The 114147-nt window shown below is 67.4% G+C and carries 97 protein-coding genes and 4 pseudogenes (2 of these 101 running past the window's edge); 63 read left to right on the top strand and 38 right to left on the bottom strand.

Translation table 11 applies throughout. The features are described from left to right. The 3 genes from acs to ltaE form a co-directional block, all read left to right on the top strand. Positions 1-533, top strand: the end of a protein-coding gene (gene acs, locus LK409_RS14500; protein WP_010928984.1) for an acetate--CoA ligase. Its footprint begins 1447 nt before the window's first position; only the last 533 of its 1980 coding nucleotides appear in the window; its start codon lies beyond the left edge, outside the window; it ends in the stop codon at positions 531-533. Positions 534-678: 145 nt separating this feature from the next. Then, positions 679-1575 carry a DMT family transporter gene (locus tag LK409_RS14495; protein WP_010928983.1) on the top strand — a complete coding sequence of 299 codons (897 nt, stop codon included), beginning with the start codon at positions 679-681 and terminating at the stop codon, positions 1573-1575. A gap of 21 nt (positions 1576-1596) precedes the next feature. Beyond that, complete coding sequence (gene ltaE / locus LK409_RS14490; RefSeq protein ID WP_003813743.1) at positions 1597-2616, top strand: low-specificity L-threonine aldolase; 1020 nt, start codon at positions 1597-1599, stop codon at positions 2614-2616. 13 nt (positions 2617-2629) lie between these two features. On the opposite strand, the gene LK409_RS14485 is transcribed toward ltaE, so the two are convergent. The 4 genes from LK409_RS14485 to LK409_RS14470 form a co-directional block, all read right to left on the bottom strand. Then, positions 2630-2992, bottom strand: coding sequence for an antibiotic biosynthesis monooxygenase family protein (locus LK409_RS14485; RefSeq protein ID WP_003813739.1), 363 nt, complete (start codon positions 2990-2992; stop codon positions 2630-2632). Next, positions 2989-4146, bottom strand: coding sequence for a cytochrome P450 family protein (locus LK409_RS14480; RefSeq protein WP_010926940.1), 1158 nt, complete (start codon positions 4144-4146; stop codon positions 2989-2991). Before LK409_RS14480 ends, LK409_RS14485 begins: the two co-directional genes overlap by 4 nt. Beyond that, positions 4143-5027: an NAD-dependent epimerase/dehydratase family protein gene (locus LK409_RS14475; protein WP_010928982.1), complete on the bottom strand. Its 885-nt coding sequence runs from the start codon at positions 5025-5027 to the stop codon at positions 4143-4145. The genes LK409_RS14480 and LK409_RS14475 overlap by 4 nt, the downstream gene beginning before the upstream one ends. A 96-nt stretch (positions 5028-5123) precedes the next feature. Continuing rightward, positions 5124-6770, bottom strand: a complete 1647-nt coding sequence (locus LK409_RS14470) for an electron transfer flavoprotein-ubiquinone oxidoreductase (RefSeq protein ID WP_010928981.1) — start codon at positions 6768-6770, stop codon at positions 5124-5126. A gap of 109 nt (positions 6771-6879) precedes the next feature. On the opposite strand from LK409_RS14470, the gene LK409_RS14465 reads away from it, so the two are divergent. The 17 genes from LK409_RS14465 to ftsB all read left to right on the top strand — a co-directional run bounded on the left by LK409_RS14465 (position 6880) and on the right by ftsB (position 24915). After that, on the top strand, positions 6880-7329 hold the full coding sequence (locus LK409_RS14465) for an acyl-CoA thioesterase (RefSeq protein WP_041937264.1): 450 nt from the start codon (positions 6880-6882) through the stop codon (positions 7327-7329). Between the two features lie 103 nt (positions 7330-7432). Continuing rightward, positions 7433-8131: a CoA transferase subunit A gene (locus LK409_RS14460; protein WP_003813728.1), complete on the top strand. Its 699-nt coding sequence runs from the start codon at positions 7433-7435 to the stop codon at positions 8129-8131. Positions 8132-8143: 12 nt separating this feature from the next. Next, positions 8144-8797: a CoA transferase subunit B gene (locus LK409_RS14455; RefSeq protein ID WP_003813726.1), complete on the top strand. Its 654-nt coding sequence runs from the start codon at positions 8144-8146 to the stop codon at positions 8795-8797. Positions 8798-9020: 223 nt separating this feature from the next. Continuing rightward, on the top strand, positions 9021-9905 hold the full coding sequence (locus LK409_RS14450) for a MurR/RpiR family transcriptional regulator (RefSeq protein ID WP_003813724.1): 885 nt from the start codon (positions 9021-9023) through the stop codon (positions 9903-9905). Continuing rightward, positions 9902-10882: an isoaspartyl peptidase/L-asparaginase family protein gene (locus tag LK409_RS14445; protein WP_010928977.1), complete on the top strand. Its 981-nt coding sequence runs from the start codon at positions 9902-9904 to the stop codon at positions 10880-10882. Before LK409_RS14450 ends, LK409_RS14445 begins: the two co-directional genes overlap by 4 nt. Before the next feature lie 44 nt (positions 10883-10926). Continuing rightward, the gene (locus tag LK409_RS14440; protein ID WP_010928976.1) at positions 10927-12837 is read left to right on the top strand and encodes a dipeptide ABC transporter ATP-binding protein; all 1911 of its coding nucleotides are present in this window, start codon (positions 10927-10929) and stop codon (positions 12835-12837) included. 70 nt (positions 12838-12907) lie between these two features. Then, entirely contained in the window at positions 12908-14461 is a 1554-nt protein-coding gene (gene gsiB, locus LK409_RS14435; RefSeq protein ID WP_041937263.1) for a glutathione ABC transporter substrate-binding protein GsiB, read from the top strand. 61 nt (positions 14462-14522) lie between these two features. Further along, positions 14523-15443 carry a glutathione ABC transporter permease GsiC gene (gsiC, locus tag LK409_RS14430; RefSeq protein ID WP_003813715.1) on the top strand — a complete coding sequence of 307 codons (921 nt, stop codon included), beginning with the start codon at positions 14523-14525 and terminating at the stop codon, positions 15441-15443. Positions 15444-15450: 7 nt separating this feature from the next. Then, a complete protein-coding gene (gsiD, locus tag LK409_RS14425; protein ID WP_003813711.1) occupies positions 15451-16350 on the top strand; it encodes a glutathione ABC transporter permease GsiD in 900 nt (299 codons plus the stop codon). Positions 16351-16367: 17 nt separating this feature from the next. Then, complete coding sequence (locus tag LK409_RS14420; RefSeq protein WP_010928974.1) at positions 16368-17516, top strand: DmpA family aminopeptidase; 1149 nt, start codon at positions 16368-16370, stop codon at positions 17514-17516. A 26-nt stretch (positions 17517-17542) separates the two neighbouring features. Beyond that, positions 17543-18361 (top strand): M55 family metallopeptidase, encoded by an 819-nt coding sequence (locus LK409_RS14415; RefSeq protein WP_010928973.1) that lies wholly within the window; start codon positions 17543-17545, stop codon positions 18359-18361. A gap of 8 nt (positions 18362-18369) precedes the next feature. Then, the gene (locus LK409_RS14410; RefSeq protein WP_010926935.1) at positions 18370-20169 is read left to right on the top strand and encodes an aminopeptidase P family protein; all 1800 of its coding nucleotides are present in this window, start codon (positions 18370-18372) and stop codon (positions 20167-20169) included. 215 nt (positions 20170-20384) lie between these two features. Then, positions 20385-22037: a CTP synthase gene (locus tag LK409_RS14405; protein ID WP_003813705.1), complete on the top strand. Its 1653-nt coding sequence runs from the start codon at positions 20385-20387 to the stop codon at positions 22035-22037. Continuing rightward, entirely contained in the window at positions 22034-22891 is an 858-nt protein-coding gene (kdsA, locus tag LK409_RS14400; protein ID WP_003813703.1) for a 3-deoxy-8-phosphooctulonate synthase, read from the top strand. Before LK409_RS14405 ends, kdsA begins: the two co-directional genes overlap by 4 nt. 9 nt (positions 22892-22900) lie before the next feature. After that, positions 22901-23185, top strand: a complete 285-nt coding sequence (locus LK409_RS14395; protein WP_003813702.1) for a DUF1330 domain-containing protein — start codon at positions 22901-22903, stop codon at positions 23183-23185. A 5-nt stretch (positions 23186-23190) separates the two neighbouring features. Further along, on the top strand, positions 23191-24477 hold the full coding sequence (eno, locus tag LK409_RS14390) for a phosphopyruvate hydratase (RefSeq protein WP_003813700.1): 1287 nt from the start codon (positions 23191-23193) through the stop codon (positions 24475-24477). A gap of 81 nt (positions 24478-24558) precedes the next feature. Continuing rightward, complete coding sequence (gene ftsB, locus LK409_RS14385) at positions 24559-24915, top strand: cell division protein FtsB (protein WP_010928972.1); 357 nt, start codon at positions 24559-24561, stop codon at positions 24913-24915. A 91-nt stretch (positions 24916-25006) separates the two neighbouring features. Here ftsB and LK409_RS14380 read toward each other — a convergent pair whose 3' ends face one another. After that, entirely contained in the window at positions 25007-26572 is a 1566-nt protein-coding gene (locus LK409_RS14380; RefSeq protein WP_010928971.1) for a winged helix-turn-helix domain-containing tetratricopeptide repeat protein, read from the bottom strand. 198 nt (positions 26573-26770) lie between these two features. On the opposite strand from LK409_RS14380, the gene LK409_RS14375 reads away from it, so the two are divergent. Genes LK409_RS14375 through LK409_RS14365 form a run of 3 tightly spaced genes read left to right on the top strand, consistent with a single transcriptional unit; the run spans position 26771 to position 28475 of the window. Further along, a complete protein-coding gene (locus LK409_RS14375) occupies positions 26771-27526 on the top strand; it encodes an SDR family oxidoreductase (protein ID WP_003813694.1) in 756 nt (251 codons plus the stop codon). Between the two features lie 49 nt (positions 27527-27575). Next, positions 27576-28055, top strand: a complete 480-nt coding sequence (locus tag LK409_RS14370) for a carboxymuconolactone decarboxylase family protein (RefSeq protein WP_010926932.1) — start codon at positions 27576-27578, stop codon at positions 28053-28055. Between the two features lie 24 nt (positions 28056-28079). Continuing rightward, positions 28080-28475 (top strand): cupin domain-containing protein, encoded by a 396-nt coding sequence (locus LK409_RS14365; RefSeq protein ID WP_010928969.1) that lies wholly within the window; start codon positions 28080-28082, stop codon positions 28473-28475. Here LK409_RS14365 and LK409_RS14360 read toward each other — a convergent pair. The 15 genes and pseudogenes from LK409_RS14360 to LK409_RS14290 form a co-directional block, all read right to left on the bottom strand. Beyond that, positions 28453-29199: a TadE/TadG family type IV pilus assembly protein gene (locus LK409_RS14360; RefSeq protein ID WP_010928968.1), complete on the bottom strand. Its 747-nt coding sequence runs from the start codon at positions 29197-29199 to the stop codon at positions 28453-28455. The genes LK409_RS14365 and LK409_RS14360 overlap by 23 nt on opposite strands. Before the next feature lie 76 nt (positions 29200-29275). After that, the gene (gene hslO, locus LK409_RS14355) at positions 29276-30190 is read right to left on the bottom strand and encodes an Hsp33 family molecular chaperone HslO (protein WP_010928967.1); all 915 of its coding nucleotides are present in this window, start codon (positions 30188-30190) and stop codon (positions 29276-29278) included. A 49-nt stretch (positions 30191-30239) separates the two neighbouring features. Beyond that, the gene (locus tag LK409_RS14350) at positions 30240-30761 is read right to left on the bottom strand and encodes a gamma carbonic anhydrase family protein (RefSeq protein WP_010928966.1); all 522 of its coding nucleotides are present in this window, start codon (positions 30759-30761) and stop codon (positions 30240-30242) included. An 11-nt stretch (positions 30762-30772) separates the two neighbouring features. Further along, positions 30773-32437 (bottom strand): acyl-CoA synthetase, encoded by a 1665-nt coding sequence (locus tag LK409_RS14345; protein WP_010928965.1) that lies wholly within the window; start codon positions 32435-32437, stop codon positions 30773-30775. 137 nt (positions 32438-32574) lie between these two features. After that, positions 32575-33447 (bottom strand): UDP-2,3-diacylglucosamine diphosphatase, encoded by an 873-nt coding sequence (locus tag LK409_RS14340; protein ID WP_003813679.1) that lies wholly within the window; start codon positions 33445-33447, stop codon positions 32575-32577. Positions 33448-33512: 65 nt separating this feature from the next. Beyond that, positions 33513-34043 (bottom strand): RDD family protein, encoded by a 531-nt coding sequence (locus LK409_RS14335; protein ID WP_003813677.1) that lies wholly within the window; start codon positions 34041-34043, stop codon positions 33513-33515. A 133-nt stretch (positions 34044-34176) separates the two neighbouring features. After that, complete coding sequence (locus LK409_RS14330; RefSeq protein WP_003813674.1) at positions 34177-34359, bottom strand: hypothetical protein; 183 nt, start codon at positions 34357-34359, stop codon at positions 34177-34179. 215 nt (positions 34360-34574) lie between these two features. Further along, positions 34575-36049, bottom strand: a pseudogene (locus tag LK409_RS14325) (THUMP domain-containing class I SAM-dependent RNA methyltransferase). Positions 36050-36078: 29 nt separating this feature from the next. After that, the gene (locus LK409_RS14320) at positions 36079-36501 is read right to left on the bottom strand and encodes a CopD family protein (RefSeq protein WP_010930898.1); all 423 of its coding nucleotides are present in this window, start codon (positions 36499-36501) and stop codon (positions 36079-36081) included. Positions 36502-36570: 69 nt separating this feature from the next. Continuing rightward, complete coding sequence (locus LK409_RS14315) at positions 36571-38028, bottom strand: bifunctional 2-methylcitrate dehydratase/aconitate hydratase (RefSeq protein WP_003813668.1); 1458 nt, start codon at positions 38026-38028, stop codon at positions 36571-36573. Positions 38029-38045: 17 nt separating this feature from the next. Further along, positions 38046-39236, bottom strand: coding sequence for a 2-methylaconitate cis-trans isomerase PrpF (gene prpF / locus LK409_RS14310; RefSeq protein ID WP_003813665.1), 1191 nt, complete (start codon positions 39234-39236; stop codon positions 38046-38048). Between the two features lie 56 nt (positions 39237-39292). Further along, entirely contained in the window at positions 39293-41887 is a 2595-nt protein-coding gene (gene acnD, locus LK409_RS14305) for a Fe/S-dependent 2-methylisocitrate dehydratase AcnD (protein WP_010928964.1), read from the bottom strand. 118 nt (positions 41888-42005) lie between these two features. After that, positions 42006-43208, bottom strand: coding sequence for a bifunctional 2-methylcitrate synthase/citrate synthase (gene prpC, locus LK409_RS14300; RefSeq protein WP_010928963.1), 1203 nt, complete (start codon positions 43206-43208; stop codon positions 42006-42008). A 73-nt stretch (positions 43209-43281) separates the two neighbouring features. Beyond that, positions 43282-44175 carry a methylisocitrate lyase gene (prpB, locus tag LK409_RS14295; RefSeq protein ID WP_003813658.1) on the bottom strand — a complete coding sequence of 298 codons (894 nt, stop codon included), beginning with the start codon at positions 44173-44175 and terminating at the stop codon, positions 43282-43284. A gap of 261 nt (positions 44176-44436) precedes the next feature. Then, positions 44437-45426: a malate dehydrogenase gene (locus LK409_RS14290; RefSeq protein ID WP_003813657.1), complete on the bottom strand. Its 990-nt coding sequence runs from the start codon at positions 45424-45426 to the stop codon at positions 44437-44439. Positions 45427-45714: 288 nt separating this feature from the next. Between LK409_RS14290 and LK409_RS14285 the strand changes: the two genes are divergently transcribed. The 8 genes from LK409_RS14285 (at position 45715) to LK409_RS14250 (ending at position 52745) form a co-directional block, all read left to right on the top strand. After that, the gene (locus LK409_RS14285) at positions 45715-46494 is read left to right on the top strand and encodes a GntR family transcriptional regulator (RefSeq protein ID WP_003813656.1); all 780 of its coding nucleotides are present in this window, start codon (positions 45715-45717) and stop codon (positions 46492-46494) included. Positions 46495-46619: 125 nt separating this feature from the next. Beyond that, entirely contained in the window at positions 46620-47033 is a 414-nt protein-coding gene (sdhC, locus tag LK409_RS14280; RefSeq protein WP_003813654.1) for a succinate dehydrogenase, cytochrome b556 subunit, read from the top strand. Next, positions 47033-47416: a succinate dehydrogenase, hydrophobic membrane anchor protein gene (sdhD, locus tag LK409_RS14275; RefSeq protein ID WP_003813653.1), complete on the top strand. Its 384-nt coding sequence runs from the start codon at positions 47033-47035 to the stop codon at positions 47414-47416. The genes sdhC and sdhD overlap by 1 nt, the downstream gene beginning before the upstream one ends. A 3-nt stretch (positions 47417-47419) precedes the next feature. Next, the gene (sdhA, locus tag LK409_RS14270) at positions 47420-49198 is read left to right on the top strand and encodes a succinate dehydrogenase flavoprotein subunit (protein ID WP_010928961.1); all 1779 of its coding nucleotides are present in this window, start codon (positions 47420-47422) and stop codon (positions 49196-49198) included. Between the two features lie 12 nt (positions 49199-49210). Continuing rightward, positions 49211-49927, top strand: coding sequence for a succinate dehydrogenase iron-sulfur subunit (locus tag LK409_RS14265; protein WP_003813649.1), 717 nt, complete (start codon positions 49211-49213; stop codon positions 49925-49927). A 25-nt stretch (positions 49928-49952) separates the two neighbouring features. Further along, positions 49953-50213 (top strand): succinate dehydrogenase assembly factor 2, encoded by a 261-nt coding sequence (locus LK409_RS14260; RefSeq protein ID WP_003813647.1) that lies wholly within the window; start codon positions 49953-49955, stop codon positions 50211-50213. 20 nt (positions 50214-50233) lie between these two features. Beyond that, positions 50234-51544, top strand: coding sequence for a citrate synthase (locus LK409_RS14255; protein WP_003813645.1), 1311 nt, complete (start codon positions 50234-50236; stop codon positions 51542-51544). Between the two features lie 91 nt (positions 51545-51635). Further along, complete coding sequence (locus LK409_RS14250; RefSeq protein ID WP_226376435.1) at positions 51636-52745, top strand: hypothetical protein; 1110 nt, start codon at positions 51636-51638, stop codon at positions 52743-52745. A gap of 15 nt (positions 52746-52760) precedes the next feature. Here the strand turns inward: LK409_RS14250 and LK409_RS14245 are convergent, their stop codons facing one another. From LK409_RS14245 to mdeB, 4 genes are all read right to left on the bottom strand, one after another. Continuing rightward, positions 52761-53213, bottom strand: coding sequence for a DUF2214 family protein (locus LK409_RS14245; RefSeq protein WP_003813640.1), 453 nt, complete (start codon positions 53211-53213; stop codon positions 52761-52763). A gap of 110 nt (positions 53214-53323) precedes the next feature. Further along, positions 53324-53959 (bottom strand): fimbrial protein, encoded by a 636-nt coding sequence (locus tag LK409_RS14240; RefSeq protein ID WP_010928959.1) that lies wholly within the window; start codon positions 53957-53959, stop codon positions 53324-53326. A 179-nt stretch (positions 53960-54138) separates the two neighbouring features. Continuing rightward, complete coding sequence (locus LK409_RS14235) at positions 54139-56421, bottom strand: NADP-dependent malic enzyme (protein ID WP_041937261.1); 2283 nt, start codon at positions 56419-56421, stop codon at positions 54139-54141. A gap of 153 nt (positions 56422-56574) precedes the next feature. Beyond that, on the bottom strand, positions 56575-59271 hold the full coding sequence (mdeB, locus tag LK409_RS14230) for an alpha-ketoglutarate dehydrogenase (protein WP_041937260.1): 2697 nt from the start codon (positions 59269-59271) through the stop codon (positions 56575-56577). A gap of 122 nt (positions 59272-59393) precedes the next feature. On the opposite strand from mdeB, the gene LK409_RS14225 reads away from it, so the two are divergent. From LK409_RS14225 to zapE, 6 genes and pseudogenes are all read left to right on the top strand, one after another. Then, positions 59394-59882 (top strand): Lrp/AsnC family transcriptional regulator, encoded by a 489-nt coding sequence (locus LK409_RS14225; protein WP_041937259.1) that lies wholly within the window; start codon positions 59394-59396, stop codon positions 59880-59882. A 35-nt stretch (positions 59883-59917) separates the two neighbouring features. Then, positions 59918-61966: pseudogene (locus LK409_RS14220) on the top strand (OPT family oligopeptide transporter). 324 nt (positions 61967-62290) lie between these two features. After that, positions 62291-65164 carry a 2-oxoglutarate dehydrogenase E1 component gene (locus tag LK409_RS14215; RefSeq protein WP_010928955.1) on the top strand — a complete coding sequence of 958 codons (2874 nt, stop codon included), beginning with the start codon at positions 62291-62293 and terminating at the stop codon, positions 65162-65164. A 45-nt stretch (positions 65165-65209) separates the two neighbouring features. Further along, entirely contained in the window at positions 65210-66427 is a 1218-nt protein-coding gene (gene odhB / locus LK409_RS14210) for a 2-oxoglutarate dehydrogenase complex dihydrolipoyllysine-residue succinyltransferase (protein WP_004566345.1), read from the top strand. Between the two features lie 229 nt (positions 66428-66656). Further along, positions 66657-68084, top strand: a complete 1428-nt coding sequence (gene lpdA, locus LK409_RS14205) for a dihydrolipoyl dehydrogenase (protein WP_010928954.1) — start codon at positions 66657-66659, stop codon at positions 68082-68084. Positions 68085-68181: 97 nt separating this feature from the next. Beyond that, a complete protein-coding gene (zapE, locus tag LK409_RS14200; protein ID WP_041937258.1) occupies positions 68182-69273 on the top strand; it encodes a cell division protein ZapE in 1092 nt (363 codons plus the stop codon). Between the two features lie 12 nt (positions 69274-69285). Here zapE and LK409_RS14195 read toward each other — a convergent pair whose 3' ends face one another. Continuing rightward, complete coding sequence (locus LK409_RS14195) at positions 69286-70044, bottom strand: SDR family oxidoreductase (protein ID WP_010928952.1); 759 nt, start codon at positions 70042-70044, stop codon at positions 69286-69288. An 87-nt stretch (positions 70045-70131) separates the two neighbouring features. Here LK409_RS14195 and LK409_RS14190 point away from each other — a divergent pair, with 87 nt between their 5' ends. Next, positions 70132-71034: a LysR substrate-binding domain-containing protein gene (locus tag LK409_RS14190; RefSeq protein WP_041937257.1), complete on the top strand. Its 903-nt coding sequence runs from the start codon at positions 70132-70134 to the stop codon at positions 71032-71034. A 27-nt stretch (positions 71035-71061) separates the two neighbouring features. Here the strand turns inward: LK409_RS14190 and LK409_RS14185 are convergent, their stop codons facing one another. Genes LK409_RS14185 through LK409_RS14175 form a run of 3 tightly spaced genes read right to left on the bottom strand, consistent with a single transcriptional unit; the run spans position 71062 to position 73667 of the window. Beyond that, positions 71062-72045, bottom strand: a complete 984-nt coding sequence (locus LK409_RS14185) for a Bug family tripartite tricarboxylate transporter substrate binding protein (RefSeq protein ID WP_010928950.1) — start codon at positions 72043-72045, stop codon at positions 71062-71064. 54 nt (positions 72046-72099) lie between these two features. Next, on the bottom strand, positions 72100-72822 hold the full coding sequence (locus LK409_RS14180; RefSeq protein WP_003813618.1) for an SDR family oxidoreductase: 723 nt from the start codon (positions 72820-72822) through the stop codon (positions 72100-72102). Next, positions 72819-73667: a TauD/TfdA dioxygenase family protein gene (locus LK409_RS14175; protein ID WP_003813616.1), complete on the bottom strand. Its 849-nt coding sequence runs from the start codon at positions 73665-73667 to the stop codon at positions 72819-72821. The genes LK409_RS14180 and LK409_RS14175 overlap by 4 nt, the downstream gene beginning before the upstream one ends. Before the next feature lie 259 nt (positions 73668-73926). Between LK409_RS14175 and LK409_RS14170 the strand changes: the two genes are divergently transcribed. The 7 genes and pseudogenes from LK409_RS14170 to LK409_RS14135 all read left to right on the top strand — a co-directional run bounded on the left by LK409_RS14170 (position 73927) and on the right by LK409_RS14135 (position 81729). Next, positions 73927-74460, top strand: coding sequence for a sigma-70 family RNA polymerase sigma factor (locus LK409_RS14170; protein WP_010928949.1), 534 nt, complete (start codon positions 73927-73929; stop codon positions 74458-74460). Beyond that, positions 74453-75382: pseudogene (locus LK409_RS22820) on the top strand (DUF4880 domain-containing protein). Before LK409_RS14170 ends, LK409_RS22820 begins: the two are co-directional and overlap by 8 nt. A 93-nt stretch (positions 75383-75475) precedes the next feature. Beyond that, a complete protein-coding gene (locus LK409_RS14155; RefSeq protein ID WP_010928948.1) occupies positions 75476-77953 on the top strand; it encodes a TonB-dependent siderophore receptor in 2478 nt (825 codons plus the stop codon). Positions 77954-78069: 116 nt separating this feature from the next. Next, positions 78070-78378, top strand: a complete 309-nt coding sequence (locus LK409_RS14150) for a DUF3649 domain-containing protein (protein WP_003813607.1) — start codon at positions 78070-78072, stop codon at positions 78376-78378. Then, positions 78375-80000, top strand: a complete 1626-nt coding sequence (locus LK409_RS14145) for a PepSY-associated TM helix domain-containing protein (RefSeq protein WP_010928947.1) — start codon at positions 78375-78377, stop codon at positions 79998-80000. The genes LK409_RS14150 and LK409_RS14145 overlap by 4 nt, the downstream gene beginning before the upstream one ends. A gap of 4 nt (positions 80001-80004) precedes the next feature. Then, positions 80005-80364 (top strand): DUF3325 domain-containing protein, encoded by a 360-nt coding sequence (locus tag LK409_RS14140; RefSeq protein WP_010928946.1) that lies wholly within the window; start codon positions 80005-80007, stop codon positions 80362-80364. Between the two features lie 9 nt (positions 80365-80373). After that, positions 80374-81729 carry a tryptophan--tRNA ligase gene (locus LK409_RS14135; RefSeq protein ID WP_010926868.1) on the top strand — a complete coding sequence of 452 codons (1356 nt, stop codon included), beginning with the start codon at positions 80374-80376 and terminating at the stop codon, positions 81727-81729. 80 nt (positions 81730-81809) lie between these two features. Here the strand turns inward: LK409_RS14135 and tex are convergent, their stop codons facing one another. Beyond that, entirely contained in the window at positions 81810-84185 is a 2376-nt protein-coding gene (gene tex, locus LK409_RS14130; RefSeq protein ID WP_010928945.1) for an RNA-binding transcriptional accessory protein Tex, read from the bottom strand. A 164-nt stretch (positions 84186-84349) separates the two neighbouring features. Between tex and LK409_RS14125 the strand changes: the two genes are divergently transcribed. Next, positions 84350-86425: an ATP-dependent DNA helicase gene (locus LK409_RS14125; RefSeq protein ID WP_010928944.1), complete on the top strand. Its 2076-nt coding sequence runs from the start codon at positions 84350-84352 to the stop codon at positions 86423-86425. 61 nt (positions 86426-86486) lie between these two features. Here the strand turns inward: LK409_RS14125 and LK409_RS14120 are convergent, their stop codons facing one another. Further along, entirely contained in the window at positions 86487-87287 is an 801-nt protein-coding gene (locus tag LK409_RS14120; RefSeq protein WP_003813594.1) for an outer membrane protein assembly factor BamD, read from the bottom strand. Positions 87288-87388: 101 nt separating this feature from the next. On the opposite strand from LK409_RS14120, the gene LK409_RS14115 reads away from it, so the two are divergent. The 11 genes from LK409_RS14115 (at position 87389) to LK409_RS14065 (ending at position 97997) form a co-directional block, all read left to right on the top strand. Beyond that, complete coding sequence (locus tag LK409_RS14115; RefSeq protein ID WP_010928943.1) at positions 87389-88351, top strand: RluA family pseudouridine synthase; 963 nt, start codon at positions 87389-87391, stop codon at positions 88349-88351. Continuing rightward, positions 88339-89094: a peptidoglycan editing factor PgeF gene (gene pgeF, locus LK409_RS14110; protein ID WP_010928942.1), complete on the top strand. Its 756-nt coding sequence runs from the start codon at positions 88339-88341 to the stop codon at positions 89092-89094. The genes LK409_RS14115 and pgeF overlap by 13 nt, the downstream gene beginning before the upstream one ends. A 107-nt stretch (positions 89095-89201) precedes the next feature. Further along, positions 89202-90839 (top strand): PHA/PHB synthase family protein, encoded by a 1638-nt coding sequence (locus tag LK409_RS14105; protein WP_010928941.1) that lies wholly within the window; start codon positions 89202-89204, stop codon positions 90837-90839. A 67-nt stretch (positions 90840-90906) separates the two neighbouring features. Beyond that, the gene (gene phbB / locus LK409_RS14100) at positions 90907-91644 is read left to right on the top strand and encodes an acetoacetyl-CoA reductase (RefSeq protein ID WP_010928940.1); all 738 of its coding nucleotides are present in this window, start codon (positions 90907-90909) and stop codon (positions 91642-91644) included. Positions 91645-91746: 102 nt separating this feature from the next. Beyond that, positions 91747-92322 carry a polyhydroxyalkanoate synthesis repressor PhaR gene (gene phaR / locus LK409_RS14095; RefSeq protein WP_003813585.1) on the top strand — a complete coding sequence of 192 codons (576 nt, stop codon included), beginning with the start codon at positions 91747-91749 and terminating at the stop codon, positions 92320-92322. A 171-nt stretch (positions 92323-92493) separates the two neighbouring features. Further along, entirely contained in the window at positions 92494-93030 is a 537-nt protein-coding gene (locus tag LK409_RS14090) for an iron transporter (RefSeq protein WP_003813582.1), read from the top strand. A gap of 2 nt (positions 93031-93032) precedes the next feature. Further along, on the top strand, positions 93033-93377 hold the full coding sequence (locus LK409_RS14085; RefSeq protein ID WP_003813580.1) for a cupredoxin domain-containing protein: 345 nt from the start codon (positions 93033-93035) through the stop codon (positions 93375-93377). A 15-nt stretch (positions 93378-93392) separates the two neighbouring features. Further along, positions 93393-94238: an FTR1 family iron permease gene (locus LK409_RS14080; protein ID WP_003813578.1), complete on the top strand. Its 846-nt coding sequence runs from the start codon at positions 93393-93395 to the stop codon at positions 94236-94238. Between the two features lie 38 nt (positions 94239-94276). Beyond that, on the top strand, positions 94277-95656 hold the full coding sequence (locus LK409_RS14075; RefSeq protein ID WP_010928939.1) for a 4Fe-4S binding protein: 1380 nt from the start codon (positions 94277-94279) through the stop codon (positions 95654-95656). A gap of 77 nt (positions 95657-95733) precedes the next feature. Beyond that, positions 95734-96615 (top strand): PhzF family phenazine biosynthesis protein, encoded by an 882-nt coding sequence (locus LK409_RS14070; RefSeq protein WP_003813574.1) that lies wholly within the window; start codon positions 95734-95736, stop codon positions 96613-96615. A 161-nt stretch (positions 96616-96776) separates the two neighbouring features. Continuing rightward, positions 96777-97997: an ISL3-like element IS1001 family transposase gene (locus LK409_RS14065; RefSeq protein WP_010927279.1), complete on the top strand. Its 1221-nt coding sequence runs from the start codon at positions 96777-96779 to the stop codon at positions 97995-97997. Positions 97998-98077: 80 nt separating this feature from the next. Here LK409_RS14065 and LK409_RS14060 read toward each other — a convergent pair whose 3' ends face one another. From LK409_RS14060 to cphA (LK409_RS14040), 5 genes and pseudogenes are all read right to left on the bottom strand, one after another. Then, positions 98078-98416, bottom strand: a complete 339-nt coding sequence (locus LK409_RS14060; protein WP_003813572.1) for a BON domain-containing protein — start codon at positions 98414-98416, stop codon at positions 98078-98080. A 57-nt stretch (positions 98417-98473) separates the two neighbouring features. Then, the gene (locus LK409_RS14055; RefSeq protein ID WP_003813570.1) at positions 98474-98635 is read right to left on the bottom strand and encodes a DUF1328 domain-containing protein; all 162 of its coding nucleotides are present in this window, start codon (positions 98633-98635) and stop codon (positions 98474-98476) included. 31 nt (positions 98636-98666) lie between these two features. Further along, on the bottom strand, positions 98667-98867 hold the full coding sequence (locus LK409_RS14050; protein WP_003813568.1) for a CsbD family protein: 201 nt from the start codon (positions 98865-98867) through the stop codon (positions 98667-98669). 264 nt (positions 98868-99131) lie between these two features. Continuing rightward, on the bottom strand, positions 99132-101705 hold the full coding sequence (cphA, locus tag LK409_RS14045; RefSeq protein WP_010928938.1) for a cyanophycin synthetase: 2574 nt from the start codon (positions 101703-101705) through the stop codon (positions 99132-99134). A 70-nt stretch (positions 101706-101775) separates the two neighbouring features. Continuing rightward, positions 101776-104390, bottom strand: a pseudogene (gene cphA, locus LK409_RS14040) (cyanophycin synthetase). A 264-nt stretch (positions 104391-104654) separates the two neighbouring features. Here cphA (LK409_RS14040) and LK409_RS14035 point away from each other — a divergent pair. Then, positions 104655-106943: a cyanophycin metabolism-associated ABC transporter gene (locus LK409_RS14035; protein ID WP_010928937.1), complete on the top strand. Its 2289-nt coding sequence runs from the start codon at positions 104655-104657 to the stop codon at positions 106941-106943. Then, on the top strand, positions 106940-107428 hold the full coding sequence (locus LK409_RS14030; protein ID WP_010928936.1) for a cyanophycin metabolism-associated DUF1854 family protein: 489 nt from the start codon (positions 106940-106942) through the stop codon (positions 107426-107428). The genes LK409_RS14035 and LK409_RS14030 overlap by 4 nt, the downstream gene beginning before the upstream one ends. 126 nt (positions 107429-107554) lie before the next feature. Here LK409_RS14030 and LK409_RS14025 read toward each other — a convergent pair whose 3' ends face one another. Then, positions 107555-108706 (bottom strand): GNAT family N-acetyltransferase, encoded by a 1152-nt coding sequence (locus LK409_RS14025; protein WP_010928935.1) that lies wholly within the window; start codon positions 108704-108706, stop codon positions 107555-107557. Between the two features lie 53 nt (positions 108707-108759). Between LK409_RS14025 and LK409_RS14020 the strand changes: the two genes are divergently transcribed. The 3 genes from LK409_RS14020 to LK409_RS14010 all read left to right on the top strand — a co-directional run bounded on the left by LK409_RS14020 (position 108760) and on the right by LK409_RS14010 (position 111412). Then, on the top strand, positions 108760-109575 hold the full coding sequence (locus LK409_RS14020; protein WP_010928934.1) for a ferritin-like domain-containing protein: 816 nt from the start codon (positions 108760-108762) through the stop codon (positions 109573-109575). A 38-nt stretch (positions 109576-109613) separates the two neighbouring features. Continuing rightward, on the top strand, positions 109614-110843 hold the full coding sequence (locus LK409_RS14015; protein WP_003813550.1) for a lytic murein transglycosylase: 1230 nt from the start codon (positions 109614-109616) through the stop codon (positions 110841-110843). Positions 110844-110971: 128 nt separating this feature from the next. Then, positions 110972-111412 carry a YidB family protein gene (locus LK409_RS14010; protein ID WP_003813548.1) on the top strand — a complete coding sequence of 147 codons (441 nt, stop codon included), beginning with the start codon at positions 110972-110974 and terminating at the stop codon, positions 111410-111412. An 8-nt stretch (positions 111413-111420) separates the two neighbouring features. On the opposite strand, the gene LK409_RS14005 is transcribed toward LK409_RS14010, so the two are convergent. Continuing rightward, positions 111421-112275: a universal stress protein gene (locus tag LK409_RS14005; protein ID WP_010928933.1), complete on the bottom strand. Its 855-nt coding sequence runs from the start codon at positions 112273-112275 to the stop codon at positions 111421-111423. Positions 112276-112410: 135 nt separating this feature from the next. Between LK409_RS14005 and LK409_RS14000 the strand changes: the two genes are divergently transcribed. Further along, positions 112411-114033, top strand: a complete 1623-nt coding sequence (locus LK409_RS14000; protein WP_010928932.1) for a sensor domain-containing diguanylate cyclase — start codon at positions 112411-112413, stop codon at positions 114031-114033. 111 nt (positions 114034-114144) lie between these two features. On the opposite strand, the gene LK409_RS13995 is transcribed toward LK409_RS14000, so the two are convergent. Next, positions 114145-114147, bottom strand: partial view of an MFS transporter gene (locus LK409_RS13995; protein ID WP_003813541.1) — the final stretch only. It continues 1368 nt past the right edge of the window; the window shows 3 of its 1371 coding nt (coding positions 1369-1371); its start codon lies off the right edge, out of view; the stop codon is at positions 114145-114147.

The following is a 114147-nucleotide window of genomic DNA, read 5'->3' as shown; positions in this document are numbered from 1 at the left end:
CCATGATCCGCAACATCTGGGGCGACCCGGAGCGGTTCAAGAAGAGCTACTTCCCGCCCGAGCTGCGCGGCTACTACCTGGCCGGCGACGGCGCCCAGCGCGACGCCGATGGCTATTTCTGGATCATGGGGCGCATCGACGACGTGCTCAACGTGTCCGGCCACCGCCTCGGCACCATGGAGGTGGAGTCGGCGCTGGTGGCGCACGAAATGGTGGCCGAGGCCGCCGTGGTGGGCCGTCCCGACGACACCACCGGCGAAGCCGTGGTGGCCTTCGTGGTGCTCAAGCGCAGCCGTCCCGAGGGCGACGAAGCCCAGGCCATCGCCAGGCAACTGCGCGACTGGGTGGGCAAGGAAATCGGCCCCATCGCCAAGCCCAAGGACATCCGTTTCGGCGACAACCTGCCCAAGACCCGTTCGGGCAAGATCATGCGCCGCCTGCTGCGCGTGGTCGCCAAGGGCGAGGAAATCACCCAGGACGTGTCCACCCTGGAGAACCCCGCCATCCTCGAGCAACTGGCCAAGCCGTTGTGATCGTGCGGCGTCCGCCCGCCGGACGCCGCACCGGGCGATGCGCCGGCAGGCGCATAATGCCGTCAGCCTGTAGCCAGCCGGGCCGGTCGCATGACCGGCCCGTGCCTTTTCCGGCTTTGCATGGGTTTTCTTGGGAGTACTGGAAGTGAATCGCGCCGCGTTCGATCGGGTGGGCCTGGGCCTGATGCTGCTTACCATCTTCGTGTGGGCGGGCAGCTGGATCGCGATGAAGCTGGTGGTGCCGTACATCGGGCCGTTCGATTTCATCGCGGTGCGCTATCTGTCGGGCGCCGTCGTGCTGTTCAGCATACTGGTGGCGACCGGCCGGCCGCTGGGCATGCCGCCCTGGAAGCTGACCTTGCTTGCCGCCGCGACGCAGATCACCGGATTCCAGGGTTTCGTGCAGACGGCGCTGATCAGCGGCGGCGTGGGCAAGGTGTCGCTGATGGCCTACACCATGCCTTTCTGGGTCGTGCTGTTCGCCTGGGCCTTGCAGGGCGAGCGGCCGACCGCGCGCCATTGGGGCGGCATTGCCCTGGCCGCGGTCGGCCTGGTGTGCTTTCTCGATCCCTGGGCCGGGCTGGGCGATCTGGCGCCGGTCGCGCTGGGCCTGTGCAGCGGCCTGTGCTGGGGCCTGGGCACGGTATTGTCCAAGCGCATGTTCGAGCGCCATGCGCCGGATATCATGACCTTCACCGCCTGGCAGATGCTGCTGGGCGGGGTGGTCATCCTGCCGTTCGCCTGGCTGGTGCCGCAGATTCCCGCCCAATGGGGCGGGTGGCGGCTGTGGCTGGGCATGAGCTATATCGTGCTGGTCGCCACGGCGCTGGGCTGGATCCTGTGGCTGCTGGTGGTGCGCCGGGTGCCGGCCTCGATCGCCGGGCTGTCCAGCCTGGGCGTGCCGGTGGTGGCGGTGCTGCTGGCCTGGGCGATCCTGGGCGAACGGCCCACCCTGACCGAGATGGCCGGCATGGCCCTGATCCTGTTCGGCCTGTGGGTGGTCAGCCGGGCCGTGCGGCCCGCCCCGCGCGCCGTGTCCTGAAACCCCTTACGTGGAGCAACCATGATCGATCTGCGCAGCGATACCGTGACCCGTCCCAGCGCCGCCATGCGGCAGGCCATGGCGGCCGCGCCGGTGGGTGACGATGTGATGGGCGATGACCCCAGCGTACGGCGCCTGCAGGACGAGGTTGCCGCGCGGGCGGGCAAGGAGGCCGGGCTGTTCTTCCCGTCGGGCACGCAGAGCAACCTGGCCGCGCTGATGGCGCATTGCGCCCGCGGCGACGAGTATCTGGTGGGGCAGCAGGCCCATACGTACAAATTCGAGGGAGGCGGCGCTGCGGTGCTGGGCAGCATCCAGCCGCAGCCCGTCGACCATGCCGCCGACGGCAGCCTGCCGCTGGACAGGCTGGCGGCCGCGCTCAAGCCGGGCGGCGATCCGCATTTCGCCCGTACCCGGCTGTTGGCGCTGGAAAACACCTTCCAGGGCCGGGTCATGCCCGCCGGCTATGTCGCGCAGGCCACGGGCTGGGCCCGCGAGCATGGCCTGTCCACCCATCTGGACGGCGCGCGCGTCTTCAATGCGGCCGTGGCCAGCGGCGTGCCGGTGCAACAGCTGTGCGAGCCGTTCGATACGGTTTCGATCTGTTTTTCCAAGGGGCTGGGCGCGCCGGTCGGATCGGTGCTGGTCGGCAGCCGCGCCCTGATCGAGCAGGCGCATCGCTGGCGCAAGATGCTGGGCGGCGGCATGCGGCAGGCCGGCATACTGGCTGCCGCCTGCCTGCACGCGCTGCACCACCACGTCGAGCGCCTGGCGCTAGACCACGACAACGCGGCGCGGCTGGCCGCGGGCCTGGACGGCATCGACGGCGTGCGCGTGCTGGGGCAGCACACCAACATGGTGTTCGCCGAGTTCGATCCGGCCCGGTGCGAATCGCTGACCACGGCGCTGCGCGGGCAGGGAATTCTGATGCGGGCGGTCTATGGCGGGCCGACCCGCCTGGTGACGCACCTGGACGTGGACGCCGACGGCATCGATCGCGTCGTCGACGCGGTACGCGGGCATTGCGCGGCCGCGCGCTGAGCGCGGCGCGTTCTCAGCCGCCCGCCGGGCCGTCGTGCGCCTGGCGGCTGTCGGGCGGCGCCTGGTCGCGCGCCTGCATGCCATAGTCGCGCAATACGTGCGCGACGCGTAGCCGATAGTCCTGGAATACGCCGTTGCGGCCCGCCGATTGGGCTTGCCGGTGCTCGGCCAGCGCGCGCCAGTTGCGCACCGCTTCTTCGTCGCGCCAGAACGACAGCGACAACAGCTTGCCCGGCGTGCTGAGGCTTTCGAAGCGCTCGACCGAAATGAAGCCGTCGATGGCCCGCAGGTGGGGCAGCAGGCCGGCGGCGATATCCAGGTAGGCGGCGCGCCCGCCTTCGGCGGCGGGCTGCACTTCGAAAATGACGGCGATCATGGCGTGTCTCCGGGCGGGAAGTGGAACCGCGGTACGCGGGCATTGGGCAGCGGACGGTAGCGCACGCGCCGCGCCAGCGCCGGCGCGTCCACGCCGTGGCGCAAGGCATGCGCCAGCGCCTGGGCCGCGTGCAGCAGGGCGGGCGTGCGGCCCGGACAGGCATGGCGCTCGGCGCCGAAGGTCCATGGCCAGGCCCCTTCGGCCAGCGCGTGCGCGGCGGCCAGCACCACCAGGATGCCGGCGCCTGCGGGCACGGATTGGCCCAGCAGGGTGGCGGGCGCGGCCAGGAAGCGCCGGGTGTTGTGCAGCGGCGGATCGTGGCGCGCCACGTGGGTGACGATCTCCACGCAGGTATGCAGCAGGTCCGGCGCGGCCGCCGCGGCCGCCGGCGACAGGCGGCCGGCGTGAACCAGCGCATTGCCCAGCAGTCCGGCGCCGGCCTCGCAGGATTGCAGCAGCAGGCCCGCGAGATTGGCCGCCAGCGCATCAGCCTCGACGCCGCCGGCCAGGGCCAGGCGGCGCAGCACGCCCAGCGCCGCGTCGCCGCGGGCGGCGCGCAAATGCGCCAGCATGCGCGCCTGCAGGGCCTGCGCGGCCTGGTCGGCGCGGGCGACGGCCGCCGCGTCGGCGCCGGGCCGACAGGCTGCCATGAACGCCTCGATTTCTCGCGCACAGGATGCCGCGACCTCGTCCGGCAAGCCCATCAGGCAGGCCTGGGCGTGAACCGGCGCCTGGTAGAGATAGCGATCCACCTGGGCCGGATCATTGCCGATCGCCGGCCAGGCGGGCTCGGCCAGGTCCGCCGCGGTGCGTTGGGTCAGATAGGCCGTGAGCATGGGCTTGAGGCGCTCATGGACGGCGCCGTCGTTCATGCGGATGAAGCGGCCGAACATTTGCGCGGCGGGCCCGGCGCCCAGCGCCGCGGGCACGGGTTCCCCGGGCGGGCGCACGCGCGCGGCCGGACAGGTCAGTACCGCACGGATGGCCTGCGGCCCCGCGGCTACCCACAGGCCCAGGCGATCGTCGTGGTAGAACGGCCGTTCGCGCGCCAGGGCGGCATAGTAAGGGTAGGGGTCGGGGTGCGCGACGGCCTCCAGCGGGTCGGCGGGTTGCATGATGTCTCCTCGATGCTGTCTTGCAGTATCGGCGATCACGGGATCGAACGTTTCGTTGTTGTATGAATCGTGGCCTGCAAGGTTGCCTTGCCGTCCAGCAGCGCGGCGTAGCCGGCGCGCGAGTCCGGCCATTGCAGTTGCAGGCCGCTGGCGCGCAGGCGCGCGTTGCACAGCCGCTTGCTGCCGACCTGCGCGGGCGCCGGGCCTTCGCCGGGCGGGGGCGCGCCGGCCAGCGTCGCCAGTGCGGCGTACAGTTCGTGCAGGGGCAGCGGGGTATCGTCGCAGCCCAGGTAGAGCTTCTCGGGGGCGGGCAGGCGCAGCAGGTGCGCGATCGCGGCCGCCGCGTCGTCGATGTGGATGCGGTTGGCCCAATGGGGCGGGTCGACGGGCGCGCGGGCTTGCCCCGCGCGCAGCCGCTCCAGCAGCTGCAGGCGGCCCGGTCCATACAGGCCCGCCAGGCGCAGCACCACGGCCTGGCCGGGCCATGCGTCCAGCGAGCGCTCGGCCTCGAGCAGGCTGCGGCCATTGAAGCCCAGCGGGCCGGGGGGCGTATGTTCGTCCACCCACTGCCCGTCGTGCTCGCCGTAGACGGCCGAGGACGAGACGAACAGCGTGCGGCGCAGGGCCGCCGTGTCCAGCGCGTCGCGCAGGTGGCGCAGACCATCGACGAAAATCTCGCGATAGCGGGCCGGGTCGCGCGCGCCGGGGGCCGGCAGGTAGACGACCTGGGTCAGGCCGTCCGGCAGGCCGGCCAGTGTCGCGGGTTGCGTCAGGTCGGCGGCGATCCAGCGCAGCCCGCCATCCTCGGCCGGCGGCGGCTGGCGCCGCAACGCCCAGACCTGGTCGCCGCGCGCCAGCAGGCGCCGCGCCACGCGCACGCCCAGGTCGCCGCAGCCGGCCAGCAGCACTCGTTCGCTCATGCGAGGCCTCCCCCGTGGTTGACGGGCACACGGTCTGGAAAAAAGGCGCCGCGAGGGCGCCTGGTATCCTGCCGGCGCCCACGTGCGCGCCCGCGCTTACATGCCGCTGTAGACCGGTCCCTCGCCGCCTTGCGGCGCGACCCAGACGATGTTCTGGGTGGGATCCTTGATGTCGCAGGTCTTGCAGTGCACGCAGTTCTGCGCGTTGATCTGCAAGCGGTCGGCGCCGTGGTCGTCCTTGATGAACTCGTACACGCCGGCCGGACAGTAGCGCGACTCGGGGCCGCCATACTTGGCCAGATTGACCGCCACCGGTACGCTGTCGTCCTTCAGCGTCAAGTGCACCGGCTGGTTCTCTTCGTGGTTGGTGTTGGAGATGAACACCGAGCTCAGCTTGTCGAAGGTCAGCTTGCCGTCGGGCTTGGGGTAGTCGATGCGGGCGCACTGCGATGCCGGCTGCAGGCAGGCATGGTCAGGCTTGTTGTGGCGCAGGGTCCAGGGGAACTTGCCCTTGAGCAGCCACTGCTCGATACCGGTCATGAAGGTGCCGACGGTGCGGCCCTTCTTGAACCACTGCTTGAAGTTGCGCGCCTTGTTCAGCTCGGCGTGCAGCCACGAAGACTCGAAGGCGCTGGCGTAGCTGGCCAGCTCGTCGTGGCTGCGATCGCTCGCCACGGCGTCGAAGGCCGCCTCGGCCGCCATCTTGCCGCTCTTGATGGCGGCGTGGCTGCCCTTGATGCGCGATGCATTCAGGAACCCGGCTTCGCAGCCGATCAGCGCGCCGCCCGGGAAGGCCAGCTTGGGCAGCGACAGCAGTCCGCCCGCGGTGATGGCCCGCGCGCCATAGGCGATGCGCTTGCCGCCTTCGAAGGTGCCGCGGATGGCAGGGTGGGTCTTGTAGCGCTGGAATTCCTCGAACGGCGACAGCCACGGATTGGCGTAGTCCAGGCCCACGATCAGGCCGACCACCACCACGTTGTTGTCCAGGTGATAGAGGAACGAGCCGCCGTAGGTGTCGGAGTCCAGCGGCCAGCCGGCGGTATGCACCACCAGGCCCGGACGCGACTGGGCCGGGTCGACCTCCCACATTTCCTTGATGCCGATGCCGTACGATTGCGGGTTGCGGCCCTCGTCCAGCTTGTAGCGGCCGATCAGCTGGCGGCCCAGCTGGCCGCGCGACCCTTCGGCAAATAGCGTGTAGCGCGCCAGCAGTTCCATGCCGGGCTGGTAGTGGTCGGTGTGCGTGCCGTCGCGCGCCACGCCCATGTCGCCGGTGGCTACGCCGCGCACCGCGCTGTTTTCGTCGTACAGCACTTCGGCCGCCGCGAAACCGGGGAAAATGTCCACGCCGAGCGCTTCGGCCTGTTCGCCCAGCCACTTCACCACGTCGCCCAGGCGCACGATGTAGTTGCCTTCGTTGTGGAAACAGGCCGGCAGCAGCCAGTTGGGCGTGGAGCGCGCGCCGGTGGCGCTCAGGAAGAGGAATTTGTCCTGCGTCACGGGCACGTTCAGCGGCGCGCCCTTTTCCTTCCAGTCGGGGATCAGTTCGGTCAGGGCCTGCGGGTCCATGACGGCGCCCGACAGAATATGCGCGCCGAGCTCGGAGCCCTTCTCCAGGACACAGACGCTGACTTCGTGGTTCTTTTCCGCGGCAAGCTGCTTGAGGCGGATGGCCGCGGCCAGCCCAGCCGGCCCGCCACCGACCACAACCACGTCATATTCCATTGACTCACGTTCGGACATTACACAGTTCCCCTCTGTTAACCCTGATATGGCTGGAAGTATTATCGGCGATTGTATTGCAGCCGGCGCCGCGCCGGCTGCGCATGGTCGATTATCAGGAGTACGGTAAGTGAACCGCGACGAGCACGCTGTGCGCACGCTGGAGGTGGGAGACGCCCACCAGGTGGATATTCCGCTGCGCTGGGGCGATTCGGATTGCCTCAATCATGTCAACAACACGATTTATTTCCGGATGATGGAGGAGGCGCGGGTGCGCATCCTGTATGAGGCCGGTTACGAGCTGCCGGGCCAGTTCGGCGTCATCCTGGCCCACGCCTCGTGCGATTTCCTGCGCCCGCTTACCTATCCCGGCGAGGTGCGGGTGACCCATACGGTGGTGCGCATCGGGCGCTCCAGCATGGACCTGGACCTGACCCTGGAGAAGGTGGGCGAGGAGGGCGAGCCCTACGCGCGCAGCCGCAATGTGCTGGTGTGGGTCAACTACCAGACCAATCGCGCCGAACCCTGGCCGGCCGGCCTGCTGGAGCGGATGGCCGCGCAAATGCGGCCGGCGGCCTGAAGCGATCGCTTGCCGGTACAATTTGCGGCAGAGCAAAAAACAGCGCAGGCGCGATCCGCCAGGGCCGGGCCTGTACCAGATCATTTCAATAGGAGCTGGAGCGATGGACAAGGTTTATGCAAGCGCCGCCGAGGCGCTGGCAGGCGTCGTCAAGGACGGCCAGATGATCGCCGTGGGCGGTTTCGGCCTGTGCGGGATTCCCGAGGCGCTGATCGCCGCGCTGCGCGATTCCGGCGTCAAGGGGCTGACCTGCATCAGCAACAACGCCGGGGTCGACGGCTTCGGACTGGGCCAGTTGCTCAACACGCGGCAGATCAGCAAGATGATCGCCTCGTACGTTGGCGAGAACAAGGAATTCGAACGCCAGTTCCTGTCGGGCGAGCTCGAGCTGGAATTCACGCCGCAGGGCACGCTGGCCGAGAAGCTGCGCGCCGGCGGCGCCGGCATTCCGGCCTTCTTCACGCGTACCGGCGTGGGTACGGTGGTGGCCGATGGCAAGGAAATCCGCGAATTCGACGGCCATCAGTATGTGATGGAGCGTGCGCTGGTGCCCGATGTCTCGCTGGTCAAGGCGCATATCGCCGACCGCAGCGGCAACCTGGTTTTCCGCAAGACGGCCCGCAACTTCAATCCGAACGTGGCGATGGCCGGCAAGATGACGGTGGTGGAGGTCGAGGAGATCGTCGAGACCGGCACGCTGGATCCCGATCAGGTCCATCTGCCCGGCATCTATGTGCACCGGATCGTGGTCAACGCCACCCCGGAAAAGCGCATCGAGCAACGCACCACTCGCCCGGCCTAAGGAGAATACGACATGGCATGGTCCCGCGATGAAATGGCGGCGCGCGCGGCGCGCGAACTGCAAGACGGTTTTTATGTGAACCTGGGCATCGGCTTGCCGACCCTGGTCGCCAACCACGTTCCCAAGGGCGTGGAAGTATGGCTGCAATCCGAGAACGGCCTGCTTGGCATCGGCCCGTTTCCCACCGACGACGAGGTCGACGCCGACCTGATCAACGCCGGCAAGCAGACCGTCACCACCTTGCCCGGGTCGTCGATCTTCTCCTCGGCCGATTCGTTCGCCATGATCCGTGGCGGCAAGATCAACCTGGCCATCCTGGGGGCCATGCAGGTCTCCGAGAAGGGCGACCTGGCCAACTGGATGATTCCGGGCAAGATGGTCAAGGGCATGGGCGGCGCCATGGATCTGGTGGCCGGCGTCGGCAAGGTCGTGGTGCTGATGGAGCACGTGGCCAGGAAGAAGGACGGCACCGAAGACATCAAGCTGCTGCCCGAATGCAAGCTGCCGCTGACCGGCGTCGGGGTGGTCGACCTGATCATCACCGACCTGGGCGTCATGAAAGTGACCGAAGACGGCCTGAAGCTGCTGGAGCTGGCGCCGGGTGTGACGGTCGACGAAATCAAGGCAAAGACCCTTGCCAAGCTGGATGTTTCCGCTGTGAAGTAAGGTTGGTTCATTTTTGTATGTAAGGCGCCGGCGTTAGCCGGCGTTTTTTTCGCCCATGGCCATGGCTCGCGCTGGGACGGCGGGCGTGCGGCGTGCCGGAGAAAGGGTATTCCCCGAGTTTGAAAATATTTTTTCTTCCATAAAATAATCACGTAAACAGATTTACATTTTTGCTGGCCCACTCTCCGCAACCCGTTTTGCTTTCTCCGGCGCCGCCGCCTCCATGACCCTCCCCCCTACGTCCATCGCCGACCGCATCGCGCGCGCGCAACCCGCCTTCAGCCGGACCCAGCACCGCATGGCCGAGTACGTGCTGGCGCACCAGTTCCGGGTCGCCACCATGACCATCGACGAGTTCGCGGTCGCGGTCGGGGTGTCGGTGGCCACGGCGAACCGCTTTGCCCGCGTGCTGGAATTGCCCGGCTATCCGCAGTTCCGCGCCGAGCTGGCGCGCGGTTTCGAATCGGCGCTGGAGCCGGTCGAGAAGCTGCGCATCGAGCTGGCGCACTCCGCCAGCGCGGCGCAGGTCTTCGCCGCGACGCTGCAGGAAGACATCCACAACGCGCAGATGACTTTGCAGGCGCTGGATGCCGGCGCGTGCGAGCGGGCGGTCGAGGCGATTCTCAACGCCGAGCGGGTGTTCATCATCGGGTTTGGCGCCAGCGGTTTCCTGGCCGGCCTGCTGCAGCGCGGCCTGTGCATGCACCTGCATGCGGTCGAATCGCTGGCCGGCCCGGGCGGCGTGTCGCATGCGGCGCGCCAGATGTCGCGCATGACTTCGCGCGACCTCGTGATCGCCCTGGCCTTTCCCCGCTATCTGGCCGACACGGTCACGCTGGCCAATGCCGCCAAGCTGGCGGGAGTGCCGGTGCTGGTGCTGACGGACAAGCCGACTTCGCCGCTGGCGCCGTGCGCCACCGTGGCCTTGTATGCCCATATGTCGCGCCAGTTGTCGTCCAACGCGGAAACCGCCGCGCTGGGCCTGATCGAAGCGTTGTCCGCCGCGGTGGCGCATCGCGCCAAGAATTCGATAGCAGCCGCTGCCGGCGTGGCGCAGTCCGTCATGCCCTGGCTGATTCATGGTGAAGCAGGAGCAGGAAAACGATGACGCAGCCCATCATCGCCATTCATGGCGGGGCCGGCGCGATATCGCGCGCGGCCATGCCGGCCGACAAGGAAAAGGAATACCTGGACGCCCTGGCGCGCATCGTCGCCGCCGGCCAGGCGGTGCTGGCCGGCGGCGGCAGCGCCATCGACGCGGTCACCGAGGCCGTGCGCCTGCTGGAAGACTGCCCGCTGTTCAACGCCGGCCACGGCGCGGTGTTCACGAGCGCCGGTACCCATGAGCTGGACGCGGCCATCATGGACGGGGCCACGCTGCGTTCGGGAGCCATTGCCAATGTGGATTGCGTGCGCAACCCCGTGCGGGCCGCGCGCGCGGTCATGGAGCACAGCAAGCATGTGCTCTTCGTCGGCGAGGGGGCGGTCGCCTTCGCGCGCGAGCACGGGCTGGAGCTGGTCGATCCCGGCTATTTCTCCACCGAGGCGCGGCGCGAGCAACTGTTGCGGGTGCAGCGCGAAACGCCCGGGGCGGCTGTGCTGGACCACGACGGCCAGGCCCTGGTGACGCAAGGCCAGCCGGCCCCCGCCGACCCGCTGGATGCCGACAGGAAATTCGGCACGGTGGGCGCGGTGGCGCTGGACGCGCAGGGCAACCTGGCCGCGGCGACCTCCACCGGCGGCATCACCAACAAGCAGGTCGGGCGCGTGGGCGACGCGCCGCTGATCGGCGCGGGCACGTATGCCAGCAACCGGACCTGTGCCGTTTCCACCACGGGAACCGGAGAAATGTTCATTCGCATGGTCGCTGCGTACGACGTGGCGGCCCAGATGGAGTATTGCGGCGCCACGCTGGCGCAGGCGGCCGACCGGGTGGTGCACGACAAGCTGCCCACCATCGAAGGCAAGGGCGGCCTGGTCGCCGTCGACGCCCATGGCAACGTGGCCCTGCCGTTCAATACCGAGGGCATGTACCGCGGCCATGGCCGCGTGGGCGAGCCGCCGGTGGTCGCCATTTACCGATAGGGCGCGCGCAAGCGGCCTGGGTAATACAGTACGGGAATCGAAATATGGTTGATCGCGCAAACAGCCTGGCGATGCCGGAGAACCGCGTGGTTCAGGTCGAGGACCTGACGGTGCGTTTCGTCGGCGCCGAACGCACCGTGGAAGCGGTGCGCAACCTGTCCTTTCACGTCGACCGGGGCGAGACCCTGGCCATCGTGGGCGAATCCGGCTCGGGCAAATCGGTGACCTCGCTGGCGCTGATGCGCCTGGTCGAGCATGGCGGCGGACGCATCGCCCAGGGGCGCATCGCGCTGCGCCGCCGCAACGGCGACATCGTCGACCTGGGCGCGTCGTCGCAGCGGGCCATGCGCAGCGTACGCGGCGCCGACATGGCCATGATTTTCCAGGAGCCGATGACCTCGCTGAACCCGGTGTTCACCGCCGGCGAGCAGATTGCCGAAACCATCCGGCTGCACCAGGGCAAGGACGCCGCGGCCGCGCGCGCCGAGGCGCTGCGCATGCTCGAGCAGGTGCGCATTCCCGAGGCGCGGTCGGTCATGGACCGTCATCCGCACCAGCTTTCCGGCGGCATGCGCCAGCGCGTGATGATCGCCATGGCGCTGGCCTGCAAGCCCGCGCTGCTGATCGCCGACGAGCCGACCACGGCGCTGGATGTCACGATCCAGGCGCAAATCCTGCAGCTGATCCGCCAGCTGCAGGAGGAAATGCGCATGGGCGTCGTGTTCATCACCCACGACATGGGCGTGGTCGCCGAAGTGGCCGACCGCGTGCTGGTGATGTATCGCGGCGACAAGGTGGAGGAGGGGCCTTCCGAACGCATCTTCGCCCAGCCCCGGCACCGCTACACGCAGGCCTTGCTGTCGGCCGTGCCCAAGCTGGGCGCCATGCAGGGCACCGACCACCCGGCGCGTTTTCCGTTGCTGCGCGTCGACGAGTCCGCGGCCGCCGAGCCCGAGCCGCCGGCCACGCCTGCCGGGCCGGCCGCGCCGGCGCCTGCCGAGAGCGGGCCGGCCGGCGAGCGCCAGCCCATCCTCAGCGTGCGCGACCTGATCACCCGTTTCGACCTGCGCGGCGGCATCTTCAGCCGCGTGCAGCGGCGCGTGCACGCGGTCGAGAAAGTCAGCTTCGACCTCTACCCCGGCGAAACCCTGTCGCTGGTGGGCGAGTCGGGCTGCGGCAAGTCCACCACCGGGCGCTCGCTGCTGCGGCTGGTCGACAGCCAGGGCGGCCAGGTCCATTTCGGCGGGCGCGACATCACCAAGCTGAAGACCGCCGAGCTGCAAGCGCTGCGCCGCGATATCCAGTTCGTGTTCCAGGACCCCTTTGCTTCGCTCGATCCGCGCGTCACGGTGGGGTTCTCCATCATGGAGCCCCTGCTGGTGCACGGCGTGGCCAGCGGCAAGCAGGCCGAGCGGCGCGTGGCCGAGCTGCTCGAGCGCGTGGGCATGCCGCCCGAGATGGCGCAGCGCTACCCGCACGAGTTCTCGGGCGGCCAGCGCCAGCGCATCTGCATCGCGCGCGCGCTCGCCCTCGATCCCAAGGTGGTGATCGCCGACGAGTCCGTGTCGGCGCTCGACGTATCGATCCAGGCGCAGATCGTCAATCTGCTGATCGACCTGCAGCGCGACCTGGGCATCGCCTTCCTGTTCATTTCGCACGATATGGCGGTGGTCGAGCGCGTCAGCCACAGGGTGGCCGTGATGTACCTCGGCCAGATCGTCGAGATCGGCCCGCGCCGGGCGATCTTCGAGAATCCTCAGCATCCCTACACCAGGAAGCTGATGGCGGCCGTGCCGATCGCCGATCCCGCGCGGCGGCATATGTCGCGGACGCTGCTGTCGGACGAGATTCCCAGCCCGATCCGCCAGCTCAATGACGAACCCGTCGTGGCGCCGCTGGTGGCGGTCGGCCCGGATCACTTTGTCGCGCGCCACAGTGTCGGCGGCGCGTATTGAACGCGGTGGCTTGGCGCCTGCCGCATTTTCTTCCTCAACTACGCATCTCCCGCAAAACCAGGAGCCTTCCATGATGAAAGTTCTGCATCCGACCAAGCTGGTGGCCGCCGCCACGCTGGCCTTCAGCGTGCTCGCGTCGCCGCTGGCCCATGCCAGCAAGGACGTAACCTTCGCCGTCGCCATTGCGCTGGAAACGCTCGACCCCTACAACACCAACAGCACGCTGAACCAAGCCGCCGGCAAGGCCTACTATGAAGGGCTGTTCGAGTTCGACAAGGACCTGAAAATCCAGAATCTGCTGGCGACCGGCTACGAAGTCAGCCCGGACGGCCTGGTCTACACGATCAAGCTGCGTGACGGCATCAAGTTCCATGACGGCACCGACTTCAATGCCGACGCCGTCAAGGCCAATTTCGACCGTGTCGCCAATCCGGAAAACCGCCTGTCGCGCTATACGCAGTTCAACCGCGTGGCCAAGACCGAAGTGGTCGATCCGCATACCGTGCGCATCACGCTGAAAGAACCGTTCTCGGCCTTCATCAACGCGCTGGCCCACCCGGCCGCCATGATGATCTCGCCGGCCGCGCTGCAGAAGTACGGCAAGGAGATCGGCTTTCATCCGGTGGGTACCGGTCCGTTCAAGTTCGTCGAGTGGAAACCTGCCGAGTACCTGAAGGTCGAGAAATTCGACGGCTACTGGCGCAAGGGCTATCCGAGGGTCGACACCCTGACTTTCCGCACGGTCACCGACAACAATACGCGCGCCGCCGTGGTGCAGACCGGCGAGGCGCAGTTCGCCTTCCCGATTCCCTACGAGCAGGCCGCGGTCCTGACCAAGAACGACAAGCTGGACGTGGTGGACCACAAGAATTCCATCATGGCGCGCTACCTGTCCATGAACACCCGCGTCAAGCCGTTCGACAACGTCAAGGTGCGCCAGGCGATCAACTACGCGATCAACAAGCAGGCGCTGGCCAAGGTGGCGTTCAACGGCTACGCGACCGTGGTCGACGGCGTGGTGCCGCAGGGCGTGGACTTCGCATACAAGATCGGCCAGTGGCCGTACGATCCGGCCAAGGCGCGCGCGTTGCTGAAGGAAGCCGGCTATCCGAACGGTTTCGAGACCTCGCTGTGGTCCGCCTATAACGACGGCACGTCGGTCAAGGTCGTGCAGTTCCTGCAGCAGCAACTGGCCCAGGTCGGCATCAAGGCCTCGGTCGAGGTGCTGGAGTCCGGCCAGCGCGTACAGCGCGTGCAGCAGGTGCAAAAGCCCGAGGACGCCAAGGTGCGCATGTACTACGCGGGCTGGTCGTCGTCGACCGGCGAGGCCGATTGGGGCCTGCGGCCCTTGCTGAGCACCGCCGCGCTCCCGCCGGTGATGAACAACATCTCGTACTACTCGAACCCGAAGGTGGACGACAGCCTGATGAAGGCGCTGGCCACCACCGATCGCAGCGAGAAGGCCGAGCTGTACAAGAACGCGCAGGAAACCATCTGGAACGACGCCCCGTGGGCGTTCCTGGTGACCCAGAACAATGTGTACGTGAAGTCGAAGAATCTGTCCGGCGTCTACGTCGAGCCGGATACCTCGTTCTGGTTCGGCGACATCGACCTGAAGCAGTAACACCTGGCAATGCCACATCCGGCGGGGGCGCGCGACCCCCGCCGGTGTCGCGGGAATTCCAATGCTGACCTATATCGTCAAACGTCTGTTGGGCATGATCCCCACCCTGTTGCTGGTGGCCGTGGTCGTGTTCCTTTTCGTGCACATGCTGCCCGGCGACCCGGCGCGGCTGGCCGCCGGGCAGGAGGCCGACCAGGAAACGGTCGAGCTGGTGCGCCAGGAGCTGGGCCTGGACCTGCCGCTGCCGCAGCAGTTCGTGCGCTACTTCGGCCACATGCTGCAGGGCGATCTCGGGACGTCGCTGCGTACCAAGCGCCCGGTGTCCACCGAAATCGCCGACCGCTTCATGCCCACGTTGTGGCTCACGCTGGCCAGCATGATCTGGTCGGTGGTGTTCGGCATGGCCATCGGCGTGGTCTCGGCGGTCTGGCGCAATCGCTGGCCCGATCGGCTGGGCATGACCCTGGCGGTATCGGGCATTTCGTTCCCGGCGTTTGCGCTAGGCATGATGTTGATGCAGGTGTTCTCGGTGAACCTGGGCTGGCTGCCCACCGTGGGCGCTTCGAGCTGGAAACACTACATTCTGCCGTCGCTGACGCTGGGCGCGGCGGTCGCGGCCGTGATGGCGCGCTTTACGCGCGCCTCGTTCGTCGAGGTGATCCAGGAGGATTTCGTGCGCACGGCGCGCGCCAAGGGCCTGTCCGAGCGCGTGGTGGTGACCAAGCACGCCTTGCGCAATGCGCTCATTCCCGTGGTCACCATGATGGGGCTGCAGTTCGGTTTCCTGCTGGGCGGCTCCATCGTGGTGGAGACCGTGTTCAATTGGCCGGGCCTGGGCAGGCTGCTGGTCGACGCGGTCACGCAGCGCGACTATCCGGTGATCCAGGGCCTGGTGCTGCTGTTCTCGCTGGAATTCATCCTGATCAACCTGATTGTGGACGTGCTGTATGGCGTCATCAATCCCAGCATCCGCTACAAGTGAGGCGGCCATGAGTCACACCAATACCGCCGCCGTGGCCGCGCAGGCCGCCAAGGAGGACGTGCGCACGCCCGCCTCCGAGTTCTGGCGCAAGTTCAAGAAGCAGAAGCTGGCCGTCGGCGCCGGCCTGTTCGTCCTGCTGCTGGCGCTCATCGCCATCCTCGCGCCCTGGATCGTGCCGTTCGATCCGGAGAATTTCTTCGACTACGACGCCCTGAACGCCGGGCCGTCGGCCACTCACTGGCTGGGCGTGGACTCGCTGGGCCGCGACATCTTCAGCCGCATCGTCATGGGCGCGCGAATTTCGCTGGCCGCCGGCTTCCTGTCGGTGGCCATGGGCGCCGTGGTCGGCACGTTCATGGGCCTGATGGCGGGCTACTACCAGGGCTGGTGGGAACGCATCACCATGCGCATTTCCGACGTGCTGCTGGCGTTCCCGGGCATGCTGCTGGCCATCGGCGTGGTGGCGATCCTGGGGTCGAGCATGGTCAACGTCATTGTCGCGGTGGCGGTGTTCAGCGTGCCGGCCTTTGCCCGCCTGGTGCGCGGCAATACGCTGGCGATCAAGCAGATGACCTATGTCGAGGCGGTGCGCAGCGTCGGCGCTTCCGATTGGACTATCATCATGCGGCATATCCTGCCGGGCACGATATCCCCCATCGTCGTGTACGGCACCATGCGCATCGGCACCTCCATCATCACGGCGGCCAGCCTGTCCTTCCTGGGCATGGGGGCGCAGCCGCCCACGCCCGAGTGGGGGGCGATGCTGAGCGAGGCCCGCGCCGACATGGTCATCGCCCCGCATGTGGCGATCTTCCCGGCGCTGGCGATTTTCTTTACCGTGCTGGCGTTCAATCTGCTGGGCGATGGCTTGCGCGACGCGCTGGATCCCCGGATAGACCGCAAGTAGGGCAGGGCGCGCGGCGCATGCAGGCGCCGCGCCGGTCGGGCCGCCCGCGCGGCGGCCCTGTTATCTCCAGGGCCGTGGCGACACGGACGAATGCTATGGAACAATTGGACCTCCCGCGCATCGGCATGCTGCCGGCGGGCGAACTCGATTCGATCGGCGATGTGCCCGGCGTGACCGTCGGGCATTTCACTTTGGCGCAGGGCGCGCGGCAGACCGGCGTCACCGTGGTGCGTCCGCACGAAGGCGATCCGTTTCGCAACAAGGTGCCGGCCGCGGCCACCGTGCTCAATGGTTTCGGCAAGAGCTGTGGCCTGATCCAGGTGGAAGAACTGGGCGTGCTGGAAACGCCTATTGCGCTGACCAATACCTTTGCCGTGGGCGCCGTGGCCAACGCGCAGATCCGCCAGGCCATTGCCGCCAACCCGGAGATCGGGCGCGCCTGGCCGACGGTCAACCCGCTGGTGTTCGAGTGCAACGACGGCTACCTGAATGATATCCAGGCGCAGGCCGTGGCCGAGGTGCACTACGAGCAGGCCTGGCGCGGCGCCGCCAGCGTCTTCGAGCAGGGCTCGGTGGGCGCCGGACGCGGCATGTCCAGTTTCGGGTTCAAGGGCGGCATCGGTTCGGCGTCGCGCCTGGCCGAGGCCTATCCGGGCCAGCGCTATACGGTAGGCGCGCTGGTGCTGTCCAACTTCGGCCAGCGCTCCAGCATGACGATTGCCGGCCGTCCGTTCGGCCGCCGGCTGGCCGCCGCCGCGCGCGACGGCGAACCCGCGGGCCAGCCCGAAAAGGGGTCCATCATCCTGTTGCTGGCGACCGACGCGCCGCTGGATTCGCGCCAATTGCGCCGGCTGTCCCTGCGCGCCGGGGCGGGCCTGGCGCGCACCGGTTCGGTATTCGGCCATGGCAGCGGCGACATCGCCCTGGCGTTTTCCACGGCCTACACGATTCCGCACCTGGCCGAGCGCGGCATGCCGGTGCAGGTGATGCTGCACGAAACCCGTATCGATGCCCTGTTCGAGGCCGCCGCCGAGGCGGTCGAACAGGCCATCGTGGCGGCGCTGTGGCGGGCCGAGACGGTGGCCGGGCGCGACGGCCACGTGCGGCGCGCGATTCGCGAGGCGGCGCCCCAGTGGCGTCAGTGGCTGGCCGAGACGGCCTTCTGACATTCCCCCAATCGAGGCAGTTCTCCATGAAAGTCCTGATTTCGACCGATATCGAAGGCGTGGCCGGCGTGTTCCATGCCGAGCAGGTGCGCCCGGGCAATGGCGAATACGAGCGCGCGCGGGCCTGGATGACCGGCGAGGCCAACGCCGCCATCGCCGGCGCCATCGCGGGCGGAGCCGAGGAAGTGCTGGTCAACGACTCGCACGGCGGCTTTCGCAATCTGCTGCCCGACCAGCTCGACGAGCGGGCCCGCCTGGTGCTGGGCAAGCCGCGCTATCTGGGCATGATGGGCGGGCTCGAGGAGCCCTGCGACGCGGTGTTCATGATCGGCTACCACTCGCGCTCGCAGGGCCGCGGGGTGCTGGCGCACACGATCAACAGCTTCGCGTTCGCGCGCGTCTTCATCAACGGCACGGAGCTGGGCGAGGCCGGCCTGTATGGCGCGCTGGCCGGCGAACTGGGGGTGCCGGTGGCGCTGGCCAGCGGCGACGATGTGTTCATCGCCGAGACCCGCCTACTGTTTCCCGCCGCCCAATGGGTGCAGACCAAGGCCGCGCACGGGCAGGGCAGCGGCGTGACCCTCACGCCGGCCGCCGCGCGGCGGGCCATCGCCCAGGCGGCCGAGACCGCCGTGCGCAATCTGGACGGGCTGGCTCCCCTGCGCATCGCCGCGCCGATAGAATGCCGTTTGCAGACCCAGGGCGCGGCGCTGGCTGACCTGTTCTGCACCTGGCCCACGCTGGAGCGCGTGGACGGCGTCACGCTGCGCTTTACCGTCGACAGCATGCAGGCCGCCATCCGCATGCTCAACAGCCTCGCCGCCATGTCCTTCATGCTGCGTTAAGGAACCTCATGTCTGTCACCGATAACCGTATCGGCGCGCTGCGCCGGGCCATGCGCCAGCACCAGCTGGACGCCTACATCGTGCCGTCGGCCGATCCGCACCTGTCGGAATACCTGCCGGGGCGCTGGCAGGGCCGGCGCTGGCTGTCCGGTTTCACGGGGTCGGTGGGCACATTGGTCGTCACGCGCGATTTCGCCGGGCTGTGGGTCGACAGCCGCTACTGGGTGCAGGCCGAGAACCAGTTGGCCGGCACCGGCGTGACGCTCATGAAGATCGCCCAGGCCAGCACGCCGGGCCACGTGGACTGGCTGGCCGCCCGGTTGCCCGCGGGCAGCAGGGTGGGGGTGGACGGCCAGGTCCTGGGGCTGGCCGCGTTTCGCGCGCTGTCGGCGGCGCTGGCGCCCGCCGGCATCCATCTGGACATCCTGTCCGACCTGCTGCAGGCCATCTGGCCCGACCGGCCGGGCCTGCCGTCGGCGCCCGTCTACGAACTTCCGGCCCCGCACGCCTGCGAGCCGCGCGCCGACAAGCTGGCGCGCGTGCGCGCCGCCATGCGCGCGCAGGGCGCCGATGCGCACTGGCTGTCCACGCTGGACGACATCGCCTGGCTGTTCAACCTGCGCGGCTCGGACGTCGAATACAACCCGGTTTTCCTGGCCCACGCCCTGGTCGGGCCGGATCATGCCACCCTGTTCGTCGCCGATGGCAAGATCGACGCGGCGCTGCGCCAGGCGTTGGCCGCCGATGGGGTCGAGACGGCCGATTATGGGCTGGCCGCCGAAGCGCTGGGTTCGCTGCATACCGACCAGACGCTGCTGATCGATCCGGCGCGCGTCACCTGCGGCGTTTTCCACGCCATGGATCCGGCCGTGCCGCGCATCGAGGCCATCAACCCCTCGACGCTGTACAAGTCGCGCAAGAGCGACGCCGAGCTGGCCAGCGTGCGCGCCGCCATGGAGCAGGACGGCGCGGCGCTGTGCGAGTTCTTCGCCTGGTTCGAGGGCGCGGTGGGCCGCGAGCCGGTCAGCGAATTGACCATCGACGAACGCATCACGGCCGCGCGCAGCCGCCGGCCCGGCTACGTGTGCCCCAGCTTCGCCACCATCGCCGGTTTCAATGCCAACGGCGCCATGCCGCATTACCGGGCCACGCCGCAGGCGCATGCCGCCATCGAGGGCGACGGCCTGCTGTTGATCGATTCCGGCGGCCAGTACCTGGGCGGCACCACCGATATCACGCGGGTGGTCGCCGTCGGCGCGCCCAGCGCCGACCAGAAGGTCGATTTCACGCTGGTGCTCAAGGGCATGATTGCCCTGTCGCGCGCGTCCTTCCCGCGCGGCACGCCTTCGCCCATGCTCGACGCCATCGCCCGGGCTCCCATCTGGGCGGGAGGCGCCGAGTATGGCCACGGCACCGGCCATGGCGTGGGCTATTTCCTCAATGTGCACGAGGGGCCGCAGGTCATCTCGTACCGCGCCGCGCCCGGCCCGCATACCGCCATGGAGCCGGGCATGATCACGTCCAACGAGCCGGGTATCTACCGGCCCGGCCGCTGGGGCGTGCGCATCGAGAACCTGGTGGCCAACCGCACGTGGCTGGAGGGCGAGCTGGGCGAGTTCCTCTGCTTCGAGACCCTGACGCTGTGTCCGATCGACACGCGCTGCATCGACGCCACGCTGCTGCGCGCCGACGAGATCGCCTGGCTGGATGACTACCACCGCACCGTGCGCGAGCGCCTGGCGCCGTGGGTCGAGGGCGCCGCGCTGCAATGGCTGCAGGCGCGCACCCGGCCGCTGGGCGCGGACTGAACGGCCGCCGGACGCAGGTCCGGCGGGCGGGAAATCGGGCACGGGGCTGGCGTGCGGGCGGGCCCCGACCTAACATGGACAGGCGTGCGGACGCCGGCGTGGCGCGCGGCCAACTGTTACCGCCGCCTGCCTAGGGGAAACCCCAACACGTCCGCTTCCCCGGATATAATCCAAATTTCCCGCATGCGTCCGCTCGTCCCGGGCGCTCACTCACGATGACCAAATACGTATTTGTCACCGGCGGTGTGGTGTCTTCCCTGGGCAAAGGGATCGCCGCCGCGTCCCTCGCCGCGATTCTCGAGTCGCGCGGCCTGCAAGTCACCCTGCTCAAGCTGGACCCCTATATCAACGTTGATCCCGGCACCATGAGCCCGTTCCAGCACGGCGAGGTGTTCGTGACCGAGGATGGGGCCGAAACCGACCTGGACCTGGGCCACTACGAGCGCTTCATTTCGGCCCGGATGCGCAAGGTGAACAACTTCACCACCGGCCAGATCTACGAATCCGTCCTGCGCAAGGAACGCCGCGGCGACTACCTCGGCAAGACCGTCCAGGTCATTCCGCACATCACCAACGAAATCCAGGACTTCGTCGCGCGTGGCGCCGAGGCCGCCTGGAATGGCGCCACCGACGTGGCCATCGTCGAGATCGGCGGCACCGTGGGCGACATCGAGTCGCTGCCCTTCCTGGAGGCCGCTCGCCAGATGAGCCTGCGCATGGGGCGCAACAACGCCGCCTTCGTGCACCTGACGCTGGTGCCCTACATCGCGTCGGCCGGCGAGCTCAAGACCAAGCCCACCCAGCATTCGGTACAGAAGCTGCGCGAGATCGGCATCTACCCGAACGTGCTGCTGTGCCGCGCCGATCGCCGCATTCCCGACGACGAGCGCGCCAAGATCTCGATGTTCTCGAACGTACCGCTCGATGCCGTGATTTCGGTCTGGGACGTCGATTCCATCTACAAGATTCCCGCCATGCTGCACAAGCAGGGCGTGGACAACATCGTGTGCGAGGCCCTGGGCCTGACTCCGCCGCCGGCCGACCTGTCCATGTGGGACAACCTGGTCGACGCGCTCGAGCACCCGCAGGATTCCGTCACCATCGGCATGGTCGGCAAGTACGTCGACCTGACCGAGTCGTACAAGTCGCTCAGCGAAGCGTTGGTGCACGCCGGCATCCACACGCGCTCCAAGGTCAATATCGAGTACATCGACTCCGAGGATATCGAGACCCGCGGCACCGACCAGCTCAAGCACCTGGACGCCATCCTGGTGCCCGGCGGCTTCGGCAAGCGCGGCACCGAGGGCAAGATCGCCGCCATCCGCTATGCGCGCGAGAACGGCGTGCCGTACCTGGGCATCTGCCTGGGCATGCAGCTGGCCGTGATCGAGTTCGCGCGCCACGTGGCCGGCCTGGGCGGCGCCAACAGTACCGAGTTCGATCCGGCCGCGCCGCATCCGGTGGTGGCCCTGATCACCGAGTGGATGGACCGCGAAGGCCGCGTCGAGCGCCGCGACAACAGCTCGGATCTCGGCGGCACCATGCGCAAGGGCGCGCAGCGCTGTCCGATCCGCCCGGGCACGCGGGCGCAGTCCATCTACGGCGACGACGTCAACGAGCGCCATCGCCATCGCTACGAAGTCAACAACGTGTATGTCCCCCGGCTCGAAGATGCCGGCATGGTGATCAGCGCGCGCACGCCCACCGAGAACCTGCCCGAGATGATGGAGCTGCCCAGCCATCCGTGGTTCGTGGGCGTGCAGTTCCACCCCGAGTTCACTTCGACGCCGCGCGACGGGCACCCCCTGTTCTCCAGCTATATCCGGGCGGCGCTCGAGCACAAAGCGCAGCGCGCCAAGGAGGCGTGATGAAAGCCTGCGGTTTCGATATCGGCCTGGATCATCCCTTTTTCCTGATCGCCGGCCCGTGCGTCATCGAGTCGCGCGAGCTGGCCTTCGAAACCGCCGGCCGTCTCAAGGAGATCACCGGCAAGCTGGGCGTGCCCTTCATCTACAAGAGCTCGTTCGACAAGGCCAACCGCAGTTCGGGCAAGTCGTTTCGCGGGCCGGGCATGGACGAAGGCCTGAAGATCCTGGCCGACGTGCGCGCCCAGCTGGATGTGCCGGTTCTCACCGACGTCCACGATATCGATCAGGTCGCGCCCGTGGCCGCGGTGGTCGACATGCTGCAGACGCCGGCCTTCCTGTGCCGGCAGACCGACTTCATCCGCGCCTGTGCGGCCACGCTCAAGCCGGTGAACATCAAAAAGGGCCAGTTCCTGGCGCCGCACGACATGCTCCAGGTGGCCCGGAAGGCCCGCGACGCGGCGCTCGAAGCCGGCGGCGACGGCAATAACATCCTGGTTTGCGAGCGTGGCGCTTCTTTCGGATACAACAACTTAGTGTCCGACATGCGTTCGCTCGCTATCATGCGGGAAACCGACTGTCCCGTCGTGTTCGATGCCACGCACTCGGTGCAATTGCCGGGCGGGCAGGGGGCCTCGTCGGGCGGTCAGCGCGAATTCGTGCCGGTGCTGGCGCGTGCCGCCGTTGCGGTCGGCGTGGCCGGGCTGTTCATGGAAACCCATCCCAATCCCGCCTGCGCCATGTCCGACGGCCCCAACGCCGTGCCGCTGGACCGCATGGCGGAGTTGCTTGAATCGCTGGTGGCGCTGGACCGCGTCACCAAACGCAGTGGCTTTCTCGAAAACCAGTTTGTCTGAAGGAATCGCATGAGTGCCTACCTGATCGCCGACGTTTCCGTTACCAAACCCGCGCAGTACGAAGACTATAAGCGCCTGTCCACCCTGGCCATGCGCGCCTACGATGCGAAGGTTCTGGTGCGCGGCGGCGAGTCGCGGCACCTCGAGGGCAGGGAGCCCGGCCGCACGGTCATCATGGAGTTTCCGTCCGTCGACAAGGCGCAGGCCTTCTATGACTCCTATCAGTATCGCCGTGCCCGCAATGCGCGGGAAGGCGCGGCCATCATGAATATGTTTATCGTTCAGGGAATGTAAGAACCATGAGTGCAATCGTCGATATCATCGGCCGCGAAATCCTCGATTCGCGCGGCAACCCTACTGTCGAGTGCGATGTGCTGCTGGAGTCGGGCGCGATGGGTCGCGCCTCCGTGCCTTCGGGCGCCTCCACCGGCTCGCGCGAGGCCATCGAACTGCGCGACGGCGACAAGGGCCGTTATCTGGGCAAGGGCGTGCTGCGGGCGGTGGAGAATCTCAACACCGAGATCTCCGAAGCCCTGATGGGCCTGGATGCGCAGGAGCAGACCTTCGTTGATCGTACCCTGATCGAACTCGACGGCACCGACAGCAAGGAGCGCCTGGGCGCCAATGCCATGCTGGCCGCCAGCATGGCGGTCGCGCGCGCCGCGGCCGACGAGTCGGGCCTGTCGCTGTACCGCTACTTCGGCGGCAGCGGCCCCATGAGCATGCCCGTGCCGATGATGAACGTCATCAACGGCGGCGCGCACGCCAACAATACGCTGGACCTGCAGGAGCTGATGATCCTGCCGGTGGGCGCGGCCAGCTTCCGCGAAGCGCTGCGCTGGGGCGCCGAAGTGTTCCACATGCTCAAGAAGCTGATCCACGACCAGGGCATGTCGACCGCCGTGGGCGACGAGGGCGGTTTCGCGCCCAACGTGGCCAGCCACGAGGCCGCCATCCAGCTGATCCTCAAGGCCATCACCGAAGCCGGCTACGAGCCGGGTACGCAGATCGCCCTGGGCCTGGATTGCGCCAGCTCGGAGTTCTACCGTGACGGCAAGTACACGCTGGCTGGCGAAGGCGGCGTATCGCTGTCCTCGCAGGAGTTTGCCAACCTGCTGGCGACCTGGTGCGACAAGTACCCCATCATCTCGATCGAAGACGGCATGGCCGAAAACGACTGGGACGGCTGGAAGCTGCTGACCGACCAGCTGGGCAAGAAGGTGCAGCTGGTGGGCGACGACCTGTTCGTTACCAATACGCGCATCCTGCGCGAAGGCATCCAGAAGGGCGTGGCCAACTCGATCCTCATCAAGATCAACCAGATCGGCACCCTGACCGAGACCTTCGCCGCCATCGAAATGGCCAAGCGCGCCGGCTACACCGCCGTTGTCTCGCACCGTTCCGGTGAAACCGAAGACTCCACCATTGCCGACATCGCGGTGGCTACCAACGCCATGCAGATCAAGACCGGTTCGCTGTCGCGTTCCGACCGCATGGCGAAGTACAACCAGTTGCTGCGCATCGAGGAAGAACTGGCCGAAGTGGCTTCCTATCCGGGCCTCGAGGCGTTCTACAACCTGCGTTAATGGTCAGTAATCCGGCCAGGCCGCGGCATCGCGGCCCGGCCGGAAACCGCTGTCTACCGCGTTTGCTCAAGGTGCCCGCGTATGCGCCTGCTGTTCCTGGTGCTGCTAGTGCTGCTAGGCTTGATCCAATACCCGCTCTGGCTGGGCAAGGGCGGCTGGTTCAAGGTATGGGATCTGCAGCGGCAGGTGGCCGAACAGCGCGAGACCAACGACGGCTTGCGGGCGCGCAATACGGCGCTGGAAGCGGAAGTGCGCGACCTGGCGACCGGCGTGGGCGCGGTCGAGGAGCGTGCCCGCAGCGAGCTGGGCATGATGCGCGAAGGCGAAGTCTTCGTGCATATCCTGCCGCCCGGCACGCCGCTGCCCTCGGGCAATTCCACGCCACAGGCCTCGGCGCTGTCCAAGCCCAGGCCGCCCGCCACGCCGCCGCGCCGCTGAGCCGCTGAGCCGCTGAGCCGCTGAGCCGCTGAGCCGGACGCGCCAACACTCCCCGCCAGGGGAGTTTTTTTTGCCTTGGGGCGGCCCGGCGCTATTCAGGCAGGCCCGCCAGGCGCAGCCCCTGGGCGAGAATGGCGAGGTTCTCGCCCTTGCGGATCGGCAGCCATTTCGACAGGCCGGCCAGCCGCAAGGCGGGATCGAGCCGGCGCAACTGGTCCATGGCGCGCCGTGCCTGGGCGCCGTGGCCGGCCAGGGCATGGCCGGCCGCGGCAATGGCGACCGCCATCAGGAAGCTGGGCAGCTCGCGCAACGCCTGTTCGGCCCACGCCGTCGCGGCGTCGTGATGCCCCAGGAAGAGATGCGCCACCCCCATGCCGGCCTGCATCCGGTACAGCTCGGGGTCCAGCGGGCTCAGGCGCATGGCGTGGGTGAAGTGCGTGACGGCCTGCGCGGTCTCGCCGTGCCACAGGCGCAGGAACGCGCTCAGGAACCAGGCCGCGGCCAGGTTGGGGTTGAGCACCAGCGCCCGGTCCAGCAAGGCGATGCCGCCTTGCAGATCGCCGGCCAGGTGGCCCAGCGCGTGGCCGCTGCGCGTGAGGGCCACCGCATCGATCCGGTCCAGTTCCACGGCACGGCGGGCCAGGCGGGCGCCCTCGGCCATTTCCCGCGGTTTGTCCTGCATCCAGCCATTGACCTTGCGCCAGCAATGGCACCAGGCGGCCATGGCATAGGCCGGCGCGAATTCGGGATCGCAGGCGATGGCGCGGTGAAATAGCGGCAAGGCCTGCTCGGCGGCCTGCCGGGTGCCCTGGTGCGCGCAGGCCATGCCGCGCAGGTAGTAGTCGTAGGCGTCCAGGCTGTCGGTGGGCTTGCGCCGCGCGCGCTCGATTTCAGCGCGTTCCAGCTGCGGCGCGATCGCGCCGACCACGTTTTCGGTGATCTGGTCCTGCAACGCGAAGATATCGTCCAGCACGCCCTCGTATCGATCCGCCCAGTGGTGCGCGCCGCTCGCGGCGTCGATCAGTTGTCCGGTGATCCGCACACGGTTCCGCTCCTTGCGCCAGCTGCCTTCCAGTACATAGCGCACGCCCAGTTCGCGGCCCACCTGGCGCACGTTCACGGCCCGTCCCTTGTAGGTGAAGCTGGAATTGCGCGCCACCACGAACAGCCAGCGGTATTGCGACAGCGCGGCGATGATGTCCTCCACCACGCCGTCGGCCAGGTAATCCTGCTCGGGGTCCGCGCTCAGGTTCACGAACGGCAGCACGGCGATGGACGGCTTGGCAGGCAGTGCCGGCGCCGTCGCGGGCGGCGCGGGCGTCCTGGCCATCCCGGCCGGGGCCGGCGCGTCGGTTCGTACCTCGGCCACGAAGCGAAAGCCCTTGCGAGGGACGGTGCGGACCACTGCCTGCCGCTGTCCGCTGTCGCCGACCGCCGTGCGCACCGCATTGATATGGCTGGCCAGGGTCGATTCGGAGACGATGCGGCCGTTCCAGACGGCCTGGATCAGTTCGTCGCGGTCGACGGCGCGTTCGCGGTTTGCCAGCAAATAGGCCAGCAGGTCGAAGACTTGCGGCGCAGTCGCGACCGCCCGGGACGCGCGCGTCAGTTCGCGCCGGTCAAGGTCGAGCAGACAGTCGTCAAACGCCAACCGCATTCGCAGCTCCTGGTGCTTGGGGGCGTGCCGTTCGGGTGACCGTGGGGACGGGGCGGCCTGCGCAGGCCGCGCCAAGCGAAAAGCAAGCGAAAAGCAAGGGAAAAACAAGATGCCGGCAAAGTGCTCCGCCAGGGTGCCAAGCATACTGCATGCACAGGTCGCCGCAACGACGACGATCGAACCCCCAAGGAGCAGAGCATGAAGATAGTCGTTATTGGCGGCACCGGCCTGATCGGATCGAACGTGGTCAACCGGCTGCGCCGCGATGGACACGAGACGGTGGCGGCTTCGCCGGGCACCGGCGTCAACACGATCACCGGCGAGGGGCTGGCGCAGGCGCTGGATGGCGCGCAGGTGGTGGTCGACGTGGCCAACTCGCCTTCCTTCGAGGACCAGGCCGTCATGGCATTCTTCGAAACATCGGGCCGCACGCTGCTGGCTGCCGAGGCCGCCGCGGGCGTGACGCATCACCTGGCGCTGTCGGTGGTAGGCACCGACCGACTGGCCGACAGCGGGTACTTCCGCGCCAAGGTGGCCCAGGAGGCGCTCATCAAGGCGTCCAAGGTGCCTTACACCATTCTGCGCGCGACCCAGTTCTTCGAGTTCATCGAGAGCATCGTCAATGCGGGCGCCGATGGCGACACGGTGCGCCTGTCCCCCGCGTTGATCCAGCCCATCGCCGCCGACGATGTCAGCGCCGCGCTGGCCGACCTCGCCGTCGGCATGCCGCTCAACGGCACGGTGGAAGTGGCCGGGCCCGACCGCTTGCCGCTCGACGAGCTGGCTCGCAAGTTCCTCGCCGCGCGCGGCGACCGCCGGCAGGTCGTCGCCGACGTGCACGCACGCTACTTCGGCAGCGAACTGGACGACCGCTCGCTGGTGGCCGGCGATAACCCGCGCGTCGGCTCCACGCGCCTGATGAACTGGCTCAGTCGCTCCCCGGCGCCGCAATGACGCCGCTCTTGCGCCTGATCAGGCCAGACAACCAACCGGAGCATTCCTCATGACCCAACGCCTGGACTACCAACAGCAGTCTCCCGAATTGTTCAAGAAATTCGTTGCCTTCAGCCTGGCCTTGAAACAGTCCAGCATCGAGACGTCGATCCGCGACCTGGTCGACATCCGGGCTTCGCAGATCAACGGCTGCACCTTCTGCCTGGACATGCACGTCAAGGAGGCCACCATGCATGGCGAGCGGCCGCTGCGGCTGCACCACATCGCGGCGTGGCGCGAGTCCACGCTGTTCAGCCCCCGCGAACGCGCCGCCCTGGCTTGGACCGAAGTGTTGACGCGGATACCGGCCGAGGGCATATCGGATGAGATCCATGCGCAAGTGCGCGAGCAGCTGTCGGAGCAGGAACTCTCCGATCTCACGTTCCTGGTGATGTCGATCAATGCCTGGAACCGCGTCAATGTGGCTTTCCGGATCGAGCCCGGCAAATACGACCAGGCCTTCGGCGTGGACAAGTCCGGCCTGTCCTGAGCCCCGGCCCGCAAGGAGCGAATCATGTCCCGTTTTCCAATGCTCTGCCTGACGCTATGCCTGGCCACCGGCACGGCGGCCGCCGGGGAGGGGCCGCCCCAACCCAGCGCGCTGATGACGCAGCCGCTGCAGGACTATCCCGGCGAGGAGGTGGCGGTCATCGTGGTCGACTACCCGCCCGGCGGCGCCGATCCCGTGCATCGCCACAATGCGCACGGATTCGTCTATGTGCTGCAGGGCTCGATCGTGATGGGCGTGCGCGGCGGCCAGCCCGTCACCCTGGGTCCGGGGCAGACCTTCCACGAGGGACCGGACGATGTGCACACCATAGGACGCAATGCCAGCGCCGCCGAGCCGGCCCGGTTCCTGGTTTTTCTATTGAAGAATCGCGGCGAGGCTATCCTGACGCCGCAGCGGTGAGGCCGTCGCAGTCCCGCGCGTCGCCATAGGAGACATCGGGCCGGGCCGGCCAGAGCGCCGGATCGGATTGCATGTCCATTTCCAGTTCGAGCCGTATCGGCAGCAGGCCCTGCCGCCAGGCGGGCCGCGCGCAAGCCTGGGCCAGCGCAGCGGACGCCCTGAGCAGGGCGCCCAGCCAGGGTGAAAGCGGCGCCAGGCGGTAGACCAGCCGCAGCGTGTTGGCCTGGAAAATGTCCAGCCCCGAGCGCGGCCCGGCTCCGCCCGGCCAGCCCTGGGCCAGGCGCTGCGCGTGTTGTTCGGCCTGGTAGTCGTTGCGGATGCGGGGCGGGCGGCGCAGGCCCCGGTTGGCGACGCCATGGTCGGCGAACGCCGTCGGGCCGGGCTGCAGGATAGCGATGCGCCAGGCCGGCAGGCCGGTGCGCGCCTGCTGGCGGTTCCAGGCATGCTGCTGGCGGGTTGCGGCCTGGCCGGGCTGGCCTGCCGCATGGCGCGCTCTCATGGCGCGGGCAAAGGTCCGCGCGATGGTGCCGGGTTCGCCGTGCGAGGTGGCGCCGGCGCGTGCCGCCTCGATCAGCGCCAGATAGGCCAGGTGGCGCATCTGGTGCCAATACATGGTTTCGACGGTGGCGATGGACGCTGCCAGCAAGAGCATGCCGGCCAGCATGAATTCGAGGGCGGCTGTGCCTGCGTGGCGTGGGGGCGGGACGGCGGCGGCGTGTTCCATGGCCGCCCAGTGTGCCGGGCGCCGCCGCGCGCGTCGATTGTGGCTAGTACGCGGGCCGCGGCCGTCACGGGCGCCGTCAGTGCACCGTGGGCGGGTCCTGTTCCGGCATGGGGGAATTGGGCGCGAACAGGCCGGCGCAATCCACCTTGTCGAATTCGTAGGGCTTGCCGCAGAAGTCGCACGACACTTCGACCCGGCCCTGTTCGGCAAGAATCGATTCGACTTCGGCCTGGCCGAGCGAGCGCAGCATGCTCGATACCCGCTCGCTCGTGCAGGGGCAGAACCAGCGCACGGCGTGCGGCTCGAACGCCATCAGGGGCTCTTCCCAGTACAGTCGGTGGATGAGCGTGTCGGTGTCGGTCGCCAGCAGTTCGGCCGGCTGCAGCGTGGCGGCCAGGTGTGTGGCGCGGCTCCAGCTTTCGGCCGCGTCGCCCTGGGTGGTGCCGCCATGGTCGGGCAGGCGCTGGACCAGCAGGCCGGCGGCATGCTGCTCGTCGGCGGCAAGCCACAGCTGCGTGTCCAGTTGCTCGGACGCCTTCATGTAGTGGCCCAGCGCCTCGGCGACGGTTTCGCCTTCCAGCGGCACGATGCCCTGGTAAGCCTGCTGGCCGGGCACCTTGCGTTGCGGATCCAGCACCACCATGAAGCGGCCGTTGCCGTTGGCATTGAGCAGGCTTTGCATCGTCCCGTTATCGGGGATGGATTGCCCTTCGCGGACCTTGACGGTGGCGCGCAGGCTCAGGTCGGAGCGACACTCGACCACCAGCAGGGCCAGCGGGCCATCGCCCTGGATTTGCAGCACCAGCGAGCCGTCGAACTTGATGTTGGCGGCCAGCAGCGTCGAGGCGGCCACCAGCTCGCCCAGCAGGCGGGTGACGGCGGGCGGGTGCTGGTGGTTGACCTGGGCTTGCAGCCAGGTCTCATGCAGCCGAACCGCCTGGATGCGGACGGAGCGGTCTTCGGACAGGTATTTCTTGAGCAGATCGGTCATAGTGGAATCTTAGCCGATTGCCCAGGGGCGCCGGGGCGCCCGCGACCCGTCAGCCGATGCGTTTGAGCGCGGTCTTGTAGTGCTGGCCGCGCTCGACATAGTGGCGATTGTTGGCTTGCATCTCGGCGATTTCCTCGGCGCTGAGTTCGCGCACGATCTTGCCGATACCGATGAGCAGCGAGTTGTCGGGAATGATGCGCCCTTCCGGGATGATGGCGCCGGCGCCGATCAGGCAGTTGCGGCCGATCACGGCGTTGTTCAGGACGATGGCCTGCATGCCCACCAGGGCGCCTTCATGGATGGTACAGCCGTGCAGCATGGCCTGGTGGCCGATGGTGACGTTGGGCCCCACGGTCATCGGGCAGCCGGCGTCCACGTGCAGCACGCTGGCTTCCTGGATGTTGGTGCCGCTGCGCACCAGGATGGGCGCATTGTCGCCGCGGATGGAGACTTGCGACCAGATGCTCACGCCGGCCTCCAGGGTGACGTTGCCGATGATATCGGCGCTGTCGGCCAGATAGGCGCTGGGGTCGATGGCGGGGATCAGGTCGTCGAGCTGGTAAATCGGCATTGCGAAGGTCTTCAGGAGTGAGCGCCGCTGGCGCGTTCGGCCTCGCGGCGGCGCAGTACGGCGCGCTGGATTTTTCCGGTAGTGGTCATGGGCAAGGCATCGACGTATTCGATTTCCTTGGGGTATTCGTAGGGAGCCAGGCGGTCGCGCACGTGCTCCTGCAGCACCTGGGTGATGCTGTCCGGGTCGCGGCCCTGGTACTCGGGCGTCAGCACCACATAGGCCTTGACCAGGGCGCCGCGTTCGGCGTCGGGCTTGGGCACGACCGCCGCATTGGCTACCGCGGGATGGCCCAGCAGGCAGTTCTCGATCTCGCCCGGGCCGATCCGGTAGCCGGCCGACTTGAACACATCGTCGGCCCGTCCGGCATACCAGAGGTAGCCGTCGGCGTCGATGCTGGCCAGGTCGCCGGTGCGGCACCAATCGTCCGTGAACTTCGCGGCGGTCGCAGCCTCGTTGCGCCAGTAGCCCAGGAACAGCACCGGATCGGGGAAGCCGTGGATATCGAACCGGTTGAGCGCCACTTCGCCCGTTTCGCCGGGCTTGACCGGCCGGCCCGCTTCGTCGATGACGGCGACCCGATGGCCCGGATAGGGCCGGCCCATGCTGCCGGGGCGCGCCGGCCAGCGCCGGTTGCTGTTGCCCACCACGTAGTTCAGCTCGGTCTGGCCGAACATCTCGTTGGGCGTGATGCCCAGCGCCTGCTCGCACCACTCGAACACGGTTTCGCCCACGCTTTCGCCGGCGCTCATGATGCTGCGCAGCGCCAGCTGGTAGCGGCCGCGCGGCTCGGGCACCGACTTCATCATCATCTTCAGCGCGGTCGGGAACAGGAAGGTATTGGTGACCTGGTAGCGCTCCATCAGCTCGAAGGCGCGTTCCGGCGTAAAGCGCCCGCGCGTGCCGACGATGGGGTGGCCGAAATACAGGGTCGGCAGCAGGGCGTCCATCATGCCCCCGGTCCAGGCCCAGTCCGCCGGCGACCAGAAGACGTCGCCGGGCCGGGGAAACCAGTCCTGGGACGCGACGAAGCCGGGCAGGTTGCCGATCAGCACGCTGTGCGGCAGCAGCGCGCCCTTGGGGGCGCCGGTGGTGCCGGACGTGTACATCAGGATGGCCGGGTCGGACGCGCGCGTGGCCACCATCTTGAATTCGTTCGGCTGGCGCGCCAGCAGGCTGCGCCAGGGCAGCACCCGCTCGTCGGCGAAGCCGATGCCGATGATCTGGTGCAGGTTGGGGCAGTTGTCGCTGATGGCCAGCAGGTTGGCGCTGGAGGCGTAGTCCACGATGGCCACCCGCGCGTCGGCGTCGCGCAGGCGCGATTCGAGCGCCTCCGGGCCGAACAGGGGCGACAGCGGCAGTACCACGGCGCCGACGCTGTAGATCGCCATGTGGGCGACGACGGTCTCCGGACGTTGTCCCAATACCACACCCACGCGGTCGCCGCGCTCCACGCCCATCTTCACCAGGCCATTGGCCAGCTGGTTGGCGGCTTCGGCCAGGCGCGCGTAGGTCCAGACCTTGCGGTTGCCCGCTTCGTCTTCGTAGTAGATGGCGATACGGCGTGCGTCCGGACTGCTGGCGGCCCAGCGGTGGCAGCAGGCGTCCGCGATATTGAACTGGGTCGGAACCAGCCAGCGGAAGGTTTGGTACAGCGCCTCGTATTGGTCGTTCATGGCCCTATGGTCTGAGCTCGGTGGCAACGATGGAATGGGTGGCGTTGCGAGGAGCCGATTGCCCCAACTGCAAGCATGACTGAGAGGGCCGTGAACTGCAACATCCCCGTATCCCTAACGGGGACGTATAAGGGTTATTACGGGTGGCGGCCCTGGCGGCGCAAGGCCGAGGGCAGGGCGGGCAGGCTCAGCGAGCGCCGCGGCCGGGCCGCCGCGGGGTCGTTGCCGCGTTCGGCCATGCAGGCGGCCCAGTCCAGCAGCTGCAGCTGGCCCTCGTGGGTTTCGCCCAGCGCCGACAGGCTTTCCACCCAGTCGCCGTCGTTGCAGTAGAGGATTCCGTCTACCTGGCGCAACGCCGGCTGGTGGATATGGCCGCATACCACCCCGTCCAGCCCGCGCCGGCGCGCTTCGCCGGCCAGCGCTTCCTCGAAATCGGTGATGAAGGCCACCGCGTTCTTCACCTTGTGCTTGAGGTATTGCGACAGCGACCAGTAGTGCAGGCCCAGCCGGTGGCGCAGCCGGTTGAAGTGGTGGTTCAGCCACAGCGCGGTCTGGTAGAGCGAGTCGCCCAGGTGGGCCAGCCATTTGCTGTGCTGGATGACGCCGTCGAACTGGTCGCCGTGCAGCACCAGCAGCTTGACGCCCTGGGCCGTGACGTGGACGTCCTCGTCCAGGATCTCGATATCGCCGAAAGCGAAGCCCGCGAATTCCCGCGCGAATTCGTCGTGGTTGCCGGGGACGAACACCACCCGGGTGCCGTTGCGCGCCTTGCGCAGGATGCGCTGGACCACGTCATTGTGGGCGCGCGGCCAGTGCCAGTGCTTGCGCAGCTGCCAGCCGTCCACGATGTCGCCCACCAGGTACAGCGTGTCCGAATCGTTATGGTCGAGGAAATCGAGCAGGAATTCGGCCTTGCATCCGGCCGTTCCCAGGTGAATGTCGGAAATCCACAGCGTGCGCCAATGCGTGGGATGGATCTCGGTCACGGTCGCTTCCATTCGGGCTGTCATTGCCCAAGGATGAAACCATCCCGCGATGACGCCTCCGTGAAGGAACCGTGACGGCGTTGTGACGCTTATGTCCCCGCGACGGCGCGGGCGGCGCGCGGGGGGGCATTGCGCAACCGGGTGCCCAGCAGCCGGTCGTGCAGGAACTGGCCGTCCGGATCGACCCAGCTCCACGCGAAAATGGCGAATGGCGCCAGCACGATGAACATATCGACCGAGCGCCAGCCGGTCAGCGACGAGGCCAGCCAGACCAGCGCGGCGGCGCCCAGGGGCAGCGGCCATGCCAGCACGTAGCGCAGGACCAGCCGCGGCGTGGAGGGCGGCTGGCCGTCGCGGTCGACCAGGCGGATGTTCCAGGTCTTCATGGGCAGGGTCTGGCCGCGGCGGCGCCAGCACAGCACGAAGTACAGGCCGATCACCAGGAACAGCCAGACCTGGCGCCCGTCGCGCAGCATCAGGCCGTGCTTGCTCTGGGTCAGGGTATCGAACAGGTAGCTGGCGATGAAGACGACGCCAAACAGCAACACGCCTTCGTACATCATGCAGGCGAAGCGCCGCAGGCGGCTGGGGGTCGACTGGAGGTCATGGGTGGCATTCATGGGCCGGTATTATCCAGCAAGCCAGGATCCCGGCCAAAAAAAAACCCGCTGGTTTAGAGCGGGTCTTAAAAGGGGCTTTGCAGCCCCCAAGGGGAAAACTAAAAATCTTTGCTGTCTTGCGCTCGGGGCCTGCTCAGGCGGCCGAGTGGGCGGCCTTCGAGCCGCTCTTGCCGGCGACCGACTTGATGCCGTCGGCCAGCTTGCGCAGCCCGGCAGCCAGCGCGCGCATCGGGCGCGGGCGGAACTGGTCTTCCATGGCTTGCAGCATCAGTTGGCGTTCGAGTTCGTCGGTCAGGCGGAAGGTATTCGGGTTCATCGCGGTAGGCTCCAGGGCCAGTGCATGTGTTCGTGCTACTAGGGTTAACCCCGATTATAGGGTTAACCCTGAACGCATGCAAGCCCGTGGTGCAAAATGCGCGATGCCTGTGGTGATAATGCCCCAATTCGGCGCCGCAGGGGCCCCAGCCATGACGATAGTGGGGCATTGTTGCGGCGCTTTTACAACGCCGCGTGGCGCGCGCGGGCCGGCGCTTATGCCGGCTTGCGGTAGCTGGCGGGCACCAGCTCGAAGCCGAACAGGCGGCAGTCCAGCGCGCCGTTGTGCAGCGGCACGCGGCGCAGCGGCTTGAGGCGCAGGCGCTGCGGCAGCGTCATGTCGCTGGAGATCACGTGCACCTGCCAGCCGGCGAACTGGCGTTTCAGGCACGCCGCCCAGTCGCGCCACATTTCGGAGTCGTCCTCGGTTTCCATGCGCTCGCCATAGGGCGGATTGGTGACGATCCAGCCGTGGTCGGCCGGCGCCGCCAGGTGGCGCGCGTCGCCCACTTCGAAACGGATGGTATCGGCGGTCAGCCAGGCGCGTTCGGCGTTGGCCTGCGCGTATTGGATGGCGCGCGGATCGAGGTCGTAGCCGAACAGCGGGGTCTCGAGCTGGGTCTGGATGCGCGTGCGGGCGTCGGCCTTCAGGTCCTGCCAGCGGCGCGCGTCGTGATTGCGCAGCCGCTCGAAGCCGAACGGGCGCGAAATGCCGGGCGGCACGCCCAGGGCGATCCAGGCCGCTTCGATGAGGATGGTGCCGCTGCCGCAGAACGGGTCCAGCAAGGGTTCGGCCGGATCCCAGCCGGCCAGCGCCAGCATGCCGGCGGCCAGGTTTTCGCGCAGCGGGGCCTCGCCCTTGTCCAGGCGCCAGCCGCGCTTGAACAGGGACTCGCCCGAGGTGTCCAGGTACAGCGTGGCCGTGGTGCCGGACAGGAACAGGTGTACGCGGGCGTCGGGCCTTACGGTGTCGATGTCGGGCCGCGCGCCTTCGACTTCGCGCAGCCGGTCGCAAATGCCGTCCTTGGCGCGCAGGTTGCAGTACTGCAGGCTCTTGACCGGGCTCTTGATGGCCGAGGTATCGACGCGCAGGGTCTCGTCCGGACCGAACCAGCGCTCCCAGGGCACGCTGCGCGCCAGCTCGAGGATATCGTCCTCGTGGCCGATGTCGGCCTGCGCGACCTGGACCAGGATGCGGGTCGCCAGCCGCGAGTACAGGTTGGCGCGCTGCACGCCGGCCCAGTCGGTGCTGAAGGCGCAGCCGGTGCGGCCTGCACGGGCATCCTCGAAGCCCAGCGCCTGCATTTCGGCGGCCAGGGCTTCCTCGATGCCCTGGGGGCAGGGGGCGTATACGGGGAAGATTTCGGCTTCCCGCGGGGCGCGCGGGCGGCGGCGCGGGGCGTCATCCTGGTGCGCGGCATCCTGGCGCGGCGCTTTCCGGCGCGGCGCGTGCTCGTCCTGCCAGGCGCGCGCCGCGCGGGTTGCGGCGCCTCGGCGGCCGCGTCCCGCGGCTCGGGCGGGCGGCGCGGCGCGTGCTGCTGCTCCTTGGCGCGCTCCATCTGCGCCACCAGGCGCGCGCGGGCGCCGGTGCGCTTGCGCCTGGGCGCCTCGTCGTCGGCCGAGGGGGCGGCTGGCGCGGTTTTCTTGATCGTCAGCGTCTTGCGCGGACGCGCTTTATCATCGGTGGGCATACAGGTTCAGGCCATCGCTGGCGCGGAAATCAAAAGGGTTTGACGACAACCAGCGTGACCACGATCAACAGCAGCACAACGGGGATTTCGTTGAACCAGCGATAGAACTTGTGCGTGCGGGCATTGCGGCCCTGCTCGAACTTGCGCAGCATGACGCCGCAGGCATGGTGGTAGCCGATGATCAGCAGCACGAACAGCAGCTTGGCATGCATCCAGGCATTGCCCGGGCCGGTGCCGATCCGGTAGCCCACGTACAGCCAGAGACCCAGCACGATGGCGGGGATGGCCAGCAGCGTCGTGAAGCGGTAGAGGCGGCGCGCCATGCCGAGCAGACAGGATTGGATCGCCGGATCGGATTGTTGCGCCAGGTTGACGTAGATGCGCGGCAGGTAGAACAGGCCGGCGAACCAGGCGGCAATGAACACGATGTGGAAAGTCTTGACCCAGAGCATGGAGAGCGCGTCCCTTGCGTGAAACGCCACATTGTATTGCAGGCCCATGGCGACGGGCCGGGCGCCCGCTCAGATCACGTAAAGATCCACGTACTCGTTGACGGGCATGGCTTCCAGTTTTTCCTGGTCCAGCGAGGCGGCCAGGATGCGCTCCTGCTGGCGGGCGGGGAAGGCGCGCGCCAGGTTGGTGCGGAATTTCGCTTCCAGCAGCGGGATGCCGTCGGCGCGGCGGCGGCGGTGGCCGATCGGGTACTCGCAGACGATTTCGTCCAGGCGGGACCCATCGTTGAATTCGACCGTCAGCGCGTTGGCGATCGACCGCTTGGCCGGGTCGTGGTAATCCGTCGTGAAGGCCGGGTCCTCCACGCACACGATGCGGGCGCGCAGCGCGTCGATGCGCGGATCGCGGGCGATGCCGTCCTCGTAGTCCGCGGCGGTCAGGCGGCCGTACAGGATGGGCACGGCCACCATGTACTGGATGCAGTGGTCACGGTCGGCGGGGTTGTTCAGCGGGCCCTGCTTGTCGATGATGCGGATGCACGCCTCGTGGGTGCGGATCGTGATGCGCCGGATATCGTCGGCCGACTTGCCGCGCGCCTTGAGCAGCGCATGGATCTCCATGGCGCATTCCACCGCCGTCTGCGCGTGGAATTCGGCCGGGAAGGAGATCTTGAACAGGACGTTCTCCATCACGTAGCTGCCGTAGGGGCGCTGGAACCTGAACGGCTGGCCCTTGAAGAGCACGTCGTAGAAACCCCAGGTCGGCGCCGTGAGCGCCGATGGGTAGCCCATTTCGCCGGTCCGGGCGATGAGCGCCAGGCGCACGGCGCGGCTGGTGGCGTCGCCCGCGGCCCAGCTCTTGCGGCTGCCGGTGTTGGGCGCGTGGCGGTAGGTGCGCAGGCTCTGCCCGTCGACCCAGGCCAGCGACACGGCGTTGAGGATTTCCTCGCGCGACAGGCCCAGCATGTGCGCCACCACGGCCGTCGAGGCAACCTTGACCAGCACCACGTGATCCAGCCCGACCTTGTTGAACGAGTTTTCCAGCGCGATGCAGCCCTGGATCTCGTGCGCCTTGATCATCGCGGTCAGCACGTCGCGCATGGCCAGCGGCGGCCTGCCGTTGGCCACGGCGCTGCGCGACAGCCAGTCGGCGGTGGCCAGTATGCCGCCCAGGTTGTCGGACGGGTGGCCCCATTCGGCGGCCAGCCAGGTGTCGTTGAAATCCAGCCAGCGGATCATGGCGCCGATATTGAAGGCGGCCTGGACCGGGTCGAGCTGGAACTGGGTGCCCGGGACTTTCGCGCCATGCGGCACGACCGTGCCCGGCACGACAGGCCCCAGCAATTTCCGGCAGGCCGGGTACTCCAGGGCTTCCATGCCGCAGCCCAGCGTGTCGATCAGGCAGTTGCGCGCGGTTTCGTAGGCCAGCTTGCCCTGGACCTCGTAGTCCAGCACATAGTCGACGATATCGGCCAGCGCCGAATCCCAGGCGGGGCGCTGGTTGAAGGGGATGGTAGCGTGGCTCATCCTCCTCCTCCCTGTTGTCAGAGCGTTTCGGCGGGTACGCGGATATGGCCTTCCATCAGTACGCGGGCGCTGCGGCTCATGACGGCCTTGGTGACCTTCCACTGGCCGTCCTCCAGGCGAGCCTGGGCGCCTACCCGCAGCGTACCCGAAGGGTGGCCGAAACGCACGGATTCGCGCTCGCCGCCGCCGGCGGCAAGGTTGACCAGCGTGCCGGGCACGGCGGCCGCCGTGCCGATCGCGACCGCGGCGGTGCCCATCATCGCGTGGTGCAGCTTGCCCATGGACAGCGCGCGCACGCGCAGGTCGATGTCGCCGGCCCCGACCTGCTTGCCGCTGGAGGCCGTATACGCGGCCGGCGGCGCCACGAAGGCGACCTTGGGCGTGTGCTGGCGCTTGGCCGCTTCCGCGACATCGGCGATCAGGCCCATGCGCAGTGCGCCATGGGCGCGCAGCGTCTCGAACATGGCCAGGGCCTTGGCGTCGCCGTTGATATCGTCCTGCAATTCGCTGCCGGTATAGCCGACGGCCTGCGCGTCGACGAAGATCGTCGGGATGCCGGCGTTGATCAGCGTCGCCTGCAGCGTGCCGATGCCCGGTACCTCGAGGGTGTCCAGCACGTTGCCGGTGGGAAACATCGCCCCGCCTTCGCCTTCGCCCTCGTCGGCCGGATCGAGGAACTCCAGTTGCACCTCCGCGGCCGGGAAGGTGACGCCGTCGAGCTCGAAGTCGCCGCTTTCCTGCACCTGGCCGTCGACGATGGGAATATGGCCCAGGATGGTCTTGCCGATGTTGGCCTGCCAGATCCGCACCACGGCGGTGCCATTGCGCGGGACGCGGTCCGGATCGACCAGTCCGCTTTCGATGGCGAAGGCGCCCACCGCGGCGCTCAGGTTGCCGCAGTTGCCGCTCCAGTCGACGAAGGCGCTGTCGATGGAGACCTGGCCGAACAGGTAGTCGACGTCGTGGCCGGGGCGCTGGCTGCGGTCCAGGATGACCGTCTTGCTGGTGCTGGAGGTGGCGCCGCCCATGCCGTCGATCTGCTTGCCGTACGGGTCGGGGCTGCCGATCACCCGCAGCAGCAGCGCGTCGCGCGCCGGTCCCGGCACCTGGGCCGCGGGCGGCAGGTCCTGCAGGCGGAAGAACACGCCCTTGCTGGTGCCCCCGCGCATGTAGGTGGCGCGGACCTTGAGTTGGGGAAGGAAAGCCATGTCTTCGATTCCTTGCGGAGCTGGGGCGGCGCCACGCGGGCGCCGCCGTGGGAGGGTCAGGCCGTCTGCGTGGCCTCCAGGAAATCCTGGGCAAATCGCTGCAGCACGCCGCCAGCCTCGTAGATCGAGACTTCCTCGGCGGTGTCCAGGCGACAGATGACCGGCACTTGCACTTGCTCGCCGTCGCGGCGGTGTATGACCAGCGTCAGCGTGGCGCGCGGCACGCGTTCGCCGACGACATCAAAGGTTTCGGTGCCGTCGATGCCCAGCGTCTTGCGATCGACGCCCGCCTGGAACTCCAGCGGCAGCACGCCCATGCCGATCAGGTTGGTGCGGTGGATGCGCTCGAAGCCCTCGGCGACGATGGCCTCCACGCCGGCCAGCCGCACGCCCTTGGCCGCCCAGTCGCGCGACGAGCCCTGGCCGTAATCGGCGCCGGCGATGATGATCAGCGGTTGCTTGCGGTCCATGTAGGTTTCGATGGTTTCCCACATGCGCATGACCTTGCCCTCGGGCTCCAGCCGCGCGAGCGAGCCTTGCTTGACCTGGCCGTCGACCACAGCCATTTCGTTGATCAGCTTCGGATTGGCGAAGGTGGCGCGCTGCGCGGTCAGGTGGTCGCCGCGGTGGGTGGCGTACGAGTTGAAATCCTCTTCCGGCAGGCCCATCTTGGCCAGGTACTCGCCCGCCGCGCTATCGGCCATGATGGCGTTGGATGGCGAGAGGTGGTCGGTGGTGATGTTGTCGCCCAGCACGGCCAGCGGGCGCATGCCCGCGAGCGTGCGCTCCCCGGCCAGCGCGCCTTCCCAATAGGGCGGGCGGCGGATGTAGGTGCTTTGCGGGCGCCAGGCGTAGAGCGGATCGATCTTGCCGGTCTGTTCCTGCGCGAAGCGGAACATCGGCTCGTAGACCTTGCGGAACTGCTCGGGCTTGACGCTGGCCGTCACCACCGCATCGATTTCCGCATCGCTGGGCCAGATGTCCTTGAGCGTCACGGGCTTGCCCGCGGCGTCCACGCCCAGCGCATCTTTCTCGATGTCGAAGCGCACGGTGCCGGCGATGGCGTAGGCGATCACCAGCGGCGGCGATGCCAGGAAGGCCTGCTTGGCGTACGGGTGGATGCGGCCGTCGAAGTTGCGGTTGCCCGACAGCACGGCGGTGGCATAGAGATCGCGCTCGATGATTTCCTGCTGGATCTTCGGGTCGAGCGCGCCGCTCATGCCGTTACAGGTCGTGCAGGCGAAAGCCACGATGCCGAAACCCAGTTTTTCCAGGTCGGGCAGCAGGCCGGCTTCTTCCAGATAAAGCTGGACCGCCTTCGAGCCCGGCGCCAGCGAGCTCTTGACCCACGGCTTGCGCGTCAGGCCGGCGCGGTTGGCGTTGCGCGCCAGCAGCGCGGCGGCGATGACGTTGCGCGGGTTGCTGGTGTTGGTGCAGCTGGTGATGGCGGCGATGATCACCGCGCCGTCGGGCATCTGTCCCGGCGTTTCCTGCCACGGCCCGGCAATGCCGCGTTCGGCCAGTTCGGTGGTGGCCACCCGCTTGTGCGGGTTGGAGGGGCCGGCCATGTTGCGCACGACCGACGACAGGTCGAAGCGCAGCATGCGTTCGTACTGCGCGCCCGCCAGGTCGTCGGCCCACAGTCCGGCCTGCCTGGCATAGGTTTCCACCAGCTTGACCTGGCTGTCTTCGCGGCCGGTCAGGGTGAGGTAGTCGGTGGTCTGGCCGTCGATATAGAACATCGCGGCCGTCGCCCCGAATTCCGGGGTCATGTTGGAAATCGTGGCGCGGTCGCCGATGGTCAGCGCGCTGGCGCCTTCGCCCAGGAATTCGAGGTAGGCGCCCACCACCTTTTCGCGGCGCAGGAATTCGGTCAGCGCCAGCACGATGTCGGTGCAGGTAATGCCGGCTTGCGGCCGGCCGGTCAGCTCCACGCCGACGATGTCCGGCAGGCGCATCCAGGAAGCGCGTCCGAGCATCACGTTTTCGGCCTCCAGGCCGCCCACGCCGATGGCGATCACGCCCAGGGCGTCGACGTGCGGGGTGTGGCTGTCGGTGCCCACGCAGGTGTCCGGAAAGGCCACGCCGTTGCGCACTTGCACCACCGGAGACATCTTCTCCAGGTTGATCTGGTGCATGATGCCGTTGCCCGGCGGGATCACGTCCACGTTGCGGAAGGCCAGCTTGGTCCAGTTGATGAAGTGGAAGCGGTCTTCGTTGCGCCGGTCTTCCACCGCGCGGTTCTTCTCGAAGGCGTCCTTGTCGAAGCCCGGGTACTCGACCGCCAGCGAGTGGTCCACGATGAGTTGCGTGGGCACCACCGGGTTGATCTGCGCCGGGTCGCCGCCGGCGTCGGCAATCGCGTCGCGCAGGCCGGCCAGGTCGACCAGCGCCGTCTGGCCCAGGATGTCGTGGCACACCACGCGAGCGGGGTACCAGGGGAAGTCCATGTCGCGGCGGCGCTCGATCAGCTGCCGCAGCGAGTCGGACAGCGTGGCGGGGTCGCAGCGGCGCACCAGGTTCTCGGCCAGGACGCGCGAGGTATAGGGCAGCGTGGCCCAGGCGCCGGCCTGGAGGTCTTCGACCGCCTGGCGGGCGTCGAAATAGTCCAGCGACGTACCGGGCAGATTCTTGCGGTATTTCGTGTTCATGACAGGCGTGTCTCTATGGGCATGCAGGCAGGCCGGAAAGCGGGGCTGCGGGGGCCGGGCCGGCCGCGCCGGGCCGGCATGGCGGACCCGGCGCGGCACGATGGCCGCGAGCGCTGGTTCAGGCGCGCTTGCTGATGGGGACGTAGGTCTGGTCTTCCGGTCCGACGTAGTTGGCCGTCGGGCGGATGATCTTGTTGTCGATGCGCTGCTCGATGATGTGGGCCGACCAGCCGGCCGTGCGCGCGATGACGAACAGCGGCGTGAACATGGCCGTCGGCACGCCCATCATGTGGTAGCTCACGGCGGAGAACCAGTCCAGGTTGGGGAACATCTTCTTGATGTCCCACATGACCGTTTCCAGGCGCTCGGCGATATCGAACATCTTGGTGCTGCCAGCCTTCCTGGACAGCTTCTTGGCGACGTCCTTGATCACCTTGTTGCGCGGGTCGGAAACCGTGTAGACCGGGTGGCCGAAGCCGATGATGACTTCCTTGTTCTCGACGCGCTGGCGGGTGTCGGCTTCGGCTTCGTCGGGCGTCTCGTAGCGCTTCTGGACTTCGAACGCGACCTCGTTGGCGCCGCCGTGCTTGGGGCCGCGCAGCGCGCCGATGGCGCCGGTGATGGACGAATACATGTCCGAGCCCGTGCCGGCGATGACGCGGCCGGTGAAGGTCGAGGCGTTGAATTCGTGCTCGGCGTACAGGATCAGCGAGGTGTGCATGGCGCGCACCCACTCGTCCGACGGCTTGGCGCCATGCAGCAGGTGCAGGAAGTGGCCGCCGATGCTGTCGTCGTCGGTCTGGACATCGATGACGCGGCCGTTGTGGCTGTAGTGGTACCAGTACAGCAGGGCCGAGCCCAGGTTGGCCATCAGCCGGTCGGCGATGTCGCGCGCGCCCGGGGTGTTGTGGTCGTCCTTCTCGGGCAGCACGCAGCCCAGTACTGAGACGGCGGTGCGCATGACGTCCATGGGGTGGCTGGAGGCCGGCAGGCATTCCAGCACGTTCTGCAATTGCGCCGGCAGGCCGCGCAGCGCGCGCAGCTTTTCCTTGTAGGCCTTCAGTTCGGCCTTGTTCGGCAACTTTCCGTGCACCAGCAGGTGAGCGATTTCCTCGAATTCCGCGCTGCCGGCGAAGTCCAGGATGTCATAGCCGCGGTAGTGCAGGTCGTTGCCGGTACGGCCGACGGTGCACAGCGCGGTGTTGCCGGCGACCACGCCCGACAGCGCAACCGATTTCTTGGGTTTGAACGCAGCCTTCTCCGCGGGCTGGGCGGCGGGTTTCTTCTGTTGGACGGTGGGCTTTTTCTGCGAGGTGCTCATGTCTCTCTTGCTCCTTCCTATGGGATAAACACAGGGGTGGTGCCGGCGGCGGCTCGTGCCGCGCCGCCGCCCATTATTGCGATTTGCCTTGCTGGAACAGCTGGTCCAGCTGCGATTCGAATTCGTGATAGCCGATGCGGTCGTACAGTTCGTCGCGCGTCTGCATCAGGTCCACCACGTTCTTCTGGTGGCCATCGCGGCGGATGGCCTGGTAGACGGTTTCGGCAGCCTTGTTCATGGCGCGGAATGCCGACAGCGGGTACAGCACCATGCCCACGCCCACGCTTTTGAGCTCTTCCACCGAGAACAGCGGCGTCTTGCCGAATTCGGTGATGTTGGCCAGCACCGGCACCTTGACCGCCTTGACGAAGCGATCGTAGGTAGGCAGGTCGTAGGCCGCCTCGGCGAAGATGGCGTCGGCGCCTGCTTCCACGCAGGCAATGGCGCGCTCGATGGCGGCGTCCACGCCGTGCGAGGCGATGGCGTCGGTACGCGCGATCAGGTAGAAATCGGAGTCGGTGCGGGCGTCGGCCGCGGCCTTGACGCGGTCGGCCATCTCCTCGGTGCTGACGATTTCTTTGCCGGGCCGATGGCCGCAGCGCTTGGCGCCGACCTGGTCCTCGATGTGGCAGGCGGCCGCGCCGAACTTGATCAGGCTCTTGACGGTGCGGGCGATGTTGAAGGCGGACGGGCCGAAGCCGGTATCGATGTCCACCATCAGGGGCACGTCGCACACATCGGTGATGCGGCGCACGTCGGTCAGCACGTCGTCCAGCGTGTTGATGCCCAGGTCCGGCAGCCCCAGCGAACCCGCCGCCACGCCGCCGCCCGACAGGTAGATGGCGCGGTAGCCGGCGCGCTTGGCCAGCAGCGCATGATTGGCATTGATGGCGCCGATGATCTGCAGCGGCTGTTCTTCGTTGAGCGCGCGGCGAAAGAGGGCGCCGGGAGATTCGGGTCTGGACATGGGGTGGTCTCCGAAATAATGGAACGCTCGCTGCATGCGCGAGCTTGTTTTTTGCAGGCAAGGTGCGGGCCGGTCGACGGTTGCGGCAAGCGTGCCAGACGCTGCAGCAACGTTGCCAGACCAGACCGCGAGTCCGGAAAATAACTCTGTCCCCTCCGGGGTCGCCCGGAAGGCGCAGACTTATGTTTCGGCGCGCAGGACCGTCGCGGACGGTCCTGCAAAACGGGCCCGTCTGCGCGGGCCCGTGGCGGCAATGCCGGATTACTTCAGCAGATCCTTGACGCCGTCGCGCTCTTCGAGCAGCTCTTTCAGCGTGAAGTCCAGGCGTTCACGCGAGAAGGCGTCGATCTCGAGGTCCTTGATCATCTTGTACTCGCCATTCTCGGTAACCACCGGGAAGCCGTAGATGATGCCTTCGGGAATGCCATACGAGCCGTCCGACGGGATGCCCATCGTCACCCACTTGCCGTTGCTGCCCAGCACCCAGTCGCGCACGTGATCGATGGCGGCGTTGGCGGCCGAGGCGGCCGACGACAGGCCGCGCGCCTCGATGATGGCCGCGCCGCGCTTGCCCACCGTGGGGATGAACGTGTCGCGGTTCCAGGCGTCGTCATTGATCAGCTGGGTCAGGCCCTGGCCGCCGACCGTGGCGAAGCGGAAGTCCGGGTACATGGTGGGCGAGTGGTTGCCCCACACGATCAGCTTCTCGATGTCGGCCACGCGCTTGCCCGACTTGGCGGACAGCTGCGACAGGGCGCGGTTGTGGTCCAGGCGCAGCATGGCGGTGAAGTTCTTGGCGGGCAGGTCCGGCGCCGACTTCATGGCGATGTAGGCATTGGTGTTGGCGGGGTTGCCGACCACCAGCACCTTGACGTTGCGGCTGGCCACGTCGTTCAGGGCACGGCCCTGGGCGGTGAAGATCTGGGCGTTGACGCTGAGCAGGTCCTTGCGCTCCATGCCGGGGCCGCGCGGACGGGCGCCGACCAGCAGGGCCACGTCGGCATCCTTGAAGGCGGTGCGCGGGTCGCTGTGGGCGGTGACTTCGTGCAGCAGGGGGAAGGCGCAATCTTCCAGTTCCATGATGACGCCCTTGAGTGCCTTCTGGGCTTTTTCGTCGGGAATTTCCAGCAGTTGCAGGATTACCGGCTGGTCTTTACCCAGCATTTCGCCAGAGGCGATGCGAAACAGCAGGGCGTAACCGATTTGGCCGGCGGCGCCAGTGACGGCGACACGCAAGGCGGGCTTGGACATGAATGCTCTCCGTAATTAGGTTTTGGCGAGAAAGAATCTCGTCAATCAGTGTAATCGCTGACGGGCTTCAGCCGGCGCGCAAAACGCGCGCGAAGCCGCTGTCTGGTAGCTCGAAATCCTAGAGCCAATTTACGCATACGTCAACATCTCTTATATCTTATATAAGACATAAGACGTTGGACAGACGGAGGGCGTCTGTGCCACAATGGGATGTTTGCCCGGACGGCCATCGCGCCGCCCTTCGCCGCGATGGCGGCCGGGCGGATACCGAACACACACGACTCCGACATGGCAGAAGCACGGCCCGATTCCCTCACGCGTTCGCGTGCCGCAAAACCGGCAGGCGAGGGGGCCGCTTTCAGTCCGCTTTACCGCCAGATCAAGGAACTGCTGGTTCAGAGCCTGGACCGCGGCGAATGGAAACCCGGCGAACTCATTCCCAGTGAGATCGACCTGGCGGCCCGTTTCCAGGTCAGCCAGGGCACCGTGCGCAAGGCAGTCGACGAACTGGCCGCCGAGCATCTGCTGCTGCGCCGCCAGGGCAAAGGCACCTTTGTCGCCACCCATCACGAAGCGCGCGTGCGCTATCGGTTCCTGCGCCTGGCGCCCGACGAAGAGGGCGAGGGCGGGCGGGCCGAAAGCCGCATCCTCGAATGCCGCCGCCTGCGCGCGCCGGCCGAGATCGCCCGCGCCCTCGAGCTGCGGGCCGGCGAGACCGTGGTGACCATACGGCGCCAGCTGTCCATGAACCACATGCCGACGGTCATCGACGATCTCTGGTTGCCCGGCACGCATTTTCGCGGGCTCACCCTCGAACTGCTGACCGCCAGCAAGGCGCCCCTGTATGGATTGTTCGAGTCCGAATTCGGGGTCAGTATGGTCCGAGCCGACGAAAAACTGCGCGCCGTCGCCGCCTCGCCTGAAATCGCTCCGCTCCTGGGTGTCGAGCCCGGCCGGCCCTTGCTGCAGGTCGATCGCATTTCATATACCTATGGCGATCGGCCCATGGAAGTGCGCCGCGGCTTATACCTTACCGATCATTACCACTACCGCAATAGCCTGAATTGATGAGCTTTTCCCCTACGATTTGATACGAACCCCGCTCTAGGCGAAAATAGCGCGTTTGCCCGCGAGGGCTCCACGGCATTTCGCCGTCACGATTCCCCCCCTAGTTCCGAAACACCGAGGCCGTCATGTCCGACTCAGCTGCCAAGCCGCGTCCACAGTTTCGCAATATCAGCGTTCCGCAAATCCTTAGTTACCGATTGCCGCTGGCTGGAAAACTGTCCATCCTGCACCGCATTAGCGGCGCGTTGCTGTTCCTCTGTCTTCCCTTGGTCATCGTGCCGTTGTTCGCGGCCAGCGTGACCTCGCCGGAAAGCTACGCGCAGGTCGCCCAGTACGCGGCCAATCCGCTGGTCAAGCTGGTGCTGCTGGCCCTGATCTGGGGCTATCTGCATCACTTCTGCGCCGGCATCCGCTACCTGGTGCTGGACCTGCATATCGGCCTGGACAAGGTCTCGGCCCAGAAAAGCGCCGGCGTGGCCTTCGGCGTCAGCCTGGCGCTGACCCTGGTGTTCGGTCTCAAACTGTTCGGAGTCCTGTAATGGCCGATACGAAAAACTATGGCCCCAAGCGCCTGGTCGTCGGCGCCCACTACGGGGTTACCGATTTCATCGCCCAGCGCATCACCGCCGTCATCCTGGCCGTGTATACCCTGGTGCTGATCGTCGGCCTGCTGATCATGCCGGCTTTCACGTATGAAAACTGGAAGGCCCTGTTCACCTTCCACGTGTTCGCCCTTCCGGTGGGCCAGATCTTGGCCTCGCTCGCTTTCTTTGCGCTGGCCTGGCATGCCTGGATCGGCGTGCGCGACATCTGGATGGACTATGTCCGCCCGGTAGGCGTGCGCCTGCTGCTGCAGGTGCTGACCATCCTCTGGCTGGTCGGTTCGGTCGTCTACTTCGCGCAAATCCTCTGGAGAATCTAAGCCGTGGTCGCTGTCATGAATTCCTTGCCGCGCCGCCAGTTTGATGTGGTGGTGGTCGGCGCCGGCGGAGCCGGCATGCGCTGTTCGCTGCAACTGGCCCAGGCGGGCCTGTCGGTTGCGGTGCTGTCCAAAGTGTTCCCGACCCGTTCGCACACGGTTGCCGCGCAAGGCGGCGTGAGCGCGTCGCTGGGCAACATGAGCGAAGACAACTGGTACTGGCATATGTACGACACCGTCAAGGGGTCGGACTGGCTGGGCGACCAGGATGCCATCGAGTTCATGTGCCGCGAGGCGCCCAATGCCGTGTATGAGCTCGAGCACTTCGGCATGCCGTTCGACCGCAACGCCGACGGCACCATCTACCAGCGTCCGTTCGGCGGCCATACGGCCAATTTCGGCGAGAAGCCGGTGCAGCGCGCCTGTGCCGCCGCCGACCGTACCGGCCACGCGCTGCTGCACACGCTCTACCAGCGCAACGTCGCCGCCCGTACCCAGTTCTTCGTCGAGTGGATGGCGCTGGACCTGCTGCGCAACGAAGCCGGCGACGTGCTGGGCGTGACCGCGCTCGAAATGGAAACCGGCGAGATCTACGTCCTGGAAGCCAAGACCACGGTGCTGGCCACCGGCGGCGCCGGCCGTATCTGGGCCGCTTCCACGAACGCCTTCATCAACACCGGCGACGGCCTGGGCATGGCGGCGCGCGCGGGCATCCCGCTGCAGGACATGGAGTTCTGGCAGTTCCACCCGACCGGCGTGGCCGGCGCGGGCGTGCTGATCACCGAAGGCGTGCGCGGCGAAGGCGGCATCCTGCTCAACAAGGATGGCGAGCGCTTCATGGAGCGCTACGCGCCCACGCTGAAGGACCTGGCGCCGCGCGACTTCGTGTCGCGCTCGATGGACCAGGAAATCAAGGAAGGCCGCGGCTGCGGTCCCGACGGCAGCTACGTGGTGCTGAAGCTGGATCACCTCGGCGCCGACGTGATCAACAAGCGCCTGCCGTCGATCCGTGAGATCGCCATCAAGTTCGGCAACGTCGACCCGATCAAGGAACCGATCCCCGTCGTGCCGACCATCCACTACCAGATGGGCGGCATTCCCGCCAACTACCACGGCCAGGTGCTCGAGCGCGCCAACGGCGAGAACAAGATCGTCAACGGCCTGTACGCCATCGGCGAATGCGCCGCGGTGTCGGTGCACGGCGCCAACCGCCTGGGCACCAATTCGCTGCTGGACCTGATCGTCTTCGGCCGTGCCACCGGCAACCATATCGTCGACTCGCATCCCGAGCGCCAGCACGCCCACCAGCCGCTGCCCAAGGAAGCCGTCGACCGGTCGCGGGCGCGCGTCGACGAGCTGGAGTCGCGCACTTCGGGCGAGAAGACCCAGGACGTCGCCAACGCCATCCGCATGTCGATGCAGCGCCATTGCGGCGTGTTCCGCACGCTGGAGCTGCTCAACGAGGGCGTGGGCCAGATCGAAGACCTGGCGCAGACGGCCCAGCACATCTACTTCAAGGACAAGTCGAAGGTGTTCAACACCGCGCGCGTCGAGGCGCTGGAACTGGCCAACATGACCGAGGTGGCGCGCGCCACCATCAAGTCGGCCGCCAACCGCACCGAAAGCCGCGGCGCGCATGCGCTGAACGACCATCCCGAGCGCGACGACGTGAACTGGCTCAAGCATACGCTGTGGTATTCGGAAGGCAGCCGCCTCGACTACAAACCCGTTCAGATGAAGCCGCTGACAGTGGAATCCTTCCCGCCCAAGGCTCGTACTTTCTAAGCAGGATCCGGAATGAGCACTAAACGAATCGTTAAGTTCGAAATCTACCGCTACGATCCTGACAAGGACGAGCGTCCGTACATGCAGAAGCTGGAAGTCGAACTCCAGCCGACCGACAAGATGCTTCTCGATGCGTTGGTGCGCATCAAGAACGACGTGGACGACAGCCTGGCGCTGCGCCGGTCGTGCCGCGAGGGCGTGTGCGGTTCGGATGCCATGAACATCAACGGCAAGAACGGCCTGGCTTGCACCACCAACCTGCTGGAGCTGAAGGAACCCATCGTCCTGAAGCCGCTGCCCGGCCTGCCCGTGATCCGCGACCTGATCGTGGACATGACGCACTTCTTCAATCAGTACCACTCGATCCGCCCCTACCTCATCAACGACACGCCGCCGCCCGAGAAAGAGCGCCTGCAGTCGCCCGAGGCGCGCGAGGAACTCGATGGCCTGTACGAGTGCATCCTGTGCGCGTGCTGCTCGACGTCGTGCCCGTCGTTCTGGTGGAACCCGGACAAGTTCGTCGGCCCGGCCGGCCTGCTGCAGGCCTACCGCTTCATCGCCGACAGCCGCGACGAAGCAACCGGTGCCCGCCTGGACAACCTGGAGGATCCGTACCGCCTGTTCCGCTGCCACACCATCATGAACTGTGTCGACGTCTGTCCCAAGGGTCTCAATCCGACCAAGGCGATCGGCAAGATCAAGGAACTGATGGTCCGTCGTACGGTCTAGTGTTTATTGGCATTAAGGTGTTTTCATGAGCAGGCTTACGGAATTGCAGCGGGCTCGTCTGCGTTGGCGAGCACGACGTGGCCTGCTGGAGAACGACCTCATCATCACCCGGTATCTGGATGCCTGCGAAGACCAGCTTACCGACGAAGACGTAACGGCGCTGACGCAGCTCTTCGAGCTTGGAGACAACGATCTGCTTGATCTGCTGCTGGCGCGCAAGGAGCCGGAGGGAGCGCTGGACACTCCCCGGCTGCGCGCCATCATTGACCGGATGCGAGAGCTCTGATTCATTACGAGGAAACTGCGATGAACCTGTCTGACAAAAAAGCCACGCTATCCTTTTCGGACGGCAGCGCTCCTATCGAATTCCCAGTCTACAAGGGTACGGTCGGCCCGGACGTGATCGACATCCGCAAGCTGTATGGCCAGACGGGTATGTTCACGTTCGACCCCGGCTTCATGTCCACCGCCGCCTGCGCCTCGGGCATTACCTACATCGACGGCGACAAGGGCGAACTGCTGTACCGCGGCTATCCCATCGAGCAGCTGGCCGTCAATTGCGACTTCCTCGACATCTGCTACCTGATCCTCAACGGCGAGCTGCCCAACGGCGGCCAGAAGCAGGATTTCGACTCGCAGGTGACCCATCACACGATGGTCAACGAGCAGCTGCATTTCTTCCTGCGCGGCTTCCGCCGCGACGCGCACCCGATGGCGGTGCTGACGGGCCTGGTGGGCGCGCTGTCGGCCTTCTACCACGACTCGACCGACATCACCAACCCGCACCATCGCCACGTCTCGGCCATCCGCCTGATCGCCAAGATGCCGACGCTGGTCGCCATGGCGTACAAGTATTCGCAAGGCCAGCCGTTCATTTATCCGCAGAATGACCTGTCGTACACCGGCAACTTCCTGCGCATGATGTTCGCGACCCCGTGTGAAGAGTACAAGGTCAATGACGTCGTCGAGCGCGCGCTCGATCGCATCTTCATCCTGCATGCGGACCACGAGCAGAACGCTTCGACCTCGACGGTGCGCCTGTGCGGTTCGTCGGGCACCAATCCGTTCGCCGCCATCGCCGCCGGCGTGGCGTGCCTGTGGGGCCCGGCTCACGGCGGCGCCAACGAAGCCTGCCTGCAGATGCTCGAAGAACTGCAGGCCAACGGCGGTGTGGCCAAGGTCGGCGAGTTCATGGAAAAGGTCAAGGACAAGAACTCGGGCGTGCGCCTGATGGGCTTTGGCCACCGCGTCTACAAGAACTACGATCCGCGCGCCAAGCTGATGCAGGAAACGTGCAAGGAAGTCCTGGTGGCGCTGGGCCTGGAGAACGACCCGCTGTTCAAGCTGGCCATGGAACTGGAGCGCATCGCCCTGGAAGACGACTACTTCGTGCAGCGCAAGCTGTACCCGAACGTCGACTTCTACTCGGGTATCGTGCAACGCGCCATCGGCATCCCGACCTCGCTGTTCACGGCCATCTTCGCGCTGGCCCGCACGGTGGGCTGGATCGCCCAGTGGAACGAAATGCTGTCCGACCCCGACTACAAGATCGGCCGTCCGCGCCAGCTGTTCACCGGTTCGGTCACGCGCGACGTGCCCGGCATGGACAAGCGCTGATCCGGCGTACTCGCGTCCACTGAAAGAACCGCCTTCGGGCGGTTTTTTCTTGCCGGCCCATCTGTACGGCCGGCTCCGCTATCATCTGCGCATGATTCCTGTCGCGCTGCCTTCCCTGTCGTTCGTATTGCTGCTGCTGGCTTCGGCGCTGGGCGCATTGGCCCTGCTGGGGTGGAGCGCGGCGCTGGCGTTCAGCGGGCGCGCCCGGCGCGCCTTCGGCAGGCGCCGGCTGGCATGCGGCGGACTCTATGCGGTGTTGCTCGTGCTGGCCGGATATTTCGCCTATTTCCAGGGCGTCGCGGCGTATGTCCGGTACGAGATCGAACGGGAATGGCGGACACGCCACTACACTCTGCCCGAAGCGGCCCGGGTGGGCGGCATCGATATGCCCGCCGGCACCCGGCTCAGCCTCGAGGTGGCGCATTCGCCGGACACGTACAACCGCGCCGAGTTTCCGCACCCGGTATCCGCGCATGGACTGCAGGCGCTGCGCATAGAGCGCTACATCGCGCTGGACCACGAGCCGGATACCTACAAGCTGACCGAGGCCTATCCGCTCACCATGCGCGTGACCGGTCCGGGTACGCAGGCCATACAGGGGTGGCGCTGCGACGCGGCCAGCCCCATGCACTTCAGTACCCGGCGCGATGGCCGCATCGCGGCGTTCGAGGAATGCATGCTGGCCGAGGGCAACCGCGCCGATGGGATGGAGGTGCCGCCAGGCGCCCGCCTGCTGGCCCATGAGGGAACGGTCTACACCGACGGCCACGTCGATCCCGACCGCTGGCAGGTCTGGCTGGAGCCTGACATGGCGGTGCGGATCGGCGGCGTATGGCTGGCTGGGGCAATCATCCGGCTCGATGCCGAGCGGCGCTACGATGCGTTCGAGCGGGCCGAGCTGGCCTGCCCGCTGGCCTTCGGGCCCATGCATTATCCGGCCGGCACGGAGGTCCGCTCGGCGGGGCGTGGATGGCGCGAGCGCCATCCCGGGGCCTGGATTTTCAGCCCGCTGGCCGGCGCGTCCGCCCGGTATGCCGGCCATCCTGACGTGGCAGACGGCCAAGCCGTCGTGCAGGGGCGTGGTGGCGAGGTGCTGGCCGTGGTTCCCAACAATGAGGCAGGGGTGCTGCGCTTTGCCGCCATCGCGGTGGGCGGGAACGACGCGGCGGCGCCGCGGCGGGCCGCCTGCCCGCCGCGCTGAGATGCACTAGATGCGCTAGATGCCGATGCCGCGCGCCATCAGCACGGCGAACAGCGGCAGGAAGATGAACAGGTGCGATTCGATCATCACCCAGCGGCGCGCGCGCCGGATATCGGCATCGGCGGGGGTGAAGCCCGGCTGCGACAGCGACTGCTTCTTCCAGCTCAGGAAGGCCAGGGTGGGCGGGATGGAACAGAGCGCGATCAGCACGAACAGCCCGATCTTGGCGTGGAACCAGGGGTTGGCCATGTAGAAGGCCGCGCCCTTGGCGCCCAGCGTCAGGCGCAGGACGCCGGTGGCCAGCACGGCGAGCGCGCTTGCCAGGTACAGGCGGTCGTAGAGCGCCAGCCGGCCCACGGACCGGGCGGACATGCCGGGCCGCAGCAGCACGGCTTCGGCGGTCATGAGGACGATCAGGACGAAGATGGCCAGATAGTGCAGCCAGGCGAGTAGGGCGTCTTGCAGCATGGGGTCTCCCGGATGGGGGCGGCGGCCGTGACAGCCGCCGCTCAGTCTCGATAGTACGACGGGAGGATCGCGAGAGCCCCCTTGGCCTGTCTGGAGGGCAGGAGTCGGGGTTACGGATAGATCATGGAAAAACCGACGTATGTCGTGAGTTGCCCGGTAGTAATGTTGCCGGATTTCTTCACGTACGATGCCAGGTAGCGCAACGTGACCTTCTTCTTGGCGTTGTCGGCGGTGTCGGTGACGGGGTTGAAGGCCTGGGCGTTCTGGGCGGCGGCGTCCACGCCCATGGGGATCTTGGTGCCGTTCTGGTTGGAGATGCGGATTTGCACGCCCTGCGCTTCGCTTGCAGCGATGATCGCATTTTGGGTGGTGGCGGGGTTGTTGTTGTAGGCGATCGAATACGCCTTCAGGTCGCCGGTAGCGTAGTCGGTGGTCGGCCCAGGCTCGAAGTACGCTTTCACACCATTGTTCAGGGACGAGGGGCAGTTCTTGAGCGTGATCAGGAAGGGCGTACGGCCAGCTTCGTCTCCATCCTTGGCCAGCGCGCTCTTGGATATCTTGGGCAATTGCACCACCTTGGTGTGCGTGGGGCCGGCCGGGTCCTCGATGACGCAGGTGGTGTCGGTGATGGTGCCGGTGATGACGATGGTGCCGTCGTCGGCGTGCGCCGCGGACGCAATGGCCGCCAGAGCGGCCCGCAAGCACAGGCGCCGGGCGCGTTGGAAAGGGAGTTGCATGGGTAACACGGGCGTCTTGGCGCCAGAAGAGTTATGGAGCCACGATCTTAGGTCTTAGGGGGGGGAGGGGGGGGGGGGGGGGCTGATTCCGATGTGGGAAACAGCCCTGTCGCATGCGGCTTTTATCGGGACTGGACCCGTGCATGCAGGGCCCGGCGCCATGGCGGCGCCGGGCCGGCGCATCAGCGTCAGCCTTCGGCGGCTTCCTGCTGCGCGTCCACCACTGCCAATGCCGTCATGTTGACGATGCGGCGCACGGTGGCGCTGGTGGTCAGGATGTGCACCGGGCGGGCCGAACCCAGCAGGATCGGGCCCATCGCAATCCCGTTGCTGCCGGTCATCTTCAGCATGTTGTAGGTGATGTTGCCGGTATCGAGGTTGGGCATGACCAGCAGGTTGGCGCGACCCTTGAGCGTGCTGTCCGGGTAGGCCTGCAGGCGGATCGACTCCGACAGCGCGGCGTCGGCGTGCATCTCGCCATCGACCTCCAGATGCGGCGCGCGCTCGGCCACCAGCTTGCGGGCATGGGCCATCTTGCGCGACGAATCGGTGGGCCGGCTGCCGAAGTTGGAATGCGACAGCAGCGCGATCTTCGGCATGACGCCAAAGCGCAGCATCTCCTCGGCGGCCTGGATCGTGATGTTGGCGATTTCGTCGGCCGACGGGTTCTCGTTGACGTGCGTGTCGGTGACGAACAGGGTCTGGTTCGGCAGCATCAGCACATTCAGCGCGCCGTAGGTCTGGCCGGGCTTGCGGCCGATCACCTCCTCCACGTACTTGAGCTGGTTGTCGTACTTGCTGGTGACGCCGCACAGCAGCGCGTCGGCATCGCCGCGACGCAGCAGCATCGCGCCGATCAGCGTGTTGTGCTTGCGGATCATCGCCTTGGCGATGGCCGGTGTCACGCCTTCGCGGCCGCGCAGCTGATAGTAGCCATTCCAGGTGTCGTTGAAGCGGCTGTCGTCCTCGGGGTCGACGATCTCGACGTTCTGGCCCGGCACCATGCGCAGGCCGAACTTCTTGATGCGCATCTCGATCACCGACGGGCGGCCGACCAGGATGGGCTCGGCCAGCTTCTCGTCGATCACGGTCTGTACCGCGCGCAGCACGCGCTCGTCTTCGCCGTCGGCATACACCACGCGCTTGGGCGCCTGCTTGGCCTGCTGGAACAGCGGACGCATCAACTGGCCGGAGTGATACACGAAGCCCATCAGCTTCTGGCGATAGGCCTCGATGTCCTCGATCGGACGGGTGGCGACGCCGGAGTCCGCGGCGGCTTGGGCCACGGCCGGCGCGATCTGCACGATCAGGCGGGGATCGAACGGCTTGGGAATGATGTAGTCGGGGCCGAAGCTGAGCTCCTGGCCGGCATAGGCGCGCGCTACTTCGTCGTTCTGTTCGGCCTGGGCCAGCTCGGCGATGGCCTTGACGCACGCCAGCTTCATTTCCTCGGTGATGCGCGTGGCGCCGGCATCCAGGGCGCCGCGGAAAATGAAGGGGAAGCAAAGCACGTTGTTGACCTGGTTCGGGTAGTCCGAACGGCCGGTGGCGACGATGCAGTCGGGCCGCGCCGCCTTGGCGAGCTCGGGGCGGATTTCCGGCTCAGGGTTGGCCAGCGCCAGGATCAGCGGCTGCGCCGCCATGGTCTTGACCATTTCCGGCGTCAGCACGCCGGCGGTCGAGCAACCCAGGAACACGTCGGCGCCGTTGACCACGTCGGCCAGCGTACGGGCCTCGGTCTTCTGCGCGTAGCGGCGCTTGTTGGGCTCCATGTTCTCGTCACGGCCTTCCCAGATGACGCCGCGCGAGTCCACCACGTAGATGTGTTCGCGCTTGATGCCCAGGTGCACCAGCAGGTCCAGGCAGGCGATCGCGGCGGCGCCGGCGCCCGAGCAGGCCAGCTTGACCTGGCCGATGTCCTTGCCGACGACTTTCAGGCCATTGAGGATGGCCGCCGACGAAATGATGGCGGTGCCATGCTGGTCATCGTGGAACACCGGGATGTTCATGCGCTCGCGCAGCTTCTTCTCGATATAGAAGCACTCGGGCGCCTTGATGTCCTCGAGGTTCACGCCGCCCAGCGTCGGCTCGAGCGCGGCTATGATGTCGACCAGTTTGTCGGGGTCGTTCTCGGCCAGCTCGATATCGAACACGTCGATGCCGGCGAATTTCTTGAACAGGCAGCCCTTGCCTTCCATGACCGGCTTGGCGGCCAGCGGGCCGATGTTGCCCAGGCCCAGCACGGCCGTCCCGTTGGTGATCACGCCGACCAGGTTGGAGCGCGACGTGTATTTCGATGCTGCGTCATTGCCCTGGTCGAAAATCGCCATGCAGGCCGCGGCCACGCCGGGCGAGTAGGCCAGCGACAGGTCGTCCTGATTGGCCAGCGTCTTGGTCGGGGTAACCGAGATTTTGCCCGGGGTGGGATAAGCGTGGTAATCCAACGCCAGTTTGGTGAGATTTTCGTCCATGGGTGCACAACCTTTGCGGCGCAAACTGAGGGAAATAACGGAAAAGCTGAAATCCGAGGGGAACCCCCTATTTCAACAGAAAGCGCCGTACTGTGCTTGCTGCACCGCAGCGAAGACGGCATCGGCCGGGCCACGTCCCGGCCGATGCGGCCGTCACGACTGCCAGGAGGGGACGTTGCGCGTGGCAACCTGCAATTGCTCGCGCCGGGCCTGCAGCGCAGGCTGCCAGGCGCTGTCCTCGCGCGCCAGCAGGTCCAGCGCGTGCAGGACGATCCAGGGCGCGCCGACCTCGAAGAAGTCGCGCAACCGGGCGCGCGTGTCGCTGCGGCCGAAGTCGTCGGTGCCCAGCACGCGGTACGGGCCGGGGACCCAGGCGCGGATCTGCTCCGGCACGGCGCGGACATAGTCGCTGACGGCAACCACCGGGGTGGCCTGGTCGCCCAGGCATTGCGCCAGCCAGTTGCCGTCGGGGCAGGGCAGTCCCAGCGCCTGGGCGCGCTCGGCGCCGCGCCCGCCGCGCGCCAGCTCCGAAAAGCTGGTCACGCTCCAGACTTCCGCGTCCACGCCGTGCTCATCGCGCAGCAATTGCGCCGCGCGCATGGCCTCGTCGAGCATCGGACCGGCGCCCAGCAGGCGCACCTGCGGGGTGCCGTCGGCGGCCCGCACGCGGTGCATGCCGCGCAGGATGCCCGTGCGCGTTTCCTCGCCCTCGGGCATGTCGGGCTGGGCCAGGTTTTCGTTGGTGACGGTCAGGTAGTAGAACTCATCGCATTGTTCGTCGAGCATGCGCTGCATGCCGTGCTCGACCAGGACGGCCACTTCGTACGCATAGGCGGGATCGTAGGCGCGGCAATTCGGCACCGCCGCCGCGGCCAGGTGGCTGTAGCCGTCCTGGTGCTGCAGGCCTTCGCCGCCCAGCGTCGTGCGCCCGGACGTTGCGCCGATGAGAAAGCCCCGCGTGCGCTGGTCGGCCGCCGCCCAGATCAGGTCGCCGATGCGCTGGAAGCCGAACATCGAGTAATAGATATAGAAAGGCAGCATGGGCAGGCCATTGACCGAATAGCTGGTGCCGGCCGCGGTCCAGGACGAGATCGCGCCGGCTTCGGTAATGCCTTCTTCCAGGATCTGGCCGTCGCGCGCCTCGCGGTACGCCAGCACCGAGCCAATGTCTTCCGGTTCGTACAGTTGTCCCTGCGCCGAGTAGATGCCTACCTGGCGGAACAGGTTGGCCATGCCGAACGTGCGCGCTTCGTCGGCCACGATGGGCACGATGCGCGGCCCCAGTTGCGGGTCCTTCAGCAAGGCGGTGAGCATGCGCACGATGGCCATGGTCGAGGACATTTCCTTGCCCGAGGCCTGCAGCGCGAACCGGGCCCAGTCGGCCACCGGTGGCGGCGCCAGGCGCGGGGCTTCGGTGCGGCGCCGCGGCAGGTAGCCGCCCAGGGCCGCGCGGCGCGACTCCAGGTAGCGCAGCTCGGCGCTGTCCTCGGCCGGCTTGTAGAACTTCAACGCCAGGCAGTCGGCGTCGGAGATGGGCAGCGCGAAACGGTCGCGGAACGCCAGCAGGGCTTCGTCGTCCAGCTTCTTCTGCTGGTGCGTGGTCATCTTGCCCTGTCCGGCGGTGCCCATGCCGAACCCCTTCTTGGTCTGCGCCAGGATGACGGTGGGCTGGCCGCGGTGGTGCGTGGCACGGTGATAGGCGGCGTGGATCTTGACCATGTCGTGGCCGCCGCGGCGCAGGCGGTCGATCGCCTCGTCGGACCAGTCCGCCACCAGCGCGCTCAGCCGCGGATCCTGCCCGAAGAAGTGCTGGCGGTTGTAGGCGCCGTCATTGGCGGCGAAGGTCTGGAACTGCCCGTCCACCGTGTGCGAGAACGTGCCGGCCAGCACGCCATCGGGATCGCGCCGCAGCAGGGCGTCCCAGTCTCCGCCCCAGACCAGCTTGATGACATTCCAGCCGGCGCCGGCGTACAGCGTTTCCAGCTCGTCGATGATGCGGCCATTGCCGCGTACCGGGCCGTCGAGGCGCTGCAGGTTGCAGTTGATCACGAACACCAGGTTGTCCAGGCGCTCGCGCGCGGCCAGCGTCAGCGCGGCGATGGATTCGGGTTCGTCCATTTCCCCGTCGCCGAAAATGCCCCAGACCTTGCGGTCCGAAGGCATGGCCAGCGAACGGTGTTCCAGGTAGCGCATGAAGCGGGCCTGGTAGATGGCATTGATGGGGCCGATGCCCATCGAGCCGGTGGGGAATTGCCAGAAGTCCGGCATCAGCCAGGGGTGCGGATAGGAAGACAGGCCTCGCAGTCCCTGTGCCCCCGCCGTGATTTCCTGGCGGAAATGCGCCAGGTCGACGTCGCTCAGGAAACCTTCCAGATAGGCGCGGGCATAGATGCCCGGCGCCGAGTGCGGCTGCATGTAGACCAGGTCGCCGCCGAAGCCGGGCGCGGGCGCGCGGAAGAAATGGTTGAAACCCACTTCGAACAGGTCGGCCGCCGACGCATAGCTGGCGATGTGGCCGCCCAGTTCGCCATGGGCCTGGTTGGCGCGCACCACCATGGCCAGCGCGTTCCAGCGGTTGATGGAGGCGATGCGCTCTTCCAGCGACAGGTTGCCGGGAAAGGGCGGGTCCTGGTCGGCCGCGATGGTGTTGAGATAGGCCGTACGCGTGATGCCCGGCGCGCGCACCCCCAGCGCGGTGGCCCGCGCCAGCAGTTGCTGCAGCACATAGGCGGCCCGTTCGGGGCCGCCGGCCTGGGTCAGCGAGTCCAGCGCCTCGCGCCATTCGGCGGTTTCGACGGGGTCGGGATCCGGGATCCGTGGCGGCGTGGCGCCGGCCTGGGCGTTGCACATGGCGTTGTCTCCTATTTGCATCCATGCTAGCGCTTTAGTGCTGGCATGAGTCATCGAAAATGCGCCAAAATGCCGATTCATTAGGCATGAAATGCTGTGATTGACATTTTATGGAGCTTAATATGCCGCCACATGCGCTGGATGCCGTTGATCGCCGGATCCTGGACCTGTTGCAGACCGATGCCAGCCTCACCAACGTCGAGCTGGCGCGCCGGGTGCATCTGTCGCCCTCGCCGTGCCTGGCCCGCGTCAAGGCCCTGGAGGCCGCCGGGATCATCCGCGGCTATGTGGCGCTGGCCGATCCGGCGCAACTGGGCCTGAACCTGAATGTGTTCATCCAGGTCAGCCTGGAGAAGCAGGTCGAAAGCGAGCTGGAGCGGTTCCAGGGCGCCATGGCCGACTGTCCCGAAGTGATGGAGTGCTACCTCATGACGGGCGATGCGGACTATCTGCTGCGGGTGGTGGTGGCCGACATGCCGGGACTGGAGCGCTTCATCGTCAATCGCCTGTCGCGCATTCCTGGCGTGAAGAACATCCGCTCCGGGTTCGCGCTCAAGCAAGTCAAGTACCAGACGGCCCTGCCGCTCAGGCAGGGAAGCGGGCCGCAGTAAAATTGCGGGTTTTCCCTTTATGTTCCGGATCGCTCATGGCTGATGCAACCCGCATTCCCGATAGCGTGACCCTGCCCGAGCTGACGCTGCGCGGCGTCTTGCTGGGGGCGCTGATCACCGTCATCTTCACGGCTTCCAACGTCTTTCTGGGCCTGAAGGTCGGCCTGACGTTTTCCTCGGCGATCCCGGCCGCGGTGATCTCCATGTCGGTGCTGCGGATGTTTCGCGACGCCAACATCCTGGAGAACAACATGGTGCAGACGCAGGCCTCGGCCGCCGGCACCTTGTCGGCCATCATCTTCATCCTGCCCGCCCTGGTCATGATGGGGCACTGGCAGGGCTTCCCGTTCTGGCAGACCCTGGCCATCTGCGGCGCCGGCGGCATGCTGGGGGTGATGTTCACGATTCCGCTGCGCCACATCATGGTGGTGCAAAGCGACCTGCCTTACCCCGAAGGCGTGGCGGCGGCCGAAATCCTGCGGGTGGGCAGCGCCGAGGCGCCTGACACGGCACCGGGCCGCCGGGGCGCATCCGGCATGGGCGACATCCTGGCGGGCGGCGGCGTGGCCGCGCTGGTCAGCCTGGCCACCGGCGGCCTGCGGGTGCTGGGCGACAGCTTCAGCTGGTGGGGCCAGCTCGGCGCGTCGGTGTTCCGCCTGCCCATGGGCTTTTCGCTGGCATTGCTGGGCGCTGGCTACCTGATCGGCATCGTCGCCGGCGTGGCCATGCTGGTCGGGCTGCTGATCGCCTGACTGGTCGCGGTGCCCGTGCTGACCGCAACCACGCCCATGCCGGATGGCCAGTCCATCAGCGCCTTCGCCAATAGCCTGTGGGCGTCGCAGGTGCGCTTCATCGGCGCCGGCGTCATCGGCGTGGGGGCCATCTGGACGCTGGCCACGCTGTTCATGCCCATGGTGCGCGGCGTGCGTACGTCGTTCGCGGCCTTTGGCCGCAGCGGGGAGGCGGCCTATGGCAGCGCCCCGCGCACAGAGCGCGATCTGCCCTCGCGCTGGATCTCGCTCATCACCCTGGCGCTGGTCGCCGTGCTGGTAGGCGTGTTCGCCGCTTTCCTGCAGCCGGCCATGCTCTCGCCGGGGGCGCGCTGGGGGCTGGTGGCCTACGCCGTGGTGTTTGCCTTCGTCTTCGGGTTCCTGGTGGTGGCGGCCTGTGGCTACATGGCGGGGCTGATCGGCTCGTCGACCAGCCCGATTTCCGGCGTCGGCATCGTGGCGATCGTGCTGGTGTCGCTGCTCATGCTGGCCATCCAGCGCGGCGATGGCCTGCTGGCCACGCCGCAGGGGCTGCAGATGGGCATCGCCCTGGCGATCTTCACGACCTCGGCCGTGGTGGCGGTGGCCTCCATCTCGAACGACAACCTGCAGGACCTCAAGACCGGCTGGCTGGTGGGGGCGACGCCCTGGCGCCAGCAGGTCGCGCTGCTGATCGGCTGCGTCGTCGGGGCGGCGGTCATCTCGCCCGTGCTGGAGCTGCTGTACAACGCCTATGGCTTCGGCGACGCCTTGCCGCGCCCGGGCATGGATCCGTCGCAGGCGCTGGCGGCGCCCCAGGCGACGCTGATGCTGGCCATCGCGCAAGGCATCTTCACCCATCAGTTGAACTGGACCATGATCCTGATCGGCATGGGCGTGGGCGTGGCGCTGATCGTGATCGACCAGGTGCTGCGGCGCACCTGCCGGGTGGCGCGCCTGCCGGTGCTGGCGGTGGGCATCGGCATTTACTTGCCGCCGTCGGCCAGCGCGCCCATCGTGGTCGGGGCGGTGCTGGCCTGGCTCCTGGAGGGCGCGCTGCGCCGCCGGGCCGCCGCCGCCGGGCAGGACTACGAGCGCTATGCCGAAGGGCCCAATCGCCGCGGCGTGCTGGTGGCGTCCGGCTTGATCGTGGGCGAGAGCCTGGTTGGGGTGCTGCTGGCAGCGGTCATCGGCGCCACCGGCGACGAGGCGCCCCTGGCCGTGGTCGGCGCGGGCTTCGGCCCGACCGCGGAATGGCTGGGCTTCGTGGTTTTCGCGGCCGTGGCCGTATGGATTTATCGCCGGGTAGTGCGGACCCGGCCGGAACAGGCCTAGCCAGGCTGCCTGCCTGGCGTCGTTTTCGCGACACAGGGCGGGATGATCCGGCTTGCGCCGATTGCCGATATTGCCCGGCAATCGGCGCGACATGCGCGGTGTTGCGAGAGGTATTCTGGGCGGGAATGAGGGCATGCCGCAAGCTCGGTCCTGTCATGCCGTTGCAGCAAGACGGCCGCAGACTCAAGGGGTATACTGCGGCTATACGGCTTTCGAGGCTTGTACGTGCCTTCTGCCCCTGCTATCCGCTAAACGGGAAGCCCGTGTCGCGGAAGGTTTTCCTGCATCGTATCGAGTGAAGCACTCGTCAAGGTGAAGCGATTTATGTCTACGGAATCAGAATCCCTATCCACGTCCTATCTGTTCGGGGGTAACGCCCCGTACGTCGAAGAGCTCTACGAATCGTATCTCGACAATCCCGGCTCGGTGCCCGACAACTGGCGTGAATACTTCGACCAGCTGCAGCACTCGCCCGCCACCGATGGCCAGGAAGCCACCCGCGACCAGGCCCACGCTCCCATCGTAGAATCGTTTGCGCAACGCGCCCGCGCCAATGCCTTCGTGCAGCGCGTCGCCGAGCCCGACCTGTCGGTAGCCTCCAAGCAGGTGTCGGTCCAGTCGCTGATCGCCGCCTACCGCTCGCTGGGTTCCCGCTGGGCCGACCTGGATCCGCTCAAGCGCCAGGAGCGTCCCGCCATCCCCGAACTGGACCCGGCGTTCTACGGCCTGACCGAAGCCGACCTGGACCAGGTCTACTCCGCCACCAACACCTACTTCACGACCGCCAGCACCATGACGCTGCGCGACATCCTGAAGGCGCTGCGCGACACGTATTGCCGCTCGGTGGGCGCGGAGTTCATGCATATTTCCGATCCGGCCGCCAAGCGCTGGATCCAGCAGCGCCTCGAGTCGACCTTCAGCGCGCCGGTGTTCTCCACCGAGGAAAAGCGCCACATCCTGCAGCAGCTGACCGAATCCGAAGGCCTCGAGCGCTTCCTGCACACCAAGTACGTGGGCCAGAAGCGTTTCTCGCTGGAAGGCGGCGAGAGCTTCATCGCCTCGATGGACGAGGTGGTCAACCACGCCGGTGAATCGGGCGTGCAGGAAATCGTGGTCGGCATGGCCCACCGCGGCCGCCTGAACCTGCTGGTCAACATCATGGGCAAGATGCCCGGCGACCTGTTTGCCGAGTTCGAAGGCAAGCACGCCGAAGGCCTGACCGACGGCGACGTGAAGTACCACAACGGTTTCTCGAGCGACTTGTCCACCCGTGGCGGTCCGGTGCACCTGTCGCTGGCCTTCAACCCGTCGCACCTGGAAATCGTCAACCCGGTGGTCGAGGGCAGCGTGCGCGCGCGCCAGGAACGCCGCGGCGACGGCGAGGGCAAGCAGGTGCTGCCGGTGCTGGTGCACGGCGACGCCGCCTTCGCCGGCCAGGGCGTGGTGATGGAAACGCTGAACCTGGCGCAGACGCGCGGTTACGGTACGGGCGGCACGCTGCACATCGTCATCAACAACCAGATCGGTTTCACCACCTCGGATCCGCGCGACTCGCGCTCGACGCTGTATTGCACCGACGTGGTCAAGATGATCGAAGCACCGGTGTTCCACGTCAACGGCGACGATCCCGAGGCCGTGGTGTTCGCCACCCGCCTGGCGCTGGACTACCGCATGCAGTTCCGCCACGACGTGGTGCTCGACATCGTCTGCTTCCGCAAGCTGGGCCACAACGAGCAGGACACCCCCTCGCTGACGCAGCCGCTGATGTACAAGCGCATCGGCCACCACCCCGGCACCCGCAAGCTGTACGCCGACAAGCTGACCACGCAGGGCGTGCTGGCCGAGGGCGATGCCGACCAGCTGGTCAAGGATTACCGCCAGCTGATGGAAGACGGCCAGCGCACCATCGAGCCGGTGCTGACCGACTACAAGAGCAAGTACGCCATCGACTGGTCGCCGTTCCTGGGCGCCAAGTGGACCGACCAGGCCGATACCGCCGTGCCGCTGGCCGAGCTCAAGCGCATCGGCGAGCGCATCACCACCACCGTGCCCGAGGGCTTCACGGTGCACCCGCTGGTCGCCAAGCTGCTCAATGACCGCCGCAACATGGCCAAGGGCGAGGTCAACCTCGACTGGGGCATGGGCGAGCACCTGGCCTTCGCCACGCTGGTGGCCTCGGGCTACGCCGTGCGCATCACCGGCCAGGACTCGGGCCGTGGCACGTTCACGCACCGCCACGCCGTGCTGCACGACCAGAACCGCGAGCGCTGGAACGACGGTTTCTACGTGCCGCTGCAGAACGTCTCGGAAGGCCAGGCGCCGTTCACCGTGATCGACTCGGTGCTGTCCGAAGAGGCGGTGCTGGCATTCGAATACGGCTACTCGTCGGTCGAACCCAACACGCTGACCATCTGGGAAGCCCAGTTCGGCGACTTCGTCAACGGCGCGCAGGTCGTCATCGACCAGTTCATCACCGCCGGCGAAGCCAAGTGGGGCCGCCAGTCGGGCCTGACCCTGATGCTGCCGCACGGCTACGAAGGCCAGGGTCCGGAACACTCGTCGGGCCGCATCGAGCGCTTCCTGCAGCTGTGCGCCGACCACAACATCCAGGTGGTGCAGCCGACCTCGGCCGCGCAGATCTTCCACCTGCTGCGTCGCCAGATGATCCGCCCGTTCCGCAAGCCGCTGGTCATCTTCACGCCCAAGTCCCTGCTGCGCAACAAGGATGCCGGCTCGCCCCTGACCGATCTGGCCGGCGGCAGCTTCCGCCCGGTGATCGGCGAGGTCGACGAGTCGATCAAGGCCGCCTCGGTCAAGCGCGTGCTGGCCTGCTCGGGCAAGGTCTACTACGACCTGGTCAATGCCCGCCGCGAGCGTGGCGCCGACCACGTGGCGATCGTCCGCGTCGAGCAGCTGTATCCGTTCGCGCACAAGGCGTTCGAGACCGAGCTGCGCAAGTACCCCAAGGCCACCGAGGTGATCTGGGTGCAGGACGAGCCGCAGAACCAGGGCCCGTGGTTCTATGTGCAGCACCATTTGTACGAAAACATGGCCGACGGCCAGAAGCTGGGCTACGCGGGCCGCGCCGCTTCGGCCTCGCCGGCGGTGGGCTACCTGGCCAAGCACCAGGAGCAGCAGAAGGCGCTCATCGAGCAGGCCTTCGCCGCCAAGTACAAGGGCTTCATGCTGACCAAGTAACAACAGCCGCTGACATAGAACACTAACTTTACGGAATTCATCACTATGGCTATTACCGACGTTCTCGTCCCTCAACTGTCCGAATCGGTTTCGGAAGCCACGCTGCTGACCTGGAAGAAGCAGGCGGGCGCCGCGGTCGAGGCCGACGAAATCCTGATCGAAATCGAGACCGACAAGGTGGTGCTGGAAGTGCCGGCCCCGTCGTCGGGCGTGCTGTCCGAAATCGTCATGGGTGACGGCAGCACCGTGACCTCGGGCGAAGTCATTGCCCGCATCGACACGGCCGCCAAGGCTGCTGCGGCGCCTGCCGCCGCTGCCGAAGCGCCCGCCGCCGCTGCTGCTGCGCCGGCAGCCGCCGCGCCGGCGGCGGCCAGCAGCGCCGCCAGCGGCGTGGCCTCGCCGGCCGCCGCCAAGATCCTCGCCGAGAAGGGCGTGGACGCCGCCAGCGTGGCCGGCACCGGCCGCGACGGCCGCGTCACCAAGGGCGACGCCCTGGCCGCGGGCAACGCGCCCGCCGCCAAGGCCGCCGCGCCGGTGGCGCCGCCCACGCTGTCGCTGGACGGCCGCCCCGAGCAGCGCGTGCCGATGAGCCGCCTGCGCGCCCGCATCGCCGAGCGCCTGCTGCAATCGCAAGCCGAGAACGCCATCCTGACGACGTTCAACGAAGTCAACATGCAGGCCGTGATGGACCTGCGCGCCCGCTACAAGGACAAGTTCGAGAAAGAGCACGGCGTCAAGCTGGGCTTCATGTCGTTCTTCGTCAAGGCCGCCGTCGCCGCGCTGAAGAAGTACCCGGTGCTCAACGCCTCGGTCGACGGCAAGGACATCATCTACCACGGCTACTTCGACATCGGCATCGCCGTCGGCACCCCGCGTGGCCTGGTGGTGCCCATCCTGCGCAACGCCGACCAGCTGACCATCGCCGAAATCGAGAAGACCATCGCCGACTTCGGCAAGCGCGCCGCGGACGGCAAGCTGGGCATCGAGGAAATGACCGGCGGCACGTTCTCGATCTCCAACGGCGGGGTGTTCGGCTCGATGCTGTCCACACCCATCATCAACCCGCCGCAGGCGGCCATCCTGGGCATCCACGCCACCAAGGAGCGCCCGGTGGTCGAGAACGGCCAGATCGTCATCCGGCCGATCAACTACCTGGCCATGTCCTATGACCACCGCATCATCGACGGCCGCGAAGCCGTGCTGGGCCTGGTGGCCATGAAGGAAGCGCTGGAAGACCCGCAACGCCTGTTGCTGGATCTGTAATCGGCGCCAAGGCGAGAGAAGAATGCCTTCTTCTGTCGCTGCCGCCACGGGCTGGGCCGCCATCGCGGCCCGCCCGGCGGCCCTGCCGGTTTCGTCGAATCCGGTTCGATCAGCCTGCCCGTCCGAGCCGCGCCATACGCGCGGCTGTCCGGATCCAACAAACCAGCGGATCTGCGTCCTGGCGGCCGCGCGGTAGGCGGTTTCAAATTTCTCTCATCGCGAGAACACTATGTCCAAACAATTCGACGTCGTCATCATCGGTGCCGGCCCCGGCGGGTACATCGCCGCGATCCGCGCTGCCCAACTCGGTATGTCGGTGGCCTGCATCGACGCCTGGCAGAACGGCCAGGGCGGCCCCGCTCCCGGCGGCACCTGCACCAACGTGGGCTGCATTCCGTCCAAGGCGCTCCTGCAGTCGTCCGAGCACTACGAACAGGCCAACCACCACTTCGCCGAGCACGGCATCGAAGTCAAGGGCGTCAGCCTCAAGCTGGACACGCTGATCGGCCGCAAGAACACGGTGGTCAAGCAGAACAACGACGGCATCCTGTACCTGTTCAAGAAGAACAAGGTCACGTATTTCCACGGCAAGGGCGCGTTCGCCGGCCAGGTCGACGGTGGCTGGTCCATCAAGGTCACCGGCACCACCGACGCCGACCTGGTCGCCAAGCACGTCATCGTGGCCACCGGCTCGTCGGCGCGCGAACTGCCCGGCCTGCCCTTTGACGAAAAGAACATCCTGTCCAACGACGGCGCGCTGAACATCGGCGCCGTGCCCAAGAAGCTGGGCGTGATCGGCGCGGGCGTGATCGGCCTCGAAATGGGCAGCGTGTGGCGCCGCCTGGGCGCCGAAGTCACCATCCTGGAAGCGATGCCCGAGTTCCTCGCCGCTGCCGACCAGCAGGTGGCCAAGGAAGCCCTCAAGTCCTTCGCCAAGCAGGGCCTGGACATCCAGACCGGCGTGAAGATCGGCGAGATCAAGGCCGCGGCCAAGTCGATCACCGTGCCGTACGTCGACGCCAAGGGCGCCGAGCAGAAGCTGGTGGTGGACAAGCTGATCGTCTCCATCGGCCGCGTGCCGTACACCGGCGGCCTCAATGCCGAAGCCGTGGGCCTGAAGCTGGACGAACGCGGCTTCGTCGCCGTCGACGAAGACTGCAAGACCAACCTGCCCAACGTGTGGGCGGTGGGCGACGTGGTGCGCGGCCCGATGCTGGCGCACAAGGCCGAGGAAGAGGGCGTCGCGGTGGCCGAGCGCATTGCCGGCCAGCACGGCCACGTCAACTTCGCCACCGTGCCGTGGGTGATCTACACCTCGCCGGAAATCGCCTGGGTGGGCAAGACCGAGCAGCAGCTCAAGGCCGAAGGCCGCGAGTACAAGGCCGGCTCGTTCCCGTTCATGGCCAACGGCCGCGCGCGCGCGCTGGGCGACACCACCGGTTTCGCCAAGGTGATCGCCGATGCCAAGACCGACGAAGTCCTGGGTGTGCACATCATCGGCCCGATGGCGTCGGAGTTGATCTCCGAAGCCGTGACCATCATGGAGTTCCGCGGCGCCGCCGAGGACATCGCCCGCATCTGCCACGCTCACCCGACCCTGTCGGAAGCGGTGAAGGAAGCCGCGCTGGCTGTCGACAAGCGTACCCTGAACTTCTGATCAGGCGTCCCGGGGCCAGCAGGTCCCGGGGCTTCCCGGCTTGGCCTGGGGCGGGTTGTGCAATCCGCCCCTTTGTTTTGGATTTTCCGGTTGCGACATGAACGTCCGCGAATACTACGAACACGCCCTGGCGGAACGCGGCTATCAGCCCGACGAGGCGCAATTGCAGGCCGTCGAACGCCTGCAGCGCTACTACGCTGAATGGGTCCGCTTCAAGGCCCTGCGTTCCAACGCCCTGAAGAAGCTGCTCAACCGCCCGGACGTGCCGCGCGGCGTGTATCTGTGGGGCGGCGTGGGGCGCGGCAAGAGCTTCCTGATGGATGCCTTCTATGCCACCGTGCCGGTGGTGCGCAAGACGCGCCTGCATTTCCACGAATTCATGCGCGGCGTGCACCGCGAGCTGGAGGAGGTCAAGGGCACGCAGGATCCGCTGGACGAAGTGGCGCGCCGCCTCGCTCGCCGTTACCGCCTGATCTGTTTCGACGAGTTCCACGTCTCGGACGTCGCCGACGCGATGATCCTGTACCGCCTGTTGCTCAAGCTGTTCGAGCACGGCACCTCGTTCGTGATGACCTCCAACTACGAGCCGTCCACGCTGTATCCCGACGGCCTGCATCGCGACCGCATCCTGCCCGCCATTGCGTTGATCCAGGGCCGCATGGACGTGCTGAACGTGGACGCCGGCATCGACTACCGGCGCCGTTCGCTGGAGCAGGTGCAGTGCTATCACACGCCGCTCGACGCCCAGGCCCGCCAGGCGCTGGAACACGCATTCGCGCAGTTGTCCGACACCGCGCCGCAGGATCCGGTGCTGCATATCGAGCATCGCGAAATCCGCGCCCAGGCGCTGGCCGGCTCGGTCGTGTGGTTCGATTTCGCCACGCTGTGCGGCGGCCCGCGCTCCCAGAACGACTACCTGGAGCTGGCCAACCGGTTCCATGCGGTGATCCTCTCGGACGTGCCGCGCATGGGGCCGCGCCAGGCGTCCGAGGCGCGGCGCTTCACGTGGCTGATCGACGTGTTCTACGACCACAAGGTCAAGCTGATCATGTCGGCCGAAGTCGAGCCCGAGCAACTCTATACCGAAGGCGCGCTGGCCAACGAGTTCCATCGCACGGTGTCGCGCATCCTGGAGATGCAATCGCGCGAATACCTCGAGGCCGAGCGCCGTCTTGCCGTGACGCTGTAGCGGCGCGGCGTCCTACAACATGAAGCTGCCGCCATTCACGTCGATGGTGGCGCCCGTGGTGTAGCCCGCGCCATCGGAAGCCAGGAAGGCCACCGTGGCGGCGACTTCCTCCGGCAGGCCCAGGCGGCCCAGCGGCACCGTGGCCGAATGGCTGGCGTTGACCGCGCCGCCGACCTCGGCCGTCATGGCCGACTGGATGCGGCCCGGCGCCACGCAATTGACCGTGATCCCGTGTTCGGCCACCTCTCCGGCCAGCACCCGGGCCAGGCCCGTCATGCCGGATTTGGTCGCCGAGTAGTGGGCGCCCGGCACCGGCGTGCGCGTGCGCGCCGCCTGGCTGGTGATCATGATGATACGGCCCCAGCCGGCGGCGATGAGCGCCGGCAGGCACGTCTGCGTGACCAGGAACGTGCCGGTGAGATTGACATCCAGTACCCGGCGCCATTCGTCCAGCGGCATGTCCGCCACCTTGCGTTTGCGTCCCTCGTGCTTGGGCGAAATCCCGGCATTGTTCACCACGATGGCCAGGTTCTCCCACCACTGGCCGCATCGCCGGGGCAGGTCGCGTACCGCCTGTTCATCCGCGATGTCCAGCCGCATGCCGTGCGCGCGCAGGCCGCGGCCGGCCAACGCGCGCGCGCTGGCTTGCACGTCGGGGCTGGCATCGAGCATGATGACCGGGTGGCCATCCAGCGCCAGGCGGGTGGCGATCGCAAGGCCGATGCCGCGCGCGGCGCCGGTGACCAGGGCTGTTCGGTTGGCAGCCGTCATGGATAACTCCTCTCAGTATGGGTGGGCGGCGCAGGGGCCGCTGTGGTTAAATGCATTGCCCTAGTTCCAGCCGTTCGGTGGCCTGCCATGGAATTGCGCCATTTGCGCTATTTTTTGATGCTCGCGGAGACCCTGCACTTTGGCCGGGCCGCCAGCAGGCTGGGTATCGCGCAACCGCCGTTGTCGCGCCAGATACGCGACCTCGAAGAGCAGGTCGGCGCCACGCTGTTCTACCGCGGCACGCGCGGCGTCTCGCTCACCGATGCGGGCGTGGCGTTCGCCCAGCGCGCCGCGCAGATCGTCGCGGCCGCCGACGAGGCGGTCTTCGAGGCCCGCGAGGCCGGGCAGGGGCGCACGGGCCGTATCGTGATCGGTTTTGTCCATTCGCTGGCCTATTCCCTGCTGCCCAGGGTGCTGCCGGGCTTCAGGCAGAAACACCCGGGCATCGCCGTCTCGCTGCGCGAGGTCACGGTGGCCGACAAGGAAAGCGCGCTGCTTTCCGGCCAGATCGATACCGGCATCTATCGGCCCACCGTGCGGCATCCGGAAATCGCTACGCTGCCCATCTTCGAGGAGGGCTTCGTCCTGGCCCTGCCCAGCGGGCACCCGCTGGCGCGCAAGCGCCGCGTGTCGGTCCACAGCCTGCGCGACCAGCCGCTGATCCTGTTTCGCGCCCTGCGTGGCGACGTGGGCCTGCACGGCACCATCGCCGCGTTCCTGCGCGCGCACGACGTGCCGGTCAAGGCTTGCGAGGAAGTCGGCACGATCCATGTGGGCATGGGCCTGGTGCTGGCCGGGGTGGGGGTATGCATCATTCCGGAAACCTCGCGCATGGTTCATATCGAGGGCGTCGTCACGCGCCCGTTCGCCGAGGCCACCACGCGCGTGAGCTCCACGGTCTGCTGGCGCCACCAGGACTCCAGCCGCAGCCTCGACGCATGGGTGCGGCATGTGCGCGAACTGATCCGCACCGGCGAGAGCGCCGGCTAGCCGCTGTCGCGGCCGGCCGGCCGCGCCTCACGGCTTGACGATATTGGCGGTCTTGACCACCTTGGCCCATTTCGCGGTGTCGTTCTTCATGATGGTCGCGTATTCCTGCGGAGAGTTTGTCTTCGGCGTCGCGCCCAGCTCGCTCAGCCGCTTGCTGACCTGCGGACTGTGCACCACCTCCTGCACGGTCTTGTTCAGCTTCTGCACCACGTCGGCGGGCGTGCCGGCGGGCGCGAACAGGCCGAACCAGGTCACCACGTCGAAGTCGGGATAGCCCGACTCCTTCACGGTGGGGATATCCTTGGCGCTGCTTTCGCGGTCCGGGCCGGTGACGGCCAGGGCGCGCAGCGATCCGTCGCGCACCAGGGCGATGGCCGAAGGCATGTTGTCGAACATGACGACCGGGCCGGTGCCGCCGACCAGGTCTATCAGCGCCGGGCCGCTGCCCTTGTAGGGCACATGTTCCATGTGCAGGCCGGTCGCCATATTGAACAGTTCGCCCGTCAGGTGGGTGGTCGAGCCGACCCCGGAAGAGGCGAAGAACACGGTCTTGGGGTTCTCCTTGGTCCAGGCCACGAACTCCTTCGTGGTCTGGGCGGGAACGGCCTTGTTGACCACCATCAGGTTGGGCAGGGTGGCGATCAGGGAGATCGGCTGGAAGTCCTTGTTCGGGTCGAACGCCATGTCCTTGTAGATGGCCTGGTTCACCGTCATGTTGCCTGCCGTGCCCAGCAGCAGGGTGTATCCGTCCGGCGTCGCGCGCGAGACCTGCTCGGTGCCGATGTTGCCGCCCGCGCCGGCCTTGTTCTCGACGATGACGGGCTGGCCCAGCTTGGTGCCCATGTGCTGGCCCACCAGTCGCGCGATCAGGTCGGTGGTGCCGCCGGCCGCGTACGGCACGATGAGGCGGATGGGCTGCGCGGGGTAGCCGGCGGCCATGGCGCCGCTCGCGCCGGCCAGGGCAAGCAGGGCGGCAAGACAGGCTTGCGCCCGAAGCGTGATGAAGGTCATGACGTGTCTCCTGAGGTGGTTTTGTTATGTCCTGCCTGGCGGACGCCAGGCTCCCTACAGTTTGATCTGGCTGATACTCGCGCCGCCGCAGACGAACAGGGTCTGCCCCGTCGTGTAGGCCGCGTGGGGCGCGAGGAAGTAATCGACGGCGTGGGCGATCTCCTCCGGCGTGCCCAGGCGCGCCACCGGTATGGCCTCCACCAGCGCGCGGCTGCGCGCCAGCTCGGGCGGATTGTTGCGTTGGAACATTTCCGTGGCCACGGGACCTGGCGCCACGCAGTTGACCGTAATGCCGCGCGTGGCCAGCTCGAGCGCCCAGGACCGGGTCAGGCCGACCATGGCGGCCTTGGCGGCCGAGTAGACGCTGCCGCCGGGCCGCGCCAGCAGGGAACGGCTGGCGATGTTGACGATGCGCCCCGCGCCGGCCTCGGTCATGCCGGGCAGCACCGCCTGCGCGGCATCGATGGCAACGGCAATGTTCAGTTCCAGGATCGCCGACGTGGCGGCGTCGGTGATCTCGCCCAGCGGCTGCATTTGATTGAAGCCGGCGTTGTTGACCAGCCGCAGCACGCCATGCGAGGCTGCTTCGCGCAGCACTTCGCGCCGCTGGGCGGCATCGAGCAGGTCGGCCTGCAGCAGCGGGCCGGGAAAGCCGGCGTCGCCGCTGCGCGCAATGCCCATGACCGGCTCGCCGCGGGCCGCCAGCAAGTCGGCGATGGCGCGGCCGATGCCGCGCGTGGCGCCGGTGATCAGTGTGTACCCCTGCGCCCGCGTCATTGCGGACGGCCGCCGGCGATGGTCATGCGATGCATTTCGCGCCGCTTGCCCTGGTAGTCGTTGCAGGCATAGTGCATGGTGCAGCGGTTGTCCCAGAAGGCCAGCGAGCCCTTGCGCCAGCGGAAGCGGCAGGCAAATTCGGGTCGCGCCGCGTGGGCGTACAGCTGATGCAGCAACGGCAGGCTTTCCTCGCGGCTCAATCCTTCGATTTGCCACGTGAAGGGAAAATTGACGTACAGGCACTTGCGGCCGGTTTCCTCGTGCGTGCGCACCATGGGGTGGAGGGCCAGGTTCTCCTTGGCGTCGGCGTCGGCCTTCAGGCGGGTCGAGCGGCCCGCATTGCGTTCGCTGATGCGCGAGGTGAGGTACCGGTCGGAATGGTAGGCCTGGCGGCCGTCGATCATCTGCCTCAAGGCCTCGGGCAGCAGGTCATAGGCCAGGTACATATTGGCAAACAAGGTGTCGCCGCCATACTCGGGGATGTCGCGTCCGTAGAGCACCGAGCCCAGGGGAGGCTCCTGCATATAGGACATGTCGGAGTGCCAGGTATCGCCGATGTTGTAGCGGTCGTTCGGCTCTTTTATGACCGGCATGATGTCCGGATAGCCTTCCACATGGGTGTACACCGGGTTCACGACCACTTCGCCGAACTGGCGGGTGAAGGCGCGATGCTGCTCGGGCGTGAGGGTCTGCTCGCGAAAGAAAATGACGTTGTGGTCCAGCAGCGCCTGGCGTATGGCCTTGACGGTATCGGCGGACAGCGCTTGCGAAAGATCGACGCCGAAGAGTTCGGCGCCGCAGGAGCCGGTCAGGGGCCTGACTTCCAGGGCAGTTTGCGTATTCATGTCTTTGTGGTCTCCTCGATCGAACTTGCGGGGTGCGAGCAAAGATTAGGATCAATTCTCCTGGGCGCCCAATATTAATTATGTGCTTTCTGGATACCTTAAAGGTATTAATGTGGCGCGGCGCGCAACCAGGCGCCGGCACGCCTTGGGCGGTTTGCGGCGGGGCTGGCTGCCAATCGATATTGATAATGCAAGTAGTTATCAATTAATATCCAGCGTTTGATCGTCCATTCATCGCCGCCCCGATGGTATTGCCGTTGTGCCTGCCAGCCTGATCACTTCGCCCTCCGCCCGTCCCGCCGCCGACACTGCCGCGGTGGAGGGCCTGTACCGCCAGCACCGGTCGTGGCTGGCCGGGTGGCTGCGGCGGCGGCTGGGCTGTCCGCACCGCGCCGAGGACCTGACGCAGGATGTGTTCGTGCGCGTGATCCAGGGGCGCAAGGCGGTACGCATGGAGCAGGCGCGCGCCTTGCTGGCCACCATCGCCAAGGGACTGGTCATCGATCACCAGCACCGCGCGGCGCTGGAGCACGCTTATCTGGAATACCTGGCGGCGCAGCCGTCGGGGCACGCGCCTTCGCCGCAACAGCAGGCCGAGCTGCTGCAGGCGCTGGCCGAGCTCGATCGCCTGCTCGAAGGCTTGCCGCCGCGCGCCCGCGCGGTGTTCCTGATGTCGCAGCTCGAAGGGCTGGGCTATGCCGAGATCGCGCAACGCCTGCGCATTTCGCTCAGTTCGGTGCAGCAATACATGCTGCGCGCCATGAGCGCTTGTTACATGGCATTCCATGAGTAGGCCGGCGGCGCCCGACGCGGTCGCCCAGCAGGCCATAGCCTGGTGGGTGCGGCTGCAGTCCGGCTGCGCCGCCGCCGCCGAACACGAGGCCTGTCGCGCCTGGCTGGCGCGCGACAAGGCGCATCAGCGTGCGTGGGACCGCGTCGCGACCCTGGCGGCAGGCATCCGTCGCGCGCCGGCGGCGCCGGCGCTGGCCATCCTGCCCGATCTGGCCAGTCGCGGCCCGTCGCGCCGGCAGGCGTTGCGTCTGCTGGCGGGCCTGGGCGTCGGCGCTGCGGCCGGCGCCGGCGCGTATTCCTGGGCGCCCTGGCAGCGGTTGGTGGCCGATGCCAGTACCGGCGTGGGCGAGCGGCGCCAGATCGTGCCCGGTCCCGGCGTGCGCCTGGTGCTTGCCAGCGACAGCGCGGTCCGCCTGCGTATCGACGCGACGCGGCGCGCCATAGCGCTGTTGCGTGGCGAAATGCTGGTGGATGTGCACAGTGGCGCGGCCCAACCGGCGCTGTAGGTCGATACCGGGTACGGCATGGCATTGGCCGAGCAGGCGCGCATCGGCGTGTATGCGGGCAGCGTGCAGGTAGCCAGTGCGCCGCACGCGCCATGGCACCGCGGCGAGGCGGGCGAGTCGCTGCGCCTCGATGGCGCAGGCGTGCCGCGGCGCGGCCGCGTCGCTGCCGACGAAAGCGCCTGGGAGGATGGCCTGCTGGTGGTGCATGGCTGGCGGCTGGATCGCCTGGCGGCGCAATTGGCGCGCTACCGGCTCGGTGTCATCCGGGTCGACCCGGCGGTGGCCGGGCTGCGCCTGTCGGGCGTGTTTCCGCTCGACGACGCCGAGCGCGCGTTGGCCGCCGTGCGCCAGAGCCTGCCCATCGAGATCCGTCGCCACACCGCTTACTGGCTCAGCGTGACGCCGCGCGCGGCCTGAGCGCGGTTACAAAACAATCGCCGCCGTCCTTGCAGATTCGGCTTTCCCGCGCGGAATAGCTCATGGAAGAAGCTAACGCATAGGAGAGTTCCCGTGTTTTCTCGCAGTCAGAAGCATCCGTCCTGGCGCCTGTCGCCATGCGTACTTGCGGCCGCCTTGTGCGCCGTCGCGGTCGGTAGCGCGGACACCGCCCGCGCGCAGGCGCCCGCCGCCAGCGCCCAGCATTATGAAATCGCGGCCGGACCGCTGGCCGACGCACTGACCCGCTTCGCGCGCCGTGCCGGCGTGGTGCTGTCGTTCGACCCGGCCCTGGTGCAGGGGCGCAGCATGGCGGGCCTGCAGGGCGTGTACGGCGTGCGCGACGGGTTCGCGGCGCTGCTGGCCGGTTCGGGCCTGCAGGCGCGCGCCGGCGGCGGCAACAACTGGTCGCTGGCGGCGCTGCCGCGCGGCGGCGATGCGGAGACGCTGGCGCCGGTGACGGTGCTGGGCCTGGAGGGCGCGCTGGCGCCCACGGTCGGCTATGTCGCCAGTGCCAGCCTGAGCGGCACCAAGACCGATACGCCGCTGATCGAAACGCCGCAATCGATTTCGGTGGTGACTCGCGACCAGATAACCGAGCAGGGCGCCCAGACGCTGAACCAGGTGCTGCGCTATACCGCCGGCGTGGCGACCGAGACGCGCGGCGCGACCGCGACGCGGCTGGACCAGTTCAGCGTGCGCGGTTTCTCCGCCGCCACCTATCTGGACGGCATGCGCGTGTTCGGCGGCCGGGACGCCTTGCCCCAGGTCGACGCCTACCGGCTCGAACGGGTCGATGTGCTCAAGGGGCCGGCTTCCGTGCTGTATGGCCAGGGCGGCCCGGGCGGCGTGGTCAACCAGGTCAGCAAGCGTCCCCTGGACGAGCCTTTGCGCGAGATCGAAGTGCAGGCGGGCAATTTCGATTTCCGGCGGGTCAACATGGATTTTTCCGGTCCGGTGGACGAGGACCGGCGCTTCCTGTACCGGGTAACCGGCGCGGCCTATATGTCCGATGGCCAGGTGGATCACACCAGGGAGCGCCGCTACTTCATCTCGCCGTCGTTCACGTGGCGGCCCAGCGCGGATACCACGCTGACCGTGCTGACCAACTTCCAGCGCGACCCCGACATGGGTTCGTACGGATCGATCTCGGCCATGCGCACGCTGCTGTCGGCGCCCGACGGCAGGCGGCTGGGCCCGAACCACTACGACGGCGACGCCGATTTCGAAAAGAGCGACCGCCGCAGCTATTCGCTGGGCTATCAACTGGAGCATCGCTTCAACGATACCTTCAAGGCCTCGCAGAACCTGCGTTTCCAGCATGCCGAGGGCGTCTATCGCAGCATCTACGGCGCCAGCAACAACAATTACGGCTATCTCGACAAGGACTACCACTACTCGCAGCGCGGCCTGGCCATCAGCGACGTGGACGTGGATGCGTTCACGATCGACAACAACCTGCAGGCGCGCTTCGATACCGGGGCGCTGGCGCATACGGTGCTGGTGGGGTTCGACTACCAGCGCGTGCAGACCGACACCTTGTCGGGCTATGGCAGCGCGCCGCCGCTCGACGTGTTCGATCCGGACTATCACATGGGTATCGAGCGGCCGCCGTTTACGTCCGATCAGACCCAGTACAACTACCAGACCGGCCTCTACCTGCAGGACCAGATCAGGCTGGACCGCCTGTCGTTGCTGCTGGGCGGGCGCTACGACTGGTCGCGCACCCACACCGGCACCGACAACCTGGCCAACGGCTCGCACAGCAGCTCGGCGCTCGCCGCCGAGGCGTTCACCGGCCGGGTCGGGGCGATCTACAACTTCGACAACGGCGTGGCGCCGTACGCCAGCTACTCGGAGTCGTTCGAGCCGCAGACCGGCACGGGCTGGAACAACACGCCGTTCAAGCCGACCGAAGGCAAGCAGTATGAGGTCGGCGTGAAATACCAGCCGCCGGGCTCGGCCACGCTGCTCACGCTGGCGGCCTTCGACATCCGGCGCAAGAACCTGCCCACCACCGACCCGGATCCCACCCATATGTGCGGCGTTTCGCGCTGCTCGATACAGGCCGGCGAAGTGCGCACCCGCGGCATCGAACTGGAGGCCAAGACCGAACCGCTGCGCGGCCTGAGCCTGATCGCCGCCTATTCGTACCTCGACAACGAATACGAGAAGGCCTATCCGAACACGACCGGGTTGGACCTCAAGGGCAAGAAGCCGGTGGCCGTGCCGGCGCACCAGGCGTCGGCCTGGGCCCGCTATCAACTGCAGGAGGGCCCGCTGGCCGGCCTGGGCATGGGCGCGGGGGTGCGCTACATCGGCAGTTCGTACGCCAACGAAACCAACACGCTCAAGGTGCCATCGGTGACGCTGGTGGACATGATGCTCGACTACGACCTGGGCCGGGCCAGCCCCGCGCTCAAGGGCATGCAGGTGGCGTTGAACGTCTCCAACCTGTTCGACAAGGAATACATCGGCTCGTGCCTGTCCGATTCGTGGTGCTGGTATGGCTACCAGCGTTCGATCAAGGCCAGCTTGCGCTATCGCTGGTGATGCATGGCCCGTCATCCGAAGAATGCGATTAAGAATGATTATAATTTCTTAAATTTTCCAATCATCGGCGCGCATCGCGAAGGGCGCGCCACCGCTGGGTCAAGAAGGAGGTTGACATGAAAGCGCCCGCTGCCGGTGCCCACATGCTGCATTACCGGTTCGCCGTGACGTCGCGCGCCCTGGCCGCCATCCTGGGCGGCTACGCCCTATCCAGCGCGGCGGCAGCCTGCCTGGCTGTCTGGCTGCCCATGCGCCGCGTCGACGCGGTCGTGGCCGCGTTGATGCTGTCGTTCGTCGTCTATACGTGCGCCGTGCTGTGGGTGTTCGCCACCCGCAACGCCTGGCGCGCATGGGCCGGAGTGCTGCTGCCCGCGCTGGCGCTGCTGATGCTGTACTGGCTGGGCAAGGCCGCGGGAGGAGCATGAAACCGGCGCGTACCAAGGCGGCGGGCGAAGAGGGGCTGCGCCAGTCCATGTCGTGGCTGCACACCTGGTCGGGGTTGATCTTCGGCTGGGTGCTGTTCGCGATGTTCCTGACCGGCACGCTGGCGTTCTTCCGGCCCGAGATCACGCGCTGGATGCAGCCCGAGATCGATGTCGCTCCGGTGTCGGCCGAGCAGGCCAGCGCGGTGGCGCAGCGCTATCTGCAGGCCCACGCGCCCGATGCGCGGCGCTGGTTCGTGACCCTGCCTACCCAGCGCGCGCCCGCCATCCAGCTGTCGTATCCGGCTGCCAAGCCCAAGCCGGGCGAGCGCGGCTTTACGCGCGTGTCGCTCGACCCCGCCACCGGAGACGCGCTGCATGCGCGCCAGACGCGCGGCGGCGATTTCTTCTACCGCTTCCATTTCGAACTGGAGATGGCCTTCCCCTGGGGGCGCTGGCTGGCCAGCATTGCCGGGATGTTCATGCTGGTGGCCATCATCAGCGGCATCATCACCCACAAGAAGATATTCACCGATTTCTTCACTTTCCGGCCGCGCAAGGGCGGCCAGCGCGCCTGGATGGACGGGCACAATGTGTTGTCGGTGCTGGGGCTGCCGTTCCATCTTATGATCACCTTCAGCGGGTTGGTGATTTTCATGTACATGCTGATGCCGGCCGGCGTCCTGGCCGCCTATGACAACGAGCGCGCCTTCTTCGACGAGATGTTCCCCGCCTTCACCCAGACCGCGCTCCAGGCCAATCCGGCGCCGCTGGCCGGGCTGGCGGCCCGGGCGCGGGCCGAGTGGGATGGCGGCAGGCCCGGCCGCATCGTGGTCAACAATCCGGGCGACGCCTCGGCCACGGTCAGCGTGACGCGCTCGACCAGCGAGCGCATCGCCTATGGGCGCATGGCGCCGACCATCACCTTCGACGGCGTGACCGGGCAACTGCGCAGCCAGGACGCCAAGGAAAGCGCCGTGGCGGCCACCGCCGGCACCATCGTCGGACTGCACCTGGGCCTGTTCGCCGAACCCGTGCTGCGCTGGCTGTATTTCCTGGTGAGCCTGGCGGGAACCGCCATGGTGGGGACCGGCCTGGCGCTGTGGATCGCCAAGCGCCGCCAGAAGGCGGCGGGGCGCGAGTCGTTTGCGCTGCGGCTGGTCGACGCCCTGAACGCCGGCAGCATCGCGGGCCTGTGCGTGGCCGTGGCGGCGTTCTTCTGGGCCAACCGGCTGTTGCCGGCGGCGCTGCCGCAGCATGCGCAATGGGAAGTCCGGATCTTCTTCGGCGCATGGCTGCTGTGCGGCCTGTATGCGGCGGTGGCGCGCCGGCGCAAGTGGCGCGACCTGCTGGCGCTGGCCGCGTTCATGGCCGCCGCGCTGCCGGTCCTGAACCTGTGGACGACCCAGCGCCACCTGGGGGTGTCGCTGCCGGCGGGCGACTGGGTCATGGCGGGCTTCGATCTGACCGCCCTGGCGTGCGCCGCCTTGCTGGGCTGGATGGCGTGGCGGGCGGCACGCAAGGCGGCCGCCGCCGCCGTGCCACCGCGCGCCCGGCCCGCACCCGCATCGCGCCGGGTGCCCGCGCGCGATGCGGCGGCCGCCGCAATTGGCGAGACGAGGTGACCGCATGCTGAACGCCACTGCCTTCTGCCTGGCCTACGCGGGCTTTGCCGCCCTGTCGCTGGGCATGGACCGCCATTACGAAGACGTCTTCGACCGCGCGCTGCCCAGGCGCCGCCGCCTGGCGCTGCGCAGCCTGGGGTGGCTGGGCCTGGCGCTGTCGCTGTGGGCATCGGCGGGCGCTTGGGGATGGAACTACGGCACGGTCGAATGGATCGGCATCCTGAGCCTGGCCGGGTTGCTGCTGATCTGGCTCCTCACGTTCTGGCCGCGCGCGGCCCTGGGCGCAGGCGGCGCCCGTGCTGGCGCTGCTTTGAATGCGGTCGCCGGGGGCACGGTAAACTGTGTCCTTCGATCCACAGCCTAGCAGTCCTCCATGAATACCCGAGTCCTCACCGGCATCACCACCACCGGCACGCCGCACCTGGGCAATTACGCGGGCGCGATCCGCCCCGCCATCCAGGCCAGTACCCAGCCGGGCGTGGACGCGTTTTTCTTCCTGGCCGACTATCACGCGCTGATCAAGTGCGACGATCCGGCGCGGGTGGCGCGTTCGCGGCTGGAGCTCGCCGCCACCTGGCTGGCCGCGGGGCTGGACCCGGAACGCGTCACGTTCTATCGCCAGTCGGACATCCCGGAAATCACCGAGCTGTGCTGGCTGCTGACCTGCGTGACCCCCAAGGGCCTGATGAACCGGGCGCACGCCTACAAGGCGTCGGTGGACCAGAATGCCGCCAAGGGCGTCGAGCCGGATGACGGCGTGACCATGGGACTGTTCTCGTATCCCGTCCTGATGGCCGCCGACATCCTGCTGTTCAACGCCAACCAGGTGCCGGTCGGGCGCGACCAGGTCCAGCACCTGGAAATGGCGCGCGATATCGCGCAGCGTTTCAACCACCTGTATGGCCGCGAATTCTTCGTCCTGCCCGAAGTGGTGATCGCCGAGGAGGTCGCGACCTTGCCGGGCCTGGATGGCCGCAAGATGTCCAAGAGCTACAACAACACCATTCCGCTGTTCGAAGGCGGAGCGGCGGGCCTGCGCAACGCCACGCAGCGCATCGTCACCGATTCGCGCCTGCCGGGCGAGCCCAAGGACGCCGAGGCCTCGCACCTGTACATGCTGTACCGCGCCTTCTCCACGCAGCAGGAATCCATGGCGTTTCGCCGCCAGCTCGAAGAAGGCATGGGCTGGGGCGACGCCAAGCAGGCCTTGTACGAACGGCTGGAGCGCGATCTCGCGCCGATGCGCGAGCGCTATGTCGAACTGATTTCCAACCCCGGCCTGATCGAGGACATCCTGCAGGCCGGCGCCGCCAAGGCGCGCAAGTTGGCGCAACCGCTGGTCCGCACGCTGCGCGATGCGGTGGGCCTGGGCGCCTTGCAGCCGGCTGCGGCCAAGGCCGCCCAGCCGGCCCGCAAGGCCGCCAAGGACGCGCGTTTCGTCAGCTTCCGCGACGAGGATGGCAGTTTCCGTTTCCGGCTGCTTGCCGCCGACGGGGAAGAGTTGCTGTGCTCGGTGCCTTTCGCCAATCCCAAGGAAGCGGGCGCGCTGATGCGCCGCCTGCAGGACGAGGCGCCCGAGCAGGCCTTGCGCGGCCACGATGACGTGTCGTATGCGGCCTGGCTGGATGGCAAGGAAGTGGCGTACGGACCGCAAGCCGCCGATGCCGGCGCGCGCGATGCGCTGCTGGCCAAGGCCCGCGAGGCCCTGGCCCAACTGGCTGCAGCCTAGGCTTCGTCCGCGGCCCGCCCGCGGATCGGGGCAACGACGCAGGCGCCGCACCCGATGACGGGGCGGCGCCTGCGTTGCGATCAGCGCTTGAGTTTGGCGAAGGCGTCGGCCATGGCGCTGTTGGCCGGCGCGCCCTTGCCGTTGTCCGCCTGCGGACGGCGGGCGCCCCGATCGGCGCCGCGCGCGGCCCCGGCTCCCGCGCCATTGCCACGGCGGGCCGGCTCGGCGGTATCGTTCAGGCGCATGGTGAGGGCCACGCGCTTGCGCGCCACGTCGACCTCGAGCACCTTGACGGTCACGGTCTGGCCCACGCGCACGACGTCGCGCGGATCCTTGACGAATTTCTCGGCCAGCGCCGAAATATGGACCAGCCCGTCCTGGTGCACGCCGATGTCCACGAAGGCGCCGAAATTGGCGACGTTGGTCACCACGCCTTCGAGCACCATGCCGGGGAACAGGTCGTTGAGGGTTTCGACGCCTTCCTTGAACTGCGCGGTCTTGAATTCCGGGCGCGGATCGCGGCCGGGCTTTTCCAGCTCGGCGAAGATGTCGCGCACCGTGGGCAGCCCGAAGCGCTCGTCGGTGAAGTCGCTGGGCGACACGCCCTTGAGCGCCTCGCGCTGGCCGATGATGTGCCGTACGTCGGCCTTGATGCGCGCGACGATGCGCTCCACCACGGGATAGGCCTCCGGGTGCACCGCCGAGGCATCGAGCGGATTGTCGCCGTTGGGAATGCGCAGGAAGCCGGCGGCCTGCTCGAAAGCCTTCTCGCCGAAGCGCGGCACCTTGCGCAGCATGTCGCGGGTGGGGAAGGCGCCGTTCTCGTCGCGCCAGGCCACGATGTTCTTGGCCAGCAGCGTGTTCAGCCCCGAGACGCGCGCCAGCAGCGCCGCCGAGGCGGTGTTGACGTCCACGCCCACGGCGTTCACGCAGTCCTCGACCACCGCATCCAGCGAACGGGCCAGCTCGCGCTGGTTGACGTCGTGCTGGTACTGGCCCACGCCGATCGCCTTGGGATCGATCTTGACCAGTTCGGCCAAAGGATCCTGCAGGCGGCGGGCGATCGAGACGGCGCCGCGCAGCGTCACGTCCAGGTCGGGGAATTCGAGCGCGGCCGTTTCCGAGGCCGAGTACACCGAGGCGCCGGCCTCGGAGACCACCACGCGCGTCAACGCGAGGTCGGGAAAGCGGGCCATCATGTCGCCGACCAGCTTTTCGGATTCGCGCGAGGCGGTGCCGTTGCCGATGGCGATGAGCTCGACCTTGTGGCGCGCCGCCAGGGCCGCCAGCGTCTTGATGGTGCCTTCGCGGTCACGGCGCGGCTCGAACGGGTAGACCGTGGCCGTATCGACGACCTTGCCGGTGCGGTCGATGACCGCCACCTTGCACCCGGTGCGGATGCCGGGGTCCAGCCCCAGTACCGTCTTGGGGCCCGCCGGCGCGGCCAGCAGCAAATCCTTCAGGTTGGCGGCGAACACGCGGATGGCCTCGGCTTCGGCGCTTTCGCGCAGGCGGCCGAACAATTCGCTTTCGAATGCCGTCAGCAGCTTGACGCGCCACGTCCAGCGGCATACCTCGCCCAGCCAGCGCGCGCGCGGCGTGGCGTCCAGGGCGAACAGGCCGTTGCCCAGCTTGAGAAACGAGGCGATGCGCGCCACGCAGGGGTGGGGCGTCTCGGCCTCGAGGTCGGCTTCCAGGCCCACGCGCAATTCCAGCACGCCTTGCTGGCGGCCGCGCATCAGCGCCAGGATGCGGTGCGAAGGCAGCGTGCGCAGCGGCTCGTTGAAATCGAACCAGTCGCGGAAGTTCGCGCCGTCGGTTTCCTTGCCCTCGACCATTTTCGAATAGAGCAGGCCGGTGCTCCACAGATGCTCGCGCATGTCGGCCAGCAGGTCGGCGTTCTCGGCATGGCGCTCGGCCAGGATATCGCGCGCGCCGTCGAGGGCCGCCTTGGCGTCGTTGATCGAGGCTTCCGGGTTGAGGTACTGCGCCGCCAGCGCCGCGGGATCGCAGGCCGGATCGGCCAGGATGGCGTCGGCCAGCGGCTCGAGGCCGGCTTCGCGGGCGATCTGGGCGCGCGTGCGGCGCTTGGGCTTGTAGGGCGCGTACAGGTCTTCCAGGCGCTGCTTGGTCTCAGCCGTGGCGATCTCCTGCTGCAGTTCGGGCGTCAGCTTGCCCTGCTGCGTGATGGACTCCAGGATCGCGCCGCGGCGCTCTTCGAGTTCGCGCAGGTAGCCCAGGCGCACCTCCAGGGTGCGCAGGGCGCCGTCGTCCAGCCCGCCGGTGGCTTCCTTGCGGTAGCGGGCAATGAACGGCACGGTGGCGCCGTCGTCCAGCAGTTCCACGGCCGAGGCGACCTGCGAGGCTCGGGCGCCGATTTCGGTGGCCAGTTGGGCAATGATCCGGGCGTGATCGACGCCCGGTGCGGCGTTCGTGGTAGCGGAGGTTTCAGGCATCTCGATACGACGGCAAAGGGAAAACAAGGGGCGGATTGTGCCACAAGCCACTGTTACCAGATATGGCGGGTGGCGCGTTTATGTCACGGCGGCATGCGCCAGCCGGCCGGCTGCGTAGGCCGGAGGCGCTATTATGTCAGCCACTTTAGCGCATGGCTTGATCAATGCTGGACCTCGACATTTCGGAATTCTTCGCGGACGACGGCCCGCTGGCGCGCGCCATGCCGGGCTACCGGCCGCGGCAGTCGCAGGTCGAGCTGGCGCAGGCCATAGACAGCGCCATCGCGGCGCGCGCCACCCTGGTGGCCGAGGCCGGCACCGGCATCGGCAAGACCTGGGCCTATCTGGTGCCCGCCTTCGCGCAAGGCGGCAAGGTGCTGATTTCCACCGGCACGCGCACCCTGCAGGACCAGCTGTTCGCGCGCGACCTGCCGAAGGTGCGGCAGGCGCTGGCCGCGCCGGTGACGGCCGCGCTGCTCAAGGGGCGCGGCAACTATGTCTGCCACTACCACCTCGACCGCCTGCAGGGCGACGACCGCGCCTTGAAGTCGCGCGCCGAGATCGGCCAGCTGCGCCAGATCCAGGTGTTTGCCGGCATCAGCAAGACCGGCGATCGCGCCGAGCTGGCGCAGGTGCCCGAAGACGCCGATATCTGGCAACGCGTGACCTCCACGCGCGAGAACTGCCTGGGCCAGGAGTGCCCGCGCATCCGCGACTGCTTTGTGGTCAAGGCGCGCCGTCAGGCGCAGGAGGCCGACGTGGTGGTCGTGAACCATGCGCTGTTCATGGCCGACCTGGTGCTGCACGAGGAGGGCGTGACAGACTTGCTGCCCGAAGTGGATACGGTGATTTTCGACGAGGCGCACCAGTTGCCCGATACCGCGACCCGGTTCCTGGGCAGCAGTGTGTCGACTCACCAGTTGCTGGACTTCGCCCGCACGCTGGAGGCGGCCGGCCTGGCGTACGCGCGCGAAGCCGCCAAATGGAGCGATGTCGGCCGGCAGGTCGAGACCGCCGCGCGCGAGCTGCGGCTGGCCTGCGCGCCGCTGGAGCGGCTGCCCGGGCGCAAGGCGACCTTCGAGGCCATGCCGGGCCCGGATGAATTCGACGCCGCGCTGGCCAGCCTGCGCGAGGTCCTCGACGCCGCGGTGCGGGCGTTGAGCGGCGTGGCGGAAAAACATCCGGACCTGGCCGCCGCCGCTCGCGCGGGCGCCGAAATTTCGGTGCGCCTGTCCCGTTGGGCCACGCCGCCGCGCCACGCGGCCCAGGCCGCCGAGCACGATGAAGGCTGGGGCCGCGACGACCAGGGCGTGGCGGTGGCCGCGCCGTCCGAGGCGCTGCTGGCCGAGGCGGCGGCCGCCGCCAACTGGAGCGGGCCGGCGGTGCGCTGGGTCGAGCATGGCCAGCATCATGTGCGCCTGCATGCGGCGCCCTTGTCGGTGGCACAGGCATTCTCGCGCTATCGCAAGCCCGGCCAAGCGTGGATTCTGACGTCGGCAACGCTATCTGTTTATGGTGATTTCGGCCATTTCACGCAGCAGCTTGGCTTGGAGGATGCCCGCACCGGACGTTGGGAGTCGCCATTCGACTACCCCGCGCAGGGCTTGCTGTTCGTGCCGCGCGATATGCCCGAGCCGCAGTCGCCCCGCTTCGTCGAGCGCTTCGTCGAGAATCTGCTGCCCTTGCTGGAAGCCAGTCCGGGCGGCGCGCTGGTGCTGTGCACGACGCTGCGCGCGGTCGACAAGGTGGCGCAGTTGCTGACCGACGCCTTCGCGGACGCGGGACACGACTGGCCGCTGTTGCGCCAGGGCGAGGCCACCCGCCGCGATCTGCTGGAACGCTTTTGCAAGCTGGAGCATCCCGTGCTGGTCGGCAGCGCCAGTTTCTGGGAGGGCATCGACCTGCCGGGCGATGTGCTGACGCTGGTGGCGATCGACAAGCTGCCGTTCGCGCCGCCCGACGACCCGGTCATCGAGGCCCGCCTGCGCGCCTGTCGGCTGCGCGGCGGCAATCCGTTTGCCGAGTACCAGTTGCCCGAGGCCGCCATTTCGCTCAAGCAGGGCGCGGGCCGCCTGATCCGCACCGAAACCGATTGGGGCGTGCTCATGGTGGGCGATGCCCGCCTGGTCGAGAAGCCTTATGGCAAGCGCCTGTGGCGCGGCCTGCCGCCGTTTGCCCGCACCCGCGACATGAACGAGGCACTGGCTTTCTACGCCCGCATGGGCGAGGCCGAACCATAACGGCCGCGCAAAAGGAAAACCCGGCCTGGGGCCGGGCTTTCCTTGGACTGCGCGAGTGGCGTCAGCGCCACGAGAACGGGTTCCACCAGCTCTTGTCGGCCGACAGGCCTTGCGTCTTGAATTTGCTGTTGGGATAGTTCTGGTCGAGCACGCGTTCGGCGTCGCCCTTCAGTTCGGTCATTCCCAGCTTGTCGTACGACTCGACCATGATATAGAGCGCTTCTTCCGAGGCGGGGGCCCCCTCGAAATCGGTGATCACGGTCTGCGCCCGGTTGGCGGCCGCCACGTAGGCGCCCCGCTCGTAGTAGTAGCGCGCCACGTGGACTTCGTTCATGGCGATGGCGTTGACCAGCCAGGTCATGCGCTTCTGCGCATCGGGCGTGTACTTGCTGTTGGGGAAGCGCTGGACCAGTTCGTTGAACGCATCGTAGGACGCGCGCAGGCCCTTGGGATCGCGCTCGGCGGGGTCCTGGCCGGTCAGGTTGCTCATGAAGGCGCTGGCCGGCGTGAAGTTGACCAGCCCCTTCAGGTACAGCACGTAGTCCGTGCCCGGGTGGTTGGGATAGAGCTGCTGGAAGCGGTCGATGGCGGCCAGCGCCTGTTCGTTCTCGCCGTCTTTCCAGTTGACGTAGGCCAGTTCGATCAGGGCCTGCTGGGCGTACGTGCCGAACGGGTAGCGGCTTTCGATGGCGGTCAGGCGCTCCCGGGCATCGGTCCAGTTGCCCGCCGCGACTTCCTGCTTGGCGTCGGCGTACAACTGTTCGGCGCTCCAGCCCGCGGTCTTGTCGTATTTGGTGCTTGACGAGCCGCAGCCGGCCACGATCAGAATGGTTGACAGCGCGATCGCCGCGCGCAGGGCCACCCCGCGGCGGGAGGCGGGCTTCGAGAGTGCAGCGGGACGGTGAGTCACGTGAGTCCTATCCTTGGTGTTAGCATGGCAGGCTGATTATATGATTTGTCTTCATGTCTGATACAGCCGCCAGTGTAGACCTGCTTTCCGACGACGAACCGCTGCTGCTCACGGTGCCGCCGGATACCCCGGCAGACCGCCTGGACAAGGTGCTGGCGGGGCTGTTGCCCGGCCATTCGCGCAGCCGGCTGCAGGGCTGGATCGAGGCCGGTTACGTTTTGGTAAACGGCGCCCAGGCCAAGGTGCGCCAGGCGGTCGGCCCCGGCGACGTCCTGTCGGTCTGGGAGCAACCGGCCCCGGAAAGCCGGGCTTTCGCGCCCGAACCGGTGGCTTTCGACGTGGTGGCCGAAAGCCCCGATTGGATCGTGGTGGACAAGCCGGCGGGGCTGGTGACGCATCCCGGGGCGGGCAACTGGAGCGGCACGCTGCTCAACGGCCTGCTGCACCGTTATCCCGAACTGGCGCGCGTGGCGCGTGCCGGCATCGTGCACCGGCTCGACAAGGACACGTCCGGCCTGATGGTGGTGGCGCGCAACGAACTGGCCCAGACCCATCTGGTACGCCAGCTGCAGGCGCGCACCATGGGCCGCCAGTACATCGCGCTGGCGCATGGCTGGCTGGGCGCCGCCGGCACCGTCGACCGTCCCATCGGCCGCGATGCGCGGGTTCCGGTACGGATGAGCGTCGAACGGCCCATCGCGCCCAAGCCGGCGGTCACGCATTTCGACCCGCGGCGGCGCGGCTGCGCCGAAGGCGGCGCCCGGGTGAGCGAGGTGCTGTGCCGGCTGGAAACCGGCCGTACCCACCAGATCCGCGTGCACCTGGCCAGCCTGGGGCATCCCCTGCTTGCCGACACGCTGTACGGCGGCAAGCCGCTGGCCGGCGCCACGCGCCAGATGCTGCACGCGCGGGCCCTGCATTTCGGTGATCCGGGCGGCGCGGGCGAAGTCAGCTTCGAGGCCGGCGTGCCCGCCGATATGTCCGACGTCCAGGAAGCCTTGGCATGGAACGCCTGATACACGATCTGCCCGTCATCACCGGTGCGCAATGGGCGGGAGTGAACTATTTCTGCACCACGCGCGCCGGCGGGGCGGGCGTCGCGCCGCACGATACCCTCAACCTGGGGCTGCGCGCGGGCGATCGTCCCGAAACGGTGGCCGAGAATCGCCGCCGGGTGCGCGCCGCGGTGCCGGCCGAGCCCCTGTGGCTGCGCCAGGTACACGGCCACGAGGTGGTCGACGCCGACGCCGGCCCGCCGCATGAACCCGCCGCCGATGCCAGCGTCACGGCCGCGCCCGGACGCGTGCTGGCCATCATGGTTGCCGATTGCCTGCCCGTGGTCATCGCCGACCAGGACGGCACCGTGCTGGGCGCGGCGCACGCCGGCTGGCGCGGCCTTGCCGGCGGCGTGCTGGAAAACACCTTGCGCGCCATGCAGGCCAAGGCGCCGGACGTGCGCGGCTGGCGCGCCTGGATCGGGCCCGGCATCGGGCCGGCGGCATTCGAGGTGGGAGCCGATGTGCTGCAAGCCTTTGCGGCCGACGGCCCCGAGGCCGCGGCCCTGTTCGCGCCGCGCCCGGGCCTGCCCGGCAAATGGCTGGCCGACCTGCCCGGACTGGCGCTGCTGCGCTTGCGGCGCGCTGGCGTACAGGCGCAATCCTGCGGTTTGTGCACGGTGCAGGATTCGCGATTTTTTTCGTATCGGCGAGATCGGGAAACCGGCCGGATGGCTTTGCTGGCCTGGCTCGACGCCCGGTAATGCGACTTCGGTATGCTTGCCGGATGGCTCCTAGGTATACCCGCATTGACAGTAAAAATGGCGGCATGCACCATCAATTCGCGCAGTTCCGATAACAAGGTGTCGAAGTGAACGCCCATCTTTCCGCTGCATGGCCCGTCCCGGTGAGCGTGGCACCGGACGCTCTGGCAGAAATCCAGGCCGATTTCTCCCGCGAATGGCTGCGCCTGTGTGACGAGGCCAAGCGTGGCGTACTGGGCGCTCCGGCCGACAAGCGCTTTGCCGGCGCAGCCTGGCTGGACGACCGCCAGCGCCTGCTGATGGCGCATGCCTATCTGCTGTCGGCCCGTGCAATGGCGCGCCTGGTCGAGGCGGCGCAGGTCAGCGAACTCATGCGCAACCGTTTGCGCTTCTCGGTCATGCAATGGGTCGATGCCATGTCGCCGGCCAACTTCCTGGCCTTCAATCCGGATGCGCAGCGCGCCATCGTCGAAAGCGCAGGCCGCACCTTGCAGGAAGGCATGGCCAACCTGCTCAACGACATCCAGCGCGGCCGCATCAGCCAAACGGACGAGACACAGTTCGAAATCGGCCGCAACGTGGCCACCACGCCCGGCCATGTGGTGTTCGAGAACAGCCTGATGCAGCTCATCCAGTACGCGCCGCAGACCGCCAAGGTCTGCGAGCGGCCGCTGGTGATCGTGCCGCCGAACATCAACAAGTACTACATCCTCGACCTGCAGCCCGAGAACTCCTTCGTCCGGTATGCGGTGGAGCAGGGCCATACGGTGTTCATCATCTCGTGGCGCAATCCGCTGGCGGCCGATACCGACGGCGTGGACACCGCCACCTGGAGCGAATACCTCGACGACGCGGTGCTCAAGGCGCTGGCGGTGGCCAGCGACATCAGCGGCCAGCCGCAGGTCAACGCGCTGGGCTTCTGCGTCGGCGGCACCATGCTGGCCTCGGCGCTGGCGCTGGCCCAGGCGCGCGGCGAGCGCCCGGTGGCCTCGCTCACGCTGCTGACCTCGCTGCTGGATTTCCACGATACCGGCATCCTGAAGGTGTTCGTCGACGAAGCGCATGCCTTGCTGCGCGACCACCAGTACGGACAGCGCGGCCTGATGCCTGCCCGCGACCTGGCCACCACGTTTTCGTTCCTGCGCCCCAACGAATTGGTCTGGAACTACGTCGTCTCCAATTACCTGAAAGGCAAGACACCGCCTGCGTTCGACCTGCTGTTCTGGAATGCCGACAGCACCAACCTGCCGGGGCCGTTCTTCGCCTGGTATTTCCGCAACACGTATCTCGAAAACAATCTCAAGGTGCCCGGACGGGCGCGTGCCGCGGGCGTGCCGCTGGACCTGACCCGGCTCGACATGCCTGCCTACCTGTACGGGTCGCGCGAGGACCACATCGTGCCCTGGCCGTCGGCCTACGCATCGACGCAATTGCTGCGCGGGCCCATGCGTTTCGTGCTGGGCGCTTCCGGCCATATTGCCGGGGTGATCAATCCGCCGGCCAAGCAGCGGCGCAGCTATTGGGTGAATGAATCGGCCGGCGCGGTGTCCCACGACCTGCCTGGCGATCCCAACGCCTGGCTGGCCGGCGCGGTCGAGCACGCGGGCAGCTGGTGGCCCGACTGGACCGCCTGGCTGGCCGGGCATGGCGGCAAGCAGGTCGCCGCGCCCGCGCAGGCGGGCAACAAACGGTTCCGGCCGATCGAGCCGGCGCCGGGACGTTATGTGAAAGTAAGAGCGGTTTGAGTACGCGCGCGGGCCGCAAGGCCGGCATTCTTGGCGGGCGTTCGCCGTGAAAACAGGAGGAAGTCAAATGAGCGGAAAATTGGCATATGTGACGGGCGGCATGGGCGGTATCGGTACCGCGATCTGCCAGCGGTTGGCCAAGGACGGCTTCCGGGTGGTGGCGGGGTGCGGCCCCAGCCGCAACTATCAGCAGTGGCTCGACGAGCAGGCGGCCCAGGGCTATACGTTCTACGCATCGGTGGGCAACGTGTCCGAATGGGAGTCCACCGTCAAGGCTTTCGAGCGCGTCACGGCCGACCTGGGCCAGGTCGACGTGCTGGTCAACAACGCCGGCATCACGCGTGACAGCCTGTTCCGCAAGATGTCGGTGGACGACTGGCGCGCGGTGATCGACACCAACCTGAACAGCCTGTTCAACGTGACCAAGCAGGTGCTCGACGGGATGGTGGAGCGCCAATGGGGGCGCATCGTCAACATCAGCTCGGTCAACGGCCAGAAAGGGCAGTTCGGCCAGACCAACTACTCGACCGCCAAGGCGGGCATCCATGGTTTCACCATGGCCCTGGCCCAGGAGGTCGCCAGCAAGGGCATTACCGTCAACACCATTTCGCCGGGCTACATCGGGACCGACATGGTGCGGGCCATCCGTCCCGACGTGCTGGAGAAAATCGTCGCGACGATTCCGGTGCGCCGGCTGGGTACGCCCGAGGAAATCGCGTCCATGACGTCCTGGCTGGCGTCGGACGAGTCGGGTTTTGCCACGGGCGCGGATTTCTCGCTCAATGGCGGCCTGCACATGGGTTGAGGCCGCATTCGGAGGGGGCCGGGGTCCGGGGGGAAGCGGACGCCCGGTATTACACGTAAAATGATTGAAAGTTAAAGAGATCTCCCGATCTCGGGGACAGACATGACGCAAGCACAAACTGGCGCCGCCCTGCGCCTGATCAAGAAGTATCCCAACCGCCGGCTGTACGACACGCAAACCAGCACCTACATCACGCTAGCCGATGTCAAGCAGCTGGTTCTGGCCAACGAGAACTTCCAGGTTGTCGATGCCAAGAGCGGAGAGGATCTCACGCGCAGTATCCTGCTGCAGATCATTCTCGAAGAGGAAAGCGGCGGCATGCCCATGTTCTCGTCCAACATGCTGGCGCAGATCATCCGCTTCTACGGCCACGCCATGCAGGGCATCATGGGTTCGTACCTGGAAAAGAACATCCAGGCGTTCATGGAAATCCAGCAGCGCATGGCCGAGCAGTCCAAGGGGCTGTACGGCAGCCAGTTCGGGCCCGAGGCCTGGACGCAGTTCATGAACGTGCAGACGCCGATGCTGCAGAAGATGATGAACAACTACATCGACCAGAGCAAGAACCTGTTCGTCCAGATGCAGGACCAGATGCAGGATCAGACCCGGGCGATGTTCTCGAATTTCCCGTTCACGCCGCCGGGTGGCGACGGCCCGCAAGGCGGGCGCGGCAAGTAGCGCCGCGAAGCTGGCTGAAGGAAAAGGGGCGCCCACGGGCGCCCCTTTTCCGTATGAGTCCTGAAATTGGGGTCGGCTTAAGGGATCTGTAAGCCGAACCGAACTACATTAATGAAAACGGTTCTTGTTTGTGTTTCTTCGGGCCGTTTTTTCAGTTAAGAGGACTCGTACATGATGAAGAAAGCCTTGCTACTTGCGCTTGCCCTGAGCCTGCCTGGCGCCGCGTTCGCGGCCGAGTATCCGATCGGCAAGCCGGCCGAGAAGGGCGGCATGGAAATCGGCGCGGTCTATCTGCAGCCCATCGAGATGGATCCCCCCGGCATGATGCGCGCTGCCAAGGACTCCGACGTCCACCTGGAAGCCGACATCCACGCCACCGCGGGCAACGCCACGGGCTTTCCGGAAGGCGAGTGGGTGCCTTACCTGGTGGTCAAGTACGAAGTCCAGAAGGTCGGCAGCGACAAGGTCCAGAAGGGCACCTTCATGCCCATGGTGGCCAACGACGGCCCGCACTATGGCGACAACGTCAAGCTGGACGGTCCCGGCAAGTACAAGCTGAAGTACACCATCATGCCGCCGACCTCCGACAAGATGAACCACTTCGGCCGCCATATCGACAAGGAAACCGGCGTGGGCCCGTGGTTCGAGCCGTTCGACCTCGAGTATGAATTCGTCTTTGCCGGCACCGGCAAGAAGGGCGGGTACTGATCGTGCGTGCTCCGGCGGCGGCCTTGCTGGCCATGGCATTGGGGCTGGGCGCGCCGCTGGCGGCGCGCGCCGCCGACCTGCCTACGTTCACCCTGACGTTCCAGCCCGACGGCACGTTCGAGCCGGCCCGCCTCGAGGTGCCGGCGGGGCGCTTCAAGATCGAACTGATCAACGCCAGCAACGAACCGGTGGAATTCGAAAGCATCCCGCTGCGCAAGGAGAAGGTGCTGGGCCCGGGCGTGAAGTCGTTCGTCGTCATCACCATCTCGCGCCCGGGCGAGTATCCCTTTTTCGATGACTTCCACCAGGACGTGAAGGGCACGCTGGTCGTCAAGCCCAAGGACTGAGCCACCGGGTCGGATATGGAACAAGTACTTTTCATCGTATGGCGCGAAAGCGTCGAGGCCCTGCTGGTGGTGGGCATTCTCTACGCCTGGCTGCGGGCCACGCCCGCCGGGCGGCGCGGCATGCCCTACCTGTGGGGCGGCGTGGCGGCGGGCCTGGCGTTGGCGCTCCTGCTGGCGCTGGTGCTGCTGGGCGTCTCCTCGTGGCTGAGCGACGAAGGCCAGGAGTGGTTCCAGGCCGGCATGTCGCTGGTGGCCTGCGCGCTGGTGGTCCAGATGGTGATCTGGATGAAGCGCCATGGCCGCACGCTCAAGCGCGAGCTCGAGGGCGGGGCGCGCGCCTCCATCGAGCGCGACAACTGGTGGGGCCTGCTGGTGCTGGTCATGATCGCCGTGGCGCGCGAAGGCAGCGAGACGGTGGTGTTCCTGTACGGCACCGTGGCCGCGGCGGCCGGGCAGGCCGGGGATGCGGCGTTGCTGGTCCTGGCCGGCGCGGCGGGTTTCCTGATCGCACTGCTGACGTTCTGGCTGCTGCAATTGGGTGGCAAGCTGATCACCTGGCGGCGCTTCTTCCGCGTTACCGAAATCCTGCTGCTCCTGCTGGCCGGCGCCTTGCTGGTGGGTGGCCTGGACCATCTGATCTCGCTGGACGTGCTGCCCACGCTCATCGATCCGGTCTGGGACAGCTCATGGCTGCTCGACGACAGCAGCGGGGTGGGCAAGGTCCTGGCCGATTTCGCCGGCTATCGCGCCTATCCGGCCTTGATCTCGGTATTGCTGTGGCTGGCCTATTGGCTGGTGGTATGGCTGCTGCTGCGCCGCGCCGATGGCGCAGCGGCGGTTTCGGCGCGTTCGGCCGCCTGAGGATACCCAGGCGCCGCGCCACGACATGAAGGTTTGACATGGCATCTGTACTCGGGCGGGCAACCGCCCGCTTTGCCGACGTGCTTCGCGACCATGCCCCTTTGCTGCGCAAGCTGCAATGGGGCATCGTCGCTGCGTATGCGTTCCTGTTGATCGTGCCGGTGTTCCTGCCCTTGCCGGACAACGCCGCGTCGGTCTTCGACAACCTGACCGTGCTGGCGCAATTCGCGTTCTGGGGCGTGTGGTGGCCGTTCGTCCTGGTTTCCATGCCGCTGTTGGGGCGCGCCTGGTGCGGCTGGTTCTGTCCCGAGGGCATGCTCACCGAGTGGGCCAGCGAGCGCGGCCAGGGCCGGGCCATTCCGCGCTGGATGCGCTGGGGCGGCTGGCCGTTCGTGGCCTTTGCCCTGACGACGATCTACGGCCAGCTGGTCAGTGTCTATCAGTACCCGCTGGCGGCGCTGGCGGTGCTGGGCGGCTCGACCGTGGCGGCGATGATCGTCGGCTGGCGCTACGGCCGCAGCAAGCGCGTCTGGTGCAAGTACCTGTGTCCGGTCAATGGCGTGTTCAACTTGCTGGCCAAGCTGGCGCCCTGGCATTTCAAGGTGGACGAGGAAAAATGGCGCCATCCGGTCATTCGCGTCGAGGCGATCAATTGCGCGCCGCTGGTGCCGCTGCGCCACATGAAGGGCGCGGGCGACTGCCATGTCTGTGGCCGCTGTAGCGGCTATCGCGGGGCGATTGCCCTGGCGCCGCGCTCGCCCGAAACCGAGATCGTGGAGGTCGCCGACGGCGACGGCTGGCAGACCGCGCTGATCTGTTTCGGGCTGATGGGCGTGGCGGTGGGGGCCTTCCTGTGGAGCGCCAGCCCCTGGTACGTGACGATCAAGCAGTGGGTGGCCACCTGGCTGGTCGAGCATGACATCATCTGGCCGCTGCTGGACAATGCGCCGTGGTTCGTGTTGACGCACTACCCGGACGTCAACGACAGTTTCTCCTGGCTGGACGGCGCGGGCATCCTGCTGTTCGTGGCCGGGGCGACCCTGGCCGTGGGCTTGCCGGCATTCGCCGCATTGTGGCTGGCCGACCGCGTTGCGCCGCTGGCTGCGCGCGCGGGCCGGCTGGCCGGCGTGCACAAGCTGGCGCAGGGGTTGATTCCCTGTGCCGGAATCGGCGTGTTTCTCGGCCTGTCCGCCACCACGCTGATCCTGCTGCGGCACGAAGGGGTAGGTACGGGCTGGGCCAATCCGGTGCGCTTTACCTTGTTGGCGCTCGCCGTGCTGTGGTCGCTGCGCCTGGTGTGGCGTCTGCTGGCGCGTCGTCCGGCCGGTTTTGCGCGGCGCGGGCTGGCCTGGCTGGCGACGGTGGCGGGGCTGGCGCCGTTCTGCCTTTCGTGGGTGCTGTTCTTCGCCATCTGGTAGCGCGGCCACGCGCGGCGCGGTATGGTGGCGGTCCCGCCACCTCTGCCGGGCGCTGTCCGCGCCTGGTTCCGCCCGCCATGACGTCCTACGCTTTCCGCCTGCTCAATGTGTTCGCCGAATCCTGTTTCGGCGGCAACCCGCTGTGCGTGTTCGAGGACGCGCGCGGTTTGCGGGACGAGGAGATGCAGGCGCTGGCCCTGCAGTTCAATCTGTCCGAGACCACATTCATCCTGCCTGGCGGCGAAGGCGCCGATGCGCAGGTGCGCGTTTTCACGCCCGACGCCGAGATGCGTTTTGCCGGCCATCCTGCCCTGGGGACGGCGCGGGTGGTCAGCGAGTTGCTGGGGCTGGGGGCGTCGGTGCGCCTGGGTTTCAAGGCCGGCGTCGTGCCGGTGCGCGAGCACGACGGCGCATGGACTTTCACGGCGCCGTCGTCCGGCATGCCCAGGACGGCGCGTGCGGCTTTGGCCGCGGGCGAGATCGCCGGCCTGCTGGGCCTGGACCCTGCGGATCTGCATGACGAGCCGCTATGGGTGGATACCGGTTCCGACCAGCTGCTGGTGCCGCTCAAGACGCCGGAGGCGGTGATGCGCGCCGCGCCGCACGCCGCATGGCCCGCGCGCTGGCCCGCCAACAGCCTGGGCCGCAAGACCGCCTATGTCTTTGCATTCGGGCCGCAGACCGGCGCAGGCGCGCGGCGCATCGTGCAGTCCCGCTACTTTCATGCGCGCGCAGGCGGCGGCGTGGCCGAAGACCCCGGCACCGGCTCGGCATGCGCCAACCTGGGCGGCTGGCTGCTGGCGCGCGGCGCGCCCTTGCCCGCCCATATCCTGGTCGAACAGGGAGACCTGGTGCGCCGGCCGTGTCGGCTGCGGCTGGACGTGGATGACGCCGGCGCCATCCAGGTGGGCGGCGGCGTGATCGAGATCGGACGCGGCGAGATCCGCCTGCCGCGCTAGGCCGCGGCGGACGCGGCAGGTGCCGGTTCCGTCCCGATGCGCGGGTGCCTGTCCCCGCGGGGACAGGCACAAAAAAAAGGTTCATCGCGCAATAGCGTGGAGGGGTTTGGCAAGTTTTCGTATTCTTGACGGCAGGTATTTGCCATCAGGAGTGCAGGGAGATGCTGGATCGCAAGTTGCTGGAGTCGCTGGGAGGCTGGCAGGGCTATGGCGTCGAACGCGTGGAATGGCCCGAAGACCCAGGGCGCACGCTGTCGATCTATTTGAAGCCAACGGCCAAGGTGATGCTGTGCGAGCAGTGCGGCGCGCGGTGTCGCCAGGTGCATGAGACCACGGTTCGACGGGTGCGAGATCTGCCGTTATTCGAGTATCGGGTCGTTCTGCACGTGCCGCGCCGACGCTTGTGGTGTGAGCAATGCGGCGGCCCGCGCCTGGAGCGGCTTGCCTGGCTGGGGCGATATCAACGGGTGACGGATCGGCTGGCGCAGGCCTGCAGCCAATTGCTGCAATCGAGCAACGTGCAGGCGGTGGCGAGGTTCTTCGAGCTGGGTTGGCATACCGTCAAGACGCTGGACAAGGCTCGGCTGCGTGCGTCGGTGCGCGAACCGGATTGGTCCAAGATCGAGTATTTGGCGATGGACGAGTTTGCCCTGCACAAAGGGCATCGCTACGCGACAGTGGTGGTCGATCCGATCGGCAGGCAGGTGCTGTGGATTGGCCCAGGACGCTCACGCGAGACGGCCCGGGCGTTCTTCGAACAATTGCCGCCTGGGGCCGCCCAACGCATCAAGGCCGTTGCCATCGACATGACCACCGCCTACGAGTTGGAGATCCAGGCCCACAGCCCACAGGCGGAGATCGTCTATGACTTGTTCCATGTCGTGGCCAAGTATGGACGAGAGGTCATTGATCGGGTGCGCGTGGATCAGGCCAATCAACTACGCCAGGATCGTCCCGCACGCAGGATCATCAAATCGAGTCGCTGGCTGCTGCTGCGCAACCGTGACAACCTGGATCGGCAGCAGGCCGTCCGGCTCGACGAATTGCTGCAAGCCAACCAGCCGCTGCTGACGGTCTATGTCCTGCGTGACGAACTCAAACGGCTCTGGTTCTACCAAAGACCTGCCTGGGCAAGACAAGCCTGGAACCACTGGTACGAGCAGGCCGAGCAAAGCGGAATAGCCGCCTTGAACACCTTCGCTCAGCGCTTGAAAGGCTATCTGCACGGCATCCTGGCCAGATGCCGACATCCCCTGAACACCAGCATTGTCGAGGGCATCAACAACACTATCAAGGTCATCAAGCGGCGCGCTTACGGCTACCGCGACCAGGAATACTTCTTCCTCAAAATCCGTGCCGCCTTCCCCGGCAATGCGCGATGAACCAAAAAAAAGCCTTCGGGCGAACCCGAAGGCGGTACACGTACGGCGCGCCGGACCACCCGGCGGCCCCGCGTCATGACTTATTTCGCGGCCTTGGCCGGATCGACCTTGATGTTGTTCATGACCTGCTTGACCCCTTCGACGTCACGCGCCACGGTCGCTGCTTGATCCGCCTCGGTGGCGGTGCCGACCGTACCGGTCAGCGTCACCACGCCATTGTTCGTTTCGACCGCGATGTCCAGCGCGCTCAGGGACTTGTCGGCGACGAAGGCAGCCTTGACCTTGGTGGTGACCGTGGCATCGGAGGCGTACTCGCCCACCGATTGCTTGGGCTTGTCTTCGCCCGCGGCGTGGGCCAGCGAACCGATGGCGGCGGTGGCGCCGATGAGAGTGGCAACGAACAGTTTGCGAACTTGCATGGTTATTCTCCTTTATCGATGAAGCCCAGGATCAGGAGCGGGTACTGGCGCAGCCCGTCATTTCCTGAAGACGCCGCCCAGGATGGACAGCAGCGCCAGCACCAGGAACACGAAGAACAAGATCTTGGCGATGCCGGCCGCGCCGGCGGCGATGCCGCCGAAGCCCAGTACGGCTGCAATGATGGCAATGACGAAAAACACGACCGCGTAGTGCAGCATGATGTTTCTCCTTGAGTCACGAAGCAGTCAGTCAGGGATTGCGGTCGAAGAACTCGCGCACCTCCCGTTGGGCCTGTTCCTTGGTCTTGCCGTAACGCTCCTGGATCAGGCCAGCCAGCCGTTCGGCATTGCCTTCGGTGCGAGTGAGCTCGTCGTCGGTCAGCTCGCCCCAGGCCGCCTTGGCCTTGCCCGTCAATTGCTTCCACTTGCCTGCAACAATATCGTTGTTCATGGTTGTCCTCTTCTAGGTCGTTGCGGCGCGGGATCCGTGCCTGCCGAATGCCTTGCCGCGAGTGAGTGTGGACACTGATCAGCGTACGGTTCTACCGTAAGAGGGGGCGGTGGCGGTGTCAAACCGGCGTGTGGGGAAATGTAAATGGTCCGGCGTGGCTGGCGATGCATTTTGCGCAGGGAAAAAAAGGCCGGCTTGCGCCGGCCTTAGTTACATTTGAGCAAAGAATTGAGCCGCTTTGACGGGCTCAGGTAACCGCGCTTGTCATGGCTGCCCGGCGACGCGGCTGGCGATGTGGGCCAGGGCTTCTTCCACCTGGTCCACCAGGATCAGGCAGAGGTCGCCAGGGGCCAGCCGCTGCAGTGCGGCGTCGATGGCGACGAACTCGCCCTGGATTTCGTCGATGTGGCGCGTGCGCGGCGCCTGTTGCAGGCCCTGGCGCAGCAAGGCCACCACTTCGCCGTCGGCGCGGCCGCGCTGGCATTGGTCCTGGTACAGGATCACGTCGTCGAAGGCGCCGCCCAGAATCTCTGTCTGCTGGCGCAAGTCTTCGTCGCGCCGATCGCCCGCGCCGCTGATGACCACGCTGCGGCGGCGCGCCGGCATGGTGTCGATGGCCCGCACCAGCGCCTGGATGGCGTCGGGGTTGTGGCCATAATCGGCGATCAGGGTCGCGCCGCGGAAATCGAAGACGTTGAAGCGTCCCGGGGCCGTTTGCGCGTCGTTGACGAAGATGGCCAGCGCGTGCCGGATGGTGTCCCAGTCGATGCCCAGCGCCCAGGCCGCCGCCAGCGCCGCCATGGTGTTCTCCACCTGGAAGGCGATCGCGCCGCCGCGCGTCAGCGGAATGTCCGCCAGTGCGAAGGCGACTTCGGCGCCGCCTTGCGCGGCGACGAGACTGTCGCCGTCGCGATAGACCACGCGATGGCCCTGGGCGCGATGGGTGGCCATGACGGGATGGTTGCGGTCTTCGGCGAAATACGTGATCGAGCCAGGGCAGGCGCTGGCCATCTCGGCCACCATGGGATCGGCGGCGTTGAGCACGGCCATGCCGTCAGGCTGCACGTATTGCACGATCACGCGCTTGACGACCGCCAGGTCCTCGACGGTGCTGATATAGCCCAGCCCGAGGTGGTCGCCCATGCCGATGTTGGTGACGATGGCGACGTTGCAGCGATCGAAGGCCAGGCCCTCGCGCAGCACGCCGCCGCGCGCGGTCTCCAGCACCGCGGCATCCACGTCGGGATGCAGCAGCAGGCGGCGGGCGCTGCGCGGGCCGCTGCAGTCGCCGGTGTCGATGCGCTGCTTGCCCACATAGACGCCGTCCGAGTTGGTCATGCCGACGCGGTGGCCCGCGCAGTCCAGGATATGCGCCGTCAGGCGCACCGTGGTGGTCTTGCCATTGGTGCCGGCCACCGCCACGACCGGAATGCGGCCGTCGTCGCGCTCGGCGAACATGTGGGAGATGATGGCTTCGCCCACCGCGCGGCCCTTGCCGAACGAGGGGTTCAGGTGCATGCGCAGGCCGGGCGCCGCGTTGACCTCGACCACGCCGCCGTGCTGGTCCTCCAGCGGCAGGTGCACGGTCTCGGCGACGACGTCGACGCCACAGATATCCAGGCCTATCATGCGCGCGGCCGTGACGGCGCGCGCGGCGAGTTCGGGATGGACTTCGTCGGTGACGTCGGTGGCCGCGCCGCCGGTACTGAGATTGGCGTTGTTGCGCAGCACGACCAGGGCGCCCGCCGCTGCGACGGAGTCGGCCTCGTAGCCCTGCTTGCGCAGGGTGGCGATGGCGATGTCGTCGAAGCGGATCTTGGTCAGCGACGTGGCATGGCCATCGCCGCGCAGCGGGTCCGCATTGACCTGGGCCACCAGCTCGGCGATGGTGTGCGTGCCGTCGCCGGTGACCTGCGGCGGATCGCGGCGCGCCGCCGCCACCAGGGTATTGCCCACCACCAGCAGACGGAAGTCATGGCCGGGAATGTAGCGTTCGACGATGACCTCCGAGCTGATTTCGGCAGCGGCCTCGAAGGCGCTTTCGATACGGTCGCGCGTCTCGATATTGACCGCCACGCCGCGGCCCTGGCTGCCGTCGCGGGGCTTGACCACGACGGGGCCGCTGAGCGCCTGCGCGGCCTGCCAGGCCGCCGCGGCGCTGTCGACCGAGCTGCCCATCGGCACCGGGACGCCCGCGGCGTCCAGCAGCATCTTGGTCAGGTCCTTGTCCTGGGCGATCGACTCCGAGATCGCGCTGGTCATGTCGGTTTCGGCGGCCTGGATGCGGCGCTGTTTGCTGCCCCAGCCGAATTGCACCATGCTGCCCTGGGTCAGCCGGTGGTAGGGGATACTGCGCGCCACGGCGGCGTTGACGATGGAGCCGGTGCTCGGGCCCAGGCGGGTGTCCTCGTCGAGGTCGCGCAGGCGTTGCAGGGCCTGGGGCAGGTCGAAAGGCGTGTCGTCCTGGGCCGAGCGGATGAGGGCTTCGGCCAGTTCGAACGCCAGCCGTCCGACGTCTTCCTCGCTGTACTCGACCACGACCTGGAACACGCCGGGTTCGATGGTGGGGGACGTGCGTCCGAAGGTGACCGGGCAGCCCGCATGCGCCTGCAGGCCGAGCGCGGTCGCCTGCAGCACGTGGGCCATCGAGATGGCGTCGCGCTGGCCTTCCGGCTGCAGCACGCCCAATTGCGGGAACCGGGCGCGCAGGCGCGCCTCGAAGTCCGGCATGCCGTTGATCGCGCATTCGGCATCGGAGCAGGCGGCGATGGCCTCGATGGCGGTGTTGCGGCTCCAGAGATTGGGGCCGCGCAGGGCGCGGATTCGGGAAACTTCCATGGCAGGGATTCCTGTCGTCGAAGAAGCGCCGCCGTTCGGGCGGCGCGGCAAGAGGGGCGCAGTCGCGGGTTCAGCCTTGTTCTATCCAGCGCCGCACCAGGTCTATGGTGGGGCCGGAGAATGCCTCATCGGATTGCAGCAGCGCGAAGTCGCCCTCGCGCAGGTCGTCGAGCACGCGGGCGATGGCGCGCGCGTGGTCGGCCTCGTCGGCAATGGCGGTGGCGCGCGCCGATTGCCGCAACCCCTGCCGCAGCAGGCCGCGCGCCTGCCCGGCGGGACGCTTGCTGGCAACCGTGGCGTCGTCGTAGAGCACGACCTGGTCGAACGCCGTGCCCAGCAGGCGGCCCTGTTCGACCAGGGCATCGTCGTTGCGGTCGGCGCCGGCCGAGTACACGGCGGCGCGCCGCCTGGCGGGGAATTGTTCGATGGCGGCCAGCAGCGCGCGCAGCGCCGAGGGGTTGTGCACGTCGTCGACCACCACGCAGGCGCCGTTGCGCTCGAACAGCGTGAACTGCCACGGCGCGTCGGCCTGGTCGATGTCGAAGGTTTCGATGCCGGCGCGTATCAGCTCGACCGGAATGTCCAGCGCCCAGGCGGCCGCGACCGCGGCCAGCACGTTCTCGATCTGGAACGCGACGCGGCCGCCGTGCGTCAGCGGAACCGCGGCGATGTCGGCCAAGGCTTCTTCGTCGCGGCCACGCGCCAGCACGATGCGTCCGGCGCGCAGGTAGACGGCGCGCCTGCCGTCGGCCAGGTGGGCGGCCAGCGTCGGCAGGGCGGGGTCCAGGCCGAAATACAGCACCTCGCCGTCGCACAGCTCGGCCATGCGGACCACGCGCGGGTCGCGGGCATTGAGCACGGCAGCGCCGCCGGGCAGCACGACGTCGATCTGGGTGCGGAACACGTCGACCAGGCGGTCGGTTTCGTTGATATCGAAATCGCCCAGGTGGTCGCCGTCGTCGATGTTGGTGACCACGCCGACCAGGCAGCGGTCATAGGCCAGCCCCTGGCCCAGGATGACGCCGCTGTCGTTCTCGATCACCGCCGCATCGACCGAGCGGTTCATCAGAACGCGCCGCCCCGCGGCCCAATTGGCGCAGTCGCCTTTCTGCACCAGGCGCTTGTTCAGGTACAGGCCTTCGCTGCAGGCCAGGCCGGTCTGCTTGCCGGACAGGTGCAGCAGGCGCGCCACCAGGCGCGCGACCACGGTCTTGCCGTTGGTGCCGGTCACGCCCACGATGGGGATGCGGCCGTCGTCGTCGGCCGGGAACAGGTGGTCGACGATGGCGCGGCCCACCGGGCGCGGCGGGCCGTCGGCCGGCTTCAGGTGCATGAGCAGCCCCGGCCCGGCGTTGACTTCGACGATGGCGCCGCGCGTTTGGTCCAGCGGACGCGAGATGTCGTCGGTGACGAGGTCGACGCCGGCGACGTCCAGGCCGACCACGCGGGCGGCCAGCGCCACCGTGGCCGCCACGCTGGGATGCACGCGGTCGGTGAGTCGAACGCCACGTTGCCGCTGCGCTGGATCAGCACATTGCGGCCCGCGGCGGGCACGCTGGTGGCCGTCATGCCCTGGCGGGCGATCTCCAGGCGCGCGGCCGAGTCCAGCCGCACCGGATTGAGCGGATGGTTTTCAGTGCGGCCGCGCCGCGGGTCGGTATTGATCTGGCTGCCGATCAGGTCTTCGATGGTGGATACGCCGTCGCCGGTGACCCAGGCGGGTTCGCCCGCCGCCGCCGCCACCATGCGGTCTCCCACCACCAGCAGGCGGTGTTCGTTGCCGGTGATGAAGCGCTCGACGATGACGCCGCTGCCTTCATCCACCGCCACGGCATAGGCCGATTCGATTTCGTCGCGCGTCAGCAGGTTGGTGAAGACGCCGCGTCCATGGTTGCCGTCGTAGGGCTTGACGACCACCGGCAGGCCGATGTCCTGCGCGGCCTCCCAGGCGTCGACCGCGCTTTGCACCAGCCGTCCCTCGGGGACCGGCACGCCGCAGGTCGACAGCAGTTCCTTGGTCAGGTCCTTGTCGCGCGATATGCCTTCGGCGATGGCGCTGGTGCGGTCTGTTTCGGCGGTCCAGATGCGGCGTTGCCGCGATCCGTAGCCGAACTGCACCAGGTTGCCCTCGAACAGCCGGATATAGGGAATGTCGCGGTCGTCGGCCGCGTCCACGATGCAGGCGGTGCTGGGCCCCAGGCACAGCGAGTCGACCAGGGCGCGCAGCCGCGCGACGGCCGCCGGCACGTCGAACGGGCGATCCTCGATGGCCGCCATCACGAGGTCGCGTCCCTCCTGCAAGGCGGCGCGCGTGACCTGTTCGTGCCAGGCGCGCACCACTACCTTGTAGACGCCGCGCCGCGAGGTTTCGCGCGCCTTGCCAAACCCGCCCGGCAGGCCGGCCAGGTTCTGCAGTTCGAGCGTGACGTGCTCGAGGATGTGGCCCGGCCAGGTCCCTTCGCGCAGGCGCTGCAGGAAGCCGCCGCGCACGCCGGGGCTGCAGCGGTGCTCGATCAGCGTGGGCAGCCAGCCGGACAGGCGCTCGTAGAAGCCGGGTATCGTGTTGGAGGGGAAATCCTCCAATTCGCCGATGTCCACCCACGCTTCCAGCACCGGACGGTACGTCCAGATGTTGGGGCCGCGCAAAGTCACGACATCGAGAAATTCAATGTCTTTCTTTTTCATGGTTATGGAGGAGTGATTGCGCATTGGCAGGCCGAAGTCACCCCGTGCAAAGTCGAGGGGCGAAGGGCCGGTTGGGAAGTGCCAACACGTGGATGGGCGGAAGAATTCCTAAGTATGGAAATTGTGAAAATCGGCTGCTACTATACGCCGCCTTTTTGCCCATATAAACTCGCGCTGTTGTAAGGAACGGACAGGCTTCAGGTCCGAGGCCGCAAGCCGGAGAATCGCCTTTTTGGGCCGGGCCGTGGCTCGAAACGCGTTCTAATGAAAAAACCACAAAATCTAGCTGGCGCGGGCCGGCGCGAGGTGCCGGCCGAGTGGAGGGATGCGATTCATTCGCATCTTGACGCAGGCGAAACCGTGCTGGCCTGGCTGGAAACCGATCTCGACGCGCGGCTGCGCTTCGAGACGGGAATGGTGTTGGCAACCGACCGGCGCATCCTGGCCTGCGCGCCGGGCCGCCGCGAGTGGTCCAGCTGGCCGTATTCCCCTGATCTGCGCCTGGCCCTGCACGACCACGCCGGCGCCGCCAGCCTGGAGCTCGATGCCGGCGCGCGGCGCCTGGCAAGCTGGCGGTTCACCCTGGGCCGCAATCCGGCGGCCCTGCGCCTGCTGGAACAGTTCGAGAGTCTCCAGGCCCTGCGCCTGGCCGGCGCGGCCCCGACGGCAGGCGAATCCCCCCGGCCATGCCCGACCTGCCAGGCGCCGATCCCCGCCGACCGGGAAGACTGTCCGGAGTGCAGCCAGGAGCCCGCCGCCCCGCCGGCGACCTGGGCGCTGTTGCGGCTGTGGCGGTTCGCGCGGCCCTATCGCGGCGCGCTGCTGGCCGGATTCCTGCTGACGCTGTTGGGTACCGCCGCCACGCTGGTTCCGCCCTACCTGACCATGCCGCTGATGGACGACGTACTGATTCCGTTCCAGAACGGTGCGCCCATCGACTACGCCAAAGTCAGGCTGTACCTGGCCGGCCTGCTGGCCTCGGCCGTGCTGGCCTGGGGGTTGGGCTGGGCGCGTACCTATATCCTGGCCTGGGTCAGCGAACGCATCGGGGCGGATCTGCGCACCACCACCTACGAACATTTGCAGCAGCTTTCGCTGGAGTACTTCGGCGGCAAGCGGACCGGCGACCTGATGGCGCGCATCGGCAGCGAAACCGATCGCATCTGCGTATTCCTGTCGCTGCATCTGCTGGACTTCGCCACCGACGTGCTGATGATCGCCATGACCGCCGCGATCCTGGTGTCGATCAACCCGTGGCTGGCGTTGGCCACCCTGGTGCCGCTGCCGTTCATCATGTGGATGATCCACGTGGTGCGCGACCGGCTGCGCCACGGTTTCGAGAAGGTCGATCGGATCTGGTCGGAGATCACCAATGTGCTGGCAGACACCATACCGGGCATCCGCGTGGTCAAGGCGTTTGCCCAGGAGCGGCGCGAAGTGCAGCGCTTTCGCGAAGCCAACAACCGCAACCTGGAGGTCAACGACCGCGTCAATACCGTGTGGTCGCTGTTCTCGCCGACGGTGACGCTGCTGACGGAGATCGGCTTGCTCATCGTGTGGATCTTCGGCATCTGGCAGGTGTTGCAGAAGCACATCACGGTTGGCGTGCTGGCGGCGTTCCTGGCGTATATCGGCCGCTTTTACACGCGCCTGGATTCGATGAGCCGCATCGTGTCGGTGACGCAGAAGGCGGCCGCCGGCGCCAAGCGCATTTTCGACATTCTCGACTACGTCTCCAGCGTGCCCGAGCCGCACAAGCCGGTGCACCTGCCGCGCGTGAACGGCCACATCGAGCTGCGCGACGTAGGGTTCCGCTACGGCAACCGTTCGGTGATACGCGGGCTGGACCTGTCGATCGCGCCGGGCGAAATGATAGGCCTGGTCGGGCATAGCGGCTCGGGCAAGAGCACCCTGATCAACCTGATCTGCCGCTTCTACGACGTATCGGAAGGCGCGGTGCTGGTCGACGGCGTGGACATCCGCTCGCTGCGCATCGCCGATTACCGGCGCAACATCGGGCTGGTGCTGCAGGAGCCTTTCCTCTTCTTCGGCACCATCGCCGACAACATCTCGTACGGCAAGCCGGACGCCACGCGCGCGGAGATCATCGCCGCCGCGCGCGCCGCGCATGCCCATGAGTTCATCCTGCGTCTGCCGCATGGCTATGACTCGCTGGTGGGCGAACGCGGCCAGGCGCTGTCCGGCGGAGAGCGCCAACGCATCTCCATTGCCCGGGCGCTGCTGATCGACCCGCGCATTCTCATCATGGACGAGGCGACCTCGTCGGTGGACACCACGACCGAGAAGGAAATCCAGAAGGCGCTCGACAACCTCGTGCGCGGGCGCACCACCATCGCCATCGCGCATCGCCTCAGCACGCTGCGGCGGGCCGACCGGCTGGTCGTGCTGGACCGCGGGCAGATCGTCGAGGAGGGCGCGCACGAGGCCTTGATGGCGCGCGAAGGCGCCTACTATCGGCTGTACCAGGCGCAACAGACGCGCCAGGCCGAAGGCGGCGACGACGGCAGCGACGCCATCGCCGCCATCGCATGAGAGCGCAGCCCGCCATGAACCACTGCGCATTCCAGCTGCATCGCAACCAGGCCGGCCGGCTGGTTTTCACCGGCGCCGACGGCCGGGCACATGAAGGCGTGGTGCCGGTGCGCGCGTTTCCGATCAGCGCTCCGGCCAGCGGCCTGTCTTTGGTCAGCGCCGACGGGCATGAGCTGGCCTGGCTGGACGACGTGGCGCAGTTGCCGCCCGCGCAGCGGCAACTGGTCGAAGCAGAGCTGGCCAGCCGCGAATTCATGCCCGAGATCCGGCGCATTGTCTCGGTGTCCACATTCGCCACGCCATCGTCCTGGCAGGTCGAGACCGACCGCGGCAACGCCACCTTCGTATTGCGCGGCGAAGAAGACATTCGCCGGCTGGCCGGCCATACCCTGCTGATCACCGACATGCACGGAATTTTCTTCCTGATCCGCGATGCGCTGGCGCTGGACCGCCATAGCCGCAAGCTGCTGGATCGGTTCCTGTAGCGCAGGTGCCCAGGTACCCAGGTGCCTGTCCCAGCGGGGACAGGCACCCGGATTCCTGCGGGGACAGGCACCTGGGAAGTTTGCCGGTGCCAGTCCCCATGCGGGGACAGGCACCGGAAGGTTGTGTCAGGTTTTTCGAAACGGGCTGTGGGTGGCCAGTTCGTCGCGATATTCGTCGATGGCGTGGGTTTCGTGGCCGAGGAAATCGTCGATGGCCGCGGCAAAGCGCGTGTCGGCGATCCAGTGGGCCGACCAGGTCGGCGTGGGCAGCAGGCCGCGCGCCATCTTGTGTTCGCCCTGCGTGCCGCCTTCGAAGCTGGCCAGGCCGTGCGCGATGCAGTATTCGATGGACTGCAGGTAGCAGGTTTCGAAATGCAGGCCGGGGATGTAGCGCCGGGCGCCCCAGTAGCGGCCGTACAGCACGCCGTCGGCCTGCAGGTTCAGCGCCGCCGCCACCGGCTGCCCGTCCTGTTCGGCCAGGATCAGCACCAGCGCGTTCGGCATCTCGGCATGCAGCCGCCGGAAGAACTCCAGGTTCAGATAGGGCGGGTTGCCGTGCGCCAGGTAGGTGTGGCGATAGCACTGGTAGAAGAAATCCAGCGCCGCGGCATCGATGTCGGCGCCGCGCAGCCAGCGAAACGAAACGCGGTCGGCGGCGACCTTCTTGCGGTCCTGGCGGATTTTCTTGCGCTTGTCGTGGCTGAACGCGGCCAGGAAGTCGTCGAATCCGGCATAGCCCGCGTTGCGCCAGTGGAATTGCACGCCGGCGCGGATCAGGTAGCCGGCCTCGCGCAGGGCGAGCAGGTCGTCATCGCTCGGGAACAGGACATGCAGCGACGATACCTCGAACTGCCGGGCCAGCTGGATCAGGCCACGCGCCAGCAGCAGCCGGTCGGCATGCGTGTGCGCCAGCAGGCGCGTCCCGCCGACCGGCGTGAACGGCACGGCCGACAGCAGCTTGGGGTAGTAGGGCAGGCCGTTGCGCGCGTAGGCGTCGGCCCAGGCATAGTCGAACACATACTCGCCGCGCGAGTGGCTTTTGGCATAGAGCGGCACCGCGCCGGCCAGCAGGCCCGCGCGGCGCAGGGCCAGGAAGCAGGGCGTCCAGCCGGTGCCTGGACTGGCGCATCCGGTATCGTGCAGCGCCCGCAGGAAGGCATGGCGCACGAACGGCTGCGGGCCGGCCAGCGCATCCCATTGGGCCGCATCGAAGTGGTCCAGGCCGGCTTGCACCGAGAGTTCGACAGAGGAGGGCATGGCCAATGATAAAGTCGCCATGTGGCCATGCCGCGGCGCCACAGGCCCGGCATGCCTTTCGCAACGAGAAGACAATGGAAGCAGCAAGCATAGCAGTGCCTGGCGCCGGAGCCAGTCTGCGCGCCCAGGCGCTGGACGCCCTGATGACGCCTGCCTGGGCCGACAAGCTGGCGGCCGTGGCGGCCATCGACGCTGGCGCGCCGGTGGGCGCGCAACAGGACCTCGCCGAGCCGGCCGGCCTGCTGGGGCGGCCGCCCGCCCCGCAGCTGGTGCCGCCGTCCCAGGTGCGGCAGCGCTCGGTGCAATCGCCCGAAGGGCGCGCCGCCTTGCTGCACGCCCTGGCGCATATCGAGTTCAACGCCATCAACCTGGCGCTGGATGCCGTGTGGCGCTACGGCGGCCTGCCGGACGCCTACTATCTCGACTGGCTGAAGGTGGCGCGCGAGGAGGCCTATCACTTCGACCTGCTCAACCGTCATCTGTCCGGGTTGGGCCATGCCTATGGCGACTTTCCGGCCCACAATGGCCTGTGGGAGATGGCCGAGAAAACGCGCGCCGACCTGCTGGCCCGCCTGGCGCTGGTGCCGCGCACGCTGGAGGCGCGCGGCCTGGATGCCTCGCCGCTGATCCGCGACAAGCTGGCCGCGGCCGGCGACGCCGATGGCGCCGCCATTCTGGAGATCATCCTGCGCGACGAGATCGGCCATGTGGCCATCGGTAACCACTGGTACAAGGCGTTGTGCGCGCAGCGCGGCCTCGATCCGGTGGCGCAGTACGCGCAGCTCGCTTCCCGGTACGGGGCGCCGCGCCTGCGTGGCCCGTTCAACCTCGAGGCCCGCCGCGCGGCCGGTTTCGACGAGGACGAACTGCGGGCCTTGTTGCAGGCGTAACGGCGCGGGCATGTCTGCGGGCGGCCGCCCGAATTAGAATGGTGCACATGAAAAAAGCCTACCTACGCCTGTTGTGCGCCACGGCCTTCGCCGCGGCGGCCACCCCCGCGCTGGCCGCGCCCGCCGCCGCCACCCCCGCCGACCTCGATGCGTATCGCGCCTGCCTGAAGCAGTTGCGCGGCGACGCCATCAAGAGCGGCGTACAGGCAGCCACCTACGACGCGCAGACCGCGTCGCTGGCGCCGGACATGGACGTGCTGGGCTTCCTGGACGCGCAGCCCGAATTCAAGACGCCCATCTGGGACTACATGGCGGGCCTGGTCGACGAGGAACGCATCGAGGACGGCCGCCAGGCCCTGGCCCGGCATGCCGACGTACTGGCGCGGGCGCAGGCCGAATATGGCGTCGACCCCGCGACCGTGGTGGCCGTCTGGGGAGTCGAAAGCAATTTCGGCAAGAACCTGGGCGGACGCCCTTTGCTGACGTCGCTTTCGACGCTGTCGTGCTTCGGGCGCCGGCAAAGCTATTTCCGAGGCGAATTCTTCGCCACCCTCAAGATCATCCAGGACGAGCACATGCAGCCCGAGCGCCTGGCCGGTTCGTGGGCCGGCGCCTTCGGCCAGACGCAGTTCATGCCGTCGACCTACCTGCGCCTGGCGGTCGACTTCGATGGCGACGGGCGGCGCGACCTGGTCGACAGCGTGCCCGACGCCCTGGGCTCCACCGCGAACTTCCTGCGCCGCGCCGGCTGGCAAACCGGGCAGCCCTGGGGCTTCGAGGTCAAGCTGCCGGCCGGCATGGACCTGGCCGGCACCGGACGCCGCAACAAGCAGCCGATGAGCGCCTGGCAGGCGCGCGGCATCAAGCGCGTGGACGGCGGCGCGCTGCCGGCGGGCGATGCGCCCGCGGCGCTGCTGGCGCCGGCCGGGGCGCAAGGTCCGGTGTTCCTGGTGTTGCGCAATTTCGATGCGCTGTATTCGTACAACGCGGCCGAGAGCTACGCGCTGGCCATTGCTCATTTGTCGGACCGCCTGCGCGGCGACTTGCCGTTCGCGCGCGCCTGGCCCACCGACGATCCCGGCCTGTCGCGCGCCGAACGCCGCGAATTGCAGGAGCTGCTGCTTGCCCGCGGATTCGATATCGGCAAGCCGGATGGCGTGATCGGCGCGCGTACGCGCCAGGCGCTGCAGACCGTGCAGGGCCAGCTGGGCCTGCCGGCCGACGGGCGCGCCGGCCAGAAGACGCTCAAGGCCCTGCGCACGCCGTAGCGCCGGCCGGGTTCGGCGCGCCGCCAAGGGTGGCGCGGAAATGGTTGCAATTTCCGCGCCGCGCGGGCACGGCCGCGTAGGACGGATGCGCTAGACTGGCTTCCCCTTCTTTCTCTTGGGAGCCTGTCATGGGTCTTCTCGATTCTCTCACGTCGATCGCCGGCGGCGCCCTGGGTGGCGGCGACGAGCGCTCGGCCAACGGCGGCATGGCAGCGTTGCTGCCCATCCTGGTCGCGCAATTGAACAATTACCCCGGCGGCCTGACGGCCTTGATCCAGCGCTTCCAGCAAGGCGGCCTGGGCGAGGTGATCGCCTCGTGGGTGAGCGCCGGGCCCAACCAGCCCGTGACGCCGGCGCAGCTGGACTCGGTGCTGGAGCCGGGCATGGTCGACCAGATGGCGCAGCAGTCCGGCCAGGACCGCGGCGACGTGCTGGCCAACCTGAGCCGCTTGCTGCCGGGCCTGGTGGATACCGCCACGCCGGGCGGCCAGGCCGAGTCGGGCCAATCCTTCGATGCCGGCAGCCTGCTGGCGTCGCTGTCGGGGCTGCTCGACGGCAAGCGCGGCTGACGCGCCGCCTAGCGCAGGATCAGCACCGCCAGCGAGACCCGGCTCAGGATTTCCGTGGTGGTGCTGCCCAGCACCAGCTGGCGGATGCGCGAATGCCCGTAGGCGCCCATGACCAGCATATCGATGCCGTGCTGCCCGGCGTAGGCCGCCAGCGCATCGGCCGGCCGCTCGGCAGCATGGTGCGTGATGGCGTCGAAACCGCCCTGGGCCAGTTGTTCGCGCGCCCATTGCAGCGCCTGGCGCGCTTCGCCGGCGTCCGATCCGGCGGTCAGGACATGGGCCTGCATGCCTTGCAGCAGCGGGCTGCGGCTGACCATTTCCACGGTCTTGCGGGAGGTGGCGCTGCCATCGAAGGCAACCAGGAAGCGGGTCGGCGTGACGAAACTGGGACCGGCCACCAGGACGGGCCGGTGCAGCGCGCGCACCGCCGCTTCCAGGTGCTGGTCGGGCAGCAGGCGTGACGGCTTGGTGGGCCGGTCGTGCTGGCCCATCACGAACAGGCGCGCGTCGTCTTCGAGCTCCAGCAGCACATCGACCAGGTAGCCCTGGCGGGCCAGCCCGGCCAGCCCTTGTATGCCGGCCTCGCGCGCCCGCTCGGTGGCTGCCTGCAAGAGCTGGCGCCCCTGCTCCTGGGCAAGCTGCTGGCGGCGCTCGTCGAGCTCGGCCAGTTCCTTGAGCAGGGTTTCCTGGGTCCCCATCCAGATCCCGCCGCTGAGGTCCGCGATGGGCACCGCATCCTGTTCGCGCTCGACGACGTGCAGGAGCTCCAGTTCGCTGCCGAGCCGGCGCACGGCCCAGATCGCATAGTCGCAAATGCTCTGCACGCGCCTGGGACTGCTGATGCAGGCTATGACGTTCTTCATGACCATCTCCCGGAGTTTGCCGGTTCGTCGTGCGCGCTGCCCGGCTTACCATACTATCCCGCCTTCGCCTCCAAACTGCAACCGTGACGGGGTCGGATAAGGATAAGATGGCGCTTTTGCCTGTTACGTTCCCCGATGATGCGCCAACTCGATCTGCGCCGCCTGATCCTGGGCCTGAGCATGCTGTCATTGTTGCTGGCCCTGGCCGGGACGCTCTATGCCAGCGCGGTGGTGCAGCGCGACATCCTGCTGTCTTCCACGCTGGAGGACAACCGTGTCTATGCGCGCAAGCTGGCGCTGGCGGCCGATGACCTGCTGGCCAACGCCATGCGCGATCTGGCCTATGGCGCCCAGAAGATCGGCGAACGGCCCGACAGCCGCGTCATCGCCCAGGAGGTCGAGCGCCTGCAGGCGCAGACCAATCGCTTCAATGCCGTTACCTATGTGGATGCCAACGGCGTGTTCCGGGCGGTTGCCCCGCATGCCGGCAATATCGTCGGGCGGCCGGTTGTCTCGGCCGAGATGCGCCAGGCGCTGGAACATCGCGGCGCCCTGATTTCCGACCCGTTCATCGCGCCCACCGGGCGCTGGCTGATCGCCATGTCCCAGCCGGTCTTCGGGTCGGACGGCGCCTTTGCCGGCGTGCTGTCCGGGCTGTTCTACCTGCATGAGGGCAACGCGCTGAAATCGCTGCTGGGCGAGCGCGACCACCGCAACGGCAGCTACCAGTACGCCGTCGACCGCCAGGGCGTGCTGCTGTACCACCCGCAGGCCACCCGCATCGGCGAGAGCCAGACAAGCAACCCGCTGCTTGCCGAAGTGCGTGCCGGCCGCGGCGGCGCCCAGCGCTTCGTCAACACCCTGGGCACCGAAATGCTGGCCGGCTATGCCGTGGTGCCCGCCACCGGCTGGGGCGTGGTGGCCCAGCGGCCGGTAAGCAGCGTGGTGGCCGCCACCCAATTGCTGGTGCGCCGCACGGTCTATGCGCTGGCCATATGGGTGGCCCTGGGCGTGTTGTGCGTGTGGTGGCTGGCCGACCGCATTTCGCGGCCATTGTCGCAGCTGGCGCGGGCGGCCGCCGAGCTGGATAACCCGCGCGCCGCCGATGGCGCGCTCAGTGTGCGCGCCTGGTATCGCGAAGCCTTGCAGATCAAGAACGCGCTCATGGCAGTGCGCCGCAAGATTGGCACCAAGTTCGAGCAATTGCGCCAGGACAGCCTGACCGACCCGCTGACCGGCCTGCTCAACCGCCGGGGCCTGGAGGAGTACCTGCGCAATACCCCATGGCAGGACGGCGCGATGACGGTGCTGGCCCTGGATATCGACCGCTTCAAGATCATCAACGACACCCACGGCCATGCCGCCGGCGACGAGGTGATCCAGTCATTGGCCGGGATCCTGCGCTCCAGCGCGCGTACCAAGGATGTCCTGGCGCGCCTGGGCGGCGAAGAATTCGCCGTGTTGCTGCCGGACGTGGACGTGCCGCAGGCGCCCCAGCTGGCCGAGCGCATACGCCGTTCGATCGAGGCCGCGCCCACCGAGGCCGGCGTGTCCTACACCGTGTCGATCGGCGTGGCCTGTTATCCCGCGCATGGCGCCTCGCTGGAGGCTGTCATGCGCTGCGCCGATGAAGCCCTGTACGCCGCCAAGGCGGGCGGGCGCAACCGTACGCATCTGTATCGCGTCGGCATGCCTCTTCCTGCAAGTTTGACGGACGCCGCTGCCGGCTCGGAACCAAGCCAGGACCTGCGTTCCTGACCGAATGCGCCGCTACTTTGCAGCGCGGACAGCAAGGAGCGTGAGCATGCATCGCCGGACTGGCGCCGACATGCCGCTGCCCGGCGTTGCCCTGATCATGGGCGCGCCGGCCTA

The sequence above is a fragment of the Bordetella parapertussis genome (assembly GCF_020735925.1).
Lineage (GTDB): Bacteria > Pseudomonadota > Gammaproteobacteria > Burkholderiales > Burkholderiaceae_B > Bordetella > Bordetella pertussis.
The sequence above is the reverse complement of the archived record's forward strand: the minus strand, read 5'-3'. Positions and strand labels throughout refer to the sequence as shown.

Excerpts from the sequence above, each read along its gene's own strand:
- ltaE (WP_003813743.1), top strand. The coding sequence starts at position 1,597 with ATGATCGATCTGCGCAGCGATACCGTGACCCGTCCCAGCGCCGCCATG.
- LK409_RS14485 (WP_003813739.1), bottom strand. The coding sequence starts at position 2,992 with ATGATCGCCGTCATTTTCGAAGTGCAGCCCGCCGCCGAAGGCGGGCGC.
- LK409_RS14475 (WP_010928982.1), bottom strand. The coding sequence starts at position 5,027 with ATGAGCGAACGAGTGCTGCTGGCCGGCTGCGGCGACCTGGGCGTGCGC.
- LK409_RS14470 (WP_010928981.1), bottom strand. The coding sequence starts at position 6,770 with ATGTCCGAACGTGAGTCAATGGAATATGACGTGGTTGTGGTCGGTGGC.
- LK409_RS14460 (WP_003813728.1), top strand. The coding sequence starts at position 7,433 with ATGGACAAGGTTTATGCAAGCGCCGCCGAGGCGCTGGCAGGCGTCGTC.
- LK409_RS14455 (WP_003813726.1), top strand. The coding sequence starts at position 8,144 with ATGGCATGGTCCCGCGATGAAATGGCGGCGCGCGCGGCGCGCGAACTG.
- LK409_RS14450 (WP_003813724.1), top strand. The coding sequence starts at position 9,021 with ATGACCCTCCCCCCTACGTCCATCGCCGACCGCATCGCGCGCGCGCAA.
- LK409_RS14445 (WP_010928977.1), top strand. The coding sequence starts at position 9,902 with ATGACGCAGCCCATCATCGCCATTCATGGCGGGGCCGGCGCGATATCG.
- LK409_RS14440 (WP_010928976.1), top strand. The coding sequence starts at position 10,927 with ATGGTTGATCGCGCAAACAGCCTGGCGATGCCGGAGAACCGCGTGGTT.
- gsiB (WP_041937263.1), top strand. The coding sequence starts at position 12,908 with ATGATGAAAGTTCTGCATCCGACCAAGCTGGTGGCCGCCGCCACGCTG.
- gsiC (WP_003813715.1), top strand. The coding sequence starts at position 14,523 with ATGCTGACCTATATCGTCAAACGTCTGTTGGGCATGATCCCCACCCTG.
- gsiD (WP_003813711.1), top strand. The coding sequence starts at position 15,451 with ATGAGTCACACCAATACCGCCGCCGTGGCCGCGCAGGCCGCCAAGGAG.
- LK409_RS14420 (WP_010928974.1), top strand. The coding sequence starts at position 16,368 with ATGCAGGCGCCGCGCCGGTCGGGCCGCCCGCGCGGCGGCCCTGTTATC.
- LK409_RS14415 (WP_010928973.1), top strand. The coding sequence starts at position 17,543 with ATGAAAGTCCTGATTTCGACCGATATCGAAGGCGTGGCCGGCGTGTTC.
- LK409_RS14410 (WP_010926935.1), top strand. The coding sequence starts at position 18,370 with ATGTCTGTCACCGATAACCGTATCGGCGCGCTGCGCCGGGCCATGCGC.
- LK409_RS14405 (WP_003813705.1), top strand. The coding sequence starts at position 20,385 with ATGACCAAATACGTATTTGTCACCGGCGGTGTGGTGTCTTCCCTGGGC.
- LK409_RS14395 (WP_003813702.1), top strand. The coding sequence starts at position 22,901 with ATGAGTGCCTACCTGATCGCCGACGTTTCCGTTACCAAACCCGCGCAG.
- eno (WP_003813700.1), top strand. The coding sequence starts at position 23,191 with ATGAGTGCAATCGTCGATATCATCGGCCGCGAAATCCTCGATTCGCGC.
- ftsB (WP_010928972.1), top strand. The coding sequence starts at position 24,559 with ATGCGCCTGCTGTTCCTGGTGCTGCTAGTGCTGCTAGGCTTGATCCAA.
- LK409_RS14380 (WP_010928971.1), bottom strand. The coding sequence starts at position 26,572 with ATGCGGTTGGCGTTTGACGACTGTCTGCTCGACCTTGACCGGCGCGAA.
- LK409_RS14375 (WP_003813694.1), top strand. The coding sequence starts at position 26,771 with ATGAAGATAGTCGTTATTGGCGGCACCGGCCTGATCGGATCGAACGTG.
- LK409_RS14370 (WP_010926932.1), top strand. The coding sequence starts at position 27,576 with ATGACCCAACGCCTGGACTACCAACAGCAGTCTCCCGAATTGTTCAAG.
- LK409_RS14365 (WP_010928969.1), top strand. The coding sequence starts at position 28,080 with ATGTCCCGTTTTCCAATGCTCTGCCTGACGCTATGCCTGGCCACCGGC.
- LK409_RS14360 (WP_010928968.1), bottom strand. The coding sequence starts at position 29,199 with ATGGAACACGCCGCCGCCGTCCCGCCCCCACGCCACGCAGGCACAGCC.
- hslO (WP_010928967.1), bottom strand. The coding sequence starts at position 30,190 with ATGACCGATCTGCTCAAGAAATACCTGTCCGAAGACCGCTCCGTCCGC.
- LK409_RS14350 (WP_010928966.1), bottom strand. The coding sequence starts at position 30,761 with ATGCCGATTTACCAGCTCGACGACCTGATCCCCGCCATCGACCCCAGC.
- LK409_RS14345 (WP_010928965.1), bottom strand. The coding sequence starts at position 32,437 with ATGAACGACCAATACGAGGCGCTGTACCAAACCTTCCGCTGGCTGGTT.
- LK409_RS14340 (WP_003813679.1), bottom strand. The coding sequence starts at position 33,447 with ATGACAGCCCGAATGGAAGCGACCGTGACCGAGATCCATCCCACGCAT.
- LK409_RS14335 (WP_003813677.1), bottom strand. The coding sequence starts at position 34,043 with ATGAATGCCACCCATGACCTCCAGTCGACCCCCAGCCGCCTGCGGCGC.
- LK409_RS14330 (WP_003813674.1), bottom strand. The coding sequence starts at position 34,359 with ATGAACCCGAATACCTTCCGCCTGACCGACGAACTCGAACGCCAACTG.
- LK409_RS14320 (WP_010930898.1), bottom strand. The coding sequence starts at position 36,501 with ATGCTCTGGGTCAAGACTTTCCACATCGTGTTCATTGCCGCCTGGTTC.
- LK409_RS14315 (WP_003813668.1), bottom strand. The coding sequence starts at position 38,028 with ATGAGCCACGCTACCATCCCCTTCAACCAGCGCCCCGCCTGGGATTCG.
- prpF (WP_003813665.1), bottom strand. The coding sequence starts at position 39,236 with ATGGCTTTCCTTCCCCAACTCAAGGTCCGCGCCACCTACATGCGCGGG.
- acnD (WP_010928964.1), bottom strand. The coding sequence starts at position 41,887 with ATGAACACGAAATACCGCAAGAATCTGCCCGGTACGTCGCTGGACTAT.
- prpC (WP_010928963.1), bottom strand. The coding sequence starts at position 43,208 with ATGAGCACCTCGCAGAAAAAGCCCACCGTCCAACAGAAGAAACCCGCC.
- prpB (WP_003813658.1), bottom strand. The coding sequence starts at position 44,175 with ATGTCCAGACCCGAATCTCCCGGCGCCCTCTTTCGCCGCGCGCTCAAC.
- LK409_RS14290 (WP_003813657.1), bottom strand. The coding sequence starts at position 45,426 with ATGTCCAAGCCCGCCTTGCGTGTCGCCGTCACTGGCGCCGCCGGCCAA.
- LK409_RS14285 (WP_003813656.1), top strand. The coding sequence starts at position 45,715 with ATGGCAGAAGCACGGCCCGATTCCCTCACGCGTTCGCGTGCCGCAAAA.
- sdhC (WP_003813654.1), top strand. The coding sequence starts at position 46,620 with ATGTCCGACTCAGCTGCCAAGCCGCGTCCACAGTTTCGCAATATCAGC.
- sdhD (WP_003813653.1), top strand. The coding sequence starts at position 47,033 with ATGGCCGATACGAAAAACTATGGCCCCAAGCGCCTGGTCGTCGGCGCC.
- LK409_RS14265 (WP_003813649.1), top strand. The coding sequence starts at position 49,211 with ATGAGCACTAAACGAATCGTTAAGTTCGAAATCTACCGCTACGATCCT.
- LK409_RS14260 (WP_003813647.1), top strand. The coding sequence starts at position 49,953 with ATGAGCAGGCTTACGGAATTGCAGCGGGCTCGTCTGCGTTGGCGAGCA.
- LK409_RS14255 (WP_003813645.1), top strand. The coding sequence starts at position 50,234 with ATGAACCTGTCTGACAAAAAAGCCACGCTATCCTTTTCGGACGGCAGC.
- LK409_RS14250 (WP_226376435.1), top strand. The coding sequence starts at position 51,636 with ATGATTCCTGTCGCGCTGCCTTCCCTGTCGTTCGTATTGCTGCTGCTG.
- LK409_RS14245 (WP_003813640.1), bottom strand. The coding sequence starts at position 53,213 with ATGCTGCAAGACGCCCTACTCGCCTGGCTGCACTATCTGGCCATCTTC.
- LK409_RS14235 (WP_041937261.1), bottom strand. The coding sequence starts at position 56,421 with ATGGACGAAAATCTCACCAAACTGGCGTTGGATTACCACGCTTATCCC.
- mdeB (WP_041937260.1), bottom strand. The coding sequence starts at position 59,271 with ATGTGCAACGCCCAGGCCGGCGCCACGCCGCCACGGATCCCGGATCCC.
- LK409_RS14225 (WP_041937259.1), top strand. The coding sequence starts at position 59,394 with ATGCCGCCACATGCGCTGGATGCCGTTGATCGCCGGATCCTGGACCTG.
- LK409_RS14215 (WP_010928955.1), top strand. The coding sequence starts at position 62,291 with ATGTCTACGGAATCAGAATCCCTATCCACGTCCTATCTGTTCGGGGGT.
- odhB (WP_004566345.1), top strand. The coding sequence starts at position 65,210 with ATGGCTATTACCGACGTTCTCGTCCCTCAACTGTCCGAATCGGTTTCG.
- lpdA (WP_010928954.1), top strand. The coding sequence starts at position 66,657 with ATGTCCAAACAATTCGACGTCGTCATCATCGGTGCCGGCCCCGGCGGG.
- zapE (WP_041937258.1), top strand. The coding sequence starts at position 68,182 with ATGAACGTCCGCGAATACTACGAACACGCCCTGGCGGAACGCGGCTAT.
- LK409_RS14195 (WP_010928952.1), bottom strand. The coding sequence starts at position 70,044 with ATGACGGCTGCCAACCGAACAGCCCTGGTCACCGGCGCCGCGCGCGGC.
- LK409_RS14190 (WP_041937257.1), top strand. The coding sequence starts at position 70,132 with ATGGAATTGCGCCATTTGCGCTATTTTTTGATGCTCGCGGAGACCCTG.
- LK409_RS14185 (WP_010928950.1), bottom strand. The coding sequence starts at position 72,045 with ATGACCTTCATCACGCTTCGGGCGCAAGCCTGTCTTGCCGCCCTGCTT.
- LK409_RS14180 (WP_003813618.1), bottom strand. The coding sequence starts at position 72,822 with ATGACGCGGGCGCAGGGGTACACACTGATCACCGGCGCCACGCGCGGC.
- LK409_RS14175 (WP_003813616.1), bottom strand. The coding sequence starts at position 73,667 with ATGAATACGCAAACTGCCCTGGAAGTCAGGCCCCTGACCGGCTCCTGC.
- LK409_RS14150 (WP_003813607.1), top strand. The coding sequence starts at position 78,070 with ATGAAAGCGCCCGCTGCCGGTGCCCACATGCTGCATTACCGGTTCGCC.
- LK409_RS14145 (WP_010928947.1), top strand. The coding sequence starts at position 78,375 with ATGAAACCGGCGCGTACCAAGGCGGCGGGCGAAGAGGGGCTGCGCCAG.
- LK409_RS14140 (WP_010928946.1), top strand. The coding sequence starts at position 80,005 with ATGCTGAACGCCACTGCCTTCTGCCTGGCCTACGCGGGCTTTGCCGCC.
- LK409_RS14135 (WP_010926868.1), top strand. The coding sequence starts at position 80,374 with ATGAATACCCGAGTCCTCACCGGCATCACCACCACCGGCACGCCGCAC.
- tex (WP_010928945.1), bottom strand. The coding sequence starts at position 84,185 with ATGCCTGAAACCTCCGCTACCACGAACGCCGCACCGGGCGTCGATCAC.
- LK409_RS14125 (WP_010928944.1), top strand. The coding sequence starts at position 84,350 with ATGCTGGACCTCGACATTTCGGAATTCTTCGCGGACGACGGCCCGCTG.
- LK409_RS14115 (WP_010928943.1), top strand. The coding sequence starts at position 87,389 with ATGTCTGATACAGCCGCCAGTGTAGACCTGCTTTCCGACGACGAACCG.
- pgeF (WP_010928942.1), top strand. The coding sequence starts at position 88,339 with ATGGAACGCCTGATACACGATCTGCCCGTCATCACCGGTGCGCAATGG.
- phbB (WP_010928940.1), top strand. The coding sequence starts at position 90,907 with ATGAGCGGAAAATTGGCATATGTGACGGGCGGCATGGGCGGTATCGGT.
- phaR (WP_003813585.1), top strand. The coding sequence starts at position 91,747 with ATGACGCAAGCACAAACTGGCGCCGCCCTGCGCCTGATCAAGAAGTAT.
- LK409_RS14090 (WP_003813582.1), top strand. The coding sequence starts at position 92,494 with ATGATGAAGAAAGCCTTGCTACTTGCGCTTGCCCTGAGCCTGCCTGGC.
- LK409_RS14080 (WP_003813578.1), top strand. The coding sequence starts at position 93,393 with ATGGAACAAGTACTTTTCATCGTATGGCGCGAAAGCGTCGAGGCCCTG.
- LK409_RS14075 (WP_010928939.1), top strand. The coding sequence starts at position 94,277 with ATGGCATCTGTACTCGGGCGGGCAACCGCCCGCTTTGCCGACGTGCTT.
- LK409_RS14070 (WP_003813574.1), top strand. The coding sequence starts at position 95,734 with ATGACGTCCTACGCTTTCCGCCTGCTCAATGTGTTCGCCGAATCCTGT.
- LK409_RS14065 (WP_010927279.1), top strand. The coding sequence starts at position 96,777 with ATGCTGGATCGCAAGTTGCTGGAGTCGCTGGGAGGCTGGCAGGGCTAT.
- LK409_RS14060 (WP_003813572.1), bottom strand. The coding sequence starts at position 98,416 with ATGCAAGTTCGCAAACTGTTCGTTGCCACTCTCATCGGCGCCACCGCC.
- LK409_RS14055 (WP_003813570.1), bottom strand. The coding sequence starts at position 98,635 with ATGCTGCACTACGCGGTCGTGTTTTTCGTCATTGCCATCATTGCAGCC.
- LK409_RS14050 (WP_003813568.1), bottom strand. The coding sequence starts at position 98,867 with ATGAACAACGATATTGTTGCAGGCAAGTGGAAGCAATTGACGGGCAAG.
- cphA (WP_010928938.1), bottom strand. The coding sequence starts at position 101,705 with ATGGAAGTTTCCCGAATCCGCGCCCTGCGCGGCCCCAATCTCTGGAGC.
- LK409_RS14035 (WP_010928937.1), top strand. The coding sequence starts at position 104,655 with ATGAAAAAACCACAAAATCTAGCTGGCGCGGGCCGGCGCGAGGTGCCG.
- LK409_RS14030 (WP_010928936.1), top strand. The coding sequence starts at position 106,940 with ATGAGAGCGCAGCCCGCCATGAACCACTGCGCATTCCAGCTGCATCGC.
- LK409_RS14025 (WP_010928935.1), bottom strand. The coding sequence starts at position 108,706 with ATGGCGACTTTATCATTGGCCATGCCCTCCTCTGTCGAACTCTCGGTG.
- LK409_RS14020 (WP_010928934.1), top strand. The coding sequence starts at position 108,760 with ATGGAAGCAGCAAGCATAGCAGTGCCTGGCGCCGGAGCCAGTCTGCGC.
- LK409_RS14015 (WP_003813550.1), top strand. The coding sequence starts at position 109,614 with ATGGTGCACATGAAAAAAGCCTACCTACGCCTGTTGTGCGCCACGGCC.
- LK409_RS14010 (WP_003813548.1), top strand. The coding sequence starts at position 110,972 with ATGGGTCTTCTCGATTCTCTCACGTCGATCGCCGGCGGCGCCCTGGGT.
- LK409_RS14005 (WP_010928933.1), bottom strand. The coding sequence starts at position 112,275 with ATGAAGAACGTCATAGCCTGCATCAGCAGTCCCAGGCGCGTGCAGAGC.
- LK409_RS14000 (WP_010928932.1), top strand. The coding sequence starts at position 112,411 with ATGATGCGCCAACTCGATCTGCGCCGCCTGATCCTGGGCCTGAGCATG.